This is a genomic window from Sphingomonas sp. ABOLG (assembly GCF_003950435.1).
In the GTDB taxonomy this organism is placed as follows: Bacteria; Pseudomonadota; Alphaproteobacteria; order Sphingomonadales; family Sphingomonadaceae; genus Sphingomonas; species Sphingomonas panaciterrae.
The window spans coordinates 1-114,627 of sequence record NZ_QQWW01000004.1 but is presented as its reverse complement, the minus strand read 5'-3'; the positions used below and the strand labels follow the sequence as shown (position 1 = coordinate 114,627).

Below are 114,627 nucleotides of genomic sequence, written 5' to 3'. Positions count from 1 at the left end.
GAAGGTGCGCAGGTTGGCGATGCTGACCTTCACCGTTTCGAGTTCCAGCGCACGGATCGCGTCCTCTCCAGTGCCGTGATCGGTGGTGATCCGGTCGCGTGCCTCATCCAGCAGGCCGATCCAATTGGCGATGAAGCCGCCCTCGCCAGGCGTGGCCTCGGCAAAGCGCTTCGTCATTGCCGCATAAACGCCGCCGCACATGCCGTGGCCCATGACGACGATTTCCTGGACCTTCAGCTGGGTCACCGCAAATTCCAGTGCGGCGGACACGCCGTGGCGGCCGCCGCCCACCTCGAACGGGGGGACCAGATTGGCGACGTTGCGCACCACGAAGATCTCGCCGGGCGACGTGTCGAACACGGTGGTCGGATCGGTGCGGCTGTCGGAGCAGGCGATCACCATCACCCGGGGTGACTGCCCCTCAGCGAGGGTCGCCCAGCGATCCCGCTGGGTTGCCCAGCCCTGCTGGCGGAAACGGCGGTATCCGGCGATCAGATCAGTGAAGACGGTCATGCATCCTCCTTACCGCGTTGTTTCGTCCCGCGTCAGTCGCTATCTCGCGCCCGACATGACCGAAACACTGCCTCTCGCCCGGCCCGAGCGCGCCCGCAAGCCTGACTGGATCAGGGTCAAGGCGCCGACCTCCGTCGGTTTCGCCGAAACCAAGCAGCTGATGCGTCGGCTGAACCTTGCCACCGTGTGCGAGGAGGCGGCCTGTCCGAACATCGGCGAATGCTGGACCAAGAAGCACGCGACAGTGATGATCTTGGGGGACACGTGCACCCGGGCCTGCGCCTTCTGCAACGTGAAGACGGGCATGCCGCGCCCGGTTGATCCGCTAGAGCCGGAGCATGTGGCGGTCGCGGCGGCCGAAATGGGTCTGCAGCATATCGTTATCACGTCGGTTGATCGTGACGACCTGCCTGATGGCGGCGCGGCGCAGTTCGTGAAGGTGATTGAGGCGCTCCGCCGTAACACGCCGAGCACCACGATCGAGATCCTGACGCCGGACTTCCGCAACAAGACGCAGGCGGCAGTTGAATCGATCGTTGCGGCCCGGCCGGACGTGTACAACCACAATCTGGAGACGGTGCCGCGGCTGTACCCGACCATCCGCCCGGGCGCGCGCTATTATGCCTCTCTGCGGTTGCTGGAGAGCGTTAAGCGGCACGATCCGTCGATCTTCACCAAGTCGGGCGTGATGCTGGGCCTCGGCGAAGAGCGGTTGGAGGTTCACCAGGTGATGGACGACATGCGTTCCGCCGACATCGATTTCTTGACCATGGGGCAGTATCTGCAGCCGACGCCGCGGCACGCCAAGGTCGCCGATTTCGTGACGCCCAAGACGTTCGACGCCTACGCCGCCATCGCGCGTGCGAAGGGGTTCCTGCTGGTAGCGTCGTCGCCGCTCACCCGTTCGAGCTACCACGCCGGCGACGACTTCGAGAAGCTGCGCGCGGCGCGTGAGGTCCAGCTTGCCAAAGCATAGCGAAACGCGGGCCATGCCATACACGCCCGAGCAGATGTTCGATCTGGTCGCGGACGTGAAAGCCTATCAGGATTTCTTGCCGTGGGTCGTCGCGATGCGCGTTCGGCAGGACAGCGCGGAGGAAACGCTGGCCGACATGATCGTCGGGTTCAAGGGCCTGCGCGAGACGTTCACGTCGCGGGTCGAGAAGCATCGGCCCGATCGGGTGTACGTCGATTACGTCGACGGCCCGATGAAGTATCTGCACAACGAGTGGCGGTTCCGCCCGGACGGCGATGGCTGCCTCGTGGATTTCAGCGTCGACTTCCAGTTCAAGAACCGGATGTTCGAGATGCTGGCAGGGCAGGTATTCGGCCTGGCCCTGCGCAAGATGATCGGCGCCTTTGAGGATCGGGCCCGCGCGCTTTACGGTGAGGGCTCGTCCGACGGCGGCATCAACAGGTCGAGCGCGCACAGCGCCGCCTGAAGGCGCACGCCGGAGCGGCCGAGATCGCCAAAGGCGCGCTTGTCGGCGACCACGTCGGCGGGATCGCCGCCGCGTTCGGCGCGCGCAAACACCACGGTGCCGACGGGCTTCTTTTCTGAGCCGCCGCCGGGGCCGGCGATGCCGGTGATTGCCACCGCAACATCGGCACCGGTCGCCTCAAGCGCGCCCTGTGCCATGCTCCAGGCGGTGGCGATCGACACAGCGCCGAACGTCTCCAGCACATCCGTCGAGACGTGAAGCAGTCGCTGCTTCGCCTCATTGGAATAGCTGACGATCGAGCCTTCGAGCACGTCGGAGGATCCCGGCACTTCGGTCAATGCCGCGGCGACCAGCCCGCCGGTGCAGCTCTCTGCCACGGCGATACGGCGGCCTTTTGCGCGATTGGCCTCGATCACGCGCTGCGCAGCGTCGACGAGGTTCTGGGGGAGCAGGCTGTCGCTCATCGTTTCGCCGCCGTGCAGACCGGCAGATCGGGAACGTTGGCCACGGAGGCTGTGCCCCGCGCCTTTTCCGCCTTCAGATGCTGAATCGTTGCGACAACGATGCCAGCGGTGTTGCGCGCGGGGAGGGGCTCCAGCAGCGTGACGATCCGGTCGATCGTGCCGCAATCGCTCTGCTGGATCTGCCCGACGACCATCGGCGCGATCAGGGAGGTGATCAGCGGGCGCGCGTAGTCCGACTGAAGGAGCAACATGGAGACACGCGGATCGCTCAGCTTCGCAATCGCCTGGCGCGCCGTCGGCCAGGCGCGATCCGCTTCAGCCTGATAGCGCGCAAGGAACGGGCCGGAGGTGCGTCGTACGATGCTGGTGGGAGGAAGCGCGGTACAGACACGCCCGGTTTCCAGGATGATGTCCGGAAACGTGACCGCTGCAACCGCCTCTGCTTCGGCTGCATTCAGGCACCGCGTCTGCGCCAGCGCGGTGGTCGGCACGGCAACCGCCGCAAGGGTGGCGGCGCACAGGTAGCTGAAACGCCTCATTGCGCGACTCCCGGCAGCCGAATGGTTGCCGCTGCCTGTGCCGCAATGCCTTCGCCTCTACCAGTGAAGCCCAGCCGCTCGGTCGTTGTCGCTTTCACACTCACGCGATCGGTTGGCAGGCCAAGAAGTTCCGCGACACGATGCTGGATGGCCGAACGATGCGGGCCGATTTTAGGCGCTTCGCACATGATGGTCAGATCGACGAATATGATCTGCCCGCCGCGCGCCGCGATGAGATCGGCCGCATGACGCAGGAACTGCCCGGATTCGGCACCGCGCCACTGCGGATCGCTAGGCGGGAAATGAAGCCCGATATCGCCCGCAGCGATGGTGCCCAACAGAGCGTCGGTCAGCGCGTGAAGTGCGACGTCCGCGTCACTGTGGCCGCTAAGCCCCTGATGATACGGAATCTTGACGCCGCCAAGCCACAGGTCGGCATCATCGACCAGGCGATGGACATCGAAGCCGGTCGCCATCCGCGTTTCGGAACCGATCCGCGCCTCGGCGGAGGCCAGGTCACCGGGCCAGGTTACCTTCTCAAGCATGGCGTCGCCCTGCACCATGGCGACGGATCCGCCAAGCGCCCGGACCATCTGAGCATCATCGGTTGGTTCGCTTCCTTCCCATTGAGCGTGAGCGCGGGTGAGGATGGCGCCACGAAAGGCTTGCGGCGTCTGCACGCGGGACAATTGCTCCCGAGGCAGCGTCGCACCGTCGATCGATACGATCGTGTCGGTGACCGGAAGAGTGGGGATGGCGCCATCTGCTGTCTCAAGCGCCCGCAGCAGGCGGTCGATGACATCCGCGGCAAGGAACGGTCGCGCCGCATCGTGCACAAGGATGCGATCCGCGTCCGGCACTGCCGCCAGTCCGCGCGCCACCGACTCGCGCCGTGTTGCTCCGCCAAGTACAAAGCGTGCGTTGGGCAGACAGTCGGCTAGCAACTGTTCCTGACCTGCGCCGATGACCAGCACGATCTCGTCGACCGCGGGATGGGCGGCAAAGGCTTCATGGCTCCACAGGAGCATTGGGCGGCCGGCAAGGTGCGCGAACTGCTTGGGCAGCGCGCCGCCAGTGCGTTCTCCCTTGCCAGCGGCAACAATCAGGGCGACGGTTTTCATGCGCGGGCGCCTAGCGAGAAGCGCGACGCCTTGCCAGCGCCACGTTGATCGCCTACCTGCCCGTTTTTCAGGCAGACTGTTGATGCGTAAGCTCGCCCCTATCCAGATCGGACCCGTGCGGATCGACGAGCCAGTCGTGCTCGCGCCGATGACTGGCGTCACTGATCAGCCGTTCCGGACGCTGGTGCGGCGCTATGGGTCGGGCCTGAACGTGACCGAGATGATCGCCAGCCAGGCGGCGATCCGCGAGACGCGGCAGTCGATCCAGAAGGCGGCGTGGCATCTGTCCGAAGAGCCAGTCTCGATGCAGCTGGTCGGTTGCACGCCTTATGAGATGGCGGAGGCAGCCAAGCTCGCGGAGGAAAAGGGCGCCGCGATCATCGACATCAACATGGGCTGCCCCGTGCGCAAGGTCACCAGCGGGGATGCCGGATCTGCGCTGATGCGTGATCTGAAGAACGCGGGCGCGATCATTGACGCGGTGGTTAAGGCCGTGTCGGCGCCCGTAACGGTGAAGATGCGCATGGGTTGGTGCCATGACAGCCTGAACGCGCCAGAGCTTGCCCGCATTGCGCAGGATCTCGGCGCGAAGATGATCACGGTTCACGGCCGCACCCGGAACCAGATGTACAAGGGCTCCGCCGACTGGAGCTTCGTCCGGCAGGTGAAGGATGCGATCGAGCTGCCCGTGATCGTCAATGGCGACATCTGCTCAATCGCCGATGCAGAGGCGGCGCTGGACCAGTCAGGTGCCGATGGCGTGATGATCGGGCGTGGTGCTTATGGTCGTCCCTGGCTGCTCGGGCAGGTGATGGATGCGCTGGCGGGCAGAACGCCGCGTGCGGACCCGTCGCTCGACGAACAATATCGCGTGATCGTAGAGCATTATGAGGCAATGCTGAGCCATTATGGCACGGTGACTGGCGTCAATATGGCGCGCAAGCATATCGGTTGGTACACCAAGGGGATCCACGGTTCTGCAGAGTTCCGCAACGCGGTGAACCAGCAGGCCGATGCCCAGCGCGTGCTCGCCATGCTGGCAGAATTCTACGCGCCATATCGCCTGAACGCCGCTGCCTGATGCAGGCGCGGCGCGGTCCCGATCCGGCCGATCTGTTGGCAGCCTTGCCAGTCGCCGTGATGGTCGTGGACCCGGAGACGAGGATCGCACAGGCCAATGCCGAGTGCGAGCTGCTGCTCAACCTTTCCGAACGGGCGATGAGGGGTCGGGCGCTCGGCGACGTACTGCCATTGCCGGATGAGGTGGACGGGCAGGAGGGAAGGGCATTCGCGGCCTTTGACCTCGCGTTGACGACGGCACGCGGCCAGCGGCTGCGCGTTGATCTGGCGGCGACGGAATTGCTGGACCAGCCCGGCTGGCGGGTCATAACGCTCCATAATGCCGCGACATCCCGGCGCCTGGGCGTATCCGCCGATCGCGCTGCGGCCGCGCGCTCAGCGGTAGGGGCGGCGGCCATGCTGGCGCACGAGATCAAGAACCCGTTGTCGAGTATTCGCGGGGCCGCGCAACTGATCGCGGACGGTGCGGAGCCGGCTGAACTGACCCGCCTGGTGATCGATGAGGTCGATCGGGTGACGGCGTTGATCGACCGGATGGAGGATTTCACCGACACGCGTCCGCTCGCCGTGGAGCCGCTCAACATTTATCCGTTGCTGGCGCACGCGCGCGATGCGGCAAGTGCCGGGTTTGCCCGGGGGATCACGATTGAGGAGCGCTTCGATCCATCGCTCCCCCCGGCGCTGGCGAACCGAGACGCCTTGTTGCAGGTCCTGCTCAACCTCATGAAGAATGCGGCCACCGCCCTTGGCCCGATCGGCGAGCGGCGGATTACGCTCACCACCTCGTTTCGGCTCGGCATGTCGGTCGCACCTGCGCCCGGACGCCCGCGGATGCCATTGCCCATCGAGATCTGCGTGATCGATAGCGGTCCCGGGGCGCCCGAGGATATTGCCGAGCATTTGTTCGATCCCTTCGTGTCCAGCCGCCCGGAGGGGAAGGGCTTGGGCCTCGCGCTGGTCGACAAGCTGGTCCGCGATATGGGCGGGATCGTGCAATATTCACGTGAAGGCATGCCGAACGAGACGGTGTTCCGGATACTGCTGCAGCGGGCCGCCGACTGATGGCGGGCGGCGCGATCCTGCTGGTTGATGATGATGACGCGATCCGGGTGGTCGTGGCCCAGGCGCTGCGACGTGCTGGTCATAATGTACGCACCGCGTCGAGCATCGCGGACCTGGACCGCGAACTCGCCGCGGGCCGGCCCGATGTTCTGCTGACCGACGTGGTGCTGCCCGACGGCGATGGCATCGACGTGACCGAGCGCCTGTCCCGCGAGTTGCCGAACCTCCCCGTCATCGTTCTCTCCGCCCGCAACACGCTGACCACCGCTGTCCGCGCGAACGAGGCTGGCGCCTATGATTACCTGCCGAAGCCCTTCGATCTCGAAACGCTGACTCGCACCGTCGCGGCTGCTCTGGCCCGTCGTCGCGAGCTTGCACCGCGTAGCGAGGACGGGGAGGACGCCAGCCTGCCGCTGATCGGCCGTTCGCCGGCGATGCAGGAGGTTTACCGCGTCATTGCCCGAGTCGTCTCGAATGACCTGACGGTTCTCATTTCCGGTGAGTCGGGGACGGGCAAGGAGTTGGTTGCGCGCGCCATCCACGACTTGGGACCGCGCCGTTCCGCGCCCTTCGTGGCGATCAACATGGCTGCAATCCCGCGGGACCTGATCGAGGCGGAGCTGTTCGGGTATGAACGCGGCGCGTTCACAGGCGCGGCGCAGCGCACGGCGGGGCGGTTCGAACAGGCCGCGGGGGGCACATTGTTCCTTGATGAGATTGGCGACATGCCGATCGAGGCGCAGACGCGATTGCTGCGCGTGCTTCAGTCCGGCGAGTTCACGACGGTGGGCGGTACGCGGATCATGCGCGCCGACGTCCGGATCGTCGCGGCCACCAATCGCGCGCTCCAGCAGGCCGTTGCCAACGGGCAGTTTCGCGAAGACCTCTATTACCGCCTGAACGTCGTTCCGATCGATCTTCCCGCGCTACGCGAGCGGCGCGAGGACATTGCGATCCTGGCCCGCCATTTTCTCGAGCGCGCAGCGGACGCAGGCTTGCCGCGCAAGGTCCTCGATGATGACGCGGTGACATCGCTGGCTGAGCATGACTGGCCGGGCAATGTTCGCCAGCTCGAAAACCTGATGCGACGCCTGGCGGCGCTGTCACGGGACGAAAGTATTTCGGCCGGCGAAATCGCGGCCATGCTGGGGCAGGGCGGGGGGCAGGCAGTCTCGCTGCCTGCCGATCTCGGGCTGGAGGCTGCGGTCCGCGCCTTCATCGAACGGCTAGCCCGCTGTGATCCAAGGTCGCTGGACGACGGGACGCTCTATGACCGGCTGCTGGCCGAGGTGGAGCGTCCCTTGATCGAGGTGATGCTGGCTCGCCACGGTGGCAATCAACTCCGCGCTGCCCGGGCGATCGGATTGAACCGGAACACCTTGAGAAAACGGCTGGATACGCTTGGTATAGATCCCGCCGTCCGCCCACCCGCACCAGAGGCGCGGTGAACGCACGTATTATGTGTTTTCTCTGCAACACTCTTGTTGTAGCGTTACCGAGATGACTGCCGGCACGGCACCTCGAACAACCGACCTGGTCGCCCTGCCGCGCCGCTGGAGCGTAACGCCTGCGGTCGAGATCGGCGTTCTTGCGATTGCCATCGGCATAGCGTTCGCGACGTATGTCGTCGTGGCCCACACGGGCCGTCCGGAGGGGCTGATCGCGCCTGCCGTTGTGGCACTGTTGCTGGTCGCCAATCTTGTCCCCGGCGTGGCGTTGATGATGCTGCTGGGGCGCCGGATCGCACGCCGCCGCGCGGCGCGCTCCCCGGTTGGCGGCGAGGGGCGGCTTCACGTCCGCCTCGTCGCGCTCTTCTCGATCGTTGCCGCCGTGCCGATGGTGCTCGTCACGATCGCCGCCTCCCTGTTGTTCCAATATGGCGTGCAATTCTGGTACTCGGACCGCGCGCGTGCGGTGTTCGAGAACGCGACGACGCTGACGCGCACCTCCTACAACCAGATCCTCCAGCGGTGGGAAGAAGCCACCGTCACGATGGCGAGCGATATCTCGACCGAACTGAACGAGCGGCCGATCGAGGACCCCCAGTTCCGCGCGTTCCTGTTCCAGCAAACCTATTTTCGCAGCCTGTCCGAGGCGTTGCTGTTTCAGGTGGCACCGAATGGCGAGTTGCAGACGCTCGCTTTCGTCAACCCCTATGACCTGGATCTGGCACGTCAGGTGTCGGCGGAGGCGGTACGAAAGCTGGCGCGCGGTCAGCGCAGTGTGGTGACCGTGACGGGCGACCGGATCCAGACGGTGACGCGGTTGCCGGGGTCCAGCCGCGTGTATCTCTACGCAGCACGTGTGACCAATCCGAAGGAAATGACCACCCAGACCGAGCGAGCCGAGGCCGCACTGGCCAATTATCGCCAGCTTCTGGTGCGCGCTCGCACGCTGCAACTGCGCTTCAACGCTGCGCTGCTCCTGCTGTCGCTGTTGATCGTCGGTGTCGCGGTATGGATCGCGCTGGCCGTTGCGGACCGGCTAGTCCGGCCGGTCGCGGAACTGGTCAACGCAGCGCGGCGGGTGGAAGGCGGCGACCTGACGGCCCGTGTGCCGGAAACGCAGGAGCGGGACGAGGTTGGCACTTTGTCGAACGCGTTCAACCGCATGACAGAGCGCATCGAGGAGCAGAATACGGCGCTGGTTACCGCGAACGCCCAACTCGACAGCCGTCGCTCGCTGATCGAGGCCGTTATGTCGGGGGTCTCCGCTGGCGTCATTTCGATCGCGCCAGATCGGACGATCCGGCTGATCAACAATTCGGCGCAGATGCTGCTGGGTCTCAGCGATCCACCGATCGGCATGCCGCTGTCCGTCGTCGCGCCGGAACTGGCAGCGTTGCTCGACGGGACAGCGCGGGAGGCGATCATTCAGCTGGCAGCGGCCGGCGAGGCGCGCACGCTGGCTGTACGGATCGCCCGTGTTCCAACCGGCCCGATCCTGACCTTCGACGACATCACTCAGCAGTTGCTGGACCAGCGCCGCGCGGCTTGGTCGGATGTCGCGCGGCGTATTGCGCACGAGATCAAGAACCCGCTGACCCCGATCCAATTGGCTGCCGAGCGCCTGCAGCGCCGTTATGGCGCCAAGGTGGAGGAAGGGGACACGACATTCAGCCGGCTGACCGAGACGATCGTGCGGCAGGTCGGCGATCTGCGCCGCATGGTCGACGAATTCTCGTCCTTCGCGCGGATGCCCAAGCCGGTGTTCCGTGAAGAGTCGCTGGTCGACGTCGCGCGTCAAACGATGTTCCTGCACGAGGTCGCGCATGCGGGCATCCGCTTCGAGATGCGACATGACGAACCGGGACCGGTCCTCGTCTGTGATCGCCGCCAGGTCGGACAGGCGCTGACCAATATCGTGAAGAACGCGGTAGAGGCGATCGAAGCGACCGGGCGAGGGGAGGGCACGATCCTGATGACCCTGACGCAAGAGGATGGCCGTGCAGTGATCACCGTCGCTGACGACGGCATTGGGCTGCCCCCTGAGCGCGATCGTATCGTCGAGCCGTATATGACCACCCGCGCGCGCGGCACTGGCCTCGGCCTCGCCATCGTGAAGAAAATCGTGGAGGAACATTTCGGAACCATCACCTTCACCGACCGTCCCGAGGGCGGCACGCTGGTGACCATGACCTTTGACGTGGTCATGCTGGCCGGCGTCGCCGGACGAGAAGACGATCAATCTGAGACCGTAGGCGGCAGTTTCGCCGCCCTGACTCGCAATCGGACCGCATAAGCCATGGCGTTAGACATCCTTGTCGTCGACGATGAACTCGATATCCGCGAACTCGTATCCGGTGTGCTCGAGGACGAGGGGTATGACACCCGCACCGCGGCGGACAGCGATGCCGCGCTGGAAGCGATCTCTGCGCGCCGCCCCAGCCTGGTCCTGCTTGACGTGTGGCTTCAAGGCTCGCGTCTCGACGGCCTGGAACTACTCGCCGAGATCAAGCGGCGGGACTCCTCGATCCCGGTCCTCGTCATCTCGGGCCATGGCAATCTCGACACGGCCGTCGCCGCGATCCGGCAGGGTGCGGCCGACTTCATCGAAAAGCCGTTCCAGGCCGAACGCCTGCTGCTGATGGTGGAGCGGGCAACCGAAACCGAGCGTCTGCGCCGCGAAGTGGCAAATCTTCGTGCCTCCGCTGGCAGCGATACCGACCTGACGGGCAGCTCCAGCGCGATCAATGCCGTTCGTGCCACGTTGAAGCGCGTCGCCGCGACCGGGAGCCGGGTGATGATCGTCGGCCCGGCAGGTGTCGGCAAGGAAGTGGCAGCGCGGCTCCTTCATGGCTGGAGCCAGCGAGCCGCCGCGCCCTTCGTGGTGGTCAGTGCCGCCAACATGACGCCCGAACGTGTCGAGGAAGAATTGTTCGGCGTGGAGGAGGGGGGCGACCTCGTTCGACCCGGTCTCTTGGAGCAGGCCCACGGCGGCACGCTGTTCCTGGACGAGATCGCTGACATGCCGATCACCACCCAGGGGCGGATACTGCGCGTGCTGACCGATCAAAGCTTCACGCGGGTCGGCGGGACGCGCGTGGTGAAGGTCGACGTGCGGGTGGTGTCGGCGACCGGCCGGGATCTGACGCAGGAGATCGCCGACGGGCGCTTCCGCGAGGATCTATATTACCGGCTGAACGTGGTGCCCGTCGTCATTCCCTCGCTGGCGGAGCGGCGCGAGGACATTCCCGCGCTGGTGGAGCATTTCGTTGCGCATTATGCGGCACAGCGCCGGGTCACGACGCCGGAAGTCGCGACCGACGCGATGGTGGCGCTGCAATCCTACGATTGGCCCGGCAACGTGCGGCAGCTGCGCAACGTCGTCGAGCGGACCATCATCCTTGCCCCGGGCGATCGCATCGCGCGGATCGATGTCGACCTGTTACCTGGGGAGGTGCTCGGCGATCAGGGGGGCGGCGGTGCGAACGCGATCATGGGCGCGCCGTTGCGCGAAGCACGTGAGACGTTCGAGCGGGAATATCTGAAGGTGCAGATCCGCCGGTTCTCGGGTAATATTTCGCGGACGGCGACCTTCATCGGAATGGAGCGCTCCGCATTGCACCGCAAGCTGAAGCTGCTGGGGATTACGGACACGCGCGAGGATTGATCGATCTGGACCAGCATCGGGCGGCTCCCTACATAGGGCAAAGCGTGCCGTTTGGGCCGCATCCGACGCCGGGCACCGGCGCATCGCGGGGAAAACCTCGCCAAAAACACGAAAGGGCATCGAACGATGGCCGATAAGCAAAGCTCTCTTCAAGATCTCTTCCTCAACGCCCTGCGCAAGTCGAAGACCCCGGTCACGCTTTTCCTCGTAAAGGGCGTCAAGCTTCAGGGCATTGTCACCTGGTTCGACAATTTCTCGGTCCTCCTGCGCCGCGACGGACAGAGCCAGCTCATCTACAAGCACGCGATTTCCACGATCATGCCGGGCGCGCAGATCGATGTGGCCGCGATCGTCGATCAGCTGGGCGAAACGACGAAGAAGCAGCCGCTGCTACAGGAGATTTTCCTCAACGCGGTGCGTCGCTCCGAGGATTCGGTAACGATGTTCCTGGTCAACGGCGTGATGCTGCAGGGCCAGATCGCGGCATTCGACCTGTTCTGCATGCTGCTTCAGCGCGATGGCACGTCGCAGCTGGTCTACAAGCATGCGGTGTCCACCATCCAGCCTGCTCGTGCGTTGAACCTGGCGGACGAGAACGGCGGGTCTGACGAGGATTGAGCACCGGTTTTGACCGCGATCCCGAGGAATTCGCCCGGGGTGCGCGCGCCATCGTCGTGTACCCCGATCTTGGTGGCTCCTCGCGTGATGCCGATGCGCGGCTTGAAGAAACCGCGGGCCTTGCTGCCGCCATCGGCGTCGATGTCGTCGAACGGCATGCCGTTCGCGTGCGCACGCCGCGTGCCGCGACGCTGATCGGATCGGGGCAGGTTGAGCAGCTGGCGACACTCGGGCGGCAGGAAGAGGCCACCTTGTTCGTGTTCGATGCGGCGCTCTCCCCAATCCAGCAGCGCAACCTCGAGACTCAGCTTGAAGCAAAGGTCATCGACCGGACCGGTCTCATCCTGGAGATCTTTGGCGAGCGTGCTGCGACTGCCGAAGGTCGGCTGCAGGTGGAGCTGGCACACCTCGATTATCAGGCGGGCCGGCTGGTACGCAGCTGGACTCACCTTGAACGTCAGCGCGGCGGCTTCGGCTTCCTCGGTGGCCCGGGTGAGACGCAGATCGAGGCCGATCGGCGACTGATCCGGGATCGCATGGCACGGTTGCGGCGCGAGCTCGATCAGGTGACGCGCACGCGCGGCCTTCACCGGGAACGCCGTCAACGCGCGCCCTGGCCGGTCATCGCGCTTGTCGGATATACCAACGCGGGGAAATCGACGCTCTTCAACCGTCTCACCGGCGCGCATGTAATGGCCGAAGATCTCCTCTTCGCGACGCTCGATCCGACGCTTCGTCAGATCAGCCTTCCGGGCATCGACAAGGCGATCCTGTCGGACACCGTCGGCTTTGTGTCGGAACTGCCGACCCAACTTGTCGCGGCGTTCAAGGCAACGCTGGAAGAGGTGATCTCCGCTGACTTGCTGGTCCATGTCCGCGACGTGGCACATCCCGATACGACTGCGCAGAAGGCGGATGTGGAGGCGGTGCTGGCAGAGATCGGCGTGTCGGAGGCGACGCCGCGGATCGAGGCTTGGAACAAGATCGATCTGCTTGATGGACCGGATCGGGATCATCTGCTCGCCGAGGCGGCGCGTCGCGATGATGTGGTTCCCCTGTCCGCGATCAAGGGGGAAGGGGCCGATGAACTTGTCCGGCTGTTATCCGACCGGTTGACGCAGGGGCATCAGCGATACTCGATCCGTCTCGCCACCAGCGACGGCGCCGGTGCGGCGTGGCTGCACCAACATGGCGAGGTCATCGATCAGGTGATCGAGGGTGATACAGCCATCTATGAAGTGCGCATGGCGCCCGGTGACTTCGCCCGCTTCAACGAGCGTTGCCCAGGAGAGGCAGAGACCTGAAAGGAGGGCGGGGCACGATGCTCCGCCCTCTAGTCTTTCGCGGCCGCCTTTTCAGCCTGCTTCACTTCGGACCAGAGCGATTCCTGGTCGTCGAGGTCGAGTGCCGCGATCGAACCGCCGGCGGCTGTTTCCATGGCCCGGAAACGCGTTTCGAACTTGGCATTGGCGGATCGAAGCGCAGCCTCGGTATCCACGCCGAGATGCCTGGCCCAATTCACTACCGCGAATAAAAGATCGCCGACCTCTTCCTTACGATCCTCATCGCTCGCTTCGATAACTTCCTCTATTTCCTCATGGATCTTTTGAAGCGGACCGTTCGCGTCGGGCCAGTCGAAGCCGACGCGGCCGGCGCGCTTTTGTAGTTTCTCGGCCCGCAGCAGCGCCGGCAGACCAAGCGCAACCCCAGCAAGCGCACTGCCGTCGTCCTTCGCGGCGCGTTCTTCAGCCTTGATCGTTTCCCACAGGTGATGCCCGCCATCGGGGGCGTCCCCGAAGATGTGGGGATGGCGCCGCTCCATCTTGTCCGCGATCGCCGCAGCAACGTCCTTCAGGTCGAAATGGCCCGCTTCCTCAGCCATTCGGCTGTGGAACACGACCTGTAGCAACAGGTCGCCGAGTTCATCCTTCAGCTCATGCATATCGCCGCGGTCGCACGCGTCGGCAACCTCATAGGCTTCCTCAATGGTGCAGGGCGCGATCGATTGAAAGGTCTGCACCTTGTCCCATTCACAGCCCGCAACAGGATCCCGCAGTCGGGCCATGATTGCCTGAAGTCGCACGAGAGCGGAGGATGCATCTGACATAGGCGGGCGATAAACCGGCCGCACAACTTCCGCAAACGTAGGCCCAATGCCAAAGCCGAATAATGCGATAATATATATTATGTTAAATAGCAAGTGTCGAACGGTGCCGCCCTCTTACGTGGCGCACGCACTGCGTTACCGGGCAAACTGCTCGATTTGCGTGAATACCAGCGTCACGACCGCGAACAGCACAATCCAGATAAGCGCGAGCTTTATTGACTGGCGCATGGGCAACCGCCGCGCAACGAGCGCCGAAATCGGCAGGATCAGCATCAATGCAAGCAGCCACACCTGCGCGCCGTCGATCACAAGTCGAACTCCAGGCCGTCATATCCCGGCTCAACGTGCGGCGGCAGTTCCGCTCGAAGCGTCGCATAGTCCATCGACTGATCCATGTGCGTGAGAACCGCGTGGCCGGGCGCTAGCTCCTCGATCCATTGCAACGCCTTGCCGAGATGCGGATGACTCGGGTGTGGTTTGCGACGCAGCGCATCCACGATCCAGAGATCGAGGTTGCCGTAAAGCGCGCGCATCTCCCTTGTCATCCCGCTGAGGTCTGTCGCGTAACCGACAGACTTTCCACCGTGCTCGAACCGCAGCCCCGCCGAGGTGATCCTTCCATGCGGTTGATCCGTCGAACTGATGGTGAGCGGGCCAATGTTGATCCGGTCAGGCAGAGCGCTCAGGGAAACGGTCGGCGGATATCCGCCACGTCCATGAAAGACGTAGCCGAACATGTCGTCGAGGCGCTCGCGGGTCGGTGAACGGGCGTAAGCCGGTACGGGTTCACCACGCTGATGGAAAATCTGTCGCAGGTCATCGATGCCGAAGACATGATCGGCATGTTCGTGCGTCCAGATGACCGCGTCGACGATTCCGACATCGGCCGCCAGCAACTGCTGTCGCATGTCCGGCCCCGTATCGACAAGAACGCGCGTCCCCTCGGCCTCCACCAGCAATGAAACGCGGGTGCGACGGTTGCGCGGTTCGTTGGGGTCGCATTCGCCCCAGTCGTTCCCGATCCTCGGCACCCCGGTGGAGGTGCCGCTACCGAGAATGCGGACCTTCATGCCAGGGTTTTATTGAAGAGTTTGTGGAAGTTGCGCGCGGTAACCTCTTGTAGTTCGGCGACATCATCTCTCCGCAGCTTCGCCAGGAAGGCAGCCGTGTCGGCAACGAATGCCGGTTCGCCGGTCTTTCCACGATGAGGAACGGGAGCAAGGAAGGGCGCGTCGGTTTCGATCAGCAAGCGGTCCGCGGGGAGCCGGGCGGCAACCTCCTGAAGCGCGGCAGCGCTCTTGAAGGTGACGATCCCGGAGATCGAAATGTAAAACCCCAGATCCAGCGCGATGTCCGCGAACTCACCGGTTCCCGTGAAGCAATGAATGACGCCGGTGAAGGCCCCCTTCTCCAGTTCGTCACGAAGAATGGCGGCGGTATCATCCTCCGCATCGCGCGTGTGCACGACGATGGGCACGCCAGCCTCTCGCGCGGCCGCGATATGGGCGCGGAAGCTGCGCTGTTGCTGCTGGCGATCCGAGTGGTCGTAATGATAGTCGAGGCCACATTCGCCAATGCCGACGACCCGCGGATGCTGCGCGCGTTCTACCAGCCGCTGAGTGTCGATGTGCGGGTGCTGATCCGCCTCATGCGGATGGATGCCAACGGTGGCCCAGACATCCGGCTCGCGCTCGGCGGTGGCGAGAACATCCGCCCATTCGCTTTCGCGGGTCGCGATGTTGAGCATCGCCGTGACGCCGCGCGCGCGGGCGCGCTCGAGGATGGCTTGCTGTTCCTCGACCAGCCCCTTGTAGTTCAAATGGCAATGGCTGTCGGCGAGCATCAGGCCGCCCCCGCTGGGATCTCGAGCCGCGGGAACACGGGCGATGGTGCGGCAACCGGGGCGCCCTCAGCCACACGACGCGCATACCAGCCGTCGTCATCGATCGCGGCATGATCACGATCATCAGCGGCGACGCCGAGCTGGTCGAGGATCGCGCTCGCACCGGCGGGGATGACCGGCATGATTGCGATGGCAAGGATGCGGATGGCCCGCACCAGCGTCCGCAGGACGGCATTCATCCGCTCGGGGTCGGTCTTGCGCAGCGCCCACGGGGCCTGAGCGTCGATATACTGGTTGCAGGCAAAAACGCCGCGCATCCATGCCTCAATCCCGTGGCTCAGCATCAGGTCGCCGAACGCCGCCTTCAGCCCGGCGGCCGCCACGATGACTTCCTCGATCAGGATGCCGTCGGCCTCTTCCGCACGTCCGTCCGCTGGGAGTGAGCCGAGGTTCTTGGCGATGAACGACAAGGTGCGTTGCGCCAGATTGCCGAACGAATTGGCCAGTTCCGCATTGACCCGCGCCACGATGGCCTCGGCCGAATAGCTCCCGTCCTGCCCGAAGCTAACCTCGCGCAGCAGGAAGTAGCGCAGCGCATCGACGCCGAAGGCATTCGCCAGGTCGCCCGGATCAATGACGTTGCCAAGGCTCTTCGACATCTTCTCGCCGCGATGGAGGACGAAGCCATGGCCGAACACCGTCTTGGGCAACGCGATGCCGGCGGACATCAGGAAGGCCGGCCAATAGACCGCGTGGAAGCGAACGATGTCCTTGCCGATCAGGTGAAGATCGGCCGGCCAGTGCTTCATATCGCCATCGGGGTAGCCGACCCCCGTCAGATAGTTCGTCAGCGCGTCGACCCAGACATACATGACGTGCCCCGGACTGTCCGGCACCGGCACCCCCCAGTCGAAGCTGGTGCGCGAGATCGACAGATCCGACAGGCCACCCTCAACGAAGCGCATCACTTCATTGCGGCGCGATTCCGGACGGATGAAGTCCGGATTGCTGGTGTAAAAGTCCAGCAACGGCTGCTGATACTTGGAGAGGCGGAAGAACCATGTCTCCTCCGCGGTCCAGGTCACCGGCGTGCCCTGCGGGGACAACTTCTCGCCCCCTTCCCCCTCGGTCAGCTCCTTCTCGTCGTAGAACGCCTCGTCGCGGACCGAATACCAGCCTTCATAACGATCGAGATACAGGTCGCCGGCCGCTTCCATCGCCCGCCAGATGGCCTGGCTGGCGGCATAATGATCCGCATCGGTGGTACGGATGAAGCGGTCATAGGAAATGTTAAGGCTGTCGCACATCGCCTTGAAATGTGATGACATCTCGGTGGCTAGATCAGCAACCGGTACGCCGCGATCGCGCGCTGTCTGGACCATCTTCAGCCCATGTTCGTCGGTGCCGGTCTGGAAACGCACGTCGCGCCCTGCCTGCCGTTGAAAGCGAGCAATCGCATCGGCGGCGATCGCCTCATATGCGTGGCCGATATGTGGCCGCCCGTTAGGGTAGCTGATTGCGGTGGTGATATAGAACGGGTCGCCCATAGACCCCCGCCTCTACCCTCGCGCGAGCCGCGCGACCACCCCTGCCAGTTCAAACACCGTCCCGCCCGCGTCGAGCGACAAGGCGCGCGCGCTAGAGGCGATCTGCCTGGCATCATCATAGGCGTCCAGTGCAGTACGCAACGCCTGACCGCTACGATACGGCGCCTGCTCCGCGAGGAAGGTGGGAACACGATCAAGGAATGCTTCGTAGCGTGACTGCGCGGCCTTCAGCGAAAGCGCGCGCATCAAGCGAACCCGTTCTGCATTGTCGCGATCCCCGTCTCGCGCGATGCGTTGCAGCGCCTCGTCGATCTTCTCGAGCCCCAGCCCGGCGAAGCGAAGCGCCCGCCCCGGCGAGCCCATCCCGACACGGATCAAGGTGTCACGCTCGTCCGGTGTCGCCTCGGGGAGGAGGGCGTCGAGGGCTGCGGCCATCTCTTCCCGATCCAGCGGCTCGAACCGGAGCAGCCGGCACCGCGATCGGACCGTCGGCAGAAGCCGCCCCGGCGCGTGGCTGATCAGCAGGAAGATCGTGCCGGCGGGCGGCTCCTCCAGATTCTTCAGCAATGCGTTCGCGCCCGACCGCTCGAGATCGTCGACCGCATCGATCAGGATGACCCGCCGCGAACTCAACGATGGCGTCGTCGCGAACAGGGGGTTGAGGCTGCGCACCTGAGAAATCGTGATGCTGCGCGCCAATTCGGCGTCGGGCTTGCCGTCCTTTGGCAACCGCTCCAGCACGCGGAAATCAGGGTGCGATCCCGCCTCGATGAGCGCGCGGGTTCGCGCGCTACCCAGGTCCCGTGCGGCTTCGCTCAACAGGCTGGTCGCCGTCTCGCGCGCGAAGGTCGACTTGCCGATCCCCTGCGGGCCGCTGAGCAGCCAGGCGTGGTGAAGCGTTCCGGCATCCATCGCGGACCGGAAAAGCGCTTGCGCCGCCGCATTGCCGCGCACCCGGCTCACGGCAGCAGGTCGCTCAGCTCCGCCAGCAGCATGGCGGTCACGTCGCCCGTCGCCCGGTTGGCATCGACGATGCGGAACCGTCCGGGTTCGCGCGAGGCAAAGCTGCGGAAGGCGCGTGCCACATCGGCGTGGAAGTGCTCCCCGCGCATGGCGAAGCGGTCCGCCATCTCGCCGTCGCGCATGGCGGCGCGGCGTGCACCCTCGGCGACCGGCACATCGAGCACGAAGGTCCGGTCGGGCAACAGCCCTCGCGCCCCGAAACCGTGCAGCGCGAGGATCGCGGCGTCATCAATGCCTCCCGCGACACCCTGATAGGCGCGCGTCGAATCGATGAACCGATCGGTGATCACCCACGTCCCCGCTTCCAGAGCGGGGCGGATGACCTTTTCGACGTGATCTGCGCGGGCAGCGGCGAACAGCAGGGTTTCGGCATGCGCGCTCCAGCGGGCCACATCGCCCTGCATCAGCAGCGCGCGGATGGCCTCCGCACCTTCGCTGCCGCCGGGTTCCCTCGTCACAAGCACCGAAAGACCACGCGCCTCCAGCGCGGAGGCGAGCGCCCGTACTTGTGTCGATTTCCCCGCCCCCTCCCCGCCCTCAAGCGAGAGGAAGCGCCCGCTCAACTGAACAGTCCAGTGAGCCCGGCCCAGGCGCGACCGAAGAAGCCGGCTTCCTCGACATCGGTCTCGGCGACTAGGGGCAGAACCTGCTCCGGCAGACCGGGCGAGGTCACGACCAGGTCGGCGACATGCGTCCCCGCCTTGATCGGCGCCTTGATCGGGCCCTGATACACCACCTTCGCATTCATCGCCGGCACCGCACCCGCCGGAAGGGCAACCTTCAGGTCACGCGGGGCGACCAGCCCGACGGTGGAGGAATCTCCCAGTTGCACGGCAGCGTCTGCCACCTTGCGCCCCTGCTTCACGACCGGTTTTGCCTGCCAGGCGCGGAAGCCCCAATCCATGAAGCGGACGGACTCGCTCGCCCGCTGGTTGAAGGTGTTGAGCCCGGCCAGGACCATCACCAGACGTCGGCCGTTCTGTTCCGCGGATCCGGTGAAGCCATAGCCCGCTTCCTCGGTATGACCGGTCTTCAGGCCATCGGCGCCGGCAACGCGGCCGAGCAGCGGATCGCGATTGGCCTGGGTGATCGCGTTCCCCGAGCCCAACGTCTTGCCCCAGGTGAATTCACGCCGCGAATAGAACTGCTTGTAGAGCTTGGGATGCTCCTCGATCGTCGCACCGGCCAGCTTCGCGAGGTCGCGCGCCGTGACATAGGTGACGCCATTGTCAGGCCAGCCGTTCGAGTTGCCAAAATGGCTATTGCTGAGGCCGAGCTTCTGCGCCGCCTCGTTCATCCGCTGGACGAACGCTTCCTCGGTGCCCGAAACACCCTCGGCCAGCACGACACACGCATCGTTGCCCGACAGGACCACCACGCCGTACAGCAGGTTCTCGACCGAAACCTTCTCGCCCGGCGACAGGAACATGGTCGAGCCCGCGGACGGGCCATGCCACTTGCGCCAGGTTTCCGGGCGAACCTCGAATTCCTGATCCAGCTTCAGGTCGCCGCGCTTGATCATGTCGAAGATGACATAGGCCGTCATCATCTTCGCCATCGAGGCGGGTGGCATCCGGCGATCGGCGTCCTTGGCAAAGAGCACGGCGCCCGACGACAGATCCTTCATGAAGGCGACGGGCGCGACGGTCTGGAACTGCGGCGCAGCGGCAACGGAGGGATAGGCGACCGACAGTGCGATTGCGGGCACGGCCAGGTAGGACATTAGCTTGGTCATGGACGCTCTACTCGGTGATATCAGGGCTGAACGATGATGGCAGCATCGCCATAGCCGCGGCGAACGGCGGCGTCACGCGCCCGTTCGGCGTCGATACGCGACGAAAATGGGCCAAGGCGGATCCGGAACAGCGCGCCGCCGCGCTGGGCAGTACCGCCCAGCTGCTTGGCGATCGCCTCGGCGCGCGCCTGATTGCTTAGCGCGGCCACCTGCACGGCGTAGGAACGACCATTTGTCGGCGGGGGCGGCGCAGGTGCGGCGATTGGCAGCGCCCGAGCCGGAACGGATTCGGGACGGCTAACCGGAGGAACGGCTGCAGGACGCGCCTGAGCAGCGGGCAATTGCCGCCGGAGCGCCGCCAATAATGCTGGCGGCGCATCTAGCTGCGCTGCTGACACGCCGCCGGCAAGGCTTCCCTGATGCGTGACACCGCGCACCCGAACCGCCGACGCCCCTTCGCGCGACAGCGCGAGCATCCGGGCCGCTTCTGGGGAGAGGATGATCTCGAAACCTGCCGGCAAGGGCGACCGTTCAGCGACACGGGTCACGATGGTGCGACCAGTATCTAGCGACGTGATCTCCACCGCGCTGCCCGGGGCCAATGTCGCGTGTGCCGTCCCCCCCGCCCCCGCCTTCAACGCGGCATCGGTGCCGCCCACTCCCCCGGCAGTGCGGGCGTAGCCGACGCGATCGTAGCGTGCTGGTCCTGCGCCTGAGGTGCCGACTGGCCCTTCCACCTGTCCGGCTTCGGGCGGCAGAGGAGGACGCGGTGCCCCCGTTTCCTGGTTGCTGGGCGTATCCTGCAGGCCCATCGCCGTTGCGGGATACGCCAGCCCGAGCATCAACGACCCGGCAACGGTCCTAGCGCTCGACCGCATCGGCCAGCAGCCCCACGGACAACGCGTAGAAATTTGAGCAATTATAGTCCAGGATGACGCGATAGTTGCTGGTCAGCAGATAGGCCGTCTGTCCCGGGCCATCAGGCTCCATCAGGGTCGCCAGCACATCGTCCGCTGGCCAGCTTCGGCCCTGCGGCATGATTCCGGCCGCGCGCCATTCCGCCATCGTGCGCCAGTTGCTGTGACGCTCGAACACGCGCGGACACCGCGGGGACACCAAGCGGTTGGTCAGCGTCGCGCGATTGAAGCTCGCTGGGACGGATACGGCAAAGCCCCAGGGCTGCCCCGCCCGCCAGCCGGCGTTCAGCAGGTAATTGCCGATCGATGCCAGCGTGTCGGCCTGGCTGTTCCATATGTCGACCCGTCCGTCGCCGTCCCCGTCGACAGCGAGGCGCAGGTACATGGAGGGCAGGAACTGCGGATTGCCGGTGGCCCCTGCCCAGCTTCCCTTCAACGTCTCGCGCGGGATGCCGCGATCCATGATCTTGAGCGTCGCGACGAACTCGCCCGCGAACAACTGCCGCCGACGCCCTTCATAGGCGAGCGTCGCGAGGCTGCGGAGCAGGTCGAAGTTGCCGGTATAACTACCGTAATTCGTCTCATGGCCCCAGATCGCGACCATGATCGATTCGGGGACGCCGGTCGTGGCCTCGACCCGCGACAGCTTTGCCCGATTGGCCGCATAGGCCTTCTGCCCGCGTCCGATGCGCGCGGCATCGACATGCCGCGCCTTGTACGGCGCGAACGGGGGGATGCGGGTGGATTGCGGGTTTCCCGGCTGTCCACGATCGAGCTCTACGACCCGCGCATTGTACGTCAGCGTGGGAAGGACGGAGTCCACCGTCGCCGGGCGAACGCCCTCGCGGATCGCCTGCGCCCGAAGCTGCGGCAGATAGGCCTGAAAGCCTGTCTCGTCTTGGGCGACGGCGGGTGTCGCCACGGCAAGTGCACCTGCACAAGCTGCCAGGGACGAGAGACGAACGATGAAGTTGGAAACGTGCACCACCTCTGTGTGGCACAGCCACCAGTTCGGCGGAACCGGCAATTGTCGTTGCTGCGGCACAAGTCACCGCACCCTTCCCTCGCCGCGGATCTGTGCCCTTGTGCCATCTGGATCGCTACGATGGGCCGCCATTCACGATGACCGGCACGTCACCGGGCGACCAGGGCGGAAGACGGAACATGATCCGCTCGAACGTCTCGGAGGCGAGATGCTGCGCCAGCCACGCCTTCACCTTGGACAGCGGGAGCGTAGCGAACCAACTTAGGTCGACGGCCGCAAACTGTCGGACGAACGGCATGATCGCCGCATCCGCCAACCCCGGCGCATTCCCGCAAAGCTGCTCGTGCCTGGCGAGACGCGCCTCAAGCTGACGGAGAAAGCCCAGGCCATTGTCGCGGTGCGCGATCGGATCAGACCCGTGGCGATCGGGATATTTGTACCGATCGAGATCATGTTTGAAGGCCGTGTCATTCGCGTCGATCAGCGCAGGGCCATCCCGCTCAAGCCACCCTTGCGGATCATTCTCGGCCAACGCCCAGCGCATGATCGCGAGGCTTTCATCGATCACCACGCCATCGGACCGCTGCAGTACGGGCACCGTTCCCTTGGACGAAGCCGCGATCAGCTCTTCCGGCTTCTTGGACAGCCGAACCTCGCGCACTTCGTAGCGAATGCCGCTGGCCGACAGCGCAAGCCGCGCACGCATGGCATAGGGGCAACGTCGAAAGCTGTAGAGGATGTGCTCGACCATCAGCGGCTTACTTATAGAGAACGCTTGGATGATAGTAACTGCTGGCCGCTACCCCGCCGCAGTGAGCCGATCTGACTCCAGCTGACGCTCGGCCGCGGCCAGCACGATATCCAGATCGGCCGCACGCAAGCCGCTCTCCACATCCACCTCGTCCTCATCGTACAGGTTGGCACGAAATCGCTGAAGATGGGCGATAGCCGCCTGTAGTGTCTCCACCTCAATCATGACTGTGCCTCAGGCCGGCTGTCCATTGCCGCCGCTCGCCCCGAATATCTGACCGGTGGAGAAACTGAGTGCTGGATCGGCGGCAGCTACGTAAAGTGCCGCGATTTCCGCCGGTTGCCCCGGTCGGCCGAGCGGCGCGCTCGCGCCAAAGGTGCGTTGCTTCTCCGGAGTGGCGCCGCCGCTCACCTGGAGCGGTGTCCAGAAAGGCCCCGGGGCAACCGCGTTGACGCGGATACCGCGTGACGCCAGCTGCTTTGCCATTCCCTTGGTGAAGTTCAGGACCGCCGCCCGGGTCATCGCATAGTCAACAATATCTTTGGACGGATCGCCCGCCTGTTCAGATGACGTATTCACGATGACAGCGCCGGGACCCATCTTCTCCAGTGCTGCCTTGGTCAGCCAGAATGGCGCGTAGACGTTGGTCTTCATCGTATCGTCGAAATCCTGGCTGGATATGTCGGCGATCGTAGGACGCGTTTGCTGTCGGGCGGCATTGTTGACGAGGATATCGAGCCCGCCGAGTTGCGCGGCCGCTTGTTCGACCAGGCGGCGGCAAAACCGTTCGTCACGCAAATCGCCAGGGATCGCAACGGCTTTCCGACCTTCCGCCGCGATCAGCGCTACGACTTCACGAGCGTCCGGCTCCTCGGCCGGCAGATAGTTGATCGCCACGTCGGCGCCCTCGCGCGCGTAGGCGATCGCGGCCGCACGACCGATGCCGCTGTCGCCTCCGGTGATCAGCGCCTTCTTGCCCGCCAATTTGCCCGAGCCCTTGTAGCTCTGCTCGCCGTGGTCCGGCCGGGGCGTCATCTTCGATGCCAGGCCGGGCCAAGGTTGCCGCTGAACCGGGAACGGCGGCTTGGGATAGGCCGCGGCTGCCGGGGTCATCGCAGCTGGCCGCGAATTGCTCTCCTGTGCTGCTGCCGACGTCGCGGACGCGGCCGACAGTGCGGCAACACCGGCAACAAAGGTGCGACGGTCGGTATCGGGCATGGGGAAGCTCCAGCAAAACGTGCCTCCACAGCGCTCGCGGGATCACAGTAGTTCCCTTGATACCGCAAATACTTGGCGTTTTGCTGGTGCGGCAAAGGAGAGGCGTCCCCGGGCTTTGCCACCTGCTCCAGACGAAGCTCAACACCTTTGGCGCAAGGGCGCTGTAACTTGGCACCAGCATCATTTTCGAAGGGCCATGATCCAACGCAGGAACGTTCACACTTCACTGCTGTTTGGCACCGTGAGGAGCTTCACATGAACGCCAATGCGCGCCTGACTACCCTGACCCGGATCGGCTTCGCGGCGCGGGGACTGCTATACATCGTCATCGCGGTGCTGGTCCTGCGTACCGGGCGGGCAGAAGACCAGAGCGGCGCGCTGGAATATCTTCGCGAAGGCGGCGGCCAATTCCTGCTGGGCGTGATGGCGGCGGGACTCGCCGCCTACGGCATATGGAGGCTGACCGATGCCGCCTTTGACCTCGAACGCCACGGATCAGACCGTAGAGGCGTTTTCGAGCGGCTGGGGGCCGGAGCCAGCGGTGTCGTGCACCTTTTCTTCAGCTGGCAATCGGTCCGTCTGATGCGCGGCGTGGCGCTGTCGGGTGACGGTACGCAGGAAGGCACACAGACTGCCCTGCAGATGCCGGGTGGATGGGCACTCGTCATCGTGGGCGGCATGATCCTGCTCGCGGTCGCCGCAGTACAGCTCATGAAAGCGGTGAAGGGATCATTCCTGCGCTACATTGACCCATCGATTGCCCGCCGTCCCTGGGTGCAATGGTGCGGTCGTGCCGGCTACGCCGCGCGTGGTTTGGTGTTCTTGATCAGCGGCTACTTCCTTGTTCGCGCCGGAATGGAAGGCCAGGCAGACGAGGCCGGCGGCATGGCGCGTGTCCTCGCATGGCTCAGCAGCCCCTTTGACGTGATCATCAGCGCAGGCCTGCTCGCATTTGGGTTATTCACCCTTGTCGAAGCGCGCTATCGCAGGCTGCACGACGTGCCGGTCGACCAAGCGATCCGCCGCGCGACAAGCTGGTCGTAGCCGGCTGCAGGCGCGTCGACCTCGGCGACGCAACGTGATGGCGGACGGGGTGGGATTCGAACCCACGGTAAGCGTAAACCTACGGCGGTTTTCAAGACCGCTGCCTTAAACCACTCGGCCACCCGTCCGGGGACGGCTCTCCTATCCTGCGATCAAGACAAGCGCCACTGCGTTGTCATCTCCGACAAGCGATTGTGCACAAAATAAAAGGGCCGGCCCATCAAAGGTGCCGGCCCATATGTCAGCCGAGACGAAAAGTCGCGGCTCCTGCGATCAGCAGGTGGAGGTTACTTGCGAAGCGTAAGTCCGCCACCGAAGCGCTTGTTGAAGCGCGCCACCTGACCGCCGGTGTCGAGCATCTGGCCCTTGCCACCGGTCCATGCCGGATGCGCCAGCGGATCGATTTCGAGCGTCATGGTGTCGCCTTCCTTGCCCCAGGTGGAGCGGGTTTCGTACACCGTGCCGTCCGTCATCTGGACCTTGATCATGTGGTAATCGGGGTGGATATCTTTCTTCACAACTCAATCTCCGACGTGGCTGGTTACCGACCAGCCGAAAGGAAGCGGCGCGCTTAACAGAGGAGCGCGGCCCACGCAATCATTGCTATGGTCGCTGCCGATCAGGCCGCAGGTGGATCCGCGATCATGGCGGTGAACTCACACTCGGCCGCCAGCTCGCCTTCGATCAAGGCACGTCCCGCGAACTTGCACACCCGCGCACGCTTTTGAACGAAGCTGACTTCCAGCCGAAGCAAGACACCGGGTTCGACCGGCTTCCGGAACTTCACGCCGTCGATCGACATGAAATAGACCAGCTTACCCGTGCCGGCGAGGCCAAGGCTTTCGACCGCAAGCACGCCCGCCGCCTGTGCGAGCGCCTCGACGATCAACACGCCTGGCATGATCGGCCGACCGGGGAAATGCCCCTGGAAGAAGCCTTCGTTGATCGTCGCCGCCTTGATCGCGACGATCGACTGATCAGGCACGAGCTTTTCGACCCGGTCGACGAGCAGCATCGGATAGCGATGCGGCAGCGCCGCCATTACCCGCGTCACATCTAGCGGGCCGATGGCGGCCTTGGTCTGCACGTCGGTCATCCCGAGCTGGCTCAGCGGCCCTGCGTCTGCGCAGCAGGAGCCGGTGCGGCGCCCTGCTGGCCCTGGCCGCCCGGCTGCCAATTCGCCGGCGGGGTGATCCCGACGCTCGGCACTGCCTTGTCGAGCTCAGCGGTGATCGACGAGGTGATGTCCGCGGCCGGCTGGGCGAAGAGCGCAGCTTCGGGACGCAGCAGCAACGACACGTTGCGGGCGCGCACGGCGGCCTGAACGGCGTCGTTCAGCTTCGCGCTGATCTGCTCGATGGCATAGGCCTCTGCGCGCTGCGCCGGCTGCGTCAGGCGGGTGAGTTCCTGCTGCGCTGCCTGCTGCTTGGTCTGGATCGCCTGCGCCTGCGGACGCAGCGATGCTTCGGTCGCGCCGGGCGCGCGCGCTGCCGTCTGATATGCGGTCACGAGCGGCTGCAATTCGGCCTGGATCGCGTTGCGGCGCGTGTTCGCCTGATCCAGCTGAGTCTTGTACGTCGATTGGATCTGTGCGCGAGCCGCAGTCCACGCCTTCGAATTGGCGACGGCCTGTTCCGGGTTCGCGACAGCGATGCCGGACACCTGCGCAGCGGCGCCGCCGGCAGCAAACGTACCGGGGACTGCGATCGCGGCAGCCATCAGCATGAGCTTGAACTTGGTCATCAGAACTGAGTCCCTACGTTGAAAGTGATAAGCTTGGGGTCATCGCCGCGCTGCTTGATGAGAGCGCGGGCGACGTCGATGCGAAGCGGACCGAATGGCGACGTCCAGTTCACACCAAAACCGATCGACAGACGCGGCTTTGCGGAATTGCCGAGGAAGGTCTCGACAAAGGGCTGAGACGCGATCTGCGGCGAGTTCGGGATGATGCCGTTACAACCGCCGCTGCCATCCGGAATACCGGTGGCGCAGGTGGTCGAGACGTTCGCGCCGGCCGGCGTCGAGTAGAAGTAGAGCGGGTTGCCCGCGGCGTCCTTGAGCGGAAGCGGCAAGACGACGGTGTTGCCGTTCGCATCCGTGGTGGTCGGGAATACCGCGGTCGGTTCCGGTCGTGTAATATTGAACAGACTGCCGGCCTGCACATAAACGGACGGACGCAAGCCCAGCTCGCGCGCGCCCGAACCCAACGGGATCTCGAGTTCGATGCGGCCAAGATAATAGGCTCTGCCGCCCAGCGCGTCGTCGATGATCTGGTCGCGATCGGTGATCAGGACCTGCGCGCCGTTGGCGTCGGTCGTGAAATACTGGCGCAGCACGCGCGGGCCGACGCCGCGGATGTCGAAGCCGCGGAACTGCGGCTCACCCAGATAGAAGCGGTCGGTAATCCGGATCGGATCTACGCCGGGACGCGGGCTGCTTTCAAGCGCGTGAATGTAGCCGCCTTCAGCGAGCGCCGAGAGAATGAACCCGCCGCCGATGCCCCAATATTTCGCCGCGTCAGCGCGCGTCCGCAGGTACTTCACGTCACCGCCCAGCCCGGCGAAGTCCTGGCTGAAGGTAAAGCGCTGCCCCGCCGACGGCCGCAGGCGGCTGTTCAGGCTGTCGTAGATCAGCGAATAACCGACCGACGACGTCAGACGATTGCCCAGAGCGTCGCAGAGATAGCGACCCGCGAGCAGCGGATCGCACTGACCATCGCGGAAGAACGCGGTACGATCCAGCGTCACTTCGTCATACGACAGCCCGTAACGTGCCGAGAGCGACCAATATTCGGTCAGCGGCACGCCGGCACGAACCTGGAAGCCGGTGGACACCTGGCTATACGTGGTTTCGCGGCGGTTGTTGACGAAGTTGAATGCGTTGAAGTCGCGCCGGAACACGTCGACGCCGACGGCGATGTTCTTGTCGAACAGATAAGGCTCGGTGAAGCCGAGCTCGACCGACTTCGAATAACTAGAATAGTTGACGCCGAAGCGCAGTTCCTGGCCCTTGCCGCGGAAGTTGCGCTGCGTCAGGTTGAACTGAAGGATGAAGCGCTCGAGGCTGGAGAAGCCCGCGGAGAGCTGCAGTTCGCCCGTGGCGCGCTCTTCGACGTTGGCGCCCAGGATGACGCGATCCGGCGCTGAACCCGGCGTCTGCTTGATCTCGAACTTGTCCTGGAAGAATCCCAGGCTGTTGATGCGGTCCTGCGAACGCCGCACCTGGAAGCTGTTGAACGCGTCACCTTCCGCAAGACGGATCTCGCGGCGGATCACCTTGTCCTGAGTCTGCGTATTGCCGGTGATGTCGATTCGCTCGACGTAGGTGCGCTTCGCCTCGCCGATGTGGAAGTTGATTGACATCGTCAGCGAGTCGCGATCGCGCTGGAACTCAGGGCTGATCTCGGTGAAGGCGTAGCCGAACAGACCCGTGGTCTGGCTGAGGCTGTCGACCGTGTCCTCGACCAGCTTGGCGTTGTACCAATCACCCTTCTTCAGCGGCAGCGTCTTCGCCAGCGCCTTGTCGTCGAAGTCGCGGATGTCGCTGTCGACCGTGATGTCGCCGAATTTATAGCGGGGCCCCTCCTCCACCACATAGGTGATGATGAAGTCTTCCTTGTCCGGCGTCAGCTCGGCTACTGCGCTCGTGACGCGGAAGTCGGCATAGCCTTCGGTCAGATAGAACTGGCGCAGCTTCTGCTGGTCATAAGCCAGTCGGTCCTGATCATAGGTCGTGTTGGACGACAGCAGGCGGAAAAAGCGCGCCTGTTTCGTTGCCATCTGCTCGCGCAGCTTGTCGTCGTCGAACACCTCGTTGCCGATGATGTTGATCTGACGAACCTTGGACTTGGGCCCTTCGCTGATCTCGAACACCACGTCGACGCGGTTCTGATCAAGCGACACCATCTTGGGCTCGACACTCGCGCCGAACCGGCCCTGGCGGCGATAAAGCTCGACAATACGCGCGACGTCCTGACGCACGGCACTGCGGGTGAAGACCTGCCGCGGCTTAAGCTTGATTTCCTTCGTGATCTTGTCGTCCTTGAGGCGCTTGTTGCCCTCAAGGATCACGCGGTTGATGATCGGGTTCTCACGCACCCGAAGCACGATGTCGCCGGTCTCCGCCCCTGCGACGGTCACATCGGCGAACAGGTCGCTGGCGTACAGATCCTTGATCGCCTGATCGAGCGACTCGTTGGTGTACGGCTGTCCGATCCGCAGCTTCGTGTAGCTGAGCGCCGTATCGGGCTCGATACGCTGCGAGCCTTCGACTCGGAGCGAGCGAATCGTCCGCTCCACCGGCGTAGCGCTAGGTGCCGGCGCGACCTGCTGCTGAGCCGCCGCACCAGGCTGGGCCGTAGCGGGCGCACCTTGCGCAAGCGCGACCGACGGAATGCCGGTCAGCATCGTGCAGCCGAGCAGCATGGCCGCAGCGCGCGGTCGAGCAAACGAAGTGTTCAAAATAGTCACCATTCCACCCCGGTAAGCCCAAACAAGCCCCTGCACGCGCCCTGCCCTCGAATCGTTAGCCGATCAAGCTTGCGAGACTTTGCCACAGTCCGAAATTTCCCAGATCATTGAAGGTCACCAGCAACATCAGGCCGAGAATTGCCGCCAGCCCTCCGCGAAATGCCCATTCCTGCACCTCGGGCCCGACCGGCTTACGACGGACCGCCTCAATGGCATAGAACAGCAGGTGTCCGCCATCCAGCATCGGAACTGGCAGCAGGTTGATGAACCCAAGGTTGATGGACACCAAGGCGATCAGGAACACGAAGGCGTCCGCGCCCAGGGTGATCTGTTCGCCAGAGACCTTGGCGATCGATAGCGGCCCACCCAATTCCTTCACCGATCGCCGACCGGTGATGATCTGGCCGATCGTTTCCACCATCATGGACACGATCTCCCCGGTGCGTCGAACCGCCACCACCGGTGCCTCGAACAAGCTCACGGGAACGGTGACGCGGTCGCCGCGTGCGATCCCGAGCATGCCGATCCGGTAGTTGTTGCCGAACCGGTCGGTCTGCTGGTCCACCCCGATCGTGACCGGGAGCGTCTGAACCTGACCATTCCGTTCGAAGGCGACCGTCGTCTTCTCTGCCGGATGAATGCGGGTGTACGACAGCATGTCCTCGAAGACGTGGATGTCACGATCGCCGAGCCGAACAATGCGATCACCGGGTTGCAACCCTGCCCGCGCGGCTGCGCTGTTTTCCAGCACCGTGCCGACAACCGGCGGTGTCCGCGTGTCGCCATAGGTCATGGCAAAACCGCCAAGGATCAGCATGGCCAAGAGGAAATTCACGACTGGCCCAGCTGCTACGATGATCGCGCGCTGCCATACCGGCTTTGCCTGGAACGTCTGGTTTCGCTCCTCTTCGGGGAGCGCGAGCCATTCGGCGGAAGGCTGGCTCACCGCGTTCATGTCCCCGGCGAAGCGGACGTACCCACCGAGCGGCATCCAGCCGAGCTTCCATCGCGTCCCGCGTCGATCGGTCCAGCCGGCGATTTCGCGGCCGAAACCGATAGAGAATGCATCGGCTTTCACACCGAACCAGCGCGCGGCAAGGTAGTGCCCCATCTCGTGCACAAACACGAGCGGGCCAATGACCAGGACGAAGGCAAGCAGCGTAAGCAGCAGGCCAGGAGATTCGATCAAGCGGCGCGTCCCTTCACACGCTTCTCCGCAATAACCCTCGCCTCACGGTCGACTTCAAGGACCGCTTCAAGCGTGTCGGGCGCTGCCGGGGAGAAGCGATCAAGCGTATCGGAAACGATTGCGGCAATTTCGAGGTAGCTGATCCGGCCGCCAAGAAACGCTGCGACGGCAATTTCATTGGCAGCGTTGAGGATGGCCGGTGACCCGCCGCCCTCATTAAGCGCGGCGCGCGCTAGGCGCAGAGCGGGAAAGCGTTCCTCGTCAGGTGCTTCGAAATCGAGCCGCCCGACCTTGATAAGGTCGAGCCGCTCACCAGGTGTCGGCATCCGGTCCGGCCACGCCAACGCACAGGCGATCGGCGTGCGCATGTCCGGCGTGCCGAGTTGGGCCAGCACCGACCCATCGACATATTCCACCATGGAATGGATCACCGACTGCCGGTGGACGACAATCTCGATCTGTTCGGATGTCACCGGAAACAGGTGAAACGCCTCGATCAGCTCGAGGCCCTTGTTCATCATGGTTGCGGAATCAACCGAGATCTTAGCGCCCATCGACCAGTTCGGATGCGCAACCGCCTGCGCGGGTGAGATGTCCTGCATCGCCGCGAGCGAGCGATCGCGAAACGGACCGCCGCTGGCGGTCAGGATGATGCGGCTGACCCGCTCCGCCATCCGTGCATCAAGGCACTGGAAAATTGCGCTATGCTCGCTGTCGACCGGCAGCAACGTTGCCCCGCTCTGTCGAACGGCGCGGTTCATCACGTCACCGGCCGAGACCAGCGCTTCCTTGTTGGCGAGGGCCAGCGTCCGGCCCTGCTCCACCGCCGCCATGACAGGTTTCAAACCCGCGCAGCCCACGATTGCCGCGACGGTGATGTCCGCGTCCATCGACGCTGCTTCCTCAACGGCAGCAGCGCCGCCCGCAGCCTCGACGCCAGTCCCTGACAAGGCATCGCGGAGGGCCGTCAGGCATCTTTCGTCCGCGACGACCGCACGCTTGGCATTGGTCCGAATAGCCGCGGCGGCCAGCCGTTCGACATCGCAATTGGCGGTGAGCGCGACCACTTCGAACATCTCGGGAGAGCGTTCGAGCAGGTCGAGCGTCGATGTGCCGATCGAGCCGGTGGCGCCCAGGATCGTGACGGTCCTCATCGGTAAAGGTACGGCGCCACGACCAGGAGAGCTGCGACAGGCGCGACCGGCACGACACCATCGAGCCGATCCAGCAGCCCGCCGTGGCCAGGCAGGATGTTTCCGGAATCCTTCACGCCCGCACGCCTTTTGAGCCAACTTTCATATAGATCGCCTCCCTGCGCAAGAACCGCCAGGAACGGCGTAGCAAGCGTCATCCGCCATGGCAGACCATATTGGACGTGAAGCACGATGGCCAGCAGGCTCGCCGCGACAATGCCACCGATCAGCCCGGCCCATGTCTTGTTCGGCGAGAGCTTCGGCGCAAGCTTCGGTCCGCCGATCGAGCGACCGGCGAAGAACGCGCCGATATCCGTCGCCCAGACGAGCGACAATGCCCAGAATGCCCATAGCAACCCCTCATCCTGGCGTCGCAGGAAGATGAGGGCCAGCACCGGCAACCCGCAGTAGATCACCCCCTGCGCCAGCGACCGTCGGCGGGTCACGATGGCGACGAAGAACGCCGCCCCGACCAGAAGCCCCAAGGCGAAGAAGTCGTGCACTTCCAACACCAGGGTGGCAGGCGCCATCACCGCCAGTGGGACAGACAGGCTATATTGCGCCAGGCGCTTCTCGCGCGCGGTCGCTTTCTGCAGATCCGACCACTCCGCCATCATGAACAACGAGATGACCACCGCCAGCAGCCAAAATGCAATGTCGCCGAACAGCAATGCCATGCTGGCCACCGCAATCATGACCACGCTCGCGATCATCCGCATCCGCAGATTGGACGGCGTTCGCAGCTTCGCGTCGGGGGGCGTCACAACCCGCCAAACCGCCGCTGCCGATTGCCGAAGGCGGCGACGGCCGCGTCCAGATCGGCCGGGCCGAAATCGGGCCAGAGCGTGTCCACGAACAGCAACTCGGCATAGGCCGCCTGCCAGAGCAGAAAGTTGGACAGGCGATGCTCGCCCGATGTCCGGATCAGCAGGTCGAGCGGTGGAAGGTCGCGGGTTTCCAACTCCGCCTCGATCGCGGCTGCGTCAATCTCTTCAGGAGCCTTGTGTTCCGCCAGGCGGCGCGCAGCGCGCACCAGTTCTGCCTGCGCACCATAATTGAGCGCAATCGCTAGCACGGGGCCAGTGTTCGCCTTGCAGCGCGCGACGGCGTCGTCGATCAATGCAACCACGTCGTTTGGAAATTTGCGGTAATCACCCAGGATTTTCAGCCGCACATTCTCGCGGATCAGCTCGGCGAGGTCACTGCGGATGAACAGCCTGAGCAGACCCATGAGGTCGCCCACCTCTTCAGCCGGCCGTCGCCAGTTCTCCGACGAAAAGGCGTAGATGGTCAGCGCCTCGATGCCGATGGCGCGAGCATGGCGAGTCACACGGCGCACGGCCTCGACCCCTGCCTTGTGGCCAGCAGCACGCGGCAGAAGCCGCTTCTTTGCCCAACGGCCATTGCCATCCATGATGATGGCAACGTGGCGCGGCAACGGAGCCGTGCTTCCGCTCGCGAGGACAGGTGCGACGCTCACCGCGACGTCCCCGACGCTCGGGCGGCAGAGGCATGCCCCCTGCACGCCCCCAACAGCAGACGCTGCAGGCCCGTCACTTTCCGAGGATTTCCTTTTCCTTCGCGCTCGCCGCCACATCGATCTCGGCGATCGTCGCGTCTGTCAGCTTCTGCACCTCAGTCTCGTGTCGCTTGCGCTCGTCCTCCCCGAAGACGCCCTTCTTCTCGTCCGTCTTCAGGTTGTCCATGCCGTCGCGGCGGACGTTGCGCACGGCAACCTTGGCCTTCTCCGAGTAAGAGCCGGCCAGCTTGGCGAGTTCCTTGCGGCGTTCTTCGGTAAGGTCGGGGATCGGCAGGCGTAGCGTGGTGCCATCGTTGATCGGGTTGAGGCCAAGGCCAGCCGAACGGATCGCCTTTTCAACGGGACCGACGTTGCTCTTGTCCCACACCTGCACGCTGAGCATCCGGGGTTCGGGCACCGACACGGTGGCCACCTGGTTCAGCGGCATGTGCGAACCGTAGACCTCGACCGTCACAGGGTCGAGCAAAGCGGTGGACGCACGCCCAGTGCGAAGACCTGCCAGATCGCTCTTCAGGGCTTCAACGGCACCGGCCATGCGGCGCTCGAGGTCCGCCTTGTTATACGCGGGCATCGATCATCTCCTGTTCGTTGGTGACGATCGTCGATACGCCCTCACCTCGCAGCACGGCAGCGAAATTGCCATGCTCCCGGATATTGAACACGACGATCGGAATGTTGGAATCGCGGCACAAGGCGACCGCACTAGCGTCCATCACCTTCAGGTTCTTGGACAAGACATTGTTGTACGAGATCGTCTCGTACCGCGATGCACCGGCCACCTTCTTGGGATCCGCGTCGTAAATGCCGTCGACGCTGGTACCCTTGAAGAGCGCATCGCAGTTCATCTCGGCAGCGCGTAGGGCGGCACCGCTGTCGGTGGTGAAGAAGGGCGACCCAACACCGGCGGCGAAGATCACAACCCGGTTCTTCTCCAGGTGGCGAACGGCGCGTCGCCGGATGAAGGGCTCGCACACTGACTGCATCGGGATCGCCGATTGCACGCGGGTGTCGACACCGATCTGCTCAAGGGCGTTCTGCACCGCGAGGGCATTCATGACCGTAGCAAGCATGCCCATATAATCAGCCGTTGCGCGCTCGAACCCTTGCGCTGCCGCGGCAAGCCCCCGGAAGATGTTGCCGCCGCCAACGACGACGCACAGCTCATACCCTTCCGCCTTCACGTCAGCGATTTCCTCGGCAACCCGGGCCGTCACCGTCGGATCGATGGACACCCCGTCCGGCCCCATCAACACCTCACCCGAGAGTTTCAGGAGGATACGCTTGTACGTGGGACTGGTCATGGGTTCCGATGTGACTTGGGAAGAGCGGAGCGGACCTTAGGGATGCGATTGCAGGCTCGCAACCACTGTGTCGCTGGCGAGAGTGGTGACGGCGGAAACGAAAATCGGGCCGCCCGCCGCCGCCTGCTCCATGAGAGCAAGCCAGCGGCGGGCGAACCCGAATGATGGCCGTTCACTCGCTTTTCAGCGGAACGGCCGTCAGATCGCGCTATCAGGCGGCCGGTTCGGCCTGCTTGCTCTGCGGCACACCCGAGGCTGCAGCGACTTCGGCAGCGAAGTCAGATGCTTCCTTCTCGATGCCTTCACCAAGCTGGAAGCGGACATAGTCCTTCAGCACGATCGGGGTGCCGGCGTCCTTGCCAGCCTTTGCCACGACGTCGCTGATCTTGGTCTTGCCGTCCATCACGAACAACTGGCTGACCAGCGCGTGCTCCTTGCGGTACTTGGCGATCGAGCCTTCCACCATCTTGGCGATGATGTCGGCCGGCTTGCCGCTCTCGCCTGCCTTCTCGGCCGCGATGGCGCGCTCGCGTTCGATTTCCGCCTCGTCGAGATCCTCTTCGTTCAGCGCCTTCGGGAAAGCGGCGGCGACGTGCATCGCCAGCTGCTTGCCGAGAGCCTGAAGGACGTCATCGGCCGCTTCGCTCTCCAGCGCGACGAGCACGCCGATCTTGCCCAGGCCAGGTGCCTGCTGATTGTGGACGTAGCCGACGACAGCGCCCTTCGACACTTCGAGCGTCTTTGCGCGACGAAGCGACTGATTCTCGCCGATGGTCGCGACGTTGTTCGTCAGAACCTCGTCGACCGTCTTGCCGCTCGGCATCTTCTCGCCCTTGAGCGCCTCGACGTCGCCGCCGGTCGCCAGCGCGATTTCCGTCACTTCGCGGACGAACTGCTGGAACTGGTCGTTCTTGGCGACGAAGTCCGTCTCCGAGTTCACCTCGACCGCAGCGCCCTTGGTGCCACGAACTGCGATGCCGACCAGACCTTCGGCTGCCGTCCGGCTGGACTTCTTCGCCGCTGCGGCGAGGCCCTTGGTGCGCAGCCAGTCCATCGCCGCGTCCATGTCGCCGCCGGTCTCGTTGAGCGCCTTCTTGCAGTCCATCATGCCGGCGCCGCTCTTTTCGCGCAGCTCCTTGACCATTGCTGCCGTGATATCGGCCATCGTCCTAGTCCTCTTTATCGATCCCGTCGGCAGGATCAGCTCATATGAAAACCCGTTCGTCCGGACCTGTCGAAGTGCCATCTATCTGCGCCGCACAGCGAAGGAAGGATGGTGCCCCGACAAGCCCGGCACGAACGGTGAAAAGCTTGCCGAAGCTGACGCTTATGCGTCGATCTGGCGCGACTCTTCGGTGGCAGCGGCAGGCACGACCGGATCGCTGCCCAGCGATTCCTCGGCCGGCGGCTCAGCCATGGCGCCCAGGTCCGCACCACCACGGCGCTGCTGCTCCGCGTTGCCGCGGGTCGCGGCGATCGCCACTGCCTCGCAATACAGACGGATGGCGCGCGCAGCGTCGTCATTGGCGGGAACCGGGAAGGCAATGCCGTCAGGCGAGACGTTCGAGTCGAGGATCGCCACCACCGGGATACCCAGCGTGTTGGCTTCCTTGATCGCCAGCTCTTCCTTGTTCGCGTCGATCACGAACATGATGTCGGGAATGCCGCCCATGTCGCGAATGCCACCCAGGCTCATTTCGAGCTTGTCGCGCTCACGGGTAAGTTGCAGCACTTCCTTCTTGGTCAGGCCATGCGTGTCGCCCGACAGCTGCTCTTCGAGCGCCTTCAAGCGCTTGATCGAGTTAGAAATCGTCTTCCAGTTGGTGAGCATGCCGCCCAGCCAACGATGGTTGACGAAATGCTGACCCGAGCGGCGCGCCGCTTCTGCGACCGGCTCCTGCGCCTGGCGCTTGGTGCCGACGAACAGGACCTTGCCGCCCGACGCGACGGTCGAGCTGATGAACTCCAGCGCGCGGGCGAAAAGCGGTACCGTCTGCGACAGGTCGATAATGTGAACGCCGTTGCGATCGCCGAACAGATACGGCTTCATCTTCGGGTTCCAGCGGTGAGTCTGGTGGCCGAAGTGCGCGCCGGTTTCAATGAGTTGCTGCATCGAGACGACGGGTGCCGCCATGATCATTCTTCCTTCCGGTTAGGCCTCTGGGAAGCGGCTGGTGCGAGCCTGAAAGGCCGGCACACCGGTGGTTTGATGCTTCCCATGCGGAGTTGAGGCCGCGCGGTTAGCGCCAAAGGCCGGAAGATGCAAGGGCAATGTCCACTTGACGAAACAGAACAGGAGTGGAACAACCAGGTAGAACATAGAGCGAACACAACGGCGGCCCGAGATGAAACGAGCGCTTCGTTGGTCCAATTGTTGTCCATTGGCGGACTAGGATCGGAACGAGGCGTGTTTCCAGCGGTTTATGGCCCACGGTTCGCAAGTCGAGTTGGAGGCGAGCAATGGTGACGGTACTGAGTTTCGCTGTCTTTGCCGGAACGTTGGGAGTGTCGATCTACGCGCTTGTAGTGACGATCGCGCCGCGAATGGACCGTATCATTGGAGCCCTGCGTGGTCAGCCGGCCCATCGCCATCCACTTGCTACGCTGGTGCGCGCGGAGCAGCGGATTGCCGTCAGGCGATGGGCGGCAACCCCTGTACGCTCGGCACCGTCGTCTTCGCGCGCAGCCGCTTGACCTTGCCATAAGCTGCGATGCTGAACGGGATCGCCAGTAGATAGGCAATGCTGATCGCACTGACGGTGTGCCAAGGCGCCGTAACGGCCGCCGCGGCGATGATCACCACCACCGCCAATGCCTCGAACCGGATGTTGCGACGAAGCCGGAGCGATCCCCATGACCAGGTCGCGATGCTGGACACCATCAGGATCGCGGCGAACGCGGTCCAGGGTGCGACAACATAGGATGAGCGTAGAAGCGGCTCATCGGTCCAGAACCATAGGAACATGGGCAATAGGGCAAGGCCAGCTCCAGCGGGTGCGGGAACACCTGTCAGGAAGCCGGCGGACTTGTGCGGCTGCTCGTCAGAGTCGATCGCCGCATTGAACCGGGCGAGCCGCAATGCGGCAAACACCGCCAGCATCAGCGCGGCGATCCAGCCGAAGCGCGGCAGGGACGACAGCGACCAGAGATAGAGGATCAGCGCGGGCGAGACGCCAAAGGAGATGGCATCAGCCAGCGAATCCAGTTCTGCTCCGAAGCGGCTCTGTCCATGAAGAAGCCGCGCAATCCGCCCATCGATGCCATCGAGGAGACCTGCGATCAGGACGAACATGACCGCAAGCTGCCAGTGAGTGCCGATGCGATCGTGCAGGGCGGCGTATTCCGCGCCGCGCTGGAGCAGCAGATCATTCTCCATCATCCGCGCCTTGATCGCGAACTGCACCCCGCTGAGCCCGGAGCACAGCGCCAGGGCAGTGATCGCGTTCGGCGCCACCGCGCGAAGCGGAATTCCCCGACGGGGGCGAACCGGCCGCCTCATTGCGTCACACCCGAAACAGGAATTGCGCCCGCACGCGCTAGCACAGTCTCGCCTGCAATCGCACGCTGCCCAAGGGCGACCTGGGGTGAATAACCCGCAGGCAGGTAGACGTCGACGCGGCTGCCGAAGCGGATCAGCCCAATGCGCTGACCGGCTGCCACCATGTCGCCTACTTTAACGAAGCCCATGATCCGGCGCGCCACCAGCCCGGCGATCTGGGTGAAGGCTACCTTGCGGCCATCATGCCCTTCTACGACGAAATGCTGGCGCTCATTGTCTTCCGAAGCCTTGTCCAAGTCGGCGTTCAGGAACTTGCCCGAAATATAAACCACTTGCCGGATCGTACCCGCAATCGGTGCGCGATTGATGTGAACGTCGAATACACTCATGAACACCGAAACGCGCGTGAGGCGCTCAGCGCCCAACTCACCGATCAATTCACGCGGTACCGGCACCTCGGCAATCATCGTCACCAGGCCATCCGCCGGTGACACGATCAGGTCTTCCCCGCGCGGCGTGGTGCGGATGGGATCGCGAAAGAAGGCCGCTACCCACACGGTAAGGCCGAACAGCGGCCAGAAGAAGATGTTGTGGACGATCGTCATCAACAGCGTGATGCCGAACGCGATCGCGGTGAACTTCTGACCTTCGGGATGGATGGCGGGGAAGCGCCATCTGACGGTGGTGGTGACAGGCAGACCCTGCTCTTCGGGCTTTGGTAAGGACGGCATATCATCCGTGTAGCCCTGGCGGCCGCAGGGCACAACGCACGCGGCGGGCAGGTCGCGCGGTTGACAACCCTGGCGGTTGATCCCCCGCCTCCTTACCCTTATCGACCGCGCCAAACCCTCCCCTTCAAAGGATACGGACAATGGCGAAGATCAAGGTAAAAACGCCCGTCGTGGAGATCGACGGCGACGAAATGACGCGGATCATCTGGGAATGGATCCGCGAGCGCCTGATTAAGCCGTACCTCGACATCGAGCTCGATTATTACGACCTTGGGATGGAGCATCGCGACGCCACCGACGACAAGGTGACGGTCGACAGCGCCAAGGCAATCCAGAAGTACGGCGTTGGCGTTAAGTGCGCCACTATCACCCCCGACGAGGCGCGCGTCGAGGAGTTCGGCCTGAAGAAGATGTGGAAGTCGCCGAACGGCACGATCCGCAACATCCTGGGTGGCGTTGTTTTCCGTGAGCCGATCGTGATCAAGAACGTTCCCCGCCTGATCCCGGGCTGGACGCACCCGATCGTCGTCGGCCGTCACGCATTCGGCGACCAGTATCGCGCGACCGACTTCAAGGTGCCGGGCGCGGGCAAGCTCACGATGAAGTGGACTGGCGAGGACGGCCAGGAGATCGAGCATGAAGTGTTCGACTTCCCGGGCGCCGGCGTCGCGATGGGCATGTACAACCTCGACGAGTCGATCCGTGATTTCGCTCGCGCGTCGCTGAACTACGGCATCAACCGCAACTGGCCGGTGTACCTGTCGACCAAGAACACCATTCTCAAGGCTTACGACGGCCGCTTCAAGGACATCTTTGCCGAGATCTATGAGGCCGAGTTTGTTGAGAAGTTCAAGGAACTGGGCATCACCTACGAGCACCGCCTGATTGACGACATGGTCGCGTCGGCGCTGAAGTGGAACGGTGAGTTCGTCTGGGCCTGCAAGAACTACGACGGCGACGTGCAGTCCGACCAGGTCGCGCAGGGCTTTGGCTCGCTGGGCCTGATGACATCGGTGCTGATGACTCCCGATGGCAAGACGATCGAGGCGGAGGCCGCGCACGGCACTGTTACGCGCCACTACCGCCAGCACCAGCAGGGCAAGGCGACATCGACCAATCCGATCGCGTCGATCTTCGCCTGGACGGGCGGTCTCAAGTTCCGCGGCAAGTTCGACGGAACGCCTGATGTCACCCGCTTTGCCGAGACGCTGGAGCAGGTCTGCATCGAGACGGTCGAGAACGGCGACATGACCAAGGATCTCGCGATCCTGATCGGTCCGGATCAGAAGTGGATGACCACCGAGCAGTTCTTTGAAGCTGTTCGCGTCAACCTCGAGAACAAGATGGCGACCTGGGCATAAGCCTGCATAAGTCATCGACAGTGAAAGGTCCCGGCACGTTGCCGGGGCCTTCATCGTTGCAGCCTATCCTCCGTGAAGAGCGGATCGATATCCTTCGTGGATGGGCGCTCATCACCATACTGATTAATCACCTGAGCCAGGTTGTCGAAGCCGACGGCCTCACCGCGTGGTTGATCCCTACACCGACCCGATACGGCTATTCCACCGCAGCCGAGCTGTTCGTGGTGATGTCCGGCTATATGGTTGGCCTGGTCTATCTCGCGCGTGCCAGTGCCGCGCGGGCAGTCATCCGGCGCGCAGGAACGCTGTGGCTGTACAACCTCGCACTCCTCGGGCTCGTTCTCCCGCTGGCCCTATTCATGTCTCCAGCGGAACTGCGCTTCTGGCGGCTGGGGCCGTTCCTCGCTGATCCGCTGCAGGCGACGCTGCAATTCATGACCTTGCAGAAGGCGCCGCGGCTACTCGACATTCTGCTGCTATATGTCACGCTGATGCTCATCGCGCCGTTCGCAATCGCGCTTCATCGTCGCTCGCCGCGGCTGCTCCTGATGGCTTCGATCGCCATTTACCTGGTGGCGCAGGTGCTGACGATCCGGCACGTGTCTGCCGATCCGAGCCATAATGATGACGGCATCCTGAAGCTGATGAGTTGGCAGCTCCTGTTCTTCGGGGCGATGGTGCTCGGTGCGTGGCGCGTTCACATGCCCTTGTTCAGATGGCTCGATGGCAACTGGCGGATCTTGGCGCTGCTGTTGGGGGTGTTCGCGGTCGGCGCGGTCGCGAGGGCCGACGATGTGGCCCGGCCAGAGTGGTTCACCGGCCGCTATGGTCTCAACCTCCTGCGCCTGAGCCACACGATCCTCATGCTGCTGCTATATGCCAGCCTGCTTTCGGTTGCCCGCCGCTTTCTCCAGTCGGCTCCTTTGCGATCAATGGCGCTGATCGGCCGCCACAGCCTGGATTGTTTTGCCGCAGGCCTGCTCGCCACCTATGTGCTGGGACTGTTGTGGGAGCGCTTAGGCGGGGGTCTTATCCTGTACTATGCCGCCGTCCTGGGGGGATTGGCGATAACGCTTGCCGTGGCGAACATGCGTGAGTCGCGAAAGAAGGCGGTGAAACACGGCTGCTGACAAGCCGGGACGCAGTCTGCACAATGCGTCATGGCAATAGGTCTCGACAATCCCGGCTTCTCTGACGCGCTGGTAGTTCTAGGGGCGGCGGGATTGGTGATCCCGGCCTTCGCCAGATTCAAGATCAGCCCGGTTATCGGCTTCATCCTGGTCGGGCTGTTGGTCGGACCAGCCGGTCTTGGGACCCAGATTGATCGCGCACCCTGGCTTTATTATGTGACGATTTCCGACCCCGAGTTCGTCAGGCCCTTTGCTGAATTCGGAATTATTCTGCTGCTGTTCTCGATCGGGTTGGAGCTGTCGTTCCGGCGCTTATGGGCTATGCGGCGGCTTGTCTTTGGAATCGGGCCGGCCGAATTGCTGGGCTCTGCGCTCATCGTCGGCATCACGCTTCATTATGTCGGGCAAAGCTGGCCTGGTGCAATCGGGCTGGGTCTCGCACTAGCGCTTTCCTCCACCGCGCTCGTCTTGCCACTAGTCGGATCTGTCAGCGCGGTCGGACGGGGCGCCTTCGCCATGCTTTTGTTCGAGGATCTGGCGCTCGTTCCCATCATCTTCGCGCTCGGTGCGCTGGCGCCCTCGGCGGGTGAAGGCGGGTGGGTGAACATCGGGATGGTTGCCCTGAGGGGCGGGCTGACCGTGGTGGCGATGTACGTTGCCGGGCGCCTGATCCTGCCGCGATTGTTCGGTCAGGCCGCCCGAACAAAAAGCCCTGAGCTCTTCCTCGCGGCATCCCTGTTGGTGGTGATCGTCGCCAGTGTCGCGACCACTGCGGCCGGCCTCTCGCCCATCGTTGGGGCGCTTCTCGCCGGCTTGCTGATCGCCGAGACCGAATATCATACTGAAGTCGAAGTCATAACGGCGCCGTTCAAGGGGCTGGCTCTGGGCGTTTTTCTGATCACGGTAGGCATGAGCCTAGACCTGCGATTGATCACCCAGAATTGGGATGAGCTTCTGCTTGCGGTGGCAGCGGTGGTCACGATCAAGGCGATCGTCACCTATTTGCTCCTTCGCGTGGCCAACGTGGGTCGTGGTGTCGCTGCAGAGACTGGGCTCCTGATGGGCAGTCCTTCCGAAACGACGCTGATCGTACTTGCGACGGCAGCGCAGGCCCAGCTTATCCAGCTTTCCACGGCGGCGTTCTGGCAAACGGTGACGGCGATTGGCTTGACCATCACACCCCTTCTCGCCTTTGCCGGACGCGTCATTTCACGTCGTATCGAAGGCCGGGGAGAGACGCTCGACGAGCCGCCCCAGGATGGCAAACGGGCGGTAATCATCGGCTTTGGTCGCGTCGGGCAGCTCGTCGCAGAGCTCCTGGCGGTCCACGATCAACCGTACTTGGCCGTAGAGGCCAACATCGATGCGGTGAAGGCCGGGCGCGCGGCCGGCCATCCCATAATATTCGGCGACGTTGTTCGCTCGCAGTTCGTCGACCGGCTGGACCTGCCCAATGCACGCGCGCTCATCCTAACCATGGATGATCCGCCCTTATCTGTTCGACTGGCGCGCAGGATTCGTGCGCTGGCACCCGACCTTCCCATCATCGCCCGGGCCCGTGACGCAGCGCATGCCGCCGAGCTCTATCGTGCTGGCGTAACCGATGCGGTGCCGGAGACGCTCGAAAGCTCGCTCCAATTGTCGGAGGCTGTCCTCGTCGACCTTGGTGTCGCCATGGGACCCGTGATCGCATCGATCCATGAGAAGCGGGATGAGCTGCGGCAATCGATCCGAGAACAGGCGGAGCTCAGCCGGGAGCCGCGCATTCGCCGCCTTCCCCGCTTGTCGGATCTACGGAGCCTCAGCGGATAATAAACCTTTGCCCCGTGATCGCCGCAATCGAGCGGTAGCGGCGCGCCATCATGCAGCCGTCGGACCTTCGTGTCGCGCTCTTCAGCGGCAATTACAACTACACCCGTGATGGCGCCAACCAGGCGCTCAATCTTCTGGTTGGCCACCTGCTCTCGCGGGGCGCTCAGGTGCGCGTCTATTCGCCAACCGTGGACCAACCGGCCTTCCCTCCCACCGGCGATCTCGTCGATGTGCCGGCATTGCCACTGCCGGGTGAACGCGGTGAGTATCGGCTTGCACGCGGCCTTCCGGCCCAGGTGCGACGTGACCTGAAGGCGTTCGCGCCCAATCTGATCCACGTATCTGCGCCTGATATCCTGGGGCATCGCGCGATCAGCTACGCGCGGCGGAACGGAATAGCACGCGTGGCATCGCTCCACACTCGTTTCGAAACGTACCCGCGCTACTATGGTCTTGGCTTCCTTGAGCCGATGGTCGAGCGGCTCCTCACGCGCTTCTACAATCGGGCGGAACGCGTGCTGGTGCCGGGGCTTCTGCTGGGCGAAATCCTGCAAACCTGGGGGGTGCGTACGCCGACTGCCGTTTGGTCGCGCGGTGTTAATCACGATCGCTTCTCCCCTGCCCGCCGTGATCTCGCCTGGCGCCGGCACCTTGGCATCGGCGATGACGAGGTGGCGGTCGGGTTCCTCGGGCGACTGGTCAAGGAAAAGGGTCTCGACATCTTCGCCAATGTCGTCGGCGAGTTACGGCAACGCAATGTGCGCCATCGCGTGCTGGTGATCGGAGAAGGCCCGGCGCGTGATTGGTTTGCGGAGCAGGTTCCGGACGCGGCATTTGCCGGCTTTCAGTCCGGCGATGATCTGGGCCGCGCAGTTGCGTCGATGGACGTCTTCTTCAACCCAAGCGTTACCGAGACCTTTGGCAACGTCACGCTGGAGGCGATGGCTGCCGGGGTTCCTGTTGTTGCGGCGCGTGCATCAGGCGCGGTTGGGCTGGTGGACGAAGGCGAGACCGGTCGGTTAGTCGAGCCGCGCGACGTACCCGGCTATGCGGACGCCATTGCCGAGCTTGTCGCGTCCCGCGATGCGCGGTTGCGGATGGGACGCAACGGAACCACCAAGGCCGCCGGATATCGTTGGGAAATGATCAACGAAGCGGTGCTGTCGGCCTACCTTCAGGTGCTGGAGGAACGAAGCCGCCCCTGAGACGGACAGATGTGACTGCCGTGCGACGAAACGAGGCTTATCGGAGCCATTCCGTTCATCGCTCGTTCCGGGTTTATCATTTAGGCTGAGGTCAGCTTCCGCCGATCTGGCGGGTATCGGAGATGACACAATGAGCATGAACCGTACCGGTCGTAGCCTTTTCCTGGCGGCGGCCGCTTCCGGCGCGTTGCTGGTGGCAGGTTGCGCGACCGAGACGCCGTATCGCCCTGCCACCGGTCAGGGTTTCAATCGTACCGGCTTCAGCGATCAGCGGATCGAGGCCAATCGCTTTCTCGTCACCTTTGCCGGGAACACGGTCACCGATCGTGACACGGTGGAGCGCTATCTCCTTTATCGTGCTGCCGAGCTGACGCTGCAGAACGGCTATGACTATTTCATCACGGTTGATCGCCAGACCGATCGCCAGGCACGTACCTATGCGACGCCGGGCGCTGGCTTCGGCCCGGGTTGGGGCTATGGCGGCTGGGGTGGCTATTGGGGCCCCTCATGGCGCTTCTACGGTCGTCCCTGGGGCGGCTGGGGCGGCTGGGGCCCGTGGGGCGGCGGCTTCAATGACTTCGATGTACGGACAGTTGACCGCTACGAGGCATCGGCCGAGATCGTGATGGGCAAGGGCGCACCGCCAAGTGGCGAGGTGCGAGCTTTCAACGCACGGGATGTCGTCGAACGGCTGGGGCCAACGATCCGTTTGCCCGAGCAGCGCCGCCGCTGACCTGAGATCCACACAAAACAGAAGGGGCTTCGTCACTAAGGTGACGAAGCCCCTTTCGTACCTGCCGGCAGAAATAGCGAGGTGCGGGCGAGATCTGGAACGGTCCGCCCGCGAGCCAGGCTCAAACCGCGCCGTGGCAGTGCTTGTACTTGCGCCCGGAGCCGCACGGGCACGGCGAATTGCGGCTGACCACGCCCTTCCAGCTCTCCGGGTCCTCGCCAACCTCGACGCCGGTAGGCTGCGGGATCTGCATCGGCGGCACCTGCGTCTGAATTAGGCCCAGCGTGCCCGCATCCACGTCCGCCGAATTGTCCTCACCGGAGAACGGGTCGAAGTGGGTCGTAATGAAGTCCGGAAGATCCGGCAGCGGCGGCGGCGCCTGCAGCTGGAACTGGGCATGCGCGATCGTCTTCGTCACGTCCTCGCGAATGGCATCCAGCATCCGCTGGAACAGCGCGAAGGCTTCCTGCTTGTACTCGTTGATCGGCGTCTTCTGCGCATAGGCACGCAGGTGAACCACCTGACGCAACGCGTCCAGCGTCGCGAGATGCTCCTTCCAATGATGATCGAGGTTCTGGAGCAGGATCGACTTCTCGACCTGAGTCCAGGTTTCCGGCTCAAGCTCTGCCGCCTTGGCCGCCACCATCGCGTCCGCCTCAGCCTGCACACGCTCCGTGATCATTTCCGGATCGACCGCGTCCTCGCCGAGCCAATCGTCGATGCGCGGCGTGAGGTTCAGGATCTCGGCAAGCCTATCCTTCATCCCCTCAACATCCCACTGCTCCGGATAGGAGCCAACCGGGCACGCATCGCCCACGATCGCATTGACCGTTTCCGCGCGCATGTCGGTTACGACGTCACCGACGGTCTCGGCATCCATGATGTCAGCACGCTGCTCGTAAATGACCTTGCGCTGGTCGTTCATCACGTCGTCATATTCGACGACCTGCTTGCGGATGTCGTAGTTGCGCGCCTCGACCTTCTTCTGCGCTGTCTCGATTGCCTTCGTCAGCCACTTGCTGCCGATCGCCTCGCCGTCCTCGATATTGCTGCGCATCATGCGCGCGAATAGCGTGTCGGGTCCGAAGATACGCAGCAGATCGTCGTCCAGGCTGAGATAGAAGCGGCTGAGGCCGGGATCGCCCTGCCGGCCCGAACGACCGCGCAGCTGATTGTCGATACGCCGACTTTCGTGACGCTCTGTACCTAGCACGAAGAGGCCGCCCGCTTCCAGCACCTTCGCCTTTTCAGCCGCGATTTCCGCCCGGATCTGTTCTATTGCGGCGTCACGGTCCGGCCCCTCCGGCATGCCAGCGAGTTCGTCCTCCACGCGGAATTCCAGGTTACCGCCGAGCTGAATGTCGGTACCGCGGCCGGCCATGTTGGTCGCGATCGTCACCGCGCCCAGTCGGCCCGCCTGCGCGACGATGTGCGCTTCCTGTTCGTGGTACCGGGCATTCAGGACGGAATGGTCAACGCCTTCCTGCTTCAGGAACTCGCTGAGCATCTCCGACTTCTCGATCGACACGGTGCCGACGAGAACCGGCTGCCCCTTCTCTGCATGCTGGCGGATCCGCTTGGCGATGGCGCGGAACTTGTCGTGCGTGTCCTTGTAGAACTCATCTTCTTCGTCGACGCGGCGAATGGGATTGTTCGTCGGGATGGTGACGACGTTCATCTTGTAGATGTCGAAGAACTCGGCAGCTTCGGTGGCCGCCGTGCCGGTCATGCCGGCAAGCTTCGGGTACATGCGGAAATAGTTCTGGAAGGTGATCGAGGCCATGGTCTGGTTCTCAGGCTCGATCTGGACCCCCTCCTTCGCCTCGACCGCTTGGTGCAGGCCATCGGACCAGCGGCGCCCGTCCATCATGCGGCCGGTGAATTCATCGATGATGATCACCTTCCCGTCCTTGACGATATAGTCGATGTCCCGCTTGAACATGACGTTCGCACGAAGCGACTGGTTCAGGTGGTGCACCACCTGCGTATTTTCGAAGTCGTAGAGGTTCGCGCCCTCTAGAAGACCGGCCGCCTCCAGCAATCGCTCGACCCGCTCGGTGCCTTCTTCCGTCAGAACGATCGTCTTTTGCTTCTCGTCCTTTTCGTAATCGTCCGGCGTGATCTGCTTCACCACGGCATCAACCGCGATGTACAGTTCGCTTTTGTCGTCCGTCGGGCCCGAGATGATCAGCGGCGTGCGGGCTTCGTCGATCAGCACCGAGTCGACCTCGTCGACGATGGCCATGGCGAACGGCCGCTGCACCATCGACGCGCGATCATATTTCATGTTGTCGCGCAGGTAATCGAAGCCGAACTCATTGTTCGTGCCGTAGGTGATATCGGCAGCATAAGCGGCACGGCGTTCATCATCCGAAAGGTTCGGAACGATCACGCCCACCGTGAGGCCAAGGAAGCGATAGACACGTCCCATCCAGTCCGCGTCACGCGCGGCGAGATAGTCGTTGACGGTGATGACGTGAACGCCCTTTCCTGGCAGCGCATTCAGATAGGTCGCGAGCGTCGCCACCAGCGTCTTGCCCTCACCCGTGCGCATTTCGGCGATCTCGCCGCGATGAAGCACGATGCCGCCGATCATCTGCACATCATAGTGGCGCTGACCAAGAACGCGCTTCGCAGCTTCTCGGACGGTCGCAAAGGCCTCAGGCAGCAGACTGTCGAGCGTTTCGCCGTTCGCCAGGCGCTCGCGAAAGAGCGCCGTCTGGTTGGCGAGCGTCGCATCATCCATCGCCTGCAGCGTCGGTTCGAACGACGCAATCTTGGCGAGAATGGGATTGAGTGAGCGCACGTAGCGATCGTTGGACGAACCGAAGAGCGATTTGGCGATGCTGCCGAACATGGGTCTGTTCCTGATATCATAGCGGCGCGACGGCCACGAAGGCGCGCGCAGAGAAAAGCGATTGCGGTCCGGGTCACCGGACGACGCGCTGGCTTATTCGCGCCGGCGGCTCGCAAAGACCGGCTCGCCCGGGGCAAGAACGAGGGGCTCTCCGCCCGTCAGCCTTGCCGCCTCGGCAAGCGTGATCGATGCCGCAAGCGGACGCCAGGTGGCCACGCGCGTTGCGGTGGCGGTGCGTGCAACCGCAATCGAGCCCTCAGCCACCGCACGTGCTTGCTCCTGCGCACGCGCACTGTTGCTTACGCCTGTGAGCGCAGACAGCAATGCAGAGAGAAGCAGCAGGATGTTCACGCGCCGGGACATAGGGTGGCATAACGATGTGGCCAACCCAAAATTCGCGCTGCCTCGTCCGAGACGGGCGGCGATTTCGTAGAGGGCAGGCGAACACGGGCTGTGCGCGGCGATCTTAGCGCTCGCGACTGCCGCCGCCGCGGTGCCGATCGCCCGAGATCGGGAACATCCGTGATGACTCTTTTCCCCGATCGCGGCATGGCGCAGGAATGTCTTACGCCGTCTCTCCGCTCGCCCTGCCCTTCCCTGAACTGCCCGCGATCGCAGGTGCCATCCCGCATGTTGCACGCGCCCAGTACAAGACATGGGACCGCTGTGACCTTACCTTTGTCGCGCTGGAGCCAGGAACGGCGGTCGCCGGGGTCGTGACCCAGTCCAGATGTCCGTCGCCGGAGGTGGAATGGTGTCGCAACGCCCTGGTCCTCGGTGAAGCGCGGGCGCTGGTGGTGAACGCCGGAAATTCCAACGCCTTCACCGGCGGGCGCGGCCGCGCGGCGGTTGAGGCAATTGCCGCGCGCACGGCCGCGCATCTGAATTGCAAACCGTCCGACGTTTTCGTCGCCTCGACGGGCGTCATCGGCGTTCCCCTGCCAATCGACAAGGCTGAGGCTGGGCTCGACGCTGCCTTTGCAAGCCAGCCGTGCAGTTGGCGTGACGTCGCGGAAGCGATCGGGACGACAGACACCTTCACGAAGGGAGCGACGACGACGGCGATCGTCGACGGCAAGACGGTAACACTGGTCGGCGTGATCAAGGGATCGGGGATGATCGCGCCGGACATGGCGACCATGCTGGGGTTCATCTTTACCGACGCAGCGGTCGATGCCGCGTTCCTGCAGGCCGCGCTTTCCGACGCAAATGCCCGCACCTTTTCCTGCATCACCGTCGATGGCGACACGTCCACCAGCGACACCGTGCTGGCTTTTGCGACCGGTCGCGCGAAGAACGCGCCTTTGACGGGTGATGAGAGTGCCGGCGCCGACGCATTCCGCGCGGCGCTGGCGGACCTGTGCCACCAACTGGCGCATCTGGTCGTGCGCGATGGCGAGGGCGCAACCAAGCTGATCGAGATAACCGTAGAGGGAGCAGAGAGTGACCGCTCAGCCCACCGCATCGCCATGTCGATCGCCAACTCTCCGCTGGTTAAGACCGCCATCGCTGGGGAGGACGCCAATTGGGGGCGTGTGGTGATGGCGGTTGGCAAGGCTGGCGAGCCAGCGGAACGCGACCGTCTGTCGATCCGCTTCGGCGCGACGCAGGTCGCAAAGGACGGGCTGGCGGTCGAGGGTTACGACGAAACCCCGGTAGCAGCTCACCTGAAGGGCCGTGAAGTCACCGTCGGCGTCGAACTAGGTCTTGGCGAGGGCCGCGCGACCGTCTGGACGTGCGATCTGACCCACGGATACATCTCCATCAACGCTGACTATCGCAGCTAGGAGATCAAGGCGGCGACGGCCCCTTTAGGAACGTCGCCGCCAGTTGAGTATCAGGCGAGTTCACCCTCAAGCCAGGCCTTGATCCGGCCCTTCGGCTCCGCACCGACCTTGGTGGCCGCAGGATTGCCGCCTTTGAACAGGATCATCGTGGGAATTCCGCGCACTCCGTAGCGGCCAGGTGCGTCCGGGTTTTCATCGATGTTGATCTTCGCGATCGTGACCTGCTCGCCAAGCTCCTCGGAAATCTCCTCCAGGCTCGGGCCGATCATCTTGCACGGGCCGCACCACTCCGCCCAGAAATCGACCAGCACCGGCTTGTCCGACTGGATGACATCGGCGTGGAAGCTGTCGTCCGTGATCTTCTTCGTGGCCATGCTTCATATCTCCTTTGCGCTCCATTTAGGGGTGCGCAGCCGGACACTCAACGACCCGTGATCAAGCTTTGCTCCGCTCCCGAATAGCCCGGCTTGTGTCGGGCCAGCAGCTCTGGCGGCAAGGTGATGATCCGCGGACCTGCGGTATAGAGCAGCCCGGCCTCGATCGAGCGCCCAGGGAAGATGACGGCGAGTGCCGCGGCATAGGCCGCCATTTGTCGGATGTGGTAGATCGGCACATCTTCGATCCGCTCGGGCGCCACTCGCCCTGTCTTGAAGTCAACGACCTGCACGCGATCAGGGGTGATCAGCAGCCGGTCGACAGTTCCCGCGATCACCAGGCCGCCCTCAACCACCGCGCTGATCGGCGCCTCACCGAGTGATCCCGGGCCAAACAGCGCGGCGAAGCGATCATCTGACAGGATACCGCAGACCAGCTGGGTGAGGTGCTGGCGCTCTGCGGGATCCTCTATCCCGCCCACCTGCCGCAGCCAGCGATTGGCGGCGTCTTCTCGCTCCGCCCCCGCTACGCCGGGCAGGCGTTCGAACAGGCCATGGATCAGCCGGCCGCGTTCGGCGGCGGCACGCATTGCCGGCGTGGGCGGTGGATCCGCGACCTCGTCTTCACCGATTGAGGAGGGGGCGAGCGGCCGCGGCGGCCTCGCCTCTGGCGGTGCTACCTCCCGTGCCCAGCCTGGTAGCGGAGTCGATTCGGCCACTTTTCGTATGGTGCTGGCCTTGGACGCAACGGGCGCCGCGGGCGGATCGCCACGGAATATGCGTGCCGCGCGTTCGCCTGCGTCGTCGGCTGCCACGCCGAGCGCGTCGAGCGCGCGGGCGGCGGCGCGATGCCAGCTCTGCTCAGGCGCGCCGCTGTTGCGGTACTTGGGGCCCAGCGAGCCGGTGATGACCAGCCGTTCCTCGGCGCGGGTCGCGGCGACATAGAAAAGGCGCCAATGCTCCTGCCGCTCGCGCAGCGCCGCCGCGGCCGCGAGCTCCGCGATCGGCCCCGCCCGCTCCGTTAGGCGCGGCGGGAGCACGGGGATCGCGCCGTCAGCGCCATCCGGGGTCCACATCAGGTTGCCGCCGCGCGTGGAATCGGGATCAGCAGCGGCGTCGGCCAGGATCACGACAGGCGCCTGCAGCCCCTTGGCACCATGCGCGGTCATTACCCGCACCGCGTTGAGGACCCCTTCCGCCTCGCGCTTCACCTCCACCTCGCCGCGATCGAACCAGTCGAGAAAACGCTGAAGCGATGGGGTGGCGGTTGTTTCGAATTCCAGCGCCGCGCTCAGCAATTCCTCGATCGGGTCGCGCGCTTCTTCGCCGAGGCGGGCAAGCAGCCGCTGCCGTCCGCCGAGCGGGCCGGAGAGCAGTTCCTCCAGGAAACGATAAGGTGTCGTGAAGTCGGCTCGGGCCAGCATCGCGTCGAGTGGTGCAAGCAATTCGCGATGATGTTCCGACAGGTGGCGCCACAGACTGCCCGATCGCGGCACCGCGCGCGCGAGCAGCTCCTCCTGCGTCCATCCGATCAGCGGTGACACGAGCAGGCTGGCGAGGCTGAGGTCATCGTCCGGCTGCAGAACGAAACGGACGGCGGCAAGCAGGTCCTGCACCGCGAGCGGCGCGTTCAATCGCAGCCGATCGACACCGGCGACGGGCACCCCTTCGGCATATAGGCGCGCCACGATCAGCTGGGCGATCTCTCCGCGCCGTTTGACCAGCACCATGATGTCCTCTGGCCGGATCGGACGCCCCTTGCTTTCCAGCATCACGCCCCGGTCGATCCAGTCGCGGATCTGCCGCGCGATCCGGGCGGCGTTGCGGCGGACCGCATCGTCGACCCAGTCCTCCGGCCCATCATCTTCCACCTCGCCCGACACGATCGGCGGCCAAAGCTCCACGATGCCGGGTCCCGGCACCTCACTGGCATGTTCGCGAAGTTCGACGCCTGGCCCGAGCGCATCAGGCTCAAGCGCGGCGATGGCCGCGTCGACGAACTGCAGGATGGGACGGGTCGAGCGGAAGGAGGAAACGAGCGACAGGCGCTCGAACGGGAGGCCGCGCTCATCATCCGGCATGCGATCGTCGCCGCGCACCTCGGCAGCCTTGCGCGAAAAATGCATTTCGGCCGCGCGGAAGTTGATTGGGTCAGTGCCCTGGAAGCCGAAGATCGCCTGCTTGTGGTCGCCCACCGTGAACAGCGTGCGGACCGAGGGCGCATAGACGCCGCGGCCGACGAAATATTCGTCGACCAGCGCACGCACGATGCGCCATTGCGCGACGTTGGTATCCTGAGCCTCGTCGATCAGCACGTGCTCCGTCGTCTGATCGAGCTTGAAGCGAACCCATTCACCGATGCCAGGCTGATCAAGAAGGCCGATCGTGGCAGCGATCAGATCATCAAAATCGACGAGCCCGCCGCGACGCTTTGCCGCCGTATACGCGCGCGCATAGTCCCGCCCGACCGTCAGCCCCTCGGCGAGCAGATCGGCATAAGCGGCGCGAACCCTGAGGCTGAGCAGCTCCGAACATTGCCCGTGCAGGCGGGATGCGAGATCGGCATAGGCGGGATCAGGCGGCGCCTGCCCCTTGCCGAACGATCGAGGGTCCCCATCGGCCTTGGCCCATGTGAGGTGAAGCTGATCGAGCGTTTGCGCCCGTTGTTCACTGCCCGCGGCGAGCCAAAGAGCGATTGCCTCTGCGCGGGCCAGCCCACTCTTCGTTCCCCAGGCCGCGTTCAGCCGACCGACCGCCTCGATCGCCGCGCGATCGATCGCATCGTCCCCGCAGGCAGAGCGGATGTGCTCTTCTATATCGCCAGCCGGCAGGTCCAGCTCGCGGCGGAGCCACGGTTGAATGCCGCTGGGGAGCTGCTCCAGCGCGCTTGCCGCCCGCGCGCAATCATTCAGGAATTGTTCGGCACCCGCCTCGCCCAGCCGAAGGCTGAGCTTTCCGATCGCCTCTACCGGGCCAGTGCGCCCTTCCCGCTCCGCCTGCACCAGCAGTTCGGCGAGGGTGGCGCGGGCAAGCACGCCTTCTTCGCGCGCCTCCATCGGGCGAAAGCCGGGCACCAGTCCCGCTTCGGTCGGGAAGGCGGCAAGCAGGCTCTGGCAGAAACCGTGGATCGTCTGGATACGTAGTCCGCCGCCCGGCGCATCGAGCACCTTGGCGAACAACGTGCGGGCGCGGTCGCGCTGGGCCGGATCGGCTGCCTCGCCAAGCGCCTGGAGATCGGCGAACAGGTCACGGTCCTTCATCCGGACCCAAGCGGCCAATCGCTGGCTGACGCGCGCCGCCATCTCGGCCGCGCCGGCCTTGGTAAAGGTCAGGCACAGGATGGCGGCAGGATCAACGCCCCGGAGCAGCAGCCGGAAGACGCGGGCGGACAACACCTGCGTCTTGCCCGTGCCGGCGGAGGCCGACAGCCACACGTGCGCATCGGGTGCGCTTGCCCGGCGCTGCTCACCGCGCAACGGCGGGAGCGGACGGATGCCCGAGGCGCTACTGGTCACGGCCGTACCATTCGTCGCGACGCATCAGCTGATCATATTCCGTATAGGGCGCATATTCGGGGTGGAGCTTTGCCTTGAACGGCTCGTCGCCCAACAGCCAGAGTTTCGCCGCCTCGATGAATTCGTGCCGTGCCCGGCCGACGAATTCCGATGTGACGACACGATCGCCCTTTCCGACGGGATCGACCGGGCTCGTCACGCTGCCGAAGCTGTCGCGGTAGCGGGCCAGCGACCAATATTCGAAGGCGCCCGCCGTGCCGCTGATCCCCGCGAAGCCGCCGTCCTCGGCGATCGCGCCGAGCAATCCGAGTTGCATCGAAAACCCCGCGCGAACGGCGGAGGCCGACGGCGCCTTGCCTGTCTTGTAGTCGACGATCGCGAGCGTGCCGTCACCGAGGCGGTCGATGCGATCGAAGCGGCCGGAAAGCTCGATCCCGGCGATGGTGGTCCCGCCCTTCCCCTCCGCGGCCAGCACCGTTCGACCACTCGCCTGCTCGGCCGCCATGCGCTGCGCGATCCATTCGACCGCAGCGAGGAGGCGCGGCTGCCACAAGGCGCGTAGCAACGGGTGCGTCGTCGGATCGGCCAGCATTTCGATCGCGCGCGGCGCCAGAAGGTCGACGCGGCAGGCGTCGTCACGCGCCCACGCCTCCAGAATGGCGTGAACCGCAGTCCCGCGCCAGGCGGCGGTGGGATCGGCATCGACCGGGTCCAGCATACGCAGGCGGAGGATCTGCTGGGCGTAGAAGGCGAAAGGATCGGCCTTCAGACGGTCCACTTGCGTGACGGACATGGCGGTGGGCCGGAGCCGCCGCGGCGGGCGAGGCGCAGGCCGCTCCGCCGGCTGCGGCGTGCCGCCGTCATCGATCGCCCGTGTCCATTGTTCCAGCGCGACATCGCGAGCGCGATCAAATTCGTCGCCCGCCATTGCGGCGAGGCGAAGCCACAAGCGCGACGGGATCGCAGGAGAACGCGCGTCGCGTCGGGCGCGGGTGATTAGCACCTCGCGTGCGCCCAGCGCCTGCCCGAAATCATGCGCCGCCACGCCGATCGCCCGTTCCAGACCGGGGAGCCCAAGCATCGCGCGAATGCGGGGCGCCAGCCAGGGATCGGGTGCCGCTGCCCCTGGCCAAACGCCCTCGTTAAGGCCGCCCAGGATCATGAGGTCGGCCGATTGCAGTCGCGCCTCGATGAGGCCGTAGATCGCAACGCGGGCATGCCCCCCCTGCGGACGCACAGCGACCTGGTCCATGAGGAGGCGCAGCAAGGGGCCGAGACCGGTTGCCGCCACGTTGGATGGGCCGCGATCCGCTTCCGCCTCAAGTTCCGCCAGAAGATCGGCGGCGGCGCGCCCGGCGGGGCCACGCCACGCTTCGTCACCAGCGAGTGCCGTTGCCGCATCGCGCAGCGCCGCGATCAGCGTGCCAAGCGAAAGCCGGCTGTTATCGAACGCCTCGGCGAGCGGCCCGAGCAGGCCGCGTAGCTCGTGCCACCACGCATCGGCAGTCTCGCCGAGATGCCCCTCCATGCCGGCGAGCCCCGGTGCTGGCCGTGGTCCGCGCAAGCGGCGGTCGAGCCGGCGCACGCTCTCCAGCCAACGGCCACGCTGCTCACCCGCACGGACCAGCGGGTGCTTCAGCAGGGTCAGCAGGGCGAGTGGCGCAAATCCTTCGGCGGCAGCCTCCACGATGGCGATCAGCAAGGTGCCGGGCGGGAGGATCGACAGGGGGCGACCGGCGCTGTCGTCGACCGCGATATTCCAGCGGGCGCAATGCGCCGACACCCGGCGCGCGAGGGCGCGGTCGGGGGTGACGAGCGCGGCGGTGCGTTCCGGAACCTCAAGCGCCTGACGCAGGGCGAGCGCGATCGCCTGCGCTTCCTCTGCCGGCGTGGCGAGTTCGGCGATACGGACGCCGGCGAGTTGGCGTTGCTGGGGCCTGAGCTCCGTCCAGCGGGCGGTATATTCGGCGGGCGCGAGAGCGGTCGCGATGGTCCGGCCGCGTGCCGCCGAGGCGTCGTGATCGCTGCCATCGGCCCACAGGGCAACATCGTCGCGCGCCATGCCCATGCGGGCGAGCAGCTGCTTCAGATGGAATTGGGGGTGCACCTCTATGGCGCGTTCGGACCGTTTCGTGATCGGATCGGCCTCATGCGGGCCCAAGGCGGCCCATTCGTCGTCGGGCATGGCCCGATCCAGTCCAGCGAGCACGACGAGGCCGCGATCCATCACCGCGACGCGCCCCATCATCGCCGCAACGGAGGGGGCCGCATCGGTAATGCCGGCGGCGCAGACGAACCCGTCGGGCGGTGTGGTGCGCCAGCGATCGGCCAGGCGCCGCAACAGGATCACGCGGCGCGCACTCGCGTCGATGCGGCCGAGACGTTCCAACTCGCGCGGCCAGCGTTCGATCACGATGCGGAAGAGGTCGAGTGCCGCGCGCCAATGATCGGTGAGTTCGCCGAGATCGAGCGTGGCGAGCCGGGCGGGGTCGACTTCCTCGACGATCAACTGGTCGAGCGTTCGGGCGAGTTCTCCGGCGAGGCGGACCGCTTCGGAGGCCTCCAGCGGTGGGCGCTCCTCTTGCACCAGCCGCGCCAGGATCATCTGGCGCGCCAGCGGAGTGATCGCCGGGGGCGGCGGATCGGCATCGGCGGGATCGAGCGCAGCGTCGATCGATTCGCCAATGTCGTCTGCCCCGATCGCGACCAGCCGCGGCAGGATCAACGCGCCCCCGCGGGCGCGCACGAAGGCATTGTTGACCGCGAGCTTCGCGCGGTTGTTGGGCAGGAGGATCAGGCCGCGGGCAAGGCCAAGCGGATCATCGCCAAAGCGCCGGACCAGCCCCGCGACCAGCGCATCGGCGAAGGCCCGGTGCGCGGGGATGGTGTAGAGCCGCGGCCGGCGCCGCTCAGCCATTCTCGAGCAATTCCTCCGCCCGGGCGACGGCCCTTGGCGTCCCCACGTCGACCCACAACCCCTGGTGCACCACGCCATAGGCGCGGCCCGCCGCCATCGCGCGTTCCCAGAACACCATGGTGGAGAACGGCGCCTCAGGCGCGACGACGAGGATCGCCGGGTTCAGGATCTGGACGCCGATGAAGACATAAGGCGCGACCCGCCCGGGCTTGCGCCGCGAGATGATCTTGCCCGCGGCATCGATATGGAAATCGCCCTGCCCGCCATGGCAATGCGCACGGGCGAGTGGCACCAGCAGCAGGAGGACATCCATGATCGCCGGGTCCCAGCGATCGGCCATCAGCGACAAGGCGTCGATCGGGCCATCGAGCCAGAAATTGTCGCTGTTGACGACGAAGATCGGATCGTCGCCAAGCAGCGGGCGTGCCTTCATCAACCCGCCGCCGGTTTCGAGCAGCTGGCCACGCTCATCCGACACTTCGATGTCCAGCCCCTCGATCGTCTCGAGATGCGCCTCCAGCGTGTCGGCCAGATAATGAACGTTGACGACAGCGCGCTTGACCCCGGCGGCGCGCAGATGGTCGAGCGCATGGTCGAGCAGCGGCTTGCCCGCAACATGGATCAGCGGCTTGGGCCGGGTGGCCGTGAGCGGGCGCATCCGCTTGCCGAGGCCGGCCGCCATGACCATCGCGGTGGTCGGCACCTTGCCGGGAAGACGGGGACGGATGGCGCGCGGCTTGGTCATCGTGCGCTCAGCTGCAGCGGATCGCCGCGGAGCGACGCGGGGATGTTGGCATCGAACCAGGCAGCGACCGGAGCAAGCGCAGGCTGCGCCAGATCACGCTCCAGATAGGTCCAGACGCGCGGGCAGAGCCCCGGATAGCGGGGCTTCCCATCGCGCTTCCACAGGCGGGTGAAGATGCCGATGATCTTCGCATTCCGCTGCGCGCCGAGCACGTGATAGGCGCGCATGAACGCCTCCCCCTCACCGGTCACGTTGCAATAGAGCTCGATCATCGCGTTTTCGAGTTCGGGCGCCACGTCGCGGCGGGCATCCTGCAACAGCGATACAAGATCATAGGCAGGGTGACCGGCCAGCGCGTCCTGGAAGTCGAGCAGGCCGAGCCGGTGCGGATCGCCCACCAGCATCAGGTTTTCGACATGATAGTCGCGCAGCACCGTGACCGGCCGGTCGAAGATCGCATGATCGAACACCGCGTCCCAGGCGGCGGTATAGCCCGCCAGATCGACGTCGAGGCCGAGCGCCGGGCAATACCATTCGACCAGCAGCGCGGCCTCACGATGCAGTTCCGCACGGTCATAAGGACGCCAGTCACCCGCCGGACAACCACGCAGCGCGATGAGCACGTCAACGGCATTCTGGTAGAGGCCCTCGGTCGCGGCGGGATCGCGATCAATCGCCTCGCGCATGCGATTGTCACCGAAATCCTCGAGCAGGACGAGGCCGCGATCATCATCGGAGGCATAGATGGCAGGCGCGCCAAAGCCGTGATCGGTCAACCAGTTAGCCACCGCCAGGAACGGACGCGGATCCTCCTGCGGCGGCGGCGCGTCCATCAGCACGGCGCGGCGCGTGCCGTCCACCACGCGGAAATAGCGGCGAAAGGATGCATCGCCGGCAAGCGGGAGAATTTCCGCGTCTCCCCATCCATTGGCCGCCAGAAACGGGCGGGCATGCGGGGGCGGAATCATATCGAGGGCCATCGCCGCTCCCATGCCGCCGGCGCTTCCCAAGTCAAGCGCCGCGCGCCATCCGGTTCGATGGAAAGCGCGAGGCGAAGCGCGTCGGGCCATGCCGACGGGCCAGCGCGATCGGGCCATTCGACGACCAGCGCACTGTCGTACAGGGCGTCGTCCAGTCCCAATTCTGGCAGTTCCGACGCATCGTCGAGCCGATAGAGGTCGACATGGAGCACCGGCAGCCGCACCTCCGGCACGTCATAGGGCTGAACGATCGCGAAGCTGGGACTGGGGGCCTCACCAGCGAGGCCGAGCGCCGCAAGCAGCCCGCGCGCGATGCTGGTCTTGCCCGCACCGAGCGGCCCGTCGAGCAGCACCACGTCGCCGGGGCGAAGCACGCTGGCGATTTCTGCGCCGACCGCCTCACTGTCGGCGGCAGTCGCCAGCCGGCGTTCGCCCTTTGTCATCGTGGAAGCTCCACCGTTACCAGCGACCCCATGCCGGGTTCGCTCACCAGGGTGATCGTTCCGCCATGTGCCTCGACGAACTGCTTGGCCAAGGGAAGGCCGAGGTCGGGGGTGCGGCCGTTTTCGGTGTTCGCGGCCTGCGCGAAACGGTCAAAGGCGCGGCTGACCGCATCGGCATCGAGCCCGGCGCCATCGTCTGACACGATGATCCGGGCGGTATTCGGGTCGCCCTCCGCATGCAGCAGCACGCGCCCGCCACTGGTGGTGGCGTTCAGCGCATGGCGCAGGAGGTGATCCATCGCCTCGCGCAGGCGGCCGGGATCGCCGGTCACCTGTCCGACGCTGGCATCGAGCGCGGTGACGAGTTCGATGGCGCGCAGATCGGCATCGCTGCGCCGCGCCTCCGCCGCGCCGGCCAGCAACGCGGGAAGGTCAACCGCCTCTCGCACCAGCGGCGCCTCTCCCTCCGCCTGCGTCAGGTTCAGCACATCATCGATCAGCAGGCCGAGCCGCTCGACCGACTCCAGGATCGCGCCGACATATTGGGTGCCCTGTTCCGACAGGTCGCCCGCATAGCCCGCATGCAGCATCTCGGCGAAGCCGCTGATAGAGGTGAGCGGGGTGCGCAATTCGTAGCTCATGTTCGCGACAAAGGCGGTTTTCACCTTGTCGGCTGCCTCCAGCGCGGCGGCGCGATCGCGCAGCGCCTGCTCCGCACGGCGACTGTCGGTGATGTCGAGCATGGTGAACAGCGCATTGCCATCCGGCAGCGGCACGGCCGCGAACTCGTAATGGCGGCCGTCGGCAAGGGCGACGCGCCCACCACGCTGCTGGCGATCGGTGGTCGCGGACCGGACCAGATCGGTGACGAGCTTGGCGCGGTTGGGCGTGCGCAGCTTTGGCGCGATCTTTTCCGCCACCGCGTCCACGCGGGGATGGCCGTTGAGGAATTCCTCCTCCAGCTCCCAGAGGGCGCGGAAGCGATTGTTCCACAATTGCAGCCGGCCGTCCGCGGCAAAAACGCCCAGCGCCTCGAAGAGATTGTCGAACGTGGCGGTGCGGACGCGCAGCAAAGTGTCACGCGCGGAGGCGAGCTGCACCTCCTCGGTCCGGTCCTCGAAGATCAGCAACAGCCCGCCGTCGGGCAGCAGCTGCGCGACGACGCGGATGTAGACGCCGTTCGGCAGGTGCCACGTTTCCTCCACGGCGGCGTCGGTGCGGGTGAACCATTCGCGACGCTCAGCCTTCCAGCCCGGAAAGTCACGGACCTCGGGCAGCCTGTTCGCCTCGCGCATCCGCTCGATCACGCGATCGAACTCCGGCCGGTCGGACAGCCATTCGCTGCGCATTGCGAACATGCGGCGGAACGGCTGGTTGCAGAAGACAAGCGAACGATCGCGGCCGAACTGCGCCACGCCGGCGGACAGGCGATCGAGCATCGCGCGCTGCGCATCGGCGAAGCGGCGCTCGCGTGCGCGGGCCTGCTCAAGATCCTCGATGTCGATCGCAAAGCCTGCGACGCCGCCATTGGGCAAGGGCACGTCGTGGAGAAGCATCGACCGGCGCGCGCCGCCGATCGTGGCGGGCAGGACCCGCACCTCCGGCCGCCCGGTCTCGCGCGCGGCGATCGCGCCGGCGAGCGGGCCGCCATGCCCAGAACCCTCGATCAATTCCACGCCGCGCGCGACCACGTCGGCGGCCGCGTTGCCCTCCACACCCTGGACATAAGCGGTGTTGACCATCGCCAGCCGCAGGTCGGGCCCACGATACCACATGGGCATGGGCGCGGCCTCGATCAGGCCGGTCAGCGCCTCGAACGCCTCACGCACCTGCGCCTGCTCATTGGCGAGCCGCTCTACCTCCGCCTGCGCCTCGCTTGCGTCATGGACCCAGAGGACCATGTCCGTGCCCTGGCCATGGGTGGGCGAACGTTCGCCATGCAGGGTGAGCGTGCGGGCGGCGCCGCGGGGGCGAACCTGACGCACGAAGGGGCGCCCCGAGCGTTGCAGGGCGAGCAGATCGGCCATGATCCGTTCGACATCCAGCGGATCAAGGCCACCGCCAGCGGAGCTCAGCCCGTCAAGGTCGGTCGCCGGCTGGACGAGGCCGAACAGGTCGGCGACGCGGGGCGGCATGTCGAGGCGCAGGTCCGACCGCACCAGGATCGGCTGCATCGGCGCATGGGCCAGCAGCGCTCGGGCGGCCAGCCACTGTTCACGCTCCCGCGAGGCGGCACCGCTCAGCCGAAGCCCATGGTAGAGCGCTGCGGAAGCGCCGGCGACCAGCAGCAGCAGGATCAGGCCCGCAACGATCAGCATGGGAGTGGTCAAGGAAATCGGCGTGTCCGTTCGGTCGTTCCTCTTTCTACGCGCGGAACGACCAATGTGAACAGCTTACATCTCACCCCGTGCGCGGCGGATGGCATACCATTTGGCGACATTGGCATTGTGCTGCTGCAGCGTGTCGGCGAACACATGCCCGCCGGTGCCGTCCGCCACGAAATAAAGCGCTGAGCTCGTCTCCGGATCGAGCACCGCATCGATCGATTCGCGGCCGGGGTTGGCGATCGGCCCGACCGGCAGGCCGGCGCTGGCGTAGGTGTTGTAGCCGTTCTTCGCCTGAAGCTCCGACCGCAGGATGCGGCGGCCGAGCGGCTTGCCCTTGGTGATCGGGTAGATGACTGTGGGGTCGGCCTGCAGCGGCATGCCGCGCTTCAGCCGGTTGGTGTAGACCGCGGCGACCATCCGCCGCTCGGACGGCTTGCCGGTTTCCTTTTCCACGATCGAGGCGAGGATCACCGCCTCCTCCGGGGTGGAAACAGCGATGCCGGGCTTGCGCTTCTTCCAGGCGGCGGCGAGGTAATCGGCCATCGCCTTCTGCATGCGCGCAACGACCGCGGCGCGGGTGTCGTTCAGCTGATAGGCATAGCTGTCGGGCAGGATCGATCCTTCGGCGGGGACCGGCACCTCTCCCTGCAGCCCCTCGGCACGCATCAGCGCCTCATGAACGAGGATCGAGGGATAGCCCTCCGGCACGGGGACGAGGCGCTGGCGGACCTTGCCTTCCTCAAGCAGGGTCAGGATGTCGGCTGCGCTGGCGCCCTTCGGAATCGCATATTCGCCGGCCTTGATCGGTCGGCCCGTGCCGAACACACGCGCATAGCCGCGGAAGCGCCAGGCGGAACGGAGTGCGCCCTCCTTCTCCAGCTGCGCCGCGGCCCGGGCGAGGCTGGCGCCTTCGGGTACGACGACCGCCAGCGGCTTGGTCGCCGGGCCGGGGCCGGACCAGTCGCGCGCGATCCAGAACAGGCCGGCGATCAACGCCAGCCCGATCAGCAGTCCGAAACACCCCGTCTTGCGCATGCCTCTACCCAGGTGATGGCGCGCGGCGGGGCCAGCCGGCGGTCAGCCGGCCGACGCCCGCCGCATCGCGCGTCGCAGTTCAGATCGCCTTCATCACCAGCGATGCGTTGGTGCCGCCAAAGCCGAAGCTGTTGTTGAGCACGGCACGCACCTGACGCTTCTTCGCGACATGCGGCACGAGGTCCACGCCCGCGCAATTGTCGCTCGGGTTATCAAGGTTGAGCGTCGGCGGCACGATCTGGTCGCGCATGGCGAGGATGCAGAAGATGCTCTCCACCGCGCCGGCACCGCCGAGCAGGTGGCCGATCGCCGACTTGGTCGAGGACATGGACAGCGAGCCAATATGGTCGCCGAACAGCCGGCGAACCGCGCCAAGCTCCAGCTCGTCGCCCAGCGGGGTCGAGGTGCCGTGAGCGTTGATATAGTCGATGTCCTCAAGCCGGAGCCCCGACTTGCGCATCGCCATCTCCATCGAGCGGAACGCGCCCGACCCTTCCGGATGCGGCGCCGTGACGTGATAGGCGTCACCCGAAAGGCCATAGCCGATCACTTCGGCATAGATCTTCGCGCCGCGTGCCTTCGCGCGCTCATATTCCTCGAGCACGACGACGCCGGCACCCTCGCCCATCACGAAGCCGTCGCGGTCCTTGTCGTAGGGGCGGCTGGCCTTTTCAGGATTGTCGTTGAAGTTGGTGCTGAGCGCGCGCGCCTGGGCGAAGCCGGCGATGCCGAGCGGGCAGATCGCGCCCTCCGAACCACCGGCGAGCATCACGTCCGCATCGTCCATCGCGATCATCCGCGCGGCGTCGCCGATCGAATGCGCGCCGGTCGAACAGGCGGTCACGACCGCATGGTTCGGGCCCATCAGGCCGTATTTGATGCTGACCTGACCCGAGATCAGGTTGATCAGACGGCCATGGACGAAGTGCGGGCTGACGCGGCTGGGGCCCTTTTCATGGCGAACGATCGATTCGCTTTCGATCCCCGGCAGCCCGCCGATCCCTGCGCCGATCGAGCAGCCGGCACGATAACGCTCCTGCTCCGACATTTCGGTGAGGCCGGCGTCCTCGAGCGCCTGGCCAGCCGCATCGATGCCGTAGACGATGAACGGATCGACCTGGCGCTGGATCTTGTGATCGACCCGCTTGCCGGCGTCGAAGCCGTAGGGGTGATCGGCCGGCTTCACCTCGCAGGCGATGCGGCACTTCTGGTCCGAGGCATCAAATCGCGTGATCGGGCCTGCGCCCGACTTGCCAGCGATGATATTGGCCCATGCTGTTTCCACGTCGGCCCCAAGCGGGGTGACGAGACCAAGACCTGTGACAACGACGCGGCGCATTGCGCAACTCCATGAACATTACAACGAAACGGCCCCCCGCCCTCTAGCCGGGGACGGGGGGCCGCTCAAATCCGGTGCGAAGCAGGAGCGCACGTCATGCCGCCCCACCCCGCGGGCGATCAGCCCTTGTGCTCGTCGATATAGGTAATCGCATCGCGCACGGTGGTGATCTTCTCGGCAGCGTCATCGGGAATTTCCACCCCGAACTCTTCCTCGAACGCCATCACCAGCTCGACAATGTCGAGGCTGTCCGCGCCGAGATCGTCGATGAAGCTCGCGTCCTCGGTCACCTTGTCGGCCTCGACGCCGAGATGCTCGACGACGATCTTCTTCACGCGGTCGGCGGTCTCGCTCATAATAATTCCCTTTGTTTCGTCGGGGGGTTGTAGAATCCTGAACGCAGGTAGAACGGGCCTCGCTGCGATACAAGTCTGCTTTAAATCATCGCCATGCCGCCGTTGACGTGCAACGTCTGCCCGGTGACATAACCTGCCTCGCGCGATGCAAGGTAGACGACAGCGGCGCCAATATCCTCGCCAGTACCAAGATCACCAGCCGGAATCTTCGTCAGCAGGGCAGTCTTTTGCGCGTCCAGCAGCACATCGGTCATAGCAGAGCGGATGAAGCCTGGCGCGACACAATTGACCGTGACGCCGCGGCTGGCGAGTTCCTGCGCCACCGCCTTCGACATGCCGACAAGCCCGGCCTTCGACGCGGCATAGTTCGCCTGGCCGGGGTTGCCGGTCTGGCCGACCACCGAGGTGATCGACACGATGCGGCCGAAACGCTGCTTCATCATCGGCTTGGCCGCCGCGCGGATGAGGCGAAAAGCGGCCTCGAGGTTGACGCGGATCACCTGATCCCATTCGTCATCCTTCATGCGCATGGTGAGGTTGTCGCGCGTGACGCCGGCATTGTTGACGAGGATGTCGAGCCGGCCACCAAGTGCCTCGACCGCGGCCGGCACAAGCGCGTCGACGGCGGCCGCATCGGAGAGATTGGCCGGCACCGCGACGTGATCCGCGCCGAGGCTGGCGCGGAACGCCTCCAGCTTCTCGACATTGGATCCCGATACCGCCAGTCGTGCGCCCTGCGCGGCGAGCGCCTGCGCGACAGCCGATCCGATCCCGCCCGACGCGCCGGTCACCAGCGCCGTCATGCCCGTGAGGTCGAACATCAGATTTCCTCCTTCACAGCGCCTTCAGCAGCGCTTCGATATCATCCATGGACACGATGCTGATCGCATTCGCATCCGGCGAAATGCGCTTCACCATCGGGCCGAGCACCTTGCCGCCGAACTCGACGAAGTCGGTCACCCCCGCCTCGGTCATTGCCAGCACCGATTCGCGCCAGCGGACCATGCCGGTGACCTGTTCCACGAGCAGCCGGCGGATCGTGTCGGGATCGCTGACCGGTGCAGCAAGGACGTTGGCGTACACCGGGACGAGCGGCGCGGCGATTGCAGCGTCCGCGAGCGCGGCGGCCATCGCGTCGGCCGCGGGCTGCATCAGCGAGCAATGAAACGGTGCGGAAACCGGGAGCGCAATGCCGCGCTTCGCACCATGATCCTTGGCAATCGCGATGGCGCGATCGATCGCGGCCTTCGTTCCCGAGATCACGACCTGCGAGGGGTCATTGTCGTTGGCGACGGTGCACACATCGCCTTCCGCCGCGGCGGCAGCGATCGCCTGTGCCTTGGCCAGATCCGCGCCGAGAAGCGCAGCCATGCCGCCCTCACCCACCGGCACCGCTGCCTGCATCGCCTGGCCGCGCAGCTTCAACAGGCGCGCGGTCGTCGCAAGATCGAAAGCGCCGGCAGCGCACAGCGCGGTATATTCGCCCAGGCTGTGGCCAGCGACGAAATCGGCCTTGTCGGCCAGGCGCACGCCGCCTTCCTTCTCCAGCACACGCAGCGTCGCGATGGCATTGGCCATGATCGCGGGCTGCGCATTCTCGGTCAGCGTCAATTCGTCAGCAGGCCCTTCGGCCATGAGGCGCGAGAGATTCTGGCCCAGCGCATCGTCAACCTCGCCAAAAACCTCGCGCGCGGCGGGGCTGGCGGCTGCCAGTGCCTGGCCCATGCCGACGGCCTGGCTGCCCTGGCCCGGAAAGATGAACGCTCGCATCGGTCGCTCCTGAATTGGAAGAGGGGCGCGGTAGGCGTGGCAGGGCGCAGCGGTCAACCGCCGGTGGTACGGACCAGTACCATTTCGGTGCCAGGTGCGAACATCCTGCGGGCGATCGACGCGGGTACCAGCGGCTCCAACCCAAGGGTGCGGAGCAATGATCCGAGCCGTGTCGGCGGCGGCGGATAGCGGTCGATCACCTGACCGGACGGTGCCTGATCGACCTGCGCTACCACGAGGTGCGGCAGGGCCTTGTCAGAAGGATCGAGCGGCAGCGCGCGCACGTTGCTCTGCCCGATGAAGACCATCGATATGTCGGCGCGGCGCACGATGTCAGCATCAGCGGCGATCACCTCTCGGGGATGTGCCTGCGCGGCACGTACCAGCGCCTCCATCGGCCAGCGGGGATGCGCGTTGCCGACGCTCATCAGCAACAGGTTCGTCGACACGAGCAGCGCGATGATCAGCGCGCCGAGGCGGCGATCGAGTCGATCGAGCCAGATCGCCAGTACGATGACCGCGACGATCGCGGCGAGCATGAAGTAGCGCGGGTTCAGGACCAGTTTGGTGTACAAGGCCGCGACGAGAAGGAAGCTCACCCCCGCCATCGCCGCGAGCAGCGTCAGCGGAGCGCGGCGCTGAGGCGGGGTGAGCGACCATGCGCCGCGCCACAATGCGGCTCCGGCGAGCCAGAAGAGCAAGCCGAAGTCATCGTTGACCAGAAGGACAAGCACGGGGTCGATCGGCGGCCAGAGAAGGAAATTGCCCTCCCGGTTTGCGGCGCGATTGATGTGCTCGTCGTGATGAAAGGCGATGGTGTAGCGGCGCAGCGGATCGCCCGTCAGGGACCATTGAAACAGCGCCTCACCCGCCAGCACCGCTGCTGCACCGAGGCCGCAGACGATCAGGAGCCGGCGCGACACGGGTCGGCCGAGAAGAAGCGCAGGGCCGAGGGCGGCGAGCGCGAGCACGCTCGTCTCGCGGCACAGCACTGCCGTGCCGAACAGCGCGCCGCCGAGCGCCGCACGAGTCAAGCCCCGGCGATCGTCGCTGGCGCTGCCGACCAGCCACGCGCCACCGATCAGCGCCGCCACCTCGATAAGATCGACACTGACTGTGGTGGCGTCCGTGACCACTACCGCGAGCGTGGCGGTGAGCAGGGCCGCGATCCAGCCGCTCCGCTCGCCTGCAAGCTGCGCCGTGAAGCGACCGACGACTGCCACCAGCAGAAGGTAAAACAGGACCGCGGTGACCCCGAACGCCGCATAGTTGCGGCCGACCGCTGCGAGCACCGCGGCAAAGCTCACCGTCAACGGAAAGCGGGTGGACCAGTGATCGCTGCCGGCAAAGGGCGGGTCGGTGAGCCAGCGAACGGCGCCGGCATAATAGAGCGTATCGTCGGACGCCATGAAGCCCACCCAGCCGACGAACAATGCCGCAGCGATGCCGGCCAGCAGGAGCAGCGCCCAGCGCAGCCGCGCGCGGACATCGACCAACGGCATTGCCGACGCCGGTGCACGGGCCGCCCTGCCCCTTCCTTCACACGCAAGAAGAATCGCCATCGCGCCGCTTCTAGGCCGATCCGGTATAGAAATGCTTGTATTCTGAACGTCGATTCAGCTTCGCAACGATCCTGCGACAAATCGCGACCATTTCGCCCGCTCACTGTGACAGGTCGGATACATCCCTGCCCCAGATAGGTCTCCGACGCCGCGCTATCGGCGCCTGCAAGAGAGTGAAGAGGAGCAGTCAGATGTTCAAGAAGCTGATCAAGGCGACGGTTGCAGCCTCGCTGGTCGCCACGCCGGTGATCGCCAGCACCGCATCGGCGCAGCATCGCGAGACCACCACCCGCACGGTTCAGCATCGCGGCAACGGCACGGTCGTGAAGCACACCACCGTCACGCGTCAGCCGACCTATCGCAACTGGCGCAAAGGCGAGCGGTTCGACCGTCGATATGCCCGCAACTATCGCGTGGTCGATTATCGCCAGTTCCGCGGCAAGCGCCTTTATGCGCCGCAGCGCGGACAGCAGTGGGTCCGGTCTGGCCACGACGCCCTGCTGCTGGGCCGCAACGGCCAGATCGTGACGATCGTTAGGGGCGCCTTCCGCTAAGGCTTGCAATTTGACCCGCTCCCGGTACAGGAGCGCAGAGCATGGGCGGGGAGCGTCGACTCCTCGCCTTTTGCTGTTGTGGACGACAGCCGGAGGGGCATGGCACGGGGCCATGTCAGCGATCGGCCAACGAAGGAAAGCACATGGCTCTTTACGAGCACGTGTTCCTTGCGCGCCAAGATTTGGCACAGGCGCAGGTGGACGCGATGGCGGAAGCCGTCACCAAGATTGTCGAAGATCATCAGGGCAAGGTCGTCAAGACCGAGACCTGGGGCCTGCGTTCGATGGCATATCGCATGTCGAAGAACCGCAAGGCGCACTATGTCATGCTCGAGATCGACGCGCCCGGTGACACCGTCGCCGAGATCGAGCGTCAGCATTCCATCAACGAGGACGTGATCCGCTACATGACCGTCAAGGTTGACGCGCATGAGCAGGGCCCGTCGGTGATGATGCGCAAGCAGGAACGCGACCGCGAGCGCGGCCGTCGTCGTGAAGAGGAGAACGCATAATGGCACGCCCCTTCTTCCGTCGTCGCAAGAGCTGCCCCTTCTCCGCGAAGGACGCTCCCCGGATCGACTATAAGGACGTGCGTCTGCTGCAGGGCTTCGTGTCCGAGCGTGGCAAGATCGTTCCGTCGCGTATCACCTCGGTGAGCGCCAAGAAGCAGCGCGAGCTCGCCCAGGCGATCAAGCGCGCCCGTCACCTGGGCCTGCTGCCCTACGTCGTTAAGTAAGGAGAAGAGCAGATGGACGTCATTCTGCTTGAGCGCGTCGAGAAGCTCGGCGCCATCGGCGACGTGGTGAAGGTGAAGGATGGCTTCGCCCGCAACTACCTCCTGCCGAACAAGAAGGCGCTGCGCGCCAACGAAGCGAACCGCAAGGTCTTCGAAGCCAACCGTGCTCGCATCGAGTCGGAAAACGCCAACCGTCGTGGCGAGGCCGAGAAGGAAGCGAAGAGCTTCAGGGACGCACAGGTCACCATCATCCGCCAGGCGTCGAACGTCGGCCAGCTGTACGGCTCGGTCGCGGTTCGCGATCTGGTCGAGGCGCTGAACGAGGCTGGCCACAAGGTCGCCAAGTCGGCCGTCGTGCTCGACCGTCCGATCAAGTCGATCGGCGTGTACGACGTGAAGGTCGCGCTGCACCCGGAAGTGTCCGTGACGGTCAAGGTCAACGTCGCACGCTCGCCTGAAGAGGCAGAGATGCAGGCGGCTGGCGTGGACGTCATGGCACAGGTCTTCGAAGAAGGCCGTGACCAGGGTGGCTTCCTGGAGAAGTTCGACCCTAACGCAGAGCCCGGCGCCACCGCCGAGGCCCGCGACGAGTCCGAGGAGCCGGCGCAGGGCTGATCGGCTCTTCGCTGTGCGATGCTTGAAAACCCGTCCGGCATCACGCCGGGCGGGTTTTTTCTTGTCTGACGCCCCCCGATTGGCGGCTAATCTCAGGTGCGGAGGAACCGGACCATGTTGATGCTGCTCGTCCTGCTGCTGTTCGTCGCGACAAGCAGTTGCAACGCCCTCCGCGCGAACAAGCGCTTCCACAGTGCGGATCGCCTTCCGATGCAATGGAGCCTGACGGACGAGGTAAACTGGTCCGCGCCGCGACCGGTAGCGCTGGCCTTCATGCCCGTGCTCACCGTTCTCCTGCTCGGCTTCGCGACCGGGTTGTCGCTGTCGGTCGCACCGCGCCCAGGACAGGAGCATTTCGCACTGCCCGTGCTGGTACTGATGGGCGCGGCGCTACTCGCCGGTCAGCAACTGCATCTCTGGCTGGCTTGGAGGGCGCTGAACCGCGGTAAGGAGCAGCGGCTCTGAAATCAAAACCTGCCCTGGCGGCTGCCGACACCAATCATTCCCGCACGTCAGCTTTGCCCAGCCAAGCCTTGCCATCCGCAGCGACGGGAGCGCACAGCCCCTGCCCTCAGGGCCGTTCGGTTACCCCATGCCAGGCGCTGCGCATCATGCGCTGGACTCGGGCGCGGCTGCGTTCGGACAGGGCGCGCAGCCGCTCGCCAGCCGCCGAGATGCCCGACGATCGATCCAGCCCCTCGACCTGCATCACCCACAAGGCGCGGAAGGCGCCATCCGGGCGGCGCAGCAATTGCTGCGGTGGGCCATCCTCGATCACCCGTCCCTCCGATACGACCACCACGCGGTCGAAGTTGACGATCGTAGAGAGGCGGTGCGCGACGGCGATCACGGTGCGGTTCTGGATCAACGCCTCCAGCCCGTTCTGCACCTCAAGCTCGGATTCGGAATCGAGCGCCGAGGTAGCCTCATCGAGAAGGACGATCCGGGCATTCTTCAGGAAGGCCCGGGCGATGCCGATTCGTTGCCGCTGACCGCCGGACAGGTTGGTGCCGCGTTCGCCGACGATGCTGTCATAGCCATGCGGCAAGCGGCGGATGAAATCATCGCATCCCGCCGCCTCCGCGGCGCGGAACACCTCCTCATCATCCGCGTCGGGGCGGGCGAAGCGGATGTTCTCCATCACCGAGCGGTGGAACAGCAATACCTCCTGCGGGACCACGGCGACCGCATCGCGCAAGCTTTCCTGCGTGACGCTGTCGACGCGTTGCCCATCGATCAGCACGTGCCCGGCCTGTGGATCGTGGAAGCGCTGAACCAGCTGCAACATCGATGACTTGCCGGCCCCGGACGGACCGACGATCCCGACCTTTTGGCCGGCGGGGATCTCCAGCGACAGATCGTGCAGGATCGGGTGGCGCGGATCATAGCCGAAGGTGACGTGGTTGAATTCCACCCTGCCCTCACCCACGCGAAGCCGCGTCGCGCCCGGTGCATCGCTCAGCGTCTGCGGCACGCCAATGATATCGAGCGTCTCGCGCAGATAGCTGAACTGCTGGCTCACATCGATCAGCGCCATGGCAAGATCACGCGAGCCGTGGAGGATACGGAAGGTAAGCGTGCTGATGACGACGACGTCGCCGGTCGTGATGTTGCCATCAGACCAGCGCCCGATTGCCCAGATCAATGTCCCGCCGACGAAGATCGCCAGCGACAGATCGTGCAGCCCGCGCATCCGCTCGACAAAGAACCAGCCGCGGCGCTGGGCGATCGCCTCGTCATCGAGGAAGCCGCGCAAACGGGACATCTCACGCTCGCCGGCAGCAAAGGCCTTCACCACCCAGATGTTGCCGATGAAGTCGACGAGCTCACCGCCCACCGTGCCGGCGTGTTCGGCAAACGCCTTGTGATGGACATGGCCGCGCAGCCCGAGCAGCACGAGGCCGAGTGTCACCACCACGAAGATCCCGCCGAGGACGATCGCCATGCGCACGTCGATCGTGATGAAGATCAGCATCGCGCCGGCAAATACGATCAGCGGCGGCGTCACCTCCTGCAGCAGGCGGTGGATGATGGCGCCGAAGATGCCCGCCAGCCCGGAGATACGATGCCCCAGCGAGCCAGCGCGCTGGTTCTGGAAAAACGGCATCTGATGGCCGGTGAGATAGTTCACCATGTCGAGCCGGATGGCGACGCCGGACACGACGGTGGCCTGGCCGAGCGTCAGCGCGGCGAGCCGCTGCAGCAGGCTTTCGATGATGACGAGGCCGAGGAACGCCGCCAGCGCGGCGTAAACCGCAGACCGGATGCGATCGTCGCCGGTCATGGTGTCGATCAACACCTTCATCGCATATTGGACGCCGATCGAGCTGACCGACGCGCCAGCGACCAGAAGGCCCAGCAGCAGGAATATCCAGGGTCGGGCCGCCACATAATGCAGCAGGAATCGTGTGGGATTAACCAGAAAGGGCATTGCTAGATCGTAACTGTTCATCAACGGTAAAGCCCGAGCGAGACGACCGATGCCAAGACGCGAAAGAAACGTTGCGCTTGATCATCAAGGCAACACAACTTCGCTTTATTTCATTGGTTTCGCGCATGCAGGGCAGCATCGCGCCGCCCGCTGCCCCAGGTCGCGCGAAAAGACCAACAATTTGTGCTGAATTGCCGCCACGCCGTGCGTCCGTTGCGACGAGTCAGCGGCGCGGTTGGGGAAGCGGGTAAAACGGACGCGCTTGATCGGACGGTGATAAGGGACGGCTCTGCCGACGGGCAGAGCCGTCCTTTTGTCAGCGCGTCGATACGTTGAGCGCCACGTCAACATTGCCCCGCACCGCGTTGGAATAGGGGCAAACTGCGTGCGCGGCCTGAACAATCTCTTGGGCCTGCGCTTGGTCCACACCAGCGATGGTGACGTCAAGCGCCACGGTAAGCGCGAAGCCCCCGCCGGCCGCGGGCTGAAGCCCCACATCAGCGATCACCTCGATATCGTCATCGCGGACCTTCACGGCCTTTCCGCGGGTCACATGGATCACGGCGTTTTCGAAACATGCGGCGTAGCCGGCAGCGAACAATTGCTCCGGATTGGTCGCTCCACCCTTTCCACCGAGTTCCTTTGGCATCGCGAGCGAAAGATCGAGGATGCCGTCCTCGCTTCGCACGGTGCCACTGCGGCCCCCGACAGCCGTTACCTTCGTCGTGTACAATGCGCTCATCTCGTTCCTCCAAAGCTTCCGAGAGGCTATATTCGGTTGCGCGCAAGGTAATTGCAAGGGTGACCATAAGAACAACGCCCGCCCTTGAGGATCAAGGACGGGCGTCGCTCCATGTCGATGTAATGGCGGATCAAGGAACCGTGACGCACGCTCCCACCACGGCAGCAAGCGGGATCAGGGCGAGCACGATCGGAACGATCTGTTTCATCGAAGCAACCTTGAGTAACGTTTCCGCTACAATGCGGCACTGCCGCAAAGGTTGCGCCAAGCTTAACGACACCATGCCGGCCGCGGGTGGTGCCGACGCCCCGAAGGGCGCCGGCGGGAGCCGTCAGGCGGCCTTTGCGGCCTCCTCCTGGCGCTTCATCAGAACGCCTGCGCGCCAGTAGTGGAAGATGCCCCACGGCGTCAGCATCGCCACCGAGAACATCGCCCAGCGGAGCGATTCACCACCATAGGTGGGCCGCAGGAGATCGCTGATCTGACCGACCGCGAACGGCCCGAGGCCGAGGCCAAGCAGGCTGGTCGCCAGCAGCGTCAACGCCGCCCAGGTGGCACGCAGCCGCAGCGGCGCGAGGTGCTGGATCATGGCGTAGGTCGGGCCGATGTACGCGCCGGCGAAGATCGCCGCGACGAAGTACGAGCTGAGCGCGAGCCACAGGTGATCGACGAAGTAGAAGCCCAGCGCGAACGGAAAGGCGATGATCTTCAGGACAACGACGACATAGCTTTGGGCATAGATGCCCTTGCTCTTTGCCACGCGGTCACACAGCCAGCCGCCCAGCATGGCCGAGAAGCCCGCAATCAGCGCCGCGGGCAGTGCGACATATTTGGACACGTCGAGGATCGACATGCCGAGCGAGCGCTGCATGTAGCTGGGTCCCCAACCGGTCACGGCATAGCCGACCAGCGAGGTGATGGTGATCGCCGCGACGAGGTGGAACGCCGCCCGATTATGCCACATCGAAGCGATGCCCTGCCACATGCCGATGACTGGCGCGTCGGCGGGCGCCGCCGGCACCTTTCCATCGGCGAGGCCCCGGCGTGGCTCGACCACGAACAGCTTCATGATGATCGCCAGCACGATCCCGGGAAGGCCAACAACCATCAGCGCGACGCGCCAGCCGTAGGAGTGCGCCACAAACCCGCCGATCACCATGCCGAGCCCACCGCCAAGCAGCACGCCGAGCGAGTAGATCGCCATAGCGCTTGCGCGCTTCTCGGGGGGATAGAGATCGGCGATGATCGACTGGCTGGGCGGGCCGAAACCGGCCTCCCCGATGCCGACGCCGATACGGGCGAACATGAGATGCACGAAATTCTGCGCGAAGCCGCACAGCGCCGTCATGGCGCTCCAGAAGGCAATGCTGATTGCGATGATGTTGCTGCGGCTTGATCGATCCGCGAGGCGCGCGATCGGCAAGCCGAGGGTGGCGTAGAAAATGGCGAACACCAGGCCGGACAATAGCCCAAGCTGGGTGTCCGAGAGATGCAGGTCCGCCTTGATCGCCTCCAGCAGGATCGCGAGGATCTGCCGGTCCATGAAGCTGAAGAAATAGGCCGTGGTCAGCAGTGCCAGCGTCCATCCGCGACGGCTGAGTGCCTTCCTGTCACGGTCATCATGCACCCATGTGGTGCTGGCATCCATATCGCTCTCCTACGCTTGTATACGCCCTTCGATCTTTAACGAGGCGAAAGGAATACACCAGTGGCATTGGTACGGGCAGCAATGTTTCGCAACAATGCTGCCCGCCGAAGGTCAAAAGGCCTGTGAAACCGCCGCTTTCAGGGTGAACCCGAGCGGCGACGCAGTGAAGCTGTCGTAATTGGGGTCAAGGCGCGCAAACGGCGGGTCGCGGTTGAAGATGTTGACCGCCGCAAGCGTGAAGGTCGTGCCGGTGTCAAGCGCCAGACGGTACGTCGCGTCGAACGTCCGCCAAGATCCGATTTCCTTGCCGCGGGTTACCGACGCTCCAGCCAGTGCACCCGCGTTGGGCCCGAAAATGGCGGGACCGCGCTGATCGGTATAGCCGTCGACATAGTTGAACTGGAGCCTCAGCGAATGTGGCCCGGTGTCCCCCTGCACGTACCAGTTCCCGCGCCATTGCGGGATCGGGTATGCGGTGGTCTGGAAATTCAGCTTTCCGACCGCGTCGAACGCTGGCTGCACCAGAATGCCTTCGACGAACAGATCCTTGATATCATAATCGATGACATAGGTCGCAGCGCCGCCCACGGTGAGTTCGACGGGGCCGAGTTCACCCCGATAGCTGGCGGTGAAATCAAGGCCGGACGTCTTCACGTCTGCGCTGTTGAACACCTGCGTACGCAGGCGGCTGACATTGTTGATGCCGCAACCCGCTGCGTTGAAGGTGAAGCGCGACTGGAGTGCGGCAAAGGCCGGATTGCCGCAATTGGCGGTGCCACTCGCGCCGAACAGCGCATTGGCCAGCCCGGACACCGGCTCCGATTCGATCGGCCCCTTCAGGTCGTAGCGCCAATAGTCGAGGCTGGCGTTGAACGGCCCGCGATCGATCAGGATGCCGCCATTATAGGTGGTTGCGCTTTCCGGGCGCAGGTTTGGATTGCCGAAGATCTCCACCGCGCGGAAACCGGTGCCGATCACCTGCAGCGACACGCCGGACCCCGACAGGTTCTGAGGCGGCGGCCCACGGAAACTGGTACCGACGCCGCCGCGGATGCCGAGCCAGTCGGTCAGCTCGATCTTCAGGCGCGCCTGCGGATCGAAGGTGGAGCCCACGTTGCCGCGGTAATCCTCATAGCGCGCCGACAATTGCAGGTTGATCGCGTCCATGATCGGGATCTGCAGCTCGGCGAACAGGGCGTACACATCGGCGTCCGCCGTGCGTTCGGGATTGGTGCCGAGGAAGCCGAGCGCCCCGGTTTGCGGGTTACAGGTCGCATTCGGGTTGAGCGGCGTTCCCGGGCACGGCGTCACAGCGATATTGGCGTCGTTGTTGAGCAGCGTCTGGAACGTGTTCTTGCGATACTGCCCGCCCACCGCAAACCCGATATCCCTGTCGGCCCACAGCCGGATGCCGGTACGCCCCGAAAGCGCGACGTCGCCGACATATTGCTGGGTGCGCACCTGCGTGTTGGGCGTGCGGAAGAACAGGTCGATCGTCGCCAGGTCGTTGATGAGGCCAGCGCCGGGCGAGAGATTGAAGCCGGCAGGATTGCGCGTGCCCGCAAAGTTAGGGTTGAGGATGCCGGTGACCGCGTTGACCGGTATCGCGGTGGAGAACGGGTTGAAGAACGTACAGCCGTTGGTGCCCGCGAGGCCCGCCAGCTGCGCCGGGGTCAGGCCAGCGCGCGAGGCGGTCGACGCATAGGCGCAATTGGGGCCGCCGAAGCCCGCCATCGCATTCTGCAGCAGATCGCCGAAGGTGTCGGTGCCGTCATAGTCGCGATGATATTCGCTGAAGGTGAAGCCCGTCGTGAAATCGATGTTGCTGCTGACTTCTATATGAAGGTCGGCGGTGAAGCGCATCGCCTCCGTCTCGCGCTTCGAGACGGCGGAGCCGCGATCGTTGCTGCGGCTCTCGAACAAGGGATTGCCGCCCAGCAGGAAGGGCCGGAACAGCACCGGCAACGCGACCGCGCTGTCGAGTGCGCCGGACGCAGAGCGCGAGCACCCCGCCTGCGCGCCGTACAATGCGCAATAGTCACGCAGCGCCGGTGCATAGCCGGGGATGACGAACAGCGAGCCATTGCCGAACGCCGCGTTTGTCGATGGCGGAAGCGTCGGCAGGTAGCTGGGCGAGCTCGTCACCCGGGTGTTGGTGAACGAATACAGTCCCGTCAGGCGAAGCGACGCATTGTCAGCCACGTCGAACTCGGTGTCGAGGAAGGCCTGGAAGCGCTCCTCCGGCTCGATCAGATTATCGAACTGGCCGAATTGCGTGAAGCAACGGTCGGTGTTGGAGCCGGGCGCGCTGCGGAAGCCGCCGAGCCCTTCGCAGCCGAGATCAGTCGTGAGATTGATGCCGCCGACCGTACCGTTGAAATCGAAGTTGCCGGGGCTGCCGCCCCCGGTCCACGCACCTTGTGGGTTGGTGGGATAGGGCTGCACCGCGAAATCACGATCGGTGAAGCGAAGCTCGGAGCGCCGCTGATAGCCGATCGAGGCAAAGACACGGAAATTGTCCTGTTTGTGCCCGTACGACGCCGCCGCACCGTAATCGCCGTTCGACCCCTTGATCCAGCGATAGTCACCGGAAACGAGGAAGCCTTGCTGATCGGTGCGCGTGATGAAGTTCACCACGCCCGCGATGGCGTCCGACCCATAGGTCGCCGCGGCGCCATCTTTCAGGATTTCGACCCGGCCGATCGCGGAGGTCGGGAACATGTTGACGTCGACGATCGGGATGCCGAGCCCGGATGGCACCATGCGCTTGCCGTTGAGGAGCACCAGGGTACGCTGCGGCCCCAGACCACGCAAGTTGACCGAGGCAACACCTTCGGAGCCTTGCGCGCGCGTGTCGAACTGATTGGCGTCACCCACCGTGCCGTTCGCCACGGTCAGGTTCTTGAGCAGATCGACCGCCGTCGGTGCGCCCTGCTTCGCCAGTTCCTCGCTGGAGATGACATCCACCGGCACGGCCAAGTCCTCCGGCGTGCCGCGGATCAGCGTGCCGGTGACGACGATGTCGGGTGCCGACGTATCGTTGGTGGCCGGTGCCGACTGGATGGCCGTGGGGTCGCCGCCGATCTGTGCGTGCGCCGTTCCGGCGGTGAGAAGGGCCCACGCGAGCGCCGAACATGCGGTGCCGCGGACGAAAAGCGCTTTCGCCATCATCTCTCTCCCGATGCGGTCAGCCTCTATTCGGGCCGTACCGTCTCATCGAATAGACGACGCGCTTTCCGTAAGGTCAAGCGGCAATGCGGCTCATGACCTTTTGGCAGAATAAAAATGGCGGGTGTTGCAGAGAACACCCGCCGCCATACCGAAATTACTGTAACGCGTTTTAATATCCGTTGAGCCGCGCAAAACGGTCACGATGGTAGCTGGCATTGCCCCACATCGTCTCCAGCACGGCGGAGCGCTTCAGATACAGGCCGGCATCATATTCGTCGGTCATGCCGACGCCGCCGTGCAGCTGCACCATCTCACGGCTGACGAGACGCAGCGTGTCATTCGCCACTGCCTTTGCCAGGCTGACAGCCTGATCGACGTCCGAACGGTTTGCGTCGATTGCTTCCAACGCGCCCTCAACGGCGGACCGCATCAGCTCGATCTCGGTCTTCATCTTTGCCATGCGGTGCTGCAGCGCCTGGAAGGTCGACAGGACCTGGCCGAACTGCACGCGCTGCTTGAGGTAGTCGAGCGTCTGGCTGAACGCGTTCTCCGCCATGCCGAGCATTTCCGCTGTGGTGACGGCAGTGGCGCGATCGACAATGGCGCGGCTGAGCTCCGGCCCGCCGAGCTTCTCAGCCGGCGCGTTGGTGAAGGTGACGTCGGCATGGCTGCGGCTGTCCGCCATGCGGCGCGTCTGGACGGTGACCCCCTCACCCTTCGCCACGGCATAGAGGCCATCAGCAGCGGCGACGACGAACACGTCAGCGCCGTCACCCTCGGCGACGAACTTCTTGGCACCACTCAGCGAACTGCCCGACACGGTGGTTTGGAGATTATCGACACCGGTGTGCAGCGGGCCTTCATCGATCGCGAGCGTGGCAACCGCCTCGCCGCTGGCGAGCTTGCCCAGCCAGTCGGACTTTGCCGCGTCGGACGTGCCCGTCGCGATCGCGCTTGCCGCGACTGCGGTCGAAGACAGCGGGCTCACAGCCAGATTGCGGCCGAGCTGCTCGACCACCAGTCCGAGCGATAGATAACCGAAGGCAGAGCCACCGAATTCCTCGGGGATGAGAATGCCCGCCCACCCCATCTGGCCAATCGTATTCCATGCCTCGGCATCGAACCCCTTGGCCGGTGCTGCGTCGCGCAGCTTGCGGAACGCGGTGGTTGGCGACTCATTGTCGGCCCACTCGCGCGCCATGTCGCGCAACATCACCTGTTCGTCGTTCAGCAACGCCATTTCTCAAACCCTTTAACGAAGGACCTGCCGGGGAGGGCGGACGTCTGTGCGCCCGCTCCTCGACCCGGCCCTCTCCGACGCGTTCGCCCGCGCCTAACCGAATAACAAACCAGCGATTACTGGTGGTCGAGCATCCCCAGGATGCGCTTCGCGATGACGTTGTTCTGGATCTCGGTCGAACCGCCGTAGATCGACACCGCCTTCCCCCACAGCCAAGTGCGGGTTGCCGCCAGTTCCTCGTTGCTGAAGCCCTCGCCTTCCCAGCCAAGGCCCTGCATGCCCATGATCTCGATCGCCAGCTCGGCGCGATCCTGAGTGATGCGGGCGCCGACGTTCTTCATCACGCTGGTGGCGGCGGACGGACCGGCATTGCCCTTGGCCTCGAGTGCCGCACGGCGCAGCGTGAGCGCGAAGGCGCGCTGGTCCATCTCATGCTTGATGATGCGGGTGCGCAGGTCGCTGTCAGCGAGCTTCCCTTCGGCATCGACGCCGCGATACTTCTTCGCGATCGACGGGATCTGCTCGCCCTGGTTCATGCGGCCCTGCGAGCCGCCGCCGCCGGAAAGCGAATTACGCTCGTGCTGCAGCAGGCGGGTGCCGATGGTCCAGCCCTGCCCTTCCTGGCCGACCAAATTCTCCTTGGGCACCTTCACGTTGGTGAAGAAGGTCTCGCAGAAGGGCGAGGCGCCAGAGATCAGCTTGATCGGGCGGGTTTCGACGCCCTCGGCATCCATGTCGATCAGCAGGAAGCTGATGCCGGCATGCTTCTGCGTCTTGTCGGTGCGCACCAGCGCGAAGCACTTGTCCGCCCACTGGCCGCCGCTCGTCCAGGTCTTCTGGCCGTTGACGATGTAATGATCGCCCTTGTCCTCGGCGAAGGTCTGCAAGGACGCGAGGTCCGAACCGGCGCCCGGCTCCGAATAGCCTTGGCACCAGCGCACTTCACCGCGGACGATGCCGGGGATGTGCTTCTGCTTCTGCTCCTCGCTGCCATATTCCAGCAGCGTCGGCCCGAACATCATCACGCCCATGCCGCCGATCGGGTTCCAGGCGCCGATGCGCGCCATTTCCTCACCCAGCACGCGCGCCTGTTCGCGGGTCAGCCCGCCGCCGCCATATTCCTTCGGCCAAGTGGGCGTGCCCCAACCCTTGGCGCCCATCGCCTCGCGCCACGCCTTCTGCTCGGCGGTTTCCTCCGTCGGACCATCAACGGCCGACATGGCGTTATCCTTGCCACGCAGGCTTTGCGGGAAGTTAGCTTCGAGCCAGGCGCGCGCCTCAGCGCGGAAAGCATCAATCGTGTCTGCGGAACGGTCCAGTTCGGCGGCGCTTGCCATCAATCATTTCTCCGAAGCCGATTCTGAATATCGGGTATGGCGCATTCATGCCACGTTTCCGATGGCAAGCAAAGCGACAACTGTTACCTGTTCGTCTATGCGGTTTCGCCGGAAGGTGAGCTGATGCGATTCGATCATCCAGCCGTGCCCGTCGCGATCGCAGCGATGCTGATCGATTCCATCGGTTTCGGGATCGTGCTTCCCGTTCTGCCGGCGCTGATCGTAGAGCTCGGACGCGTCGATCTTGCCGAGGCGACGCGGATCGGCGGCTATCTGCTGGCAGTCTACGCCGTCACCCATTTCTTTGCTGGTCCGGTAATCGGCAGCCTTTCAGACAGATACGGCCGACGGCGCGTATTGCTGATCAGCCTGTGCTGCTTCGGGATCGACTACGCCTTCATGGCCTTTGCGCCGTCGCTCGGCTGGCTGTTTGCAGGCCGCGCCATCGCCGGAATCGCGGGCGCGACCTATGGCCCGGCCAATGCCGTCATCGCGGACGTCACGCCGCCCGAACAGCGCGGCCGCATGTTCGGCCTGTTGGGCGCGGCCTTTGGTGGCGGGTTCATCCTGGGGCCGGCGATCGGCGGCTTGCTGGGTGACCTGGGACCGCGCGCGCCCTTTGTCGCTGCGGCGGCGCTGGCCTTCGCCAATGCGGGGCTGATCCTGGCGGTGATGCCGGAGACGCTGGCGCCGGAGAACCGTCGCCCCTTCGACTGGCGCCGTGCCAATCCGGTCGGCGCGTTTGTCCCGCTCTTTCACGCCGGCGGTGCGGCGGCGCTGCTGATCGGCGCGTTGCTGTGGCAAATCGCGCATATGGTCTATCCCTCGACCTGGACCTTTTACGTCAGCATCGCGCTGGGATGGGACAGCAAGGCGATCGGATGGTCGCTGGCCGCATCAGGCCTGTCGATGATGCTGGCGCAGGTGTTTCTGATCGGGCCGACGATCAAGCGGTTCGGGGAGGATCGTACGGTGCTGATCGGGTTGACCGCGGGGGTGATTGTCTTTGCGCTCTACGCCTTTGCGCAGCAGGGGTGGCAACTCTATGCGCTGATCGCGGCCGGGGCGGTGACCGGGGTGGTCGGACCGTCAATCAATGCGATCTTATCAACCCGCGTCGACGCCGCGAACCAGGGTGCGTTGCAAGGTGGGCTGGCAAGCCTTTCCAGCGTCGCGGCCATCTTGGGCCCGCTGGCGATGACCCAAGCACTGGCCTTTGGTGCCGAGCGCGGCCACGCGGGCGGTGCGTTCCTGCTCGCCTCGTTGCTGTGTGCCGTCACCTTTGCCGTGTTCCTGCTGGGCGTGGTGCGGCGTCGCGCGGTGCTTGCCTGATCGGCCCTAGCCCCCATCTGGCCCACGAACCACAAGGGAGAATTGCATGATCGATCTTCATTATTGGCCGACACCAAATGGGCACAAGATCACGCTCTTCCTGGAGGAAGCCGGCGTTCCCTACCGGATCATTCCGGTGAACATCGGCACTGGCGAGCAGTTCAAGCCCGACTTCCTGAAGATCGCGCCGAATAACCGGATGCCGGCGATCGTCGATCATGAACCGAGCGATGGAGGCGCGCCGATCTCCGTCTTCGAATCGGGCGCTATCCTGTTGTATCTGGCCGAAAAGACCGGTCGCTTCGGGGGTGACACCATGCGCGCGCGGGCCGAGGTGAACCAGTGGCTGATGTGGCAGATGGGGGGTCTGGGACCGATGCTGGGACAGAACCACCATTTCCGCAATTACGCGCCCGAGAAGGTGCCCTACGCGATCAACCGATATCTGAACGAAACCAATCGCTTGTACGGCGTTCTTGATCGCCGCCTGGCAGATCGACCGTTCGTGGCGGGCGAGGATTACACGATCGCGGACATGGCGAGTTATCCCTGGATCCTGCCCGAGGCACAGGGGCAGGATCTGAGCGAATTTCCCAACATCGCCCGCTGGCACGCCGCGATCAAGGCGCGGCCGGGGACCGAGCGGGCCTATGCCAAGGGGAAGGAGATCCAGCCCGCGCCGGCGCCGATGTCCGACGAGGCGAAGAAGGTGTTGTTCGGCCAGACCGCGAACACGGGGCGCTGAGCCGGCCCGCCGTGATACCCCGCCGGCCTGCTGGCGGGGTATCACGGCCTGTTACCGGAGATTATTGGCCGCGAACCGAGACATCGCGGCCAGCAACCTTCAATTCTCCCGACCGGGACGGCGGCTGCCGCCGGTATCGAGGTGGAAGCCGGCATCGACGCGCCAGGTTTCGCCGGTAATCGCGCGGCCGGCGGGGTCGAGCAGCATCTCGATTGGGCCGGCGATATCCTCCGCCTCAGGAGCCATCGCCATCGGGGTACGGCGCGCGACATTGGCGTCGAGCTTTGCTTTGCCCTCCACGCCGAGCGACTTTTCGAACCAGCCGGTGCCGACATAGCCGGGCGCGACGGCGTTGACGCGGATTGCCGGCGCCAGGACGCGGGCGAGGCTTTGCGTCATGGTGATCAGCGCGCCCTTGGAAGCGGCATAGGCGATCGAGGAGCCGACGCCGTGGATCCCGGCGATCGAGGCGATATTGACTACGGCGCTCATCGGCCCTTCGCGCATCGCGGGCGCAGCGGCGCGGACCATCTGGAAGGCGGCAATGGTGTTCAGCCGGTAAATGTCGATGAAATCGTCGGCGTCGAGGCCGTCGAGATCCTCATGCATGACATGTTTGGTACGGCCGGCATTGTTGACGAGGAAATCGAGCCGGCCGAAGGTGTCAGTGGCGGCGGCAACGAGCTTCCGACATTCGGCGTCGTCGGCGATGTCGGCCTGTACCGCGATCGAGCCGTTGCCGACCTCTGCCGCCAGCGCCTCCGCCTCTGCGCGGCTGTGCGCATAGTTGATGACGCTGCGCACGCCGCGTGCCGCGAGCCGGCGAACCACCGCTGCCCCGATCCCGGTACCCCCGCCGGTGACGATTGCCACTCCGCCGTCCATTTGACTCTCCTTTAAATTCGAATGTCGCGTATGGCATTCGGCAGCGGCGCCCGCTAGCGCAGGAATCATGGAGAGAGTTGAAGACCTGCTCGCACGGGATTTCGGCACCTTGCCGGACCTGATCCGCCGCCACGCCGCCAACCAGCCCGACAAGCTGGCGATCGCCGATGGCGACGCGCAAATCACCTATGCCGAGCTGGACCGGGCGATGGACCGCGCCGCGGCGGCGCTTCAGCGCGACGGCACGGCGCAGGGACAGGCGGTGGCGATCGTCAGCTATCCGAGCGTCGCGCAGTCGATCGTGTTCCTGGCCGCGGTGCGCGCTGGTTCGATCGCCGCGCCGATCCAGCCATCCGCCACCCCGGAGCAGATCGCCGGCATGGTGGAGGACAGCGGCGCCAACCTCGTCTTCCTCGATCGCGCCAATGCCGATGCGCTGGCCGGCCAGACGATGTCGGCCCGGATCGTCATGCTGGAGGAACTGGACCAGTGGCTGGCGCCGGAGGAGAGCACGCCGACGCCGGTCGAGATCGCGCCGCTCGACGGGTTCAACATCATCTATTCGTCGGGCACGACCGGCATCCCCAAGGGGATTGTGCAGAGCCACACGATGCGCTGGCAGCATCTGTCGCGCAACAGCACGGCCGGGTTCGACACCGCCGTCACGCTGCTGGCAACGCCGCTATATTCGAACACCACGCTGGTCAGTTTCCTGCCGACGCTCGCCTGGGGCGGCACGGTGGTGCTGATGAAGAAGTTCGATGCGCGCCGTTATCTGGAGCTGGCGCAGCAATATCGCGCGACGCACACGATGCTGGTGCCGGTGCAATATCAGCGCATCATGGCGCTGCCCGATTTCGACAGTTTCGACCTCAGCGCCTTCCGCTTCAAGACCTGCACCTCAGCGCCGTTCAAGGCCGAGCTGAAGCGCGACATCCTGAACCGCTGGCCGGGCAAGCTGGTGGAATATTACGGCATGACCGAGGGCGGCGCGTCATTCATCCTGGTGGCGGACGAGAACCCCGACAAGCTGCACACCGTCGGCAAGCTGTCGCCCGGGCATGAGGCGTTGCTGCTGGACGAGGACGGCAACGAAGTGGCGCCCGGGGAGATGGGCGAGATCGTCGGGCGCTCGCCGGCGATGATGAACGGTTATCACAAGCGCGAGGGCGCCACGCGCGACGCGGAATATCATGACGCGGAGGGCAGGCGCTGGATCCGCCACGGCGACGTCGGGCGGATCGACGAGGACGGCTTCCTGATCCTGATGGACCGCAAGAAGGACATGATCATTTCGGGCGGGTTCAACATCTACCCGTCCGATCTGGAAGCGGTGCTGGCGCAGCATCCGGCGGTGGCCGATTGCACCGTCGTTGGCGTGCCGAGCGAGGAATGGGGCGAGACGCCGGTCGGCTTCTACGTCCCCCGCCCCGGCGCTGCGGCGAGCGCGGAGGAGGTTCGCGCAGCGGTCAATGAGAAACTGGGCAAGACCCAGCGACTGTCGAAGCTGTACGTCACCGACGAGCTGCCGCGCAGCGCGATCGGCAAGGTATTGAAGCGCGAGCTGCGCGATCGGCTCGCCCAGGGTGAATTCGAAGGGGTGAATGCATGACGAGCCTGAAGCAGATCCTGGACGGTCTGACCCCGCTGGGCGATGGCCCCGGCTGGCGCGGCGAGATCCCGGACGGGTGGCTGCAGGGGCGGACCGGCTATGGCGGGCTGTCGGCGGCGATCGCGCTGCACTGCGCGATGCAGTCCGAGACCGACCTGCCCCCGCTGCGGTCGGCGCAGGTAAGCTTCATCGGCCCGCTGGCCGGGCCGATCTTGGTAACGGCGCACCGGCTGCGGCGGGGCAAGAATGCGGCGTTCATCCAGGCCGATATCGAGAGCGAGGCGGGGCTTGGCCTGCGCTGCACCTTCGTCTTCATGCGCGCGATCGAAAGCGAGCTGGATTATGCGGTGACGACGGTGCCCGATTTCGCGAAGCCGGGACCGGATGAAACGACCTTCAAGGGGCATCCGGCGGTCGCCTTCACGCAGAATTTCGAGTTCCTCGACCGCCGCGACGGGCCGAACCTGCTGCCCGCCGAATGGCTGCGCTGGACGCGGCTCAACGAGCGCGAGGGGCTGGACCCGATGGTGGAATTGCTCGCGGTGGGTGACTGCCTGCCGCCGGCGGCGCTGCGGCTGATCGGGCGCAACGTGCCGATGAGCTCACTGACGTGGATCCTGAACGTGCTGGGGCCGCAGCCCACGACCGAGGACGGCTGGTGGCTGCTGCGCTCCAACGCCGATTATGCGCGCGCGGGCAGTTCGTCGCAGCAGATGGGCATCTGGAACAGCCGGGGCGAGATGGTCGCCGAGCAGATGCAGTCGGTGGCCGTGTTCGCCTGATTGCACATTGCCGGGCGCCGCGCGATGGCGCAGGCGCCCGGCAGGCACCCTAGCCCTGGCCGGTCATCATGCCCCAGAGCATCCAGCCGTTGAGCAGCACGATCACGGCGGCGATCCCCCAGGCAAGCGCGATCAGCCAGCGCGGGGCGGCCATCGACCCCATCAGGCGCCGGCTGCCGGTGAAGGCAACGAGCGGCAGGACCGCGAAGGGCAATTGCAGGCTGAGCACGACCTGACTGAGCACCAGCAATTGCGTTGCGCCGGAATCGCCGGCGATCAGCACGCCCGCCACCGCCGGGATGATGGCGAGGCCGCGGGTGATCAGCCGCCGCAGCCACATCGGCAGGCGCAGTTCGAGGAACCCCTCCATCACGATCTGCCCGGCGAGCGTGCCGGTGACGGTGGAATTCTGCCCGCTCGCGAGCAAAGCGATGGCGAACACCGCGCTCGCCGCGCCGACGCCGAGCATCGGGGCGAGCAATTGATGCGCCTCCTCGATCTCGGCCACTTCGGTACGGCCGGCGACGTGGAAGGTGGCGGCGGCGAGCACCAGGATCGCGGCGTTGATGAAGAAGGCGAGGCCGAGGCTGACGGTGGAATCGATCGTCGCCATCTTCAGCGCGTCGCGCTTTTCAGCGACCCCCTTCCCCACCGCGCGGGTCTGCACGATCGCGGAATGGAGGTAGAGGTTGTGCGGCATCACCGTGGCGCCGAGGATGCCGATCGCGATGTAGAGCATCAGCGGGTTGCTGATGATCTCGGTCGTCGGAATGAGGCCGGCGGCAGCGGCCGCCCAGTCCGGCCCGGCCCAGGCCAGCTCGAAGGCGAAGCAACCGGCGATGACGATCAGCAAGGCGGCGACGAACGCCTCCAGCCGGCGGAAGCCGTAGCGTTGCAGCGCGAGGATCAGGAACACGTCGACCGCGGTGACGCAGACGCCGGCCACCAGGGGTAGCCCGAACAACAGCTTCAGCGCGATGGCGGTGCCGAGCACCTCCGCCAGATCGCAGGCGATGATGGCTATTTCGCACAGCACCCACAGGACGAAGCTGACGGGCCGCGAATATTGCCGGCGACATGCCTGGGCGAGATCCATCCCCGCCCCGATGCCGAGCCGGGCCGACAATGCCTGAAGCACGATCGCCATGAGGTTCGACAAGAGGATGACGCTGAGCAAGGTGTAGCCGAAGGCCGAGCCGCCGGCGATGTCGGTCGCCCAATTGCCCGGATCCATATAGCCGACGGCGACCAGCCAGCCGGGGCCGACGAACGCGAACAGGCGGCGCCAGAAGCCGGCGCCTTCGGGAACACGGATGGAGGCATAAACCTCCGGAAGCGATCGCAACGGTTCAGTAGCGGCAGGCTTCATCGAAGCTGCCATGCGGGACGTGGATGAGCGATTCAACCGTTTAGTCGGGCGAGTATGGCGGAATTCTGTGCGGCGAGTGCGGGATCGCAGCGGTCCGGCGCGGTGAGGATCGCGCCGTTCAGCGCCGTGTCGATCGGCGACGGGGTACGCTGCGCCGGCAGCGCGGCGACCAGGGCGCGGATCATCGACCGGGCGATGACGCCGTTCGCCGCCATCTGCGCGACGATCTCGCTCACCTCCACTGGCTGCTCATTCTCGCGCCAGCAATCGTAATCGGTGACCATGCCGACCAGCGCGTAGGGCAGCTCCGCCTCGCGTGCGAGCCGCGCCTCGGGCATGGCGGTCATGCCGATGACGTCGCAGCCCCATTGGCGATACATCTCGCTTTCGGCGCGGGTGGAGAATTGCGGGCCCTCCATCGCGAGATAGGTAGCGCCCTCGGTCACCTTGCCGCCCACCGCCTGGACCGCGGCGCCGGCGAAGGCGGACAGCCGCTCGCACACAGGATCGGCGAGCGAGACGTGCGCCACCATGCCGGTGCCGAAGAAGCTGGCGGGACGGCCGACGGTGCGGTCGATGAATTGGTCGACGACGACGAAGCGGCCGGGCGCCAGCTCCTCACGCAAGGAGCCGACCGACGAGACGCCGATCAGGTCAGTGCAGCCGGCGCGCTTCAGCGCATCGATGTTGGCGCGGACCGGAATGTCGCCGGGCGCGATGCGATGGCCGCGGCCGTGGCGGGGCAGGAAGCGCAGGCCGACGGGGCCGATGCGGCCGAACAATATGTCGTCCGAGGTCGTGCCCCAGGGGGAGGAGACGGGCCGCCACTCAGCGTCCTCAAGCCCCTCAATCGCGTAGAGGCCGGAGCCGCCGATGATGCCGATCGTCCATTGCGTGTTCATCGCCGTCCCCTGATAAGGCGATCATGAGGATCGCCCGTCTCGCCGCGCCTGGCGCGCTCTCGCTCGCTGCGCTTACCCTTGCCGGGCCGGCGCAGGCCGCACAACCGATTGCGGGCAAATGGCTGACCCAGGATGGCAGCGCGATCGTCCAGATCGGCCAGTGCGGCGGATCAACATGTGGGCGAATCGCCAAGGTGATCAAGGCGAAGGCCGGCGCGCCTGCCACCGATGTGAACAATCCCGATGCCGCGCTGCGCAGTCGCCCGATCGTCGGGATGCCGATCCTGAGCGAATTCAGCGATGCCGGCGACGAGTGGCGCGGCCGGATCTATGACCCGCGCAACGGCAAGAGCTACAAGTCGATCGTCACCCGCGCCAAGGACGGGTCGCTGAAGGTGAAGGGGTGCATTTCCTTCATCTGCCAGACGCAGACGTGGAAGCCGGCATCCTGATCCGGAACTGAGCGATCGGTCAGACCGGCGCTGCGTCGGCGCCGGCGCCATAATGGTGCCAGGCGAAGATCGCCGCCGCGCCGCGATGCGGGCGCCATGCCTCCGCCAGTTCGCGGGTCAATTTCTCGCTGGGCCGCGTCTCATGTCCCAGAATGCGACCGACCTCTATCTGTACCGCGAGATCGCCGGCGGGCCAGATGTCGGGGCGGCCCTCGGCGAACAGCAGGTAGATTTCGGCGGACCAGCGGCCGATCCCCTTCACGCGGGTAAGCTGCGCGATCGCTTCCTCGTCATCGAGCGGCAGGCGGTCGAAATCGAGCCGCCCGCTGGTCACTTCCTCCGCGAGGCTGCGCAGATAGCCCGATTTCTGCCGCGACATGCCGGCGGCGCGCAATTCCTCATCGGTGGCAGCCACGAGGCGGGAGAGATCGACGGGATCGCCGATCACCTCGGTCAGCTTGCGCCACATCGCGTCGGCGGCCTTCACGCTGACCTGCTGGCCGACGATCGTGCGCATCAGCGTGACGTGGCCGCGATCGCGGATGCGGGTGGGCGGATAGCCGACGCGGGCGAGCGCGGTGGCGAAGCGCGGCTCGATCGCGGCGAGCGCATCGACGCCGTCGCGCAGCGCGCGCTCGCTCAGCCCCATTGCGGGCGGCCCGCAAGATCGGCAAGGGAACGATAAACTTTCGGGGAGAGCAGCATGCCCAAGCTTATCGTCACTCTGCGTGACGGGGAAGAACGTGAGATCGACGGTTCCGCCGGCCTGTCGGTGATGGAAGTCATTCGTGACGGCGGCATTGACGAGATCCTGGCGCTGTGCGGCGGGTGCTGCAGCTGCGCGACCTGCCACATCCATGTCGACCCGGAATTTGCCGCGAAACTGCCGCCGATCAGCGAGGACGAGAACGACCTGCTCGATTCGTCCAGCACGCGCGACGAATATTCGCGGCTGTCGTGCCAGCTGCCGTTCGGCCCCGATCTCGACGGGCTGAAGGTGCGCATCGCCGAGGAAGACTGACCGCCTGCCCCTTAAGGGGCGCGGTGATCCGGTGAACAGCAAAAGGGGGCGGGCGCCATCGGCACCCGCCCCCTTTTGTCGTTCGGTTCAGCGCGCGGCGGCGGCGTAGAGCGCGATCGCGGCGGCGTTGGAGACGTTGAGGCTTTCGACCTTCGGGCTGATCGGCAGCTTTGCCAGCTGGTCGCAATGCGCCTCGGTATTCTGGCGCATCCCCTCCCCTTCGGCGCCGAGCACGATGGCGACCTTCGCCTCGCCCATCACCTGGGCCAGCGTCTGATCGGCGTGGCCGGTGAGGCCGATGCGCCAGAAGCCGGCCTCGGCAATCTCGTCCAGCGCGCGGGCGAGATTGACCACGCGCACCCAGGGCACCGTTTCCAGCGCGCCCGATGCCGCGCGGGCCAGCGCACCCGATTCGGGCGGTGCGTGGCGATCCTGCGTGACGATGCCCAGCGCGTCGAACGCCGCGGCGGAGCGGAGCACCGCGCCGACATTGTGCGGATCGGTGACCTGATCGAGCACCACCAGCGGGCGGCGATCATCGCGCCCCTCCATCAGCAGGTCACCGAGCCAGATTTCCTCCAGCGGATCGACCTCCGCCACCAGCCCCTGGTGCGGCGCGTCGGAGGGGACCATGCGGCCGAGATCGGCGACATCGGCATAGACGACCGGCAACACCGGCGGCAGATCGAGCGAGGCGAGCGCCTCTCGCGTGCCCCACAATTTTCGCACGGTACGATTGGGATTGGCCAGCGCAGCCGTCACGGCGTGGCGGCCCCAGAAACGGGGCCGGCCGGCCGGTGCCTGGCTGGGACGATGTCCGCGGCGTGCCATCAATTATGCTCCTCGGGGTCAGGATAAGCGAAGGGATCGGTAACCGCCGGGCGCGTCGGCATCGGCGGGCGCGGCAACGCCTTGTCGGCATTGGCGGCATTGAGCAGGAAGGCGGCAAGGATCGTCGAACCCTGGCGCAGATCCTCCTCCTTCAGGTGATCAAAGGTATCGGCGGAGGAATGGTGCGCGCGGCTGTTATAGTCGAGCGGGTCCTGGATGAACTGGAAGCCGGGGGCGCCGACCGACTGCATGAAGACATGGTCGGTGCCGCCGGTACGACCGATCGCGACGGTGGTCATGCCCAGCCCGTTGAACGGCGCCATCCAGCCACGGAAGATCTCCGCCGCGGCGGGATTGTTCTCGGCATAGATGCCGCGGAACCGGCCCGAGCCATTGTCGACGTTGAAATAGGCCGCGAGGTCGTTGAAGCCGGGGCGCGGGTTGATCGGCCAGCGCTTGCTCCATTCATAATAGCGCCGCTCCCCGACTAGCGGCGGATCATTGGGGCCGCCGCGCGTCGCGAGGTTCTTTTCCACCCAGGCGAGGCTGCCGAGCAATGCCTGTTCCTCGCCGTTCCACAGCGCAAAGCGGATCGTGCGCTTCGGCCGCACGCCAATCCGCGAAAGGATCCGCGCGGCCTCCATGACCACCGCAGTGCCAGCCGCATTGTCGCTCGCGCCATCGCCCGCGACCCAGCTGTCGAAATGCGCGCCGGCCATCACATAGCCGGCCTTGGGATCAGTGCCGGGGATTTCGGCGAAGATGTTGTACGCCTGCGGATCGCTGTCGTCATAGCGCACGTCGCTGATGATCTCGAGCGTCGGTGCCGCGCCGGTCTTTGCGAGGCGTGCGAGGCGGCGGTAATCCTCCGCCGCAATCTCGACGCCGGGCAGCGAGGGAGACTTGCCCGCCTCGAACATATAGCCTTCGCCGTGGACGAGCTTTCCGTCCCGATAGGAGATGGTGGCATAGGCGAGCGCGCCCTCCCCCTTCAGGAAGGCGTCGCGCTGCTTCTCGAAATCAGCCTCGCGCAATACCTTTGCGTCGGCGGCAGGATCGTAGCGGGGAAATCTAAATTCGGCGACCTTGCCCAATTCCTCGTCGGTGTAGCGGTGGAACGGGGCGCGCGTGCTTTCCGAGCCGGTGCCGGGCGACGACACGAGCACGATCTTGCCCGCCAGCTGGCCGCGATAGGCGGCGAAATCACGCGCGCTTTTCATCGGCGCGACGATGATCGGTGCGCTGAGCGTGCCCTGCGTCGGCGGGGTCCAGGCGATCGGGATGGCGGTAAGCTGGATCGGGCGCGGCGTGACCATGCGCACGCTGGACCCGTTGATCCACCAGCCACGGCCGAAATCGAACCCTTCCTTGCGGACGTTCTTCAGCCCCCATTCGGCGAACTTCGCTTGGGTCCATGCCTCCGCCTGGCGCATCTGCGGCGAATTGGTGAGACGCGGACCAATGACGTCGGTCAGGTGCTGCGCCGTCGTCATGACCTGCGAATGGGCCAGCCCCTCATCCATGATTCGCGCAGTGTCGTTGCGGTCCTGCGCGTGGACGGGTGCTGCAACCGCGATCGCGGCCAGAAGCAGATGGCGCATAGGTGGTAAATCTCCTGCCCGGATGGCGTGCCGTAGCTATGCGTCGAAAAGAAAGCGCGCAACCATGATGACAGTGCGTTGACAGGACGGCCGGGCTTCGGCATTGGGCGCCCTCGCTTCGACGAAGCAGCCCTGTGGAAGGGTGGCCGAGTGGTTAAAGGCAGCAGACTGTAAATCTGCCCACGCAAGTGTACACTGGTTCGAATCCAGTCCCTTCCACCATTTCTCCCCGGCGGTTTCGCCGCGGGGAAGATGGCTGGACCCGGCGGCCTTTACCGGGTTCCAACATTCCATTCCGACCTGAACGACGGGTGCGGTCCGGCGACGATCCGCTACTGATGTAAGCGCGTCGGCGGACGATGGCGTCGGCCGCGGCCTTGCCGCAACACCTTTCAACTTTTCGGATTTTTCCGCCCCTACTTTACACCGCGGTGCGGAACGAATGGTTTGCCAAGCGTTCTGTCACAATGCCTCATGATCGCATCATCGCCGTCGGCCTGCTGACCGAACGTGACCTGCGCGTATTGGGCGAGGGCTTTAATCGGGCGTTTGCGGTCGAGGACGTGAAGGACTTCGACAATCTGCTCGCGCGGCTCGACCATATCGAGGCGACGCCGCCCACGCGTTCGCGACACGACGCGCGCAAATCCTGATCGAGCGATGCTGCCTGCTGTCGGACGCACGCCGGTGGTTGGCGCATCGGCGATCTGGTGCCTTAGCCTCGCCGTGCCGCGATCAGGCAGGGTCCAGGCACAGATAGCCGTCGTCGAAATCGGCTTCCTTGCGGAGTCTCGTCCAGTCGGGCACCGACACCCAGCCGTTGCCGTAATCGATCAGCCCGCTGCTCTTCATCCCCCGAAGCGTGCGATTCACATGGACCGAGGTGAGCCCGAGCACGTCGGCGAGCTGCTCCTGCGTCAGCGGCAGGCGAAAGGTGGTGCGATTGCCCAGGTCGCTCTCCGCGCTGCGCGTGCCAAGCTCACACAACAGATGCGCGGTGCGCGTGCGCGCGTCGCGCCGGCCGAGGTTGATCACCCATTCACGGAAGATCGATGCGTCGGCGATGCTTTCGAGCAGCAGCGCCTCCGCGATCGCCGGCCGCTCCCGCGACAAAGCGATCATCGATGCGGCGGCGACCTCGGCGACCTTGACCGGGGTCAGCGCCTGAAGGCTCTCCGTGGTGCGGCGCATCGCGGTGTGCGGCAAGATGAGGAGATCGCCCGCGAGGTGGACGGCGACGATCTGCCGCGAGCCATTGGCCAGCACCCGGTGGCGGTGAACATAGCCCGACAGCAGCACCATGAACGACAGATTCTGCTCCCCCGCCCGGACCACGTAGCGTCCCGCGTCGTGGCGCTGGACGGACGTGGTCAGTGCCAGCAGAGCTTCACGATCGTCGGCGTCGAGCGGGCATCGCCGCTCCAGCTTGGCGATGAACGGAGCGAGCGGCGATGGTGGGTTGGCCTGACCCATGGAAATCGTCCTTCTGCTACGCTGCTGACGCACGGCGCCCGCCGATACGCCCGGCGCCGTGCGGGGCAATATCCAAACGTGGTGCGCAGAAGCAGCAACCTACGTTAGGGATCGCGCCATGGCGATATATTCCCTGCTTTACGTCAGCAAAAGCTGCCTCAGGCTCCCCCAGGAAGAGGGCCGTGTGGCGGACATCGTCGCGGTATCGCGTCGACGCAATGTGGCGCTGGAGGTGACCGGCGCGCTGATGTTCGTCGAGACGCATTTCGCGCAGGTGCTGGAGGGGCCCGGAGCGGCGGTGACGACGTTGATGGAGAGCATCAGGGCCGATCCACGGCACACCGACCTGACGGTGATCGATACGGAGACGCTGGTGCGGCGGCGCTTTGCCCGCTGGACGATGGCGTATGCCGGGCCGCGCATGCTGGTCGAGGCGCAGATCGTCCCCGTGCTGGCGCTCGCCGCGGGGCATGGGTCCCCCTTCGCCCCGGGGGACCTGATCGCCCTGATGCTGCAATTCGCCTCGTTCGAGGATTGATCGCGCGACCCGTTGGAAGGCGGCTAACCTGTGTAAGGCACAAAGGGCGGCTCTTCGGCGCGCGGCCCGCGTTGACCCGGGCATGTCCAAACCCTCGCCTTCTCGACGTGCCAGGCTGGCCGTCATCGTTGCCGGGCTGGTCGCGGCGATCTGGATCGTGATCTTCCTGGGCATGAACCTGAGCAGCAAGAAGACCAAGGATCGCACGCCCGATCCGGTCGCGCCGGCGACGCGCAATGGCTAATCCGGGCGACGCACGGTGGGCGTTTCAGATCGGTTGACCGGGTGAAGACCGCGCGGTAACGCAGCGGCACGGCGGACGTCCTGCACGGACGGGTCGCTGCCACGTCAGGATCACTGACCGGGCGGGTATAGCACAATGGTAGTGCAGCAGCCTTCCAAGCTGAATACACGGGTTCGATTCCCGTTACCCGCTCCACCCCTTTCCTCATTATCGCGGCAAACGGCGACAGCCAGCTATTCGTGCGCCGTCATGGGATTGTGCCGGAACGCGTAGAGACGCTGCGCAAGCAGGCGGCCGACGATGTGATCGTCGACCGCCATTCACGTGCCTTTCGGTTCGACCTTTCAGCCGAGCGGAGGATCAGGCCGCTTGTGGCGTCTTGCGCGCCGAGGCGGTCCAGATCTGGTCGATCGCCTCGCCCAGTGCCTTGTCGAATTCCGCGTCGGTCATGCCGTGGCGCAGATCCTCCAGCAGCGCGCGGCTGAAGCTGGCGATGACGCCTTCGTTCTTGGCGAGCTCGACACAGGCTTCGGGCCGCTTGAACCCGCCCGACAACGCGACGACGCGCAGGACGCGCGGGTGCTTTACCAGCGGCAGGAAGAGGTTCGGCTTGGTCGGCAGCGACAGCTTCAGCATGACCTTGGCGTCGCCCGGCATCGCGTCGAGCGCCTTTGTCAGTTCCTCGAGCAGGATCTGATCGGCCTCGGCACGTTCCGGGCTCTTGATGTTCACTTCCGGCTCGATGATCGGCATCAGGCCGTGGCTGAGCACCTGCTGCGCCACCTCGAACTGCTGCGCGACGACCGCGGCGATCCCCTCGCGATTGGCGAGGTTGATGACCGAACGCTCCTTGGTGCCGAAGATGCCGAGCTTCGCCGCACGGTCGAGCAGCGCATCGAGGCCCGGAATCGGCTTCATCAGCTGAACGCCGTTCGCCTCATCCTCCAGGCCCTTGTCGATCTTCAGGAACGGCACGACGCCGCGGTCCTGCAGCGCCTGCGGCACCGGCTTGCCACCGGCTTCGCCATCCATGGTGCGTTCGAACAGGATTGCGCCGATCACCTTGTCACCGGTGAAGGCGGGCGAGGTGATGATGCGGCTGCGCATCTGGTGGATCAGGCCGAACATTTCCTCATCGTTCGACCAGGCGCCCTCTTCGATGCCATAGCCCTTCAGCGCCTTGGGCGTGGAGCCGCCGGACTGGTCGAGAGCGGCGATGAAGCCCTCCCCGTCAGCGATCTTGGCGGTCATCTCGGCAGGCGTCATGGACAGTCCCCTCACAGGTTTTCGTTGCGCCGGCTCAATATGGACGATCCGCTGTTTTGACCAGCCGCGATCGGGGGGGCGTCGGCGAGCAGCGCGCGCAGCCGATCGGCGATGACGCCGGGTCCGAACGGTTTTTGCACGATATTCTCCTCCGGCACGTGCGCGAGTGCTGCGAGATCCGCATAGCCGGTGACGAACACGATCGGCAGGTCCGGCCGGCGTTCGAGGACGCGCGCGGCGAAATCAGCGCCGTTCATGCCCGGCATGGCGAAATCCGCAACGACCGCGTCGATCGCACCGGCATCGCCGATCATGCCGAGCGCGATTGCGCCCGATGCCGCCTCCAGCACGGAGCATCCGGCCTCGCGCAGCTCCTCCGCCGTGACGCTCCGCACCGCATCATCATCGTCGAGCACCAGCACCATGCGCCCGACGATGTCGGCCACTTCCCCCACCTTCTCGGCGGCGACCGCAACCGGTTCGACCAGCGCGGCGGCACGCGGCAGAAAGACGCTGACGGTGGTCCCCACGCCGGGCGTGCTGTCGATCCGGACGCCGCCGCCCGACTGTTTGGCAAAGCCGAACACCTGCGGCAGGCCGAGCCCCGATCCCTTGCCGACCTCCTTGGTGGTGAAGAATGGCTCGAACACCTTGGACAGCACCTCGGGCGTCATCCCGCTGCCGGTGTCCGACACCGAGACAGCGACGTAATCGCCGGCCGCCGGCTCCTCGCTCCGCGACGGTGGGCCGAGGGTGACGTTGCGGGTTGCGACGGTCAGCGTGCCGCCCACCGCCATCGCATCGCGCGCGTTGATCGCGAGATTGAGGATGATGAGTTCGATCTGCGTCGGATCGACCAGCCCCGGCCACAGGCCCGGCATCAGATCGGTCTCGATCGCGACGCCGCCGCCGAGCGTGCTTTCAAGCAGGCCCTGCATCCCGCTCACCACCTCGTTCAGTGAGACGACGCGCGATTCCAGCCGCTGACGGCGCGAGAAGGCCAGCAATTGCCCGGTCAGCTTCGCGCCCCGCTCCGCCGCAGTGCGCACGTGGGCGAGCCGCTGACGCGTCTTGTCGTCCACGCCAATCTTGTCGAAGGTTCGTTCGATCATCGCCACGTTGCCGAGCACGACGGTCAGCAGGTTGTTGAAATCATGCGCGATGCCGGAGGTGAGCTGTCCGATCGCCTCCAGTCGCTGCATCTGCGCGAGCCGCGCCTCGACCTGCTCGCGCTCCGCGATCTGCTCGGTGAGCGCGGCGGTCCGCTCCTCCACCCGATGTTCGAGCGCCTCGCCGGCGAGATGCGCCTCGGTCACGTCGATGCCGCAGCCGACATAACCCTCGAACGTGTCGCCCAGCTTGCGTGGGCGCGCCTCGATATGGAACCAGCGATCGGTGCCGTCGGCGGTGCGCAGACGCACGTCGCGGGAGAAACGCGCCGGCTGGAGCAGATGGCGGCGGCCAGTCTTGACGAAGGCGGCCATGTCATCGGGATGGACGATGCAGCCCCAGCCCTTTTCCTGCAGGTCATCGGCAGTGACGCCCAGCATGGTGCCGAACGCCTGGCTGGCAAAGACCACCTGCCCCTCCGCGTCGTTGATCCACACCAGCGCGGGCAGGCTGTCCGCCAGGGCCCGGAACCGCACCTCGCTTTCGCGCAGCGCGTCGGCGCGGCGTTCGCGCTCGGTAACGTCGATACCCTCGACGAACACCCCGGCGACCCGGCCCTTGGCGTCGGCGATCGGCTGAAACACGAAATCGAGGATGCGGTTTTCCGCCGGCCCGTCCGGCGTACGTTGCAGCCGTACGTGAAGGTTCTCGCCGCGGAACGGCTCGCCCGTCGCGACGACATTGTCGAGGATGTCGATGAACCCCTGCCGCGCCACATCGGGCAGCGCCTCATGCAGGGGGCGGCCGATCACTTCGCGCTCTCCGACCAACTGGAGGTAGGACGCATTGGCCAGTTCGGTGATGTGCCCGGGCTCCCGCAGCACCGACATGAAACTGGGCGCGTGATCGAACATCTGCGCCAGCCGTTCGCGATCGGCCATCAGGGCACGCGCCGCGCGCACCTGCTGCGTCGTTTCCGACACGATGCACAGCACGCCGCCGATCGAACCATCGGACAGGCGAACGGCGGAATAGGAGACGTTGAAATACACCTCCTCGCCGTAGCCGGCGCGCTCGATATAAAAGGGCCGGTCGCGTGCGGTGTAGGTTTCGCCCGTATCGTGCACGTGGCGCAGCAGCGGTTCCAGGTCAGCCCACAGCTCGGTCCACGCCTCACGCGCCGGACGGCCGAGTGCGCGTGGATGCTTGTCGCCGATCGTCGGGGCATAGGCATCGTTATAGATCGCGCAATAATCCGGGCCCCAGAACAGCACGATCTCGGCACCCGCGGCGAAGATCGTGCTGGCCACTGTCACCAGGGTTTCCGGCCATTGTTCCGGCGGCCCCAGCGGAGATTGGCTCCAGTCATGGGCGTTGACAAGCTGGCCCATCTGCCCGCCAGCTGCGAACAAAGCGGCAAGACGACCGTTGTTGGACGGTGGATCATCCATGATAGCTGCGTAACCCAGCGCGGCGCCGGGGCAAAGTAGATCAATCGCGGATAGCGTCAGGAAAGATACGGGTATCAGATGCAGGCACGGTTCACTTCGATACACCACCACCGGATGCTCCGCGTGGCGGCGGCCACGCCGATCGCCAGCGTCGGCGATGCGGCGGCGAATGCGGCAGCGACGATCGCGCTCGCCCGCCGCGCGCATGACCAGGCGGTCGACCTGGTCGTTTTTCCGGAACTGAGCATCACCTCCTACGCGATCGACGATCTTCACCTGCAGACGGCGCAGCAGCTGGCGACCGTGGAGGCGTTGCAAGCGGTGACGAAGGCGACCGAGGATCTGGCGCCGACCCTGCTCGTCGGCGCAGCGCTGCCGCGCAATGGCCGCCTGTACAATTGCGCCGTCGCGATCGGGCGCGGGCGAATCCTGGGCGTCGTGCCCAAGACGTTCCTGCCCAATTACCGCGAATATTACGAGAAACGCTGGTTCGCGAGCGGCGCGGGGATCACTGGCGAGACGATCATGGTCGGCGAACAGGACGTGCCGTTCGGCACCGACCTGATCTTCGCCGCGGCCGATCTGCCGCACTTCATTTTCCATGCCGAAATCTGCGAGGATTATTGGTCGCCGACGCCGCCCTCGACCGCGGGCGCGCTGGCCGGGGCGCTGATCTGCTGCAACCTGTCGGCGTCCAACGTCGTGATCGGCAAGTCGCGTGAGCGGGCGATGCTGTCCGCCTCGCAATCGGCGCGGGCGATCTGCGCCTATGTCTATTCCGCCGCGGGGCCGGGCGAAAGCACGACCGACCTCGCCTGGGACGGCCAGGGTACGATCCACGAACTGGGGGAACCGCTGGCTGAATCGACGCGCTTTGCGCTCGAGCCCGAACTCGTCATCGCAGACATCGACGCGGAGCGGCTGATTCAGGAGCGGATGCGCAACGGCACCTTTGGCGACGCCGCGACCTTCTCCGGCCATCCGGAGAAGCGCTTCCGCCGCATCCTGTTCGATCGCCGCCCAGACTTTGCCGATGTCGGGCTGCAGCGCGCGATCCGCCGCTTCCCCTTCGTGCCGGATACACCGGCACGGCTGGACGAGGATTGCTACGAGGCCTTCAACATCCAGGTCGAGGGGCTGCTGAAGCGGGTCGCCGCGACCGGGGTCGAGAAGCTGGTGATCGGCGTTTCCGGCGGCCTTGATTCGACCCATGCGCTGATCGTCGCGGCGAAGGCGATGGACCGGCTGGGGCGACCGCGCACGGACATCCTGGGGTTCACCATGCCCGGCTTCGCGACCAGCGAGGGGACCAAGGGCAATGCCTGGCGGCTGATGCGCGCGCTGGGGATCACCGCGGAGGAGATCGACATCCGGCCGGCGGCGCGCACCATGCTGGAAGGGATGGGTCATCCGTTCGGCCGCGGCGAGCCGGTCTATGACGTCACGTTCGAGAATGTGCAGGCGGGGCTTCGCACCGATTACCTGTTCCGCCTTGCGAATCAGCGCAACGGGCTGGTGGTCGGCACCGGTGACTTGAGCGAGCTGGCGCTTGGCTGGTGCACCTATGGCGTCGGCGACCATATGAGCCATTACGGCGTCAACGCCGGCGTGCCCAAGACGCTGATCCAGTTCCTGATCCGCTGGTGCATCGCGACCGATCAATATGATGCGGAAACCGATGCCGTGTTGGAGTCGATCCTGGCGCAGGAGATCTCGCCCGAGCTGGTACCCGCCGACGAAAGCGGCGCGATGCAGAGCACGGAGAACAAGATCGGCCCCTATGCGTTGAACGATTTCTTCGCGCATTACGTGCTGCGCCACGGGCTTTCGCCGTCGAAGATCGCGTTCCTGGCATGGCATGCGTGGCGCGATGTGGACGCAGGCCGCTGGCCGATCGGCTATCCCGAGGAAGCGCGCACCAGCTATGACCTCGCCACCGTCAGGCTATGGCTGGAGCGGTTCCTGGTGCGTTTCTTCACCACCAGCCAGTTCAAGCGATCGGCGCTGCCCAATTCGCCCAAGGTATCTGCCGGCGGCTCTGTGTCGCCGCGGGGCGACTGGCGCGCGCCGTCGGACGGTACCGCCAACGCCTGGCTTGCCGAACTGGCCGCCAACGGCCCGTGATCGCCCCCTTGCGGCAACGCGCCGTTTACCCACTGCTGATACCTGCTGCACATGGAGAATGATCGGACGTCGCGCTGGGCGCAGGCTTTGCGCCTGGGCTGCGGCTACTTCATTCTGGCTGCGGGGACGCTTGCGCTCACGCGATTCGATGGCGGCGTTGCATTCCTGTGGATTGCGACGGCGCTGTTGACTGCGCGTCTGACGGCGCTTCCCGCGCGAGAATGGGGCCCGCCGATCGCGGCGTGCTTCGCTGCCTCCGTCGCAACCTCGGCGATCTGGGGTTTCGGCGGCGCGACCGTCGTTCCGCTGGCGACGATCAACATGCTGGAAAGCGCGATCGGCGCAACCTTTCTGCGGCGGCTGGTTCATCGTGAGGAAGTGCTCAATTCACACCGCTGGCTGATCGTTTTCATCGCGGCGAACGGGATCGCCGCGCCCTTGCTGACCGCAGTGCTGGCGGGAGTGACGGTCTCCGCCACCCTGGGCGAACCGTTCCTTGGCAACGCCCTTCACTGGTATAACGGCCACGCGCTGGGCACGCTGGCGTTCATGCCGATCTTCATGCTGTGCATGGACGGCCAGGCCGCCCGGATGGTCCAGCGGATGAAGGGGCGCAAGCTGCTCGAAATGGGGGCGCTGCTGGCGCTGGTCGCCGTGGTGAGCGCGATCACGTTCGTGCAGAGCACGGCGCCGTTGCTGTTCCTGCCGATGCTCCCCGTCGTGCTGGCAACGTTTCGTGGCGGCGCGCTGTCCTCGGCGGCGTCGATCGTGATCCTGACGCTGATCGGCGGCTTTGCCACGCTGAACGGCCATGGTCCGGTGGCGCTGAGCGATGCACCGCTGGGCGCGCGCATGCAGTTCCTGCAGCTCTATATCGCCTGCACGATGCTGACGATCCTGCCGGCGACGGCGGAGCTTCAACAGCGCGCACAGCTGTTCCGGCGGCTGAGCGAGAGCGAGGCGCGCTATCGCATCCTCACCGAGAATTCGACCGACATCGTCGTCAACATCGATCGCCATGGCCGGCTGCAATTCGTCTCCGCCTCGATCCGGCAGGTCAACGGGCGCGATCCGGAAACACTGATCGGCAAGCCGGTCAGCGCGCTACTGAAAGCCGACGATCTTGCGCGGGCGCAAACGCTGTTCCGCCAGATCATGGACGATCCCGAGATGATCGGCGTCCAGGAGTTCCGTGGTAAGACGCGCGAGGGCGAGGACCGCTGGTATGAAACGCACAGCCGCGCCGTCATCGATCCCGCGGGGACGGTGACAGGCATCGTCTGCTCGGTGCGGGACGTGACCCACCGCAAGGCGGCGGAGGAGCGGCTCGCCCGCGCCGCGCTGACCGACCCGCTGACCGGGCTGATCAACCGGCGGGGACTGGACGAGGAACTGGAGAAGCGGCTGGCGTCAGGCGCGGGCGGCTGCGTCGCGCTGCTCGACCTCGACCATTTCAAGCAGGTCAACGATATCTACGGCCATGCCGCGGGTGACGAGGTGCTGCGCCGCTTCGCCACGCTGGCGCGGTCGAGCATTCGCGACCAGGACATTATCGCGCGGCTGGGGGGTGAGGAGTTCGCGATCATCCTGCCCGACGCGACGATCAACCAGGCGCATCTGGTGTGCGATCGTGTGCGGCGCGCGATCGGCGATGCGCGGGTGCGCGTGGATGACAATGTCATCGGCATTACCGTCAGCGGCGGCGTGGCGACGTATCGCGGGCATCAGACGGCAAGCGACGTGCTGCGCAACGCCGATCGCGCCCTCTACCGCGCGAAGAACAGCGGGCGCGATCGCCTGGCGACCGCCGCCTGATCCGCCGTCTGCCCGTGCCACCCGGGTTGGTGGCTGAGGTGCGCGCTTGCGTCCGGCCGCATCGCTCGACACGGTGGGCGAAGACACAAGAACGAGCAGGAGAGCGAGGCGCATGGCTGATCAGGATCCATCGATCCACGAATTGAGCCGCACTTTGGGGCTGGTGCGGGTGGTCGAGATGAACCCCGAAGGCCGCGCGACGCTGGAATATCAGGCGGGCACGCACATGTGCCATTCGGGCGGTGTCGTGCAGGGCGGGTTCGTCACCGGATGGATCGATGCGGCGATGGCGCACGCCGCGATCGCTATGGGCGGACCGGAGGTGTCGCCGATGACGCTGGAACTGAAAGTCAGTTTCTTCGCCCCTGCACGCCCCGGCCTGGTCGTGGCCGAAGGCTGGGTCGAGCGGCGCGGGCGCAGCACCTGCTTCTTCGAAGGGCGGCTGACGGATGCCAGCGGCAAGGTGCTCGCCAAGGCCAGTTCGACCCTGATGCTTGCCTCGCGCGAGCGGGTGGAGCAGGCGGCGAAGAAGGCGGTCGGCTGACCCGCCCTCCCCGCCGCCGCCCCGTCGGCGCGGCGCTCAGGCGTTGCGCGCCATCAGGCCGCCATCGACTGGAATGATCGCCCCGGTGACGAAGCTGGCCGCGGGCGCGCACAGGCTGGCGGTCATGAACGCCACTTCCTCGGGCAGGCCATAGCGGCGCAGCGCGGTGCGGCGGGCGGCATAGACCTGCTTCGCCTCGTCGGGGATGCCCTGCGTCATGCCCGTCTCGATCGGGCCGGGGCAGATGCAATTGACCGTGATGCCGGACTTGCCCAGCTCCACCGCCAGGCTACGCGTCAAGCCGATGACGCCGGCCTTGGCGGCGGAATAGGCGCTGAACCCCGCCGTCGCGCCCAGCCCCTCGGTCGAGGCGATGTTGACGATGCGCGGGTTCGCCGCCTTGCGCAGGTGCGGCAGCGCCGCGCGGATCATCCGCTGCTGCGCGGTCAGCAGAATGGCGAGGTGCCGGTCCCATTGCGCCTCATAATCGGGGTCGTCGATCGACAGGTTGGCGGAGATGCCCGCATTGTTGACGATGATGGAGAGGTCGCCAAAGGCGGCTGCGCTTTCCTCCACCACGCGGGAGATCGCGGCTGGATCCGCCACGTCGCATGACCAGGGCTGCGCCGACAGCCCCTCCGCCACAATCTCGTCAGCGACCGCCTTGGCATTGTCGAGCGTCACGTCGGTGACCGCCACCTTTGCGCCCGCACGCGCGAGCAGGACGGCGGTGGCGCGCCCCATGCCGCTGCCGGCGCCGGTCACGATTGCCCCTGCCCCGTCGAGCCGCGCGGTTACCGCTGGTATAGCCCGCATCATCCTTCTCCCCTGCCGTTATTGGAATGGTCGTTGCCGAATCGCTTTTGCGACAGCGTTACGGGAAATGGCGGAGCGGTTGAACGTCGCTGCGGCTACTTCAGCCATCCGCCGGTGAACCCGGCGCGCTGGAGCCCGCGCCGAAGCACGGGCGACTTGCGCATCACCTTCCAGACGAATTCGTCGCGGTAATTGCCGGCCTGGATGATGACCGGCGCCTGCCCCAGCGCCAGATAGTCGCGCGCCATCCAGCCGTTTTCGGCGCTGACGTTGCCGGTCGTGACCTTTTGGTCGGTGTAGCGGAAGCTGCGATTGTACCCGCCGAGCAGGCCATATTCGCGGTAAAGCCCCGGCACCGCCGTCAGCGCGCGTGCGGCGGGGATCACGATTTCCGACGCAAACGGCAGGCTGCCGAGCGCCGCGGTCGCCGCGATCGTCCCGTCGTCGCGCTCGCCGGGCTGATCGAGCGGACCGCGGGGGCCATAGCCGTAGAAGGTGCGCTTCTCGCCCTTGAACGGCAGGCTGAACGCGCCCGGCCCCTCGCTTTCGGCAATGCCCCACAGGTCGGCGGAATAGCCGTCCCATTTCATCGGGTTGCTGATGCAATACGCGCGGTTGGCGTAGGTCGCGCGGCGGCTGTTCTCATGATAATCGAACCCCGCGCCGCGCATCACCGTGTCGCGGATGCCGCGGAAGTCGATCCACATATGGCTGTGCTGATGGCCGGTCAGCGGACCATAGGCGAGATGGCGGGTTTCGCCCTCGCCGCGCCAGTAGCGCACGTACGGCGCGCACCATGCCTCCCACGCACCATCCTCCGCCGGGTGCCGGCCTGAACCCAGCGACAGCAGCACCGCCGCCATGCCATTGCCATAGCCGTCGACGCCTTCCTTGCCGAAGCCGCTTTCGGGCCGCCACGCGCGTGCAATCGCGGTGCCGCCATTCTGCATCCACAGCCATTCGGCCCGATCCGCGATGTCGACGCCGAGCCGCCGGATTTCCTGCTCCTCCGGCGTGTCGCCGGTCCACCAGCCGGCGGCGAACAGCATCCCCATGTTGAGCAAGGCGTGGTCGACGCTGGAAATCTCCGCCTTGCCGCGCCGCGTGCCGGTCTTCATGTCGAGCGTGCGATAGAAGAAGCCGCGGTTGCCGCTCATCCCCTCGGCATCGTCACCTTGAGGCGCGCTGTCGAAAAAGCGCAGCGTCGCCAGCGTCAGGTCCCGCGCCAGGTCTCGCTTGATCCAGCCGCGCGCGACCGCGATCGGCCAGATCGTCAGCGCGCAGCCGACCGCCGCGATGCTCCCCGCGCTGGGCGATGGCCAGCGTTCGGGCACCAGCCCGTTCAGCGGGTTCACCGTGTCGCGGAAATAGCGAAAGGTGCGATATTCGATCTCGGCATAGAAATCCGGCAGCGGCAGCGCGGGCGCCGCGGCGCCGATGCTGAGCGGTACCGCCGGATCCTTGCACCCCGCCACCATCCCCGCGAGCCCGAAAGACGCGTTCGCGAGAAACAGGCGACGATCAAGCATTCACGACTCCGTTACCGTGGTGGCCCGCACGACCAGCTCGGGGGTGATCCATTCATCGGCTGCGCCCGTGTCGCAACCCTCCAGCGCATAGATCAGCCGCGCCGCCGCGCGCGCACCGACTGCGGTCATGTGCACGCGAATGGTGGTGAGCGACAGATAGCCTGCAAGCGGCACGTCGTCGAAGCCGCACACGGCGACATCCTGCGGCACCGCGCGGCCGGTCTGGTGCAGCGCCCGAAGCACACCCACGGCCATCAGGTCATTGCCCGCAAAAACGGCGTCAAAGGCGACCCCGTCATCGTGCAGACGCGCGATCGCGGCCTCGCCCGACGGTTCGGTGAAATCGCCGGGAACGACAACAAGATCGATGTCCTTTGGCAAAGCGGCACGGAAACCGTCCAACCGCTCCTGCGCGTCGGTGTTCCCATCAGGCCCGGTGATATGCACGATCCGTTTGCGGCCGAGCGCCGCGAGATGCCGCGCCATCGCCTCTGCGCCGGCCCGATTGTCGATCCGCAGGCTTACCCCATCGTGTGCGCGCGGCGTGTTGATCATCACCGTCGGCAGCGTGGGCGGCAGAAGATCCTCGATCGCGACCGAGCCGGCATAGGGCGCCATCACGACGAGACCATCGACCCGCCCGTGCATCGTGCGCAGCGCCTTGGTCGCATGATCGTGATCGGCATGGATGTTGGACAGCAGCAGATGGTAGCCGCGCGCGCTCGCCTCGCGATCAAGCCCGCGGACCAGTTCGGAGAAAAACTCGCCATGAAGATCGGGCAGGACGACGCCGATCGCATGGGTCCGCGCCAGGCTCAGGCTGCGGGCGCCGGCATGCGGGACATAGCCAAGCTCCTTCGCCGCGGCGAGGACACGGGCGCGCGTGTCCGGGTGGACATTGGCGAGGTTGTTCAGCGCGCGCGACACCGACGCCACCGATACTTCGGCCCGCCGCGCGACGTCGCGGATCGTGGCTCCGGCCATTGCTCGCCCCCTCAAACTTGCAACCTGATGGCCGTGCCGTCTACGTAACCGGTTACAAAGGCGTCAACGGCAATCCACGTCCGAGCGCAATTGTGAACGTTCTCATTTTGACCACGTGCTGCTTTGCGCGGTGAAGGGGAGGAAAATGGTCGATCATCGGGTGTCGCGGCGCGCCGCATTGGGCGGAGCGGGTGCAATCATGGCATGGGCGGCAAGCCCGGCGCGCGCATTGCTGCAATCCCCCAACCTGACGATTCCGGCAGCGGTCGACGCATTGCTGCCGCGCATGACGATCGAGGAAAAGGCCGGACAGCTCGACCTGATGGTCGCTGCCTGGGCGGGCGGGATCGCCACCGCGCTGAACCCGCCGTCGACCGGTACCACCACGTTCGAAACGCAGCTGGCGGATGCCGTTGCGGGAAAGATCACCGGCGTCTTCAACGGCAATGGCGCGCGGATGGCGCAGCGCATGCAGCGCGCGGTGATGCGCGAATCGCGGCTGAAGATCCCGCTGATCTTCGCCGCCGACATCATCCACGGCTATCGCACCATCTTCCCCGTGCCGCTGGCCGAGGCGGCGAGCTTCGATCCCGCACTTGCCGAACAGACCGCCCGGATCGCCGCGGTGGAGGCGACCGCGGCCGGGCTCGACTGGACCTTCTGCCCGATGGTCGACATTTCGCGCGACCAGCGATGGGGCCGCACGATGGAGGGGGCGGGCGAGGACGTCCGGCTCGGCATGCTGTTCGCCGCGGCGCGGGTGAAGGGCTTCCAGGGACGGGATCTCACCGCGCAGGACGCGATGATGGCGTGCGTCAAGCATTTCGCCGCTTATGGCGCGGCGGAAGGCGGGCTCGACTATAATACGGTCGACGTGTCCGAACGCACGCTGCGCGAGGTGTACCTGCCGCCGTACAAGGCCGGGTTCGATGCCGGCGCGCTGAGCGCCATGGCCTCCTTCAACGAGATTTCGGGCGTGCCGGCGCATGGCAATCCGTGGCTGCTCGACACGCTGCTGCGCCAGGAATGGGGCTTCGAAGGGATCGTCGTCGGGGATTACACCGGCGACGAGGAGATGATCGCGCACGGCTTTGCCAAGGATTCGCGCGACGCGGCGCGGATCGCGTTCATGGCCGGCGTCGACATGTCGATGCAGAGCAACAATTACGCCCGCTTCCTCCCCGGTCTGGTGCGGGACGGACTGGTCCCGATGGAGCGGCTGGACCAGGCGGTGCGCCGGGTGCTGGCGGTGAAGCATCGGCTGGGCCTGTTCGACGATCCGTTCCGCCGCATCGACGCGAAGCGCGAACAGGCACGCACGCGCACCAGAAGCCACCTCGCCCTCGCGCGTGACGCGGCGCGCAAGTCGATCGTGCTGCTGAAGAACGAGGGCAGTCTGCTGCCCCTCCCCCGCACCGGCCAGAAGGTCGCGATCATCGGCCCGTTTGCGGACGACAAGCATGACCTGAACGGCCCCTGGGTGATCTATGGCGACAATGCCCAGTCGATCGACCTGGCACAGGGTGTGCGCGAGGTGATTGGCGCGTCCAACGTCACCGTGACAGCCGGGTCGAAGGTGGACGAGCCGCTGCCCGGCGGGATCGAGGCCGCGGTCGCCGCCGCCAATGCCGCCGACGTCGTGCTGCTCGCGATCGGCGAGGCGGAGAATATGTCGGGCGAGGCACAGTCGCGGACCGACATCGTCGTCCCCGCGGCGCAGCAGGCACTGGCCGAGGCGGTGGCGAAAACCGGCAAGCCCGTCGTCGTCCTGCTGAAGAACGGCCGCGCGCTGGCGCTGCAGGGTGCGGTGAAGGATGCGCCGGCGATCCTCGTCACCTGGTTCCTAGGCTCCGAAAGCGGCCGGGCGATCGCCGACGTGCTGTTCGGCGCCTATAGCCCGTCGGGCCGCCTGCCGGTCAGCTTCCCGCATGAATCCGGGCAGCAGCCTTATTATTACGATCACAAGCCGACCGGTCGACCGGGCGGTGACGCCGTTGCGCCCTATCGCGCGACCTACCGCACCGCGCCAAACACCGCGCTTTATCCGTTCGGCCACGGGCTCACCTATGGCGACATCACCTATTCGGGGCTGAACCTGCCCGCGACGATGGCGGGCAACGGTGCGCTGACTGTCTCCGCCACGATCACCAACAAGGGCCAGCGTAGCGCCGAAGAAGTGGTGCAGCTCTATATCCGCGATCGCATCGGCAGCACGACGCGCCCGGTTCGCCAGCTGAAGGCATTTCGCAAAATCGCGCTCGCCCCCGGCGCCAGCGAGGTCGTGACCTTCACGCTGCGGCGGCCGGATCTGGAGTTCATCGGCGTCGACCTGAAACCGACGGTCGAGCCCGGCACCTTTGACCTGTGGATCGCGCCGTCCGCGCAGGCAGAGGGCGTGCACGGGCAGTTCGAGCTGCTCGCCTGACCCCATCCGCCAGCTACCACCCGCCAGCCACCGCCCGTGGGCGATGGCTGGCACGACCGGCGATCAGCCGGCGGGCGGCCTGATCCCCATGCGCCGCAGCCGCGGCGCGACCATTGGCGTCGTCAGCATCGTGCTCAGCACCGCCATCAGCAGCAGCGCGGTGAACGTCTCCGCGCTGATGATCGCGCGGTCGAGCAGGATGTTGGCGAAGATGATCATGATCAGCGCCTTGGTCTGCAGCAGCCACCCGATCAGTCCCGCCTCCCCGCGCGGCCATTTCAGGATCCGCCCGGCAAGCTGAACCCCGGCCAGCTTCCCGGCAACGGACGCCGCCAGCAGCACCAGCGCGCCGCCCAGCACCGCAACCCCGCCCGTCGACCAGTCCGTCCGCAGCCCGGTGGAGAGGAAGAAGACCGGCATCACCGCCAGCAGCAGCGTCGCACGAAACTGGTCCATCCGCGCCTGATCGAACCAGCGCGCGTCGATGATCGCCCCGGCCAGAAACGCACCGACCATATAATGCAGCCCGGCCCAATCGGCGGCGAGCCCGCAGGCGGCCAGCCAGATCAGGCTGGCGTACCAGCGATCGGGCTCCGCCAGCCGCCGCATCACCATCCTGACCAGCGTCGCGGCGACCGGAAACAGCAGCAGGAAACCCGCCTGCCGCCCGACCCGCTCCCAATCGAGCAGGATCAGCGCCAGCACGCCCCAGATCGCGATATCATCGAGGCTGGCATAGCGCAGGATGCGCTGGCCGAGCGGGTGGCGAAGCACCGCCATCTTCTCCAGCAGCAGCACCAGGATCGGCAGCGCAGTGACGGCGCAGGCCATGCCGATGCCCAGCACCACCTGCCATCGTGCGCCCTCCGCGCCGGCCCAGCCGTCACGCCAGCCAAGCAGCAGCAGCGCCGCGCCGCAACCGATCGCCAGCGGCACGAACAGCGCGCAGGACGCGGTAACCAGCGTCTCGCGGCGATGCTGCCAGGCCGCGCCAAGGTCCAGCTCGACACCGGCGACGAAGACGAACAGCATCACCGCCCACCAGGCGATGCCGTTCAGCGCGGTGATGACCTCAGGGTTGAACACGCTGGCATGCCAGGCGGGGAAAAGCGCGCCGAGGATCCCGGGCCCGAGCAGGACGCCGCCGATGATCTGCACCACCACCAGCGGCGCGTAATAATCGGTGCGGGCGACCCGCCACAGCAGATAGGGCGCGCTGAAGACGATCAGCATCGCCACCAGGAACAGTTCGGTCGTCGTCATCACCCGCCCCCCAGGGAAGGCCGCGCTATCGAACCGGCCGTGTTATTCCGCAAGGGCGCACAGTGGCTTGGCCGATCAGGCAGTGATCCAGTCGCGCCGGCGGATGCCCTGCGCCCAGAGCAACGCGGTCAGATCATTATGGTCGATCCGCGCCGCCGCCGCCGCCGCGACGATCGGCTTGGCGCGATAGGCGACGCCCAGCCCGGCGATCCCGATCATGGCGAGGTCATTGGCCCCATCGCCGACCGCCAGGGTCGCCGCCTCGGGAAGGTCCATCGCGGCGCGCGCCTCGCGCAGCGTGCGTTCCTTGGTACCGGAATCGACGATCGGCGTCGCCACCTTGCCGGTCAGCGCGCCCTCCGCGACGAGCAGCTTGTTGGCGATCACGCGGTCGAATCCGATCTCGGCGCCGACCGGCTCGGCAAAGGCGGTGAACCCACCCGACACCAGGATTGTCTTCGCGCCGCGTGCGCGCATCGTGCGCACCAGCGCGACCGCGCCGGGCATCAGCCGCACGCGTTCCGCGCGGCAGCGGTCGATCGCGCCCGCATCCAGCCCGCGCAGCAGCGCCACCCGCGCGTCCAGCGCCGCGGCGAAATCCAGCTCGCCGCGCATTGCCGCCTCTGTAATCTCGGCAATCTGCGGTTTCAGCCCGGCGTAATCCGCGAGCTCGTCGATGCATTCGACGGTGATCATGGTCGAATCCATGTCCGCGACCAGCAGCCGCTTCTCGCGACCCGCCGCAGGCTGAACGACGACATCGACGCCGTCAGCTGCACCCTCCAGCGCGGTGCGTGCGGCGGCCGGGTCGGCGGTGATCGCAATGTCCGCCGCGTCACCCTCGTCCAGCCATTCGGGCGTCCCCGGCGCGCATCCGGCGTCCGTCAGGCGCGCGACGGCGTCCGTGAGGGTCTGGGGCGACAGGCGCCCTGCTGCTATCAGCGTTGCGGTGAACAAACGGCACTCCCTTCCGACGCTGGCGCTCATTGCAGGGCCGACGGCCAGCGGCAAGTCATCGCTGGCGCTCGCGCTCGCCGAACGCACCGGCGGCGTCATCATCAACGCCGATGCGAGCCAGGTGTATCGCGACCTGTCGATCATCACCGCGCGCCCCTCACCGGAGGACGAGCGCCGCGCCGAGCATCGCCTCTACGGCTATGTTGACGGCGCGGAGGGGTGGTCGGCGGTCCGCTGGGCGCAGGATGCGCGCGCGGTGATCGCGGAGGCGCATGGCAGCGGCCGCCTGCCGATCCTGACAGGCGGCACGGGGCTCTACATTCGCACGCTGCTCGACGGCATCGCGCCCGTACCGGAGATTGATCCTGCGATCCGGGAGGAGATCCGCGCGATGCCCGTGGCGATCGCCTATGGCGAGCTGCAATCACGCGATCCCGCCGCGGCCGACCGGCTCGCGCCCGGCGACACGGCGCGCATCGCCCGCGCGCTGGAGGTGGTGCGCTCGACCGGTCGACCGCTGGCCGGGTGGCAGGCCGCGCGCAGCGGCGGGATCGGCGACGCCGTCACGCTCGCCCCGCTGATCGTGCTGCCCGATCGCGACCTGCTCAACCAGCGGATCGACGCCCGGCTGAGCGCGATGTTCGATGGCGGCGCGGTAGAGGAGGTTGCGGCGCTGCTCGCCCGCAGCGACGTCGATCCCGGCGCGCCTGTCCGCCGGGCGATCGGGGTGGAGGACATTGCAGCGATGCTAGCCGGTGACCTGTCGCGCGATGAAGCGAAGGCGCGGATCGCGCTCGCCACCCGCCGCTACGCCAAGCGGCAATATACCTGGTTTAGGCACCAGCCGCCGGCGGACTGGCCACGCATAAACAACAGCGATACGATCAATCTGGAATATTATTTCAAGACGGAGCCTTGACGCGCAACTTTTGCGACCGTAGCGCCGCCCGACCCATCCAGCCGGGTGCGTAGAGTAGAGAAAGGAATTTCAACGTGACTGAGAAAAGCGGAGCAGACATCCTGGTCGAGGCGCTGTGCGATCTCGGCGTGGAGGTCATCTTCGGCTATCCTGGCGGCGCGGTCCTACCGATTTACGACGCCCTTTTCCGGTCCAAGCGAATTCGTCACATTCTTGTACGCCACGAGCAGGCGGCGACCCATGCGGCGGAGGGCTATGCCCGTTCCACCGGCAAGCCGGGCGTGGTGCTGGTCACCTCGGGCCCGGGCGCGACCAATGCCGTCACCGGCATCACCGATGCGCTGCTGGATTCGATCCCGATGGTGGTCATCACCGGCCAGGTGCCGACGGCCCTGATCGGCTCGGACGCCTTCCAGGAGGCGGATACCGTCGGCATCACGCGCCACTGCACCAAGCACAATTATCTGGTGAAGGACCCCGCGCGCCTGGGCGAGGTAATCCACGAGGCGTTCCATATCGCCACGTCCGGCCGCCCCGGCCCGGTGGTGGTCGACATCCCCAAGGACGTGCAGGTCGCGACCGCCAGCTATACGAAGCCCGGCCCGATCCAGCACAAGACCTATCGTCCCGCGCTGAAGGCGACGCGGAGCGAGATCGAGCAGGTCGTCGACATGCTCGCCGCGGCCGAACGCCCGATCTTCTACACCGGCGGCGGCGTGATCAATGCGGGGCCGGCGGCGTCGCAGCTGCTGATCGAACTGGCCCGTGTCACCGGCGCGCCGGTCACCTCGACCCTGATGGGTCTGGGCGCCCTGCCCGCCACCTCGCCGCAATGGCTGGGGATGCTGGGCATGCACGGCACCTATGAAGCCAATATGGCGATGAACCAGGCCGATCTGATCGTGGCGATCGGCGCGCGCTTCGACGATCGCGTGACGGGGCGGCTCGACGCCTTTTCGCCCAACAGCCGCAAGGTCCACATCGATATCGACCGGTCCAGCATCAACAAGACGGTGCGCATCGACCTCGGCATCGTTGCCGATGCGGGCCATGCGATGGAGGACATGATCCGCGTGTGGAAGGGGCGCCAGCATCCCAAGCCTGACACTGCCGAATGGTGGCGGCGCATCTCGGGCTGGCGTGCGGTGCAATGCCTGAACTTCCCCAAGGATGATGCGGTCATCATGCCGCAGCGCGCGATCCGTTCGCTGTGGGAGGCGACCCATCAACGCGATCCGATCATCACCACCGAGGTCGGCCAGCACCAGATGTGGGCCGCGCAGCATTTCGGCTTTGAAAAGCCGAACAAGTGGCTGACGTCCGGCGGGCTCGGCACGATGGGCTATGGGCTTCCCGCGGCGATCGGTGCGCAGCTCGGCAACCCCAATGCGCTGGTCATCGATATCGCGGGCGAAGCCTCGATCCAGATGAACATCCAGGAACTGGCGACGGCAACGCAATATCGCCTGCCGGTGAAGGTCTTCATCCTCAACAATGAATATATGGGGATGGTCCGCCAGTGGCAGGAGCTCACCTATGAGAGCCGCTACGCCGAAAGCTATTCGGATTCGCTGCCCGATTTCGTGAAGCTGGCCGAGGCTTATGGCTGGAAGGGCATCCGTATCGAGCATCCCGACCAGCTGGATCAGGGGATCGCCGACATGCTCGCGCATGATGGCCCGGTGATGGTGGATTGCATGGTGGCGAAGCTCGCCAATTGCTTCCCCATGATCCCCAGCGGCGCCGCCCATACGGACATGATCCTGCAGGCGAACGAAGTGTCGGGAACGATGGACGACGAGGCCAAGGCGCTCGTCTGAGCGCCGGCCCGTCCGGCCGATCGAAGCCGTCCGACACTTTTCCTCCCCTAACCTCTCCTGCCCGCGGGAGAGGCGCGAGACCTACGATGCATATCAAATCCGAAACTGCGGAGCGCCATACGCTCGCCGTCATCGTCGACAACGAACCGGGCATCCTGGCGCGGATCGCCGGCCTCTTCACCGCACGCGGCTATAATATCGAAAGCCTGACGGTGAGCGAGATCACCGCCGACAAGGCGGTCAGTCGCATCACCATCGTCACCTCGGCCAGCAAGCCGATGCTGGAGCAGATCGTGGCGCAGCTCGACCGGCTGGTGCCGGTCCACAAGGTGCGCGATCTCACCGCCGAGGGCGCGCATGTCGAACGCGAGCTGGCGCTGGTGAAGGTACGCGGCGTGGGCGACCACCGGATCGAGGCGCTTCGCCTCGCCGACGTCTATCGCGCGCGCGTGGTCGATGCGACCACCTCCAGCTTCGTGTTCGAAGTGACCGGCGGGATCGAGAAGATCGACAAGTTCGTCGAGCTGATGAGCGAGGTCGGCCTGATCGAGGTCGCCCGCACCGGCATCGTCGCGATCGGCCGCGGCAACGAGGCCGCCTGACTTTTCACCAACCAACCGTTTCGCCCGGCCGCCCGCCGGGCCCCGGACCTGACGCCGGGACGCACGAGCAAAGGAGTATCTATAAATGCATGTCTATTACGATCGCGACGCTGACCTGAACCTGATCTCTTCCAAGAAGATCGCCATCGTCGGCTATGGCTCGCAGGGCCATGCCCATGCGCAGAACCTCCGCGACAGCGGGGTCAAGGACGTGGCGATCGCGCTCCGTGAAGGCTCCGCGACCGCGAAGAAGGTCGAGGCCGCCGGTTTCAAGGTGCTGTCGAACAAGGAAGCCGCCGGCTGGGCCGACATCCTCATGATCCTGGCGCCGGACGAGCATCAGGCGGCGATCTGGGAGAATGACCTGAAGGGCAATATGAAGCCCGGCAGCGCGCTCGCCTTCGCGCACGGCCTCAACATCCACTTCGGCCTGATCGAGGCACCCGCCGACATCGACGTCATCATGATCGCGCCAAAGGGCCCGGGCCACACGGTGCGCAGCGAATATGTGAAGGGCGGCGGCGTCCCCTGCCTCATCGCGATCCATCAGGACGCGAGCGGCAACGCGCATGACATCGCGCTCGCTTATGCCAGCGGCGTCGGCGGCGGCCGTTCGGGCATCATCGAGACGAACTTCAAGGAAGAGTGCGAGACCGACCTGTTCGGTGAGCAGGCCGTGCTGTGCGGCGGCATCACTCACCTGATCCAGGCCGGGTTCGAGACGCTGGTCGAGGCGGGCTACGCCCCCGAGATGGCCTATTTCGAGTGCCTCCACGAAACCAAGCTGATCGTCGACCTGCTGTATGAGGGCGGCATCGCGAACATGCGCTATTCGATCAGCAACACGGCCGAATATGGCGACATCACCACCGGCCCGCGGATCATCACCGACGAAACGAAGAAGGAAATGAAGCGAGTCCTCGCCGACATCCAGTCGGGCCGCTTCGTAAAGAACTTCGTCCTCGACAACCGCGCCGGCCAGCCCGAGCTGAAGGCCGCGCGCAAGGCGGCCGAAGCGCATCCGATCGAGAAGACCGGTGCCGAGCTGCGCGCGATGATGCCATGGATCCGCGCGAACAAGCTGGTCGACAAGGAAAAGAACTAAGCCTCACTGGCGGCCGGCGCTGATCGGCCGCCACATCTGCATTGTTCCCGCCGCCGCAACCGATTAGGCGGCGGGCGATGCGGGGAGCGTCCACCACTCATGCGACGTACCGCGCCCGGCCGACCTGGCGTGCGCGGCTCGTATCGTCAGGCCTCGCGCTGCTGCTGGTGGCGCTGCTGGTGCTGGTGCTGATCCGCATGGGCGCCTGGCCCGGCCGCCCGCCGGGCGAGGGCAGCATCCTGTCCACCTTCGACGTCAGCTCGCCCGGCCCCGCGCCGCAGGCGGCACAGCCGCGCGCGCAACAGCAACCAAAGGCGACGCCGCAACGAACGCCCACCCCGCCGG

104 protein-coding genes and 3 tRNA genes (1 of these 107 only partly in view) are annotated in these 114,627 nt (G+C 65.4%); 41 read left to right on the top strand and 66 right to left on the bottom strand.

Translation table 11 applies throughout. The features are described from left to right. Positions 1-513: the 5' portion of a carbonic anhydrase gene (locus CA236_RS06140; protein WP_046410602.1), read on the bottom strand. It extends 120 nt beyond the left edge of the window; the window shows 513 of its 633 coding nt (coding positions 1-513); its start codon is at positions 511-513; the stop codon falls past the left edge of the window. A 55-nt stretch (positions 514-568) separates the two neighbouring features. On the opposite strand from CA236_RS06140, the gene lipA reads away from it, so the two are divergent. Together lipA and CA236_RS06130 are read left to right on the top strand one after the other, a co-directional pair. Next, positions 569-1,489, top strand: a complete 921-nt coding sequence (gene lipA / locus CA236_RS06135; RefSeq protein WP_046410601.1) for a lipoyl synthase — start codon at positions 569-571, stop codon at positions 1,487-1,489. Then, on the top strand, positions 1,476-1,955 hold the full coding sequence (locus CA236_RS06130; RefSeq protein ID WP_046410599.1) for a type II toxin-antitoxin system RatA family toxin: 480 nt from the start codon (positions 1,476-1,478) through the stop codon (positions 1,953-1,955). Before lipA ends, CA236_RS06130 begins: the two co-directional genes overlap by 14 nt. On the opposite strand, the gene CA236_RS06125 is transcribed toward CA236_RS06130, so the two are convergent. From CA236_RS06125 to CA236_RS06115, 3 genes are read right to left on the bottom strand one after another with little or no spacing between them, the layout of a single operon-like run. Continuing rightward, complete coding sequence (locus CA236_RS06125) at positions 1,895-2,419, bottom strand: CinA family protein (RefSeq protein WP_046410597.1); 525 nt, start codon at positions 2,417-2,419, stop codon at positions 1,895-1,897. The genes CA236_RS06130 and CA236_RS06125 overlap by 61 nt on opposite strands. After that, positions 2,416-2,958, bottom strand: a complete 543-nt coding sequence (locus tag CA236_RS06120) for a hypothetical protein (protein ID WP_125944954.1) — start codon at positions 2,956-2,958, stop codon at positions 2,416-2,418. The genes CA236_RS06125 and CA236_RS06120 overlap by 4 nt, the downstream gene beginning before the upstream one ends. After that, positions 2,955-4,079, bottom strand: coding sequence for a bifunctional 2-C-methyl-D-erythritol 4-phosphate cytidylyltransferase/2-C-methyl-D-erythritol 2,4-cyclodiphosphate synthase (locus tag CA236_RS06115; RefSeq protein ID WP_125944953.1), 1,125 nt, complete (start codon positions 4,077-4,079; stop codon positions 2,955-2,957). Before CA236_RS06115 ends, CA236_RS06120 begins: the two co-directional genes overlap by 4 nt. Before the next feature lie 82 nt (positions 4,080-4,161). On the opposite strand from CA236_RS06115, the gene dusB reads away from it, so the two are divergent. Genes dusB through hflX form a run of 7 tightly spaced genes read left to right on the top strand, consistent with a single transcriptional unit; the run spans position 4,162 to position 13,255 of the window. After that, positions 4,162-5,160 carry a tRNA dihydrouridine synthase DusB gene (gene dusB, locus CA236_RS06110; protein ID WP_046410592.1) on the top strand — a complete coding sequence of 333 codons (999 nt, stop codon included), beginning with the start codon at positions 4,162-4,164 and terminating at the stop codon, positions 5,158-5,160. After that, a complete protein-coding gene (locus tag CA236_RS06105) occupies positions 5,160-6,221 on the top strand; it encodes an ATP-binding protein (protein WP_125944952.1) in 1,062 nt (353 codons plus the stop codon). The genes dusB and CA236_RS06105 overlap by 1 nt, the downstream gene beginning before the upstream one ends. Next, positions 6,221-7,669 carry a nitrogen regulation protein NR(I) gene (gene ntrC / locus CA236_RS06100; RefSeq protein ID WP_206430517.1) on the top strand — a complete coding sequence of 483 codons (1,449 nt, stop codon included), beginning with the start codon at positions 6,221-6,223 and terminating at the stop codon, positions 7,667-7,669. Before CA236_RS06105 ends, ntrC begins: the two co-directional genes overlap by 1 nt. 52 nt (positions 7,670-7,721) lie before the next feature. Then, positions 7,722-9,962: an ATP-binding protein gene (locus CA236_RS06095; RefSeq protein ID WP_125944950.1), complete on the top strand. Its 2,241-nt coding sequence runs from the start codon at positions 7,722-7,724 to the stop codon at positions 9,960-9,962. A 3-nt stretch (positions 9,963-9,965) separates the two neighbouring features. Continuing rightward, positions 9,966-11,333 (top strand): sigma-54 dependent transcriptional regulator, encoded by a 1,368-nt coding sequence (locus CA236_RS06090; protein WP_125944949.1) that lies wholly within the window; start codon positions 9,966-9,968, stop codon positions 11,331-11,333. A gap of 51 nt (positions 11,334-11,384) precedes the next feature. Beyond that, the gene (gene hfq, locus CA236_RS06085; protein ID WP_277600063.1) at positions 11,385-11,951 is read left to right on the top strand and encodes an RNA chaperone Hfq; all 567 of its coding nucleotides are present in this window, start codon (positions 11,385-11,387) and stop codon (positions 11,949-11,951) included. Further along, positions 11,948-13,255 carry a GTPase HflX gene (gene hflX, locus CA236_RS06080; RefSeq protein WP_125944947.1) on the top strand — a complete coding sequence of 436 codons (1,308 nt, stop codon included), beginning with the start codon at positions 11,948-11,950 and terminating at the stop codon, positions 13,253-13,255. The genes hfq and hflX overlap by 4 nt, the downstream gene beginning before the upstream one ends. A 29-nt stretch (positions 13,256-13,284) precedes the next feature. Here hflX and mazG read toward each other — a convergent pair whose 3' ends face one another. From mazG to CA236_RS06025, 13 genes are all read right to left on the bottom strand, one after another. Beyond that, positions 13,285-14,058: a nucleoside triphosphate pyrophosphohydrolase gene (gene mazG / locus CA236_RS06075; protein ID WP_125944946.1), complete on the bottom strand. Its 774-nt coding sequence runs from the start codon at positions 14,056-14,058 to the stop codon at positions 13,285-13,287. A 135-nt stretch (positions 14,059-14,193) separates the two neighbouring features. Further along, the gene (locus CA236_RS18715; protein WP_164518883.1) at positions 14,194-14,367 is read right to left on the bottom strand and encodes a hypothetical protein; all 174 of its coding nucleotides are present in this window, start codon (positions 14,365-14,367) and stop codon (positions 14,194-14,196) included. After that, positions 14,364-15,128 (bottom strand): MBL fold metallo-hydrolase, encoded by a 765-nt coding sequence (locus CA236_RS06070; protein WP_125944945.1) that lies wholly within the window; start codon positions 15,126-15,128, stop codon positions 14,364-14,366. Before CA236_RS06070 ends, CA236_RS18715 begins: the two co-directional genes overlap by 4 nt. Next, positions 15,125-15,901, bottom strand: coding sequence for a TatD family hydrolase (locus CA236_RS06065; protein ID WP_125944944.1), 777 nt, complete (start codon positions 15,899-15,901; stop codon positions 15,125-15,127). Before CA236_RS06065 ends, CA236_RS06070 begins: the two co-directional genes overlap by 4 nt. Next, complete coding sequence (metG, locus tag CA236_RS06060; protein WP_125944943.1) at positions 15,901-17,448, bottom strand: methionine--tRNA ligase; 1,548 nt, start codon at positions 17,446-17,448, stop codon at positions 15,901-15,903. Before metG ends, CA236_RS06065 begins: the two co-directional genes overlap by 1 nt. A 12-nt stretch (positions 17,449-17,460) precedes the next feature. Further along, positions 17,461-18,411: an AAA family ATPase gene (locus CA236_RS06055; protein ID WP_125944942.1), complete on the bottom strand. Its 951-nt coding sequence runs from the start codon at positions 18,409-18,411 to the stop codon at positions 17,461-17,463. Continuing rightward, entirely contained in the window at positions 18,408-19,034 is a 627-nt protein-coding gene (gene tmk / locus CA236_RS06050) for a dTMP kinase (protein WP_125944941.1), read from the bottom strand. Before tmk ends, CA236_RS06055 begins: the two co-directional genes overlap by 4 nt. Further along, a complete protein-coding gene (locus CA236_RS06045) occupies positions 19,031-20,206 on the bottom strand; it encodes a D-alanyl-D-alanine carboxypeptidase family protein (protein ID WP_046410571.1) in 1,176 nt (391 codons plus the stop codon). Before CA236_RS06045 ends, tmk begins: the two co-directional genes overlap by 4 nt. Positions 20,207-20,226: 20 nt before the next feature. Then, a complete protein-coding gene (locus CA236_RS06040) occupies positions 20,227-21,048 on the bottom strand; it encodes an SPOR domain-containing protein (protein ID WP_164518882.1) in 822 nt (273 codons plus the stop codon). Between the two features lie 19 nt (positions 21,049-21,067). After that, positions 21,068-22,045 (bottom strand): lytic murein transglycosylase, encoded by a 978-nt coding sequence (locus tag CA236_RS06035; protein ID WP_125944939.1) that lies wholly within the window; start codon positions 22,043-22,045, stop codon positions 21,068-21,070. 178 nt (positions 22,046-22,223) lie between these two features. Next, positions 22,224-22,859: a glutathione S-transferase gene (locus tag CA236_RS06030; protein ID WP_125944938.1), complete on the bottom strand. Its 636-nt coding sequence runs from the start codon at positions 22,857-22,859 to the stop codon at positions 22,224-22,226. A 48-nt stretch (positions 22,860-22,907) separates the two neighbouring features. After that, the gene (locus CA236_RS18710) at positions 22,908-23,084 is read right to left on the bottom strand and encodes a hypothetical protein (RefSeq protein WP_156167270.1); all 177 of its coding nucleotides are present in this window, start codon (positions 23,082-23,084) and stop codon (positions 22,908-22,910) included. Positions 23,085-23,093: 9 nt separating this feature from the next. Further along, on the bottom strand, positions 23,094-23,972 hold the full coding sequence (locus CA236_RS06025) for an SDR family oxidoreductase (protein ID WP_125945075.1): 879 nt from the start codon (positions 23,970-23,972) through the stop codon (positions 23,094-23,096). Positions 23,973-24,332: 360 nt separating this feature from the next. Here CA236_RS06025 and CA236_RS06020 point away from each other — a divergent pair, with 360 nt between their 5' ends. Further along, positions 24,333-25,121 (top strand): DUF1206 domain-containing protein, encoded by a 789-nt coding sequence (locus CA236_RS06020; protein WP_125944937.1) that lies wholly within the window; start codon positions 24,333-24,335, stop codon positions 25,119-25,121. 38 nt (positions 25,122-25,159) lie between these two features. On the opposite strand, the gene CA236_RS06015 is transcribed toward CA236_RS06020, so the two are convergent. The 15 genes from CA236_RS06015 to CA236_RS05940 form a co-directional block, all read right to left on the bottom strand. Next, positions 25,160-25,249 (bottom strand) — tRNA-Ser (locus CA236_RS06015). Positions 25,250-25,408: 159 nt separating this feature from the next. Next, a complete protein-coding gene (gene rpmE, locus CA236_RS06010; protein ID WP_046410564.1) occupies positions 25,409-25,639 on the bottom strand; it encodes a 50S ribosomal protein L31 in 231 nt (76 codons plus the stop codon). A gap of 101 nt (positions 25,640-25,740) precedes the next feature. Continuing rightward, on the bottom strand, positions 25,741-26,217 hold the full coding sequence (fabZ, locus tag CA236_RS06005; protein ID WP_125944936.1) for a 3-hydroxyacyl-ACP dehydratase FabZ: 477 nt from the start codon (positions 26,215-26,217) through the stop codon (positions 25,741-25,743). A gap of 11 nt (positions 26,218-26,228) precedes the next feature. Continuing rightward, complete coding sequence (locus CA236_RS06000; protein WP_241212537.1) at positions 26,229-26,864, bottom strand: OmpH family outer membrane protein; 636 nt, start codon at positions 26,862-26,864, stop codon at positions 26,229-26,231. Then, entirely contained in the window at positions 26,864-29,593 is a 2,730-nt protein-coding gene (bamA, locus tag CA236_RS05995; protein ID WP_125944935.1) for an outer membrane protein assembly factor BamA, read from the bottom strand. Before bamA ends, CA236_RS06000 begins: the two co-directional genes overlap by 1 nt. 52 nt (positions 29,594-29,645) lie before the next feature. Then, positions 29,646-30,779, bottom strand: coding sequence for an RIP metalloprotease RseP (gene rseP / locus CA236_RS05990; RefSeq protein ID WP_125944934.1), 1,134 nt, complete (start codon positions 30,777-30,779; stop codon positions 29,646-29,648). Continuing rightward, on the bottom strand, positions 30,776-31,933 hold the full coding sequence (locus CA236_RS05985; RefSeq protein WP_125944933.1) for a 1-deoxy-D-xylulose-5-phosphate reductoisomerase: 1,158 nt from the start codon (positions 31,931-31,933) through the stop codon (positions 30,776-30,778). The genes rseP and CA236_RS05985 overlap by 4 nt, the downstream gene beginning before the upstream one ends. Further along, positions 31,930-32,685, bottom strand: a complete 756-nt coding sequence (locus CA236_RS05980; protein ID WP_231621991.1) for a phosphatidate cytidylyltransferase — start codon at positions 32,683-32,685, stop codon at positions 31,930-31,932. The genes CA236_RS05985 and CA236_RS05980 overlap by 4 nt, the downstream gene beginning before the upstream one ends. Before the next feature lie 47 nt (positions 32,686-32,732). Beyond that, positions 32,733-33,569, bottom strand: a complete 837-nt coding sequence (locus tag CA236_RS05975; protein WP_125944932.1) for an isoprenyl transferase — start codon at positions 33,567-33,569, stop codon at positions 32,733-32,735. Then, a complete protein-coding gene (frr, locus tag CA236_RS05970; protein WP_046410555.1) occupies positions 33,526-34,083 on the bottom strand; it encodes a ribosome recycling factor in 558 nt (185 codons plus the stop codon). The genes CA236_RS05975 and frr overlap by 44 nt, the downstream gene beginning before the upstream one ends. Further along, positions 34,070-34,813, bottom strand: coding sequence for a UMP kinase (pyrH, locus tag CA236_RS05965; protein WP_046410554.1), 744 nt, complete (start codon positions 34,811-34,813; stop codon positions 34,070-34,072). The genes frr and pyrH overlap by 14 nt, the downstream gene beginning before the upstream one ends. A gap of 211 nt (positions 34,814-35,024) precedes the next feature. Continuing rightward, positions 35,025-35,978 (bottom strand): translation elongation factor Ts, encoded by a 954-nt coding sequence (tsf, locus tag CA236_RS05960; protein ID WP_125944931.1) that lies wholly within the window; start codon positions 35,976-35,978, stop codon positions 35,025-35,027. A gap of 162 nt (positions 35,979-36,140) precedes the next feature. Then, positions 36,141-36,947, bottom strand: coding sequence for a 30S ribosomal protein S2 (gene rpsB, locus CA236_RS05955; protein WP_046410551.1), 807 nt, complete (start codon positions 36,945-36,947; stop codon positions 36,141-36,143). Positions 36,948-37,445: 498 nt separating this feature from the next. Further along, on the bottom strand, positions 37,446-38,312 hold the full coding sequence (locus CA236_RS05945; RefSeq protein WP_125944929.1) for a phosphatidylcholine/phosphatidylserine synthase: 867 nt from the start codon (positions 38,310-38,312) through the stop codon (positions 37,446-37,448). After that, positions 38,309-39,043 carry a phosphatidylserine decarboxylase gene (locus CA236_RS05940; protein ID WP_046410547.1) on the bottom strand — a complete coding sequence of 245 codons (735 nt, stop codon included), beginning with the start codon at positions 39,041-39,043 and terminating at the stop codon, positions 38,309-38,311. Before CA236_RS05940 ends, CA236_RS05945 begins: the two co-directional genes overlap by 4 nt. Before the next feature lie 140 nt (positions 39,044-39,183). Between CA236_RS05940 and CA236_RS05935 the strand changes: the two genes are divergently transcribed. From CA236_RS05935 to CA236_RS05915, 5 genes are all read left to right on the top strand, one after another. Next, positions 39,184-40,404, top strand: coding sequence for an NADP-dependent isocitrate dehydrogenase (locus CA236_RS05935; protein WP_046410545.1), 1,221 nt, complete (start codon positions 39,184-39,186; stop codon positions 40,402-40,404). Between the two features lie 56 nt (positions 40,405-40,460). Next, entirely contained in the window at positions 40,461-41,534 is a 1,074-nt protein-coding gene (gene opgC / locus CA236_RS05930; protein WP_046410543.1) for an OpgC domain-containing protein, read from the top strand. 30 nt (positions 41,535-41,564) lie between these two features. Continuing rightward, the gene (locus CA236_RS05925; RefSeq protein ID WP_125944928.1) at positions 41,565-43,346 is read left to right on the top strand and encodes a cation:proton antiporter; all 1,782 of its coding nucleotides are present in this window, start codon (positions 41,565-41,567) and stop codon (positions 43,344-43,346) included. 50 nt (positions 43,347-43,396) lie between these two features. After that, on the top strand, positions 43,397-44,551 hold the full coding sequence (locus CA236_RS05920; protein WP_046410540.1) for a glycosyltransferase family 1 protein: 1,155 nt from the start codon (positions 43,397-43,399) through the stop codon (positions 44,549-44,551). Between the two features lie 130 nt (positions 44,552-44,681). Beyond that, positions 44,682-45,284 carry a hypothetical protein gene (locus tag CA236_RS05915; protein ID WP_186313943.1) on the top strand — a complete coding sequence of 201 codons (603 nt, stop codon included), beginning with the start codon at positions 44,682-44,684 and terminating at the stop codon, positions 45,282-45,284. 121 nt (positions 45,285-45,405) lie between these two features. Here CA236_RS05915 and secA read toward each other — a convergent pair whose 3' ends face one another. Further along, positions 45,406-48,141 (bottom strand): preprotein translocase subunit SecA, encoded by a 2,736-nt coding sequence (secA, locus tag CA236_RS05910; protein ID WP_125944927.1) that lies wholly within the window; start codon positions 48,139-48,141, stop codon positions 45,406-45,408. Between the two features lie 560 nt (positions 48,142-48,701). On the opposite strand from secA, the gene argJ reads away from it, so the two are divergent. Next, positions 48,702-49,928, top strand: a complete 1,227-nt coding sequence (gene argJ / locus CA236_RS05900) for a bifunctional glutamate N-acetyltransferase/amino-acid acetyltransferase ArgJ (protein WP_125944925.1) — start codon at positions 48,702-48,704, stop codon at positions 49,926-49,928. A 50-nt stretch (positions 49,929-49,978) separates the two neighbouring features. On the opposite strand, the gene trxA is transcribed toward argJ, so the two are convergent. The 13 genes from trxA to CA236_RS05835 all read right to left on the bottom strand — a co-directional run bounded on the left by trxA (position 49,979) and on the right by CA236_RS05835 (position 67,231). Continuing rightward, complete coding sequence (gene trxA / locus CA236_RS05895; RefSeq protein WP_046410535.1) at positions 49,979-50,302, bottom strand: thioredoxin TrxA; 324 nt, start codon at positions 50,300-50,302, stop codon at positions 49,979-49,981. Between the two features lie 47 nt (positions 50,303-50,349). Continuing rightward, positions 50,350-53,817, bottom strand: coding sequence for a double-strand break repair helicase AddA (gene addA / locus CA236_RS05890; protein WP_241212536.1), 3,468 nt, complete (start codon positions 53,815-53,817; stop codon positions 50,350-50,352). After that, entirely contained in the window at positions 53,807-56,734 is a 2,928-nt protein-coding gene (addB, locus tag CA236_RS05885) for a double-strand break repair protein AddB (protein WP_125944924.1), read from the bottom strand. Before addB ends, addA begins: the two co-directional genes overlap by 11 nt. Further along, positions 56,727-57,479 carry a nucleotidyltransferase family protein gene (locus CA236_RS05880; RefSeq protein ID WP_125944923.1) on the bottom strand — a complete coding sequence of 251 codons (753 nt, stop codon included), beginning with the start codon at positions 57,477-57,479 and terminating at the stop codon, positions 56,727-56,729. The genes addB and CA236_RS05880 overlap by 8 nt, the downstream gene beginning before the upstream one ends. Continuing rightward, positions 57,476-58,447: a phosphotransferase gene (locus tag CA236_RS05875; protein WP_206430523.1), complete on the bottom strand. Its 972-nt coding sequence runs from the start codon at positions 58,445-58,447 to the stop codon at positions 57,476-57,478. The genes CA236_RS05880 and CA236_RS05875 overlap by 4 nt, the downstream gene beginning before the upstream one ends. Further along, complete coding sequence (gene tsaE / locus CA236_RS05870; RefSeq protein WP_125944921.1) at positions 58,444-58,902, bottom strand: tRNA (adenosine(37)-N6)-threonylcarbamoyltransferase complex ATPase subunit type 1 TsaE; 459 nt, start codon at positions 58,900-58,902, stop codon at positions 58,444-58,446. Before tsaE ends, CA236_RS05875 begins: the two co-directional genes overlap by 4 nt. Continuing rightward, the gene (locus tag CA236_RS05865) at positions 58,899-61,220 is read right to left on the bottom strand and encodes a PAS domain-containing sensor histidine kinase (protein ID WP_125944920.1); all 2,322 of its coding nucleotides are present in this window, start codon (positions 61,218-61,220) and stop codon (positions 58,899-58,901) included. Before CA236_RS05865 ends, tsaE begins: the two co-directional genes overlap by 4 nt. A gap of 75 nt (positions 61,221-61,295) precedes the next feature. Then, on the bottom strand, positions 61,296-62,264 hold the full coding sequence (gene mltG, locus CA236_RS05860; protein WP_125944919.1) for an endolytic transglycosylase MltG: 969 nt from the start codon (positions 62,262-62,264) through the stop codon (positions 61,296-61,298). Between the two features lie 79 nt (positions 62,265-62,343). Continuing rightward, on the bottom strand, positions 62,344-63,603 hold the full coding sequence (fabF, locus tag CA236_RS05855; RefSeq protein WP_125944918.1) for a beta-ketoacyl-ACP synthase II: 1,260 nt from the start codon (positions 63,601-63,603) through the stop codon (positions 62,344-62,346). A 119-nt stretch (positions 63,604-63,722) separates the two neighbouring features. Next, positions 63,723-63,959: an acyl carrier protein gene (locus tag CA236_RS05850; protein ID WP_046410516.1), complete on the bottom strand. Its 237-nt coding sequence runs from the start codon at positions 63,957-63,959 to the stop codon at positions 63,723-63,725. Positions 63,960-64,039: 80 nt separating this feature from the next. Beyond that, entirely contained in the window at positions 64,040-64,780 is a 741-nt protein-coding gene (gene fabG / locus CA236_RS05845) for a 3-oxoacyl-[acyl-carrier-protein] reductase (RefSeq protein WP_125944917.1), read from the bottom strand. 13 nt (positions 64,781-64,793) lie between these two features. Then, positions 64,794-65,729 (bottom strand): ACP S-malonyltransferase, encoded by a 936-nt coding sequence (gene fabD, locus CA236_RS05840; protein WP_125944916.1) that lies wholly within the window; start codon positions 65,727-65,729, stop codon positions 64,794-64,796. Between the two features lie 53 nt (positions 65,730-65,782). Next, the gene (locus tag CA236_RS05835; RefSeq protein ID WP_164518881.1) at positions 65,783-67,231 is read right to left on the bottom strand and encodes a glycosyltransferase family 39 protein; all 1,449 of its coding nucleotides are present in this window, start codon (positions 67,229-67,231) and stop codon (positions 65,783-65,785) included. A 251-nt stretch (positions 67,232-67,482) separates the two neighbouring features. Between CA236_RS05835 and CA236_RS05830 the strand changes: the two genes are divergently transcribed. The 5 genes from CA236_RS05830 (at position 67,483) to CA236_RS05810 (ending at position 69,661) form a co-directional block, all read left to right on the top strand. After that, positions 67,483-67,845, top strand: coding sequence for an RcnB family protein (locus tag CA236_RS05830; RefSeq protein WP_046410509.1), 363 nt, complete (start codon positions 67,483-67,485; stop codon positions 67,843-67,845). 143 nt (positions 67,846-67,988) lie between these two features. After that, a complete protein-coding gene (gene rpsF, locus CA236_RS05825; protein WP_046410507.1) occupies positions 67,989-68,357 on the top strand; it encodes a 30S ribosomal protein S6 in 369 nt (122 codons plus the stop codon). Next, positions 68,357-68,581: a 30S ribosomal protein S18 gene (gene rpsR, locus CA236_RS05820; protein WP_007403456.1), complete on the top strand. Its 225-nt coding sequence runs from the start codon at positions 68,357-68,359 to the stop codon at positions 68,579-68,581. The genes rpsF and rpsR overlap by 1 nt, the downstream gene beginning before the upstream one ends. Positions 68,582-68,593: 12 nt before the next feature. Then, the gene (rplI, locus tag CA236_RS05815) at positions 68,594-69,196 is read left to right on the top strand and encodes a 50S ribosomal protein L9 (protein ID WP_125944914.1); all 603 of its coding nucleotides are present in this window, start codon (positions 68,594-68,596) and stop codon (positions 69,194-69,196) included. A gap of 114 nt (positions 69,197-69,310) precedes the next feature. Beyond that, positions 69,311-69,661, top strand: a complete 351-nt coding sequence (locus CA236_RS05810) for a hypothetical protein (protein ID WP_125944913.1) — start codon at positions 69,311-69,313, stop codon at positions 69,659-69,661. 106 nt (positions 69,662-69,767) lie between these two features. On the opposite strand, the gene CA236_RS05805 is transcribed toward CA236_RS05810, so the two are convergent. The 6 genes from CA236_RS05805 to CA236_RS05780 form a co-directional block, all read right to left on the bottom strand. Continuing rightward, complete coding sequence (locus tag CA236_RS05805) at positions 69,768-71,627, bottom strand: ABC transporter ATP-binding protein (RefSeq protein ID WP_125944912.1); 1,860 nt, start codon at positions 71,625-71,627, stop codon at positions 69,768-69,770. A gap of 316 nt (positions 71,628-71,943) precedes the next feature. Next, positions 71,944-72,369, bottom strand: a complete 426-nt coding sequence (locus tag CA236_RS05800; RefSeq protein WP_125944911.1) for an organic hydroperoxide resistance protein — start codon at positions 72,367-72,369, stop codon at positions 71,944-71,946. 331 nt (positions 72,370-72,700) lie between these two features. Beyond that, positions 72,701-74,017 (bottom strand): MFS transporter, encoded by a 1,317-nt coding sequence (locus tag CA236_RS05795; protein ID WP_046410497.1) that lies wholly within the window; start codon positions 74,015-74,017, stop codon positions 72,701-72,703. Positions 74,018-74,128: 111 nt separating this feature from the next. Continuing rightward, on the bottom strand, positions 74,129-77,185 hold the full coding sequence (locus CA236_RS05790; RefSeq protein WP_164518880.1) for a TonB-dependent receptor: 3,057 nt from the start codon (positions 77,183-77,185) through the stop codon (positions 74,129-74,131). Positions 77,186-77,357: 172 nt separating this feature from the next. Then, positions 77,358-78,428, bottom strand: coding sequence for an acyl-CoA dehydrogenase family protein (locus tag CA236_RS05785; protein ID WP_125944909.1), 1,071 nt, complete (start codon positions 78,426-78,428; stop codon positions 77,358-77,360). Positions 78,429-78,544: 116 nt separating this feature from the next. Then, positions 78,545-79,765 (bottom strand): acyl-CoA dehydrogenase family protein, encoded by a 1,221-nt coding sequence (locus CA236_RS05780; protein WP_046410494.1) that lies wholly within the window; start codon positions 79,763-79,765, stop codon positions 78,545-78,547. 123 nt (positions 79,766-79,888) lie between these two features. Here CA236_RS05780 and CA236_RS05775 point away from each other — a divergent pair, with 123 nt between their 5' ends. Together CA236_RS05775 and CA236_RS05770 are read left to right on the top strand one after the other, a co-directional pair. After that, on the top strand, positions 79,889-81,097 hold the full coding sequence (locus CA236_RS05775; protein ID WP_125944908.1) for an MFS transporter: 1,209 nt from the start codon (positions 79,889-79,891) through the stop codon (positions 81,095-81,097). A gap of 46 nt (positions 81,098-81,143) precedes the next feature. Then, the gene (locus CA236_RS05770; RefSeq protein ID WP_125944907.1) at positions 81,144-81,842 is read left to right on the top strand and encodes a glutathione binding-like protein; all 699 of its coding nucleotides are present in this window, start codon (positions 81,144-81,146) and stop codon (positions 81,840-81,842) included. A 99-nt stretch (positions 81,843-81,941) separates the two neighbouring features. Here CA236_RS05770 and CA236_RS05765 read toward each other — a convergent pair whose 3' ends face one another. Beyond that, the gene (locus CA236_RS05765; protein WP_125944906.1) at positions 81,942-82,727 is read right to left on the bottom strand and encodes an SDR family oxidoreductase; all 786 of its coding nucleotides are present in this window, start codon (positions 82,725-82,727) and stop codon (positions 81,942-81,944) included. Positions 82,728-82,794: 67 nt separating this feature from the next. Here CA236_RS05765 and CA236_RS05760 point away from each other — a divergent pair, with 67 nt between their 5' ends. Both CA236_RS05760 and CA236_RS05755 read left to right on the top strand, forming a co-directional pair. Then, the gene (locus CA236_RS05760; protein ID WP_125944905.1) at positions 82,795-84,339 is read left to right on the top strand and encodes a class I adenylate-forming enzyme family protein; all 1,545 of its coding nucleotides are present in this window, start codon (positions 82,795-82,797) and stop codon (positions 84,337-84,339) included. Next, positions 84,336-85,121: a thioesterase family protein gene (locus CA236_RS05755; protein WP_125944904.1), complete on the top strand. Its 786-nt coding sequence runs from the start codon at positions 84,336-84,338 to the stop codon at positions 85,119-85,121. Before CA236_RS05760 ends, CA236_RS05755 begins: the two co-directional genes overlap by 4 nt. 49 nt (positions 85,122-85,170) lie before the next feature. On the opposite strand, the gene CA236_RS05750 is transcribed toward CA236_RS05755, so the two are convergent. Both CA236_RS05750 and mtnP read right to left on the bottom strand, forming a co-directional pair. Continuing rightward, positions 85,171-86,490 carry an Nramp family divalent metal transporter gene (locus CA236_RS05750; protein ID WP_046410484.1) on the bottom strand — a complete coding sequence of 440 codons (1,320 nt, stop codon included), beginning with the start codon at positions 86,488-86,490 and terminating at the stop codon, positions 85,171-85,173. A 32-nt stretch (positions 86,491-86,522) separates the two neighbouring features. Beyond that, positions 86,523-87,392 carry an S-methyl-5'-thioadenosine phosphorylase gene (gene mtnP / locus CA236_RS05745; protein ID WP_125944903.1) on the bottom strand — a complete coding sequence of 290 codons (870 nt, stop codon included), beginning with the start codon at positions 87,390-87,392 and terminating at the stop codon, positions 86,523-86,525. A gap of 23 nt (positions 87,393-87,415) precedes the next feature. Here mtnP and CA236_RS05740 point away from each other — a divergent pair, with 23 nt between their 5' ends. Continuing rightward, positions 87,416-87,844, top strand: a complete 429-nt coding sequence (locus tag CA236_RS05740) for a DUF2147 domain-containing protein (protein WP_046410481.1) — start codon at positions 87,416-87,418, stop codon at positions 87,842-87,844. A 19-nt stretch (positions 87,845-87,863) separates the two neighbouring features. Here the strand turns inward: CA236_RS05740 and CA236_RS05735 are convergent, their stop codons facing one another. Then, positions 87,864-88,493, bottom strand: a complete 630-nt coding sequence (locus CA236_RS05735; RefSeq protein ID WP_125944902.1) for a DNA-3-methyladenine glycosylase — start codon at positions 88,491-88,493, stop codon at positions 87,864-87,866. Between the two features lie 54 nt (positions 88,494-88,547). Here CA236_RS05735 and CA236_RS05730 point away from each other — a divergent pair, with 54 nt between their 5' ends. After that, entirely contained in the window at positions 88,548-88,865 is a 318-nt protein-coding gene (locus CA236_RS05730) for a 2Fe-2S iron-sulfur cluster-binding protein (RefSeq protein ID WP_046410477.1), read from the top strand. Positions 88,866-88,952: 87 nt separating this feature from the next. On the opposite strand, the gene rlmB is transcribed toward CA236_RS05730, so the two are convergent. Beyond that, complete coding sequence (gene rlmB, locus CA236_RS05725; RefSeq protein WP_125944901.1) at positions 88,953-89,696, bottom strand: 23S rRNA (guanosine(2251)-2'-O)-methyltransferase RlmB; 744 nt, start codon at positions 89,694-89,696, stop codon at positions 88,953-88,955. Continuing rightward, positions 89,696-91,297 carry a M20/M25/M40 family metallo-hydrolase gene (locus CA236_RS05720; RefSeq protein ID WP_125944900.1) on the bottom strand — a complete coding sequence of 534 codons (1,602 nt, stop codon included), beginning with the start codon at positions 91,295-91,297 and terminating at the stop codon, positions 89,696-89,698. Before CA236_RS05720 ends, rlmB begins: the two co-directional genes overlap by 1 nt. A gap of 136 nt (positions 91,298-91,433) precedes the next feature. Between CA236_RS05720 and CA236_RS05715 the strand changes: the two genes are divergently transcribed. Together CA236_RS05715 and CA236_RS18705 are read left to right on the top strand one after the other, a co-directional pair. Continuing rightward, a tRNA-Tyr gene (locus CA236_RS05715) sits at positions 91,434-91,519 on the top strand. A 137-nt stretch (positions 91,520-91,656) separates the two neighbouring features. Continuing rightward, positions 91,657-91,950, top strand: coding sequence for a hypothetical protein (locus CA236_RS18705; RefSeq protein ID WP_164518877.1), 294 nt, complete (start codon positions 91,657-91,659; stop codon positions 91,948-91,950). An 82-nt stretch (positions 91,951-92,032) separates the two neighbouring features. Here CA236_RS18705 and CA236_RS05705 read toward each other — a convergent pair whose 3' ends face one another. After that, positions 92,033-92,770, bottom strand: coding sequence for a Crp/Fnr family transcriptional regulator (locus tag CA236_RS05705; protein WP_046410413.1), 738 nt, complete (start codon positions 92,768-92,770; stop codon positions 92,033-92,035). A 118-nt stretch (positions 92,771-92,888) separates the two neighbouring features. Here CA236_RS05705 and CA236_RS05700 point away from each other — a divergent pair, with 118 nt between their 5' ends. The 3 genes from CA236_RS05700 (at position 92,889) to CA236_RS05695 (ending at position 93,747) form a co-directional block, all read left to right on the top strand. Continuing rightward, positions 92,889-93,308, top strand: coding sequence for a BLUF domain-containing protein (locus tag CA236_RS05700; protein ID WP_125944898.1), 420 nt, complete (start codon positions 92,889-92,891; stop codon positions 93,306-93,308). An 82-nt stretch (positions 93,309-93,390) separates the two neighbouring features. Then, the gene (locus CA236_RS18700; protein ID WP_156167259.1) at positions 93,391-93,552 is read left to right on the top strand and encodes a hypothetical protein; all 162 of its coding nucleotides are present in this window, start codon (positions 93,391-93,393) and stop codon (positions 93,550-93,552) included. A gap of 121 nt (positions 93,553-93,673) precedes the next feature. Further along, a tRNA-Gly gene (locus CA236_RS05695) sits at positions 93,674-93,747 on the top strand. A gap of 165 nt (positions 93,748-93,912) precedes the next feature. On the opposite strand, the gene CA236_RS05690 is transcribed toward CA236_RS05695, so the two are convergent. Continuing rightward, positions 93,913-94,818, bottom strand: coding sequence for a fructose bisphosphate aldolase (locus tag CA236_RS05690; RefSeq protein ID WP_125944897.1), 906 nt, complete (start codon positions 94,816-94,818; stop codon positions 93,913-93,915). Positions 94,819-94,829: 11 nt separating this feature from the next. Then, positions 94,830-97,379 (bottom strand): PAS domain-containing protein, encoded by a 2,550-nt coding sequence (locus tag CA236_RS05685; RefSeq protein ID WP_125944896.1) that lies wholly within the window; start codon positions 97,377-97,379, stop codon positions 94,830-94,832. 78 nt (positions 97,380-97,457) lie between these two features. On the opposite strand from CA236_RS05685, the gene CA236_RS05680 reads away from it, so the two are divergent. From CA236_RS05680 to CA236_RS05670, 3 genes are all read left to right on the top strand, one after another. Continuing rightward, positions 97,458-99,503: an NAD(+) synthase gene (locus CA236_RS05680; protein ID WP_125944895.1), complete on the top strand. Its 2,046-nt coding sequence runs from the start codon at positions 97,458-97,460 to the stop codon at positions 99,501-99,503. A gap of 51 nt (positions 99,504-99,554) precedes the next feature. Beyond that, on the top strand, positions 99,555-101,318 hold the full coding sequence (locus tag CA236_RS05675) for a sensor domain-containing diguanylate cyclase (RefSeq protein ID WP_125944894.1): 1,764 nt from the start codon (positions 99,555-99,557) through the stop codon (positions 101,316-101,318). A gap of 112 nt (positions 101,319-101,430) precedes the next feature. After that, entirely contained in the window at positions 101,431-101,862 is a 432-nt protein-coding gene (locus CA236_RS05670) for a PaaI family thioesterase (protein ID WP_125944893.1), read from the top strand. Between the two features lie 36 nt (positions 101,863-101,898). Here CA236_RS05670 and CA236_RS05665 read toward each other — a convergent pair whose 3' ends face one another. The 3 genes from CA236_RS05665 to CA236_RS05655 all read right to left on the bottom strand — a co-directional run bounded on the left by CA236_RS05665 (position 101,899) and on the right by CA236_RS05655 (position 105,191). Further along, complete coding sequence (locus CA236_RS05665; protein WP_046411700.1) at positions 101,899-102,678, bottom strand: SDR family NAD(P)-dependent oxidoreductase; 780 nt, start codon at positions 102,676-102,678, stop codon at positions 101,899-101,901. A 95-nt stretch (positions 102,679-102,773) separates the two neighbouring features. After that, positions 102,774-104,207: a glucoamylase family protein gene (locus CA236_RS05660; RefSeq protein WP_125944892.1), complete on the bottom strand. Its 1,434-nt coding sequence runs from the start codon at positions 104,205-104,207 to the stop codon at positions 102,774-102,776. Continuing rightward, positions 104,208-105,191, bottom strand: coding sequence for a LacI family DNA-binding transcriptional regulator (locus CA236_RS05655; protein WP_125944891.1), 984 nt, complete (start codon positions 105,189-105,191; stop codon positions 104,208-104,210). It lies immediately after the preceding gene. Between the two features lie 145 nt (positions 105,192-105,336). Here CA236_RS05655 and CA236_RS05650 point away from each other — a divergent pair, with 145 nt between their 5' ends. Further along, on the top strand, positions 105,337-107,616 hold the full coding sequence (locus CA236_RS05650) for a glycoside hydrolase family 3 N-terminal domain-containing protein (RefSeq protein WP_125944890.1): 2,280 nt from the start codon (positions 105,337-105,339) through the stop codon (positions 107,614-107,616). 63 nt (positions 107,617-107,679) lie between these two features. Here CA236_RS05650 and CA236_RS05645 read toward each other — a convergent pair whose 3' ends face one another. Then, positions 107,680-108,879 (bottom strand): cation:proton antiporter, encoded by a 1,200-nt coding sequence (locus CA236_RS05645; protein WP_125944889.1) that lies wholly within the window; start codon positions 108,877-108,879, stop codon positions 107,680-107,682. 75 nt (positions 108,880-108,954) lie between these two features. Beyond that, entirely contained in the window at positions 108,955-109,836 is an 882-nt protein-coding gene (serB, locus tag CA236_RS05640; RefSeq protein WP_125944888.1) for a phosphoserine phosphatase SerB, read from the bottom strand. On the opposite strand from serB, the gene miaA reads away from it, so the two are divergent. From miaA to CA236_RS05615, 5 genes are all read left to right on the top strand, one after another. Continuing rightward, positions 109,829-110,755: a tRNA (adenosine(37)-N6)-dimethylallyltransferase MiaA gene (miaA, locus tag CA236_RS05635; RefSeq protein WP_241212535.1), complete on the top strand. Its 927-nt coding sequence runs from the start codon at positions 109,829-109,831 to the stop codon at positions 110,753-110,755. The two genes, serB and miaA, sit on opposite strands and share 8 nt — an antisense overlap. Before the next feature lie 74 nt (positions 110,756-110,829). After that, positions 110,830-112,575, top strand: a complete 1,746-nt coding sequence (locus CA236_RS05630) for an acetolactate synthase 3 large subunit (RefSeq protein WP_125944887.1) — start codon at positions 110,830-110,832, stop codon at positions 112,573-112,575. Between the two features lie 86 nt (positions 112,576-112,661). Continuing rightward, positions 112,662-113,177 (top strand): acetolactate synthase small subunit, encoded by a 516-nt coding sequence (gene ilvN, locus CA236_RS05625; protein WP_046410393.1) that lies wholly within the window; start codon positions 112,662-112,664, stop codon positions 113,175-113,177. Between the two features lie 85 nt (positions 113,178-113,262). After that, complete coding sequence (ilvC, locus tag CA236_RS05620; RefSeq protein ID WP_125944886.1) at positions 113,263-114,282, top strand: ketol-acid reductoisomerase; 1,020 nt, start codon at positions 113,263-113,265, stop codon at positions 114,280-114,282. A 77-nt stretch (positions 114,283-114,359) separates the two neighbouring features. Then, the coding region (locus CA236_RS05615) for a hypothetical protein (RefSeq protein ID WP_206430515.1) at positions 114,360-114,627 on the top strand (268 nt) is incomplete at its 3' end.

Excerpts from the sequence above, each read along its gene's own strand:
- lipA (WP_046410601.1), top strand. The coding sequence starts at position 569 with ATGACCGAAACACTGCCTCTCGCCCGGCCCGAGCGCGCCCGCAAGCCT.
- CA236_RS06125 (WP_046410597.1), bottom strand. The coding sequence starts at position 2,419 with ATGAGCGACAGCCTGCTCCCCCAGAACCTCGTCGACGCTGCGCAGCGC.
- CA236_RS06120 (WP_125944954.1), bottom strand. The coding sequence starts at position 2,958 with ATGAGGCGTTTCAGCTACCTGTGCGCCGCCACCCTTGCGGCGGTTGCC.
- CA236_RS06115 (WP_125944953.1), bottom strand. The coding sequence starts at position 4,079 with ATGAAAACCGTCGCCCTGATTGTTGCCGCTGGCAAGGGAGAACGCACT.
- dusB (WP_046410592.1), top strand. The coding sequence starts at position 4,162 with ATGCGTAAGCTCGCCCCTATCCAGATCGGACCCGTGCGGATCGACGAG.
- CA236_RS06105 (WP_125944952.1), top strand. The coding sequence starts at position 5,160 with ATGCAGGCGCGGCGCGGTCCCGATCCGGCCGATCTGTTGGCAGCCTTG.
- ntrC (WP_206430517.1), top strand. The coding sequence starts at position 6,221 with ATGGCGGGCGGCGCGATCCTGCTGGTTGATGATGATGACGCGATCCGG.
- CA236_RS06095 (WP_125944950.1), top strand. The coding sequence starts at position 7,722 with ATGACTGCCGGCACGGCACCTCGAACAACCGACCTGGTCGCCCTGCCG.
- CA236_RS06090 (WP_125944949.1), top strand. The coding sequence starts at position 9,966 with ATGGCGTTAGACATCCTTGTCGTCGACGATGAACTCGATATCCGCGAA.
- mazG (WP_125944946.1), bottom strand. The coding sequence starts at position 14,058 with ATGTCAGATGCATCCTCCGCTCTCGTGCGACTTCAGGCAATCATGGCC.
- CA236_RS06070 (WP_125944945.1), bottom strand. The coding sequence starts at position 15,128 with ATGAAGGTCCGCATTCTCGGTAGCGGCACCTCCACCGGGGTGCCGAGG.
- CA236_RS06065 (WP_125944944.1), bottom strand. The coding sequence starts at position 15,901 with ATGCTCGCCGACAGCCATTGCCATTTGAACTACAAGGGGCTGGTCGAG.
- metG (WP_125944943.1), bottom strand. The coding sequence starts at position 17,448 with ATGGGCGACCCGTTCTATATCACCACCGCAATCAGCTACCCTAACGGG.
- CA236_RS06045 (WP_046410571.1), bottom strand. The coding sequence starts at position 20,206 with ATGACCAAGCTAATGTCCTACCTGGCCGTGCCCGCAATCGCACTGTCG.
- CA236_RS06040 (WP_164518882.1), bottom strand. The coding sequence starts at position 21,048 with ATGCTCGGGCTGGCGTATCCCGCAACGGCGATGGGCCTGCAGGATACG.
- CA236_RS06030 (WP_125944938.1), bottom strand. The coding sequence starts at position 22,859 with ATGGTCGAGCACATCCTCTACAGCTTTCGACGTTGCCCCTATGCCATG.
- CA236_RS18710 (WP_156167270.1), bottom strand. The coding sequence starts at position 23,084 with ATGATTGAGGTGGAGACACTACAGGCGGCTATCGCCCATCTTCAGCGA.
- CA236_RS06025 (WP_125945075.1), bottom strand. The coding sequence starts at position 23,972 with ATGACCCCGGCAGCCGCGGCCTATCCCAAGCCGCCGTTCCCGGTTCAG.
- CA236_RS06020 (WP_125944937.1), top strand. The coding sequence starts at position 24,333 with ATGAACGCCAATGCGCGCCTGACTACCCTGACCCGGATCGGCTTCGCG.
- fabZ (WP_125944936.1), bottom strand. The coding sequence starts at position 26,217 with ATGACCGACGTGCAGACCAAGGCCGCCATCGGCCCGCTAGATGTGACG.
- CA236_RS06000 (WP_241212537.1), bottom strand. The coding sequence starts at position 26,864 with ATGACCAAGTTCAAGCTCATGCTGATGGCTGCCGCGATCGCAGTCCCC.
- bamA (WP_125944935.1), bottom strand. The coding sequence starts at position 29,593 with ATGGTGACTATTTTGAACACTTCGTTTGCTCGACCGCGCGCTGCGGCC.
- CA236_RS05985 (WP_125944933.1), bottom strand. The coding sequence starts at position 31,933 with ATGAGGACCGTCACGATCCTGGGCGCCACCGGCTCGATCGGCACATCG.
- CA236_RS05980 (WP_231621991.1), bottom strand. The coding sequence starts at position 32,685 with ATGATCGCGAGCGTGGTCATGATTGCGGTGGCCAGCATGGCATTGCTG.
- CA236_RS05975 (WP_125944932.1), bottom strand. The coding sequence starts at position 33,569 with ATGTGGCGGCGAGCGCGAAGGAAAAGGAAATCCTCGGAAAGTGACGGG.
- frr (WP_046410555.1), bottom strand. The coding sequence starts at position 34,083 with ATGCCCGCGTATAACAAGGCGGACCTCGAGCGCCGCATGGCCGGTGCC.
- pyrH (WP_046410554.1), bottom strand. The coding sequence starts at position 34,813 with ATGACCAGTCCCACGTACAAGCGTATCCTCCTGAAACTCTCGGGTGAG.
- tsf (WP_125944931.1), bottom strand. The coding sequence starts at position 35,978 with ATGGCCGATATCACGGCAGCAATGGTCAAGGAGCTGCGCGAAAAGAGC.
- rpsB (WP_046410551.1), bottom strand. The coding sequence starts at position 36,947 with ATGGCGGCACCCGTCGTCTCGATGCAGCAACTCATTGAAACCGGCGCG.
- CA236_RS05945 (WP_125944929.1), bottom strand. The coding sequence starts at position 38,312 with ATGAGGCGGCCGGTTCGCCCCCGTCGGGGAATTCCGCTTCGCGCGGTG.
- CA236_RS05940 (WP_046410547.1), bottom strand. The coding sequence starts at position 39,043 with ATGCCGTCCTTACCAAAGCCCGAAGAGCAGGGTCTGCCTGTCACCACC.
- CA236_RS05935 (WP_046410545.1), top strand. The coding sequence starts at position 39,184 with ATGGCGAAGATCAAGGTAAAAACGCCCGTCGTGGAGATCGACGGCGAC.
- CA236_RS05925 (WP_125944928.1), top strand. The coding sequence starts at position 41,565 with ATGGCAATAGGTCTCGACAATCCCGGCTTCTCTGACGCGCTGGTAGTT.
- CA236_RS05920 (WP_046410540.1), top strand. The coding sequence starts at position 43,397 with ATGCAGCCGTCGGACCTTCGTGTCGCGCTCTTCAGCGGCAATTACAAC.
- CA236_RS05915 (WP_186313943.1), top strand. The coding sequence starts at position 44,682 with ATGAGCATGAACCGTACCGGTCGTAGCCTTTTCCTGGCGGCGGCCGCT.
- secA (WP_125944927.1), bottom strand. The coding sequence starts at position 48,141 with ATGTTCGGCAGCATCGCCAAATCGCTCTTCGGTTCGTCCAACGATCGC.
- argJ (WP_125944925.1), top strand. The coding sequence starts at position 48,702 with ATGTCTTACGCCGTCTCTCCGCTCGCCCTGCCCTTCCCTGAACTGCCC.
- trxA (WP_046410535.1), bottom strand. The coding sequence starts at position 50,302 with ATGGCCACGAAGAAGATCACGGACGACAGCTTCCACGCCGATGTCATC.
- addB (WP_125944924.1), bottom strand. The coding sequence starts at position 56,734 with ATGGCTGAGCGGCGCCGGCCGCGGCTCTACACCATCCCCGCGCACCGG.
- CA236_RS05880 (WP_125944923.1), bottom strand. The coding sequence starts at position 57,479 with ATGACCAAGCCGCGCGCCATCCGTCCCCGTCTTCCCGGCAAGGTGCCG.
- CA236_RS05875 (WP_206430523.1), bottom strand. The coding sequence starts at position 58,447 with ATGATTCCGCCCCCGCATGCCCGCCCGTTTCTGGCGGCCAATGGATGG.
- tsaE (WP_125944921.1), bottom strand. The coding sequence starts at position 58,902 with ATGACAAAGGGCGAACGCCGGCTGGCGACTGCCGCCGACAGTGAGGCG.
- CA236_RS05865 (WP_125944920.1), bottom strand. The coding sequence starts at position 61,220 with ATGCTGATCGTTGCGGGCCTGATCCTGCTGCTGCTGGTCGCCGGCGCT.
- mltG (WP_125944919.1), bottom strand. The coding sequence starts at position 62,264 with ATGCGCAAGACGGGGTGTTTCGGACTGCTGATCGGGCTGGCGTTGATC.
- fabF (WP_125944918.1), bottom strand. The coding sequence starts at position 63,603 with ATGCGCCGCGTCGTTGTCACAGGTCTTGGTCTCGTCACCCCGCTTGGG.
- CA236_RS05850 (WP_046410516.1), bottom strand. The coding sequence starts at position 63,959 with ATGAGCGAGACCGCCGACCGCGTGAAGAAGATCGTCGTCGAGCATCTC.
- fabG (WP_125944917.1), bottom strand. The coding sequence starts at position 64,780 with ATGTTCGACCTCACGGGCATGACGGCGCTGGTGACCGGCGCGTCGGGC.
- fabD (WP_125944916.1), bottom strand. The coding sequence starts at position 65,729 with ATGCGAGCGTTCATCTTTCCGGGCCAGGGCAGCCAGGCCGTCGGCATG.
- CA236_RS05835 (WP_164518881.1), bottom strand. The coding sequence starts at position 67,231 with ATGCCGTTGGTCGATGTCCGCGCGCGGCTGCGCTGGGCGCTGCTCCTG.
- CA236_RS05830 (WP_046410509.1), top strand. The coding sequence starts at position 67,483 with ATGTTCAAGAAGCTGATCAAGGCGACGGTTGCAGCCTCGCTGGTCGCC.
- rpsF (WP_046410507.1), top strand. The coding sequence starts at position 67,989 with ATGGCTCTTTACGAGCACGTGTTCCTTGCGCGCCAAGATTTGGCACAG.
- rpsR (WP_007403456.1), top strand. The coding sequence starts at position 68,357 with ATGGCACGCCCCTTCTTCCGTCGTCGCAAGAGCTGCCCCTTCTCCGCG.
- rplI (WP_125944914.1), top strand. The coding sequence starts at position 68,594 with ATGGACGTCATTCTGCTTGAGCGCGTCGAGAAGCTCGGCGCCATCGGC.
- CA236_RS05810 (WP_125944913.1), top strand. The coding sequence starts at position 69,311 with ATGTTGATGCTGCTCGTCCTGCTGCTGTTCGTCGCGACAAGCAGTTGC.
- CA236_RS05805 (WP_125944912.1), bottom strand. The coding sequence starts at position 71,627 with ATGCCCTTTCTGGTTAATCCCACACGATTCCTGCTGCATTATGTGGCG.
- CA236_RS05800 (WP_125944911.1), bottom strand. The coding sequence starts at position 72,369 with ATGAGCGCATTGTACACGACGAAGGTAACGGCTGTCGGGGGCCGCAGT.
- CA236_RS05795 (WP_046410497.1), bottom strand. The coding sequence starts at position 74,017 with ATGGATGCCAGCACCACATGGGTGCATGATGACCGTGACAGGAAGGCA.
- CA236_RS05790 (WP_164518880.1), bottom strand. The coding sequence starts at position 77,185 with ATGGCGAAAGCGCTTTTCGTCCGCGGCACCGCATGTTCGGCGCTCGCG.
- CA236_RS05785 (WP_125944909.1), bottom strand. The coding sequence starts at position 78,428 with ATGGCGTTGCTGAACGACGAACAGGTGATGTTGCGCGACATGGCGCGC.
- CA236_RS05780 (WP_046410494.1), bottom strand. The coding sequence starts at position 79,765 with ATGGCAAGCGCCGCCGAACTGGACCGTTCCGCAGACACGATTGATGCT.
- CA236_RS05775 (WP_125944908.1), top strand. The coding sequence starts at position 79,889 with ATGCGATTCGATCATCCAGCCGTGCCCGTCGCGATCGCAGCGATGCTG.
- CA236_RS05770 (WP_125944907.1), top strand. The coding sequence starts at position 81,144 with ATGATCGATCTTCATTATTGGCCGACACCAAATGGGCACAAGATCACG.
- CA236_RS05765 (WP_125944906.1), bottom strand. The coding sequence starts at position 82,727 with ATGGACGGCGGAGTGGCAATCGTCACCGGCGGGGGTACCGGGATCGGG.
- CA236_RS05760 (WP_125944905.1), top strand. The coding sequence starts at position 82,795 with ATGGAGAGAGTTGAAGACCTGCTCGCACGGGATTTCGGCACCTTGCCG.
- CA236_RS05755 (WP_125944904.1), top strand. The coding sequence starts at position 84,336 with ATGACGAGCCTGAAGCAGATCCTGGACGGTCTGACCCCGCTGGGCGAT.
- CA236_RS05750 (WP_046410484.1), bottom strand. The coding sequence starts at position 86,490 with ATGAAGCCTGCCGCTACTGAACCGTTGCGATCGCTTCCGGAGGTTTAT.
- mtnP (WP_125944903.1), bottom strand. The coding sequence starts at position 87,392 with ATGAACACGCAATGGACGATCGGCATCATCGGCGGCTCCGGCCTCTAC.
- CA236_RS05740 (WP_046410481.1), top strand. The coding sequence starts at position 87,416 with ATGAGGATCGCCCGTCTCGCCGCGCCTGGCGCGCTCTCGCTCGCTGCG.
- CA236_RS05735 (WP_125944902.1), bottom strand. The coding sequence starts at position 88,493 with ATGGGGCTGAGCGAGCGCGCGCTGCGCGACGGCGTCGATGCGCTCGCC.
- CA236_RS05730 (WP_046410477.1), top strand. The coding sequence starts at position 88,548 with ATGCCCAAGCTTATCGTCACTCTGCGTGACGGGGAAGAACGTGAGATC.
- rlmB (WP_125944901.1), bottom strand. The coding sequence starts at position 89,696 with ATGGCACGCCGCGGACATCGTCCCAGCCAGGCACCGGCCGGCCGGCCC.
- CA236_RS05720 (WP_125944900.1), bottom strand. The coding sequence starts at position 91,297 with ATGCGCCATCTGCTTCTGGCCGCGATCGCGGTTGCAGCACCCGTCCAC.
- CA236_RS18705 (WP_164518877.1), top strand. The coding sequence starts at position 91,657 with ATGGCGTCGGCCGCGGCCTTGCCGCAACACCTTTCAACTTTTCGGATT.
- CA236_RS05705 (WP_046410413.1), bottom strand. The coding sequence starts at position 92,770 with ATGGGTCAGGCCAACCCACCATCGCCGCTCGCTCCGTTCATCGCCAAG.
- CA236_RS05700 (WP_125944898.1), top strand. The coding sequence starts at position 92,889 with ATGGCGATATATTCCCTGCTTTACGTCAGCAAAAGCTGCCTCAGGCTC.
- CA236_RS18700 (WP_156167259.1), top strand. The coding sequence starts at position 93,391 with ATGTCCAAACCCTCGCCTTCTCGACGTGCCAGGCTGGCCGTCATCGTT.
- CA236_RS05690 (WP_125944897.1), bottom strand. The coding sequence starts at position 94,818 with ATGACGCCTGCCGAGATGACCGCCAAGATCGCTGACGGGGAGGGCTTC.
- CA236_RS05685 (WP_125944896.1), bottom strand. The coding sequence starts at position 97,379 with ATGGATGATCCACCGTCCAACAACGGTCGTCTTGCCGCTTTGTTCGCA.
- CA236_RS05680 (WP_125944895.1), top strand. The coding sequence starts at position 97,458 with ATGCAGGCACGGTTCACTTCGATACACCACCACCGGATGCTCCGCGTG.
- CA236_RS05675 (WP_125944894.1), top strand. The coding sequence starts at position 99,555 with ATGGAGAATGATCGGACGTCGCGCTGGGCGCAGGCTTTGCGCCTGGGC.
- CA236_RS05670 (WP_125944893.1), top strand. The coding sequence starts at position 101,431 with ATGGCTGATCAGGATCCATCGATCCACGAATTGAGCCGCACTTTGGGG.
- CA236_RS05665 (WP_046411700.1), bottom strand. The coding sequence starts at position 102,678 with ATGCGGGCTATACCAGCGGTAACCGCGCGGCTCGACGGGGCAGGGGCA.
- CA236_RS05660 (WP_125944892.1), bottom strand. The coding sequence starts at position 104,207 with ATGCTTGATCGTCGCCTGTTTCTCGCGAACGCGTCTTTCGGGCTCGCG.
- CA236_RS05655 (WP_125944891.1), bottom strand. The coding sequence starts at position 105,191 with ATGGCCGGAGCCACGATCCGCGACGTCGCGCGGCGGGCCGAAGTATCG.
- CA236_RS05650 (WP_125944890.1), top strand. The coding sequence starts at position 105,337 with ATGGTCGATCATCGGGTGTCGCGGCGCGCCGCATTGGGCGGAGCGGGT.
- CA236_RS05645 (WP_125944889.1), bottom strand. The coding sequence starts at position 108,879 with ATGACGACGACCGAACTGTTCCTGGTGGCGATGCTGATCGTCTTCAGC.
- ilvN (WP_046410393.1), top strand. The coding sequence starts at position 112,662 with ATGCATATCAAATCCGAAACTGCGGAGCGCCATACGCTCGCCGTCATC.
- ilvC (WP_125944886.1), top strand. The coding sequence starts at position 113,263 with ATGCATGTCTATTACGATCGCGACGCTGACCTGAACCTGATCTCTTCC.